The sequence below is a fragment of the Pseudomonas fluorescens genome, from assembly GCF_902497785.1.
Classification (GTDB): Bacteria; Pseudomonadota; Gammaproteobacteria; order Pseudomonadales; family Pseudomonadaceae; genus Aquipseudomonas; species Aquipseudomonas fluorescens_BO.
Map to the genome: position 1 here is coordinate 346,030 of NZ_CABVHK010000003.1, position 84,857 is coordinate 430,886.

Sequence of the window (84,857 nt, forward strand, 5' to 3'; positions counted from 1 at the left end):
TTATCCGTTGCGCGCCGTCGACAACAACATCGCGTTCTACGAACCGCTGGCCATCGCCACCGACAAGGGTGACCCGGAACTGAAAGCCAAACTCGGTGAAATCATCGCGGCGATGCACAAGGACGGCACGCTGACCAAGCTGTCGGACAAGTGGTACGGCGTCGATTACTCCACCATCAAATAACCTGTGGGAGCGGGCTTGCCCGCGATGGACGTTAACGATGGCGCGGGCAGTCTGAATGCACGCGGTGCCGATGCGTTTTTCGCGAGCAAGCTCGCTCCCACAGTGTTGAGTGTTAGGCATTTTTCCCAAGGATTGACCATGTCCTTCCCCAACACCTGGTACTCCCAAACCTCGCTGCCGCGCGCAGCCAGGTCCGCATTGACCAGCGATGAAAGCTGCGACGTCTGCATCATCGGCGCTGGCATCGCCGGGCTCACCGCCGCCCTCGAACTGACCCGACGCGGCAAACGCGTAATCGTGCTCGAAGCGAATCAAGTCGCCTGGGGCGCATCCGGTCGCAATGGCGGCGTGGTCTCGCCGGGCTGGGCCGAAGGGTCTGGCGCGATCCGCAAAAAACTCGGGCTGGAAACGGCGAAGGCGCTGTTCCAGATGTCGGTCGAAGGTGTCGAGATCGTCCGCGGCAACATCGCCGAACTGGCCCTGACCGGTTGCGCGCCGTCCGCCGGCACCATTCGGGTCAAGCGTTACGACGACGGCGCGGGCGTCAAGAACCACATCGAAACCATGCGCCGCGACTTCGGCTACGCGCTCAATTTTCTCGACACCGCCCAAGTCCGCGAACGGGCTCACACACTGCGCTATTTCCAGGGTGTCGAAGATCCCAACGCCCTGCACTTCCACCCGCTCAACTATTGCCTGGGCCTGGCACTGGCCATTGAAGCGGCGGGAGGCAGACTATTCGAACAGTCGAAAATGCTCGCCTGGCAGCGCGAAGGCGCCGACAAAGTCGTCAAGACCGATCACGGCAGCGTGCGCTGCCAGGACCTGGTGTTCTGTGCCGGCGGCTACGGCGGCCCAGAATTGCAGAAACTCAGCCGCGCCTACCTGCCCATCGCCACCTACGTGGTGCTCACCGAACACCTGGGCGACTCGATCAAAAACGTCCTCGACTCCGGTGCCGCATTCTCCGACGACCGTCGCGCATCGGATTATTACCGCATTGTCGAAGGCGACCGCCTGCTCTGGGGCGGACGCATCACCACCCGCAACGAACAGAATGAAAAAGCCCTGGCGGCGATGCTCAAGGCCGACATGGTTTCGGTCTATCCACAACTGGCGCCAGTAAAAATCGACCTGGCCTGGTCGGGTCTGATGGGTTACTCCACCAACAAAATGCCCAACCTGGGACTGCTGGAACCGGGCGTCTGGGCGTGCACTTCGTTTGGCGGGCACGGCTTGAATACCGGCTCGATCGGCGGCCGGGTGATTGCCGAAGCGGTGTGCGGGGAAAGCAAGCGGTATGAAGTGTTCAAACCGTATCTGCTGGACTGGAATGGTGGACCGTTCGGAAAAGTGGCGGCCAATGCGATCTATCAGTCGCTGAAGGTCATGGACTTCGTGCAGGAACGATTTCGCGGCTGACATACTTAACCCTGTGGGAGCGAGCTTGCTCGCGATAGCGGCATGTCAATCGGCATAGAGGGTGAATGATAAATTGCTATCGCGAGCAGGCTCGCTCCCACAGGTTTTGTGGTCGACTTCTAAATCGCGGGCAAAAAAAACCGGCCTAAGCCGGTTTTCTCATTTCAACGCAATCAGAACGAAGCGTTCTGCAGACCGTCGAGGTAACGCTCGGTGTCCAGTGCCGCCATGCAGCCGGCGCCGGCCGAGGTGATCGCCTGGCGGTAAACGTGGTCAGCCACGTCGCCAGCCGCAAAGATACCTTCGACATTGGTCGCGGTCGCGTTGCCTTCACGGCCGCCGTGCACCACCAGGTAGCCGTCTTTCAACGTCAGCTGACCTTCGAACAACGACGTGTTCGGGGTGTGGCCGATGGCGATGAACACGCCGTCGACTTTCAGCTCGTCGAAGCTGCCGTCGTTGTTCTTCAGGCGAGCACCGGTCACGCCCATGTTGTCGCCCAGGACTTCGTCCAGGTTCGAGTTGAGCTTGAGGATGATCTTGCCTTCGGCCACCCGGGCATTCAGCTTGTCGATCAGGATCTTCTCGGCGCGGAAGGTTTCGCGACGGTGGATCAGGGTCACGGTGCTGGCGATGTTGGCCAGGTACAGCGCTTCTTCGACGGCGGTGTTACCGCCACCGACCACGGCCACTGGCTTGTTGCGATAGAAGAAACCGTCGCAGGTCGCGCAGGCCGAAACGCCTTTGCCCATGAACGCTTCTTCCGACGGCAGGCCCAGGTAACGGGCGCTGGCGCCGGTGGCGATGATCAGGGCGTCGCAGGTGTAGGTCGCGCTGTCGCCGGTCAGGGTGTAAGGCTTGGCAGCGAAGTCCACGGCGTTGATGTGATCGAAAACGATCTCGGTTTCAAAGCGCTCGGCGTGCTCTTTCATCCGCTCCATCAGCGCCGGGCCGGTCAGGCCGTGGACGTCGCCCGGCCAGTTGTCGACTTCGGTGGTGGTGGTCAGTTGGCCGCCGGCCTGCATGCCGGTAATCAGCAGCGGCTTGAGGTTGGCACGGGCGGCATAGACCGCAGCGCTGTAACCGGCAGGGCCGGAACCGAGGATAATCACTCGCGAATGACGGACTTCAGACATGACCTGCTCCTGTTGACCGGCCCGAAACACCTGGCGCGGAACGCCGGGTTGCCGGCGGGAATAAAAAAGGACCGTTGAAAGCACTTGGGGAAGGCTTGAACTCGACAGTCCTGTAAAAGAATGGGTGCAGCGTATCGAGGGGGCGAAGATTAAGGAAATACGCAATAACAATCCAGCTCATAGGTGGTCTCTATCCGCCAGCCGTCTATATATCGCCACCTTTGTTACAGCTGATGTCGATGCGCTGCCCGCCCTTTCGCCCTTGGGGCAAAGCCGGTAAGGTCGGCGCGTTTCCCCTTTGCTCGGAGCACGCTATGCCCGCCCCTGTTCTGTCCGGCCCGCAATACCTGCGCGAAGGCCTCAAGCTGGTCCTCAGCCCCAGCCTGCGTTTGTTCGTGCTGTTGCCGCTGGCGATCAACCTGGTGCTGTTCGTCGGATTGATCTATCTGGCCGGCCATCAATTCAGTCTTTGGGTGGAAACGCTGATGCCGTCCCTGCCCGACTGGCTGAGTTTCCTCAATTACATCCTCTGGCCGATTTTCGTGGTGCTGGTGGTGTTGATGGTCTTTTTCACGTTCACCATGCTCGCCAACATTATCGCCGCGCCGTTCAACGGCTTCCTCGCGGAGAAAGTCGAAGTGGTGGTGCGCGGCACCGACGACTTCCCGGCCTTCAGCTGGGGCGAGCTGATCGCGATGATCCCGCGCACGCTGGCGCGGGAAATGCGCAAACTCGGCTACTTCCTGCCACGGGCGATCGGGCTGTTCATCCTCTCGTTCATCCCCGTGGTCAATATCATCGCCGCGCCGCTGTGGCTGCTGTTCGGGGTGTGGATGATGGCGATCCAGTACATCGACTACCCGGCGGACAACCACAAACTGGGCTGGAACGAGATGCTCGCCTGGTTGCGCGAGAAGCGCTGGCAGAGCATGAGTTTTGGCGGCAGCGTTTATCTGGTGCTGCTGATTCCGGTGGTCAACATCCTGATGATGCCAGCCGCCGTGGCCGGGGCGACATTGTTCTGGGTTCGTGAGCGCGGAGCGGAGAATCTGGTGACGCAACGCTGACCCTGTCACAAATCCATCATCCCAGCGTCACAACGACGACATGGCCTCAGCCGACACTGGGGTCATGACGACAGCTCTGCATATCACCCTGATCACCGAAACCTACCCTCCCGAAATCAACGGCGTGGCCAATACCCTTGGCCGCTTGTGCGACGGTTTGCGCGCGCGCGGGCACCAAGTGGAACTGGTACGCCCTCGGCAAGGTTGCGATCAGCACAGCGGTAGCGACGATGAATTGTTGCTGTGCCGGGGCTGGCCGTTGCCGGGGTATCCGGGTTTGCAATGGGGTCAGTCGTCGATGCACAAGCTGCTGCGGCGCTGGAAGCGCCAGCGTCCGGACGTGCTGTATATCGCCACGGAAGGGCCGCTGGGGTTATCGGCATTGCGCGCGGCACGGCGGCTGGGTATTTCGGTGGTCAGCGGCTTCCACACCAATTTCCAGCAGTATTCGCAGCAGTACGGCCTCGGTTTGCTCACCCGCTTGCTGACTCATTACCTGCGCTGGTTTCACAATCGCTCGACGCTGACCCTGGTGCCCAGTACCAGCCAGCAACTGGAGTTGGAGCGCCGGCAATTCGAACGACTGGCATTATTGTCCCGCGGGGTCGACAGCCAGTTGTTTCACCCGAGCAAACGCCTGCCATCGCTGCGCGAGCAATGGGGCCTGGCCGAGAAGGACATTGCGGTCATTCACGTCGGACGACTGGCGCCGGAGAAAAACCTTGGATTGCTCAAGCGGTGTTTCGACACCCTGACAGCGACTTATCCACAGCGAAACCTGAAACTGATTGTGGTGGGCGACGGTCCGCAACGAGCGGCGCTGGAGAAGGAATTGCCCGAGGCGATTTTCTGCGGCGCGCAACGCGGTGAAGCGTTGGCCAGTCATTATGCGTCGGGGGATGTGTTTCTGTTTCCGAGCCTGACCGAAACCTTCGGCAATGTGGTGCTGGAGGCGCTCGCCTCGGGGCTGGGTGTGGTGGCTTACGATCAGGCTGCGGCGGCGCAGCATATTCGCCACGGCTACAACGGCGTGCTGGCGATGCCGGGGGATGAAGCGGCGTTCAGCGATGCCGCGACGTGGTTGCTCGAGGAGCGCGAGACGCTACGCTGCATCAGGCTGAATGCGCGTCAGCATGCGAGTCGCCAGGGTTGGGCGGCGATTATCGAGCAGTTCGAGGGGCAGTTGCGGGGGGCTTGTGTGGGGGAGCAGGTGGTGCCGAATGCGCCGACATTACCTTGAGTCTTTGTTGACCTTGACGCCGCCATCGCGGGCAAGCCCGCTCCCACAGGGTTCTGAGATGTTCACCTGTTATGTGTCCACCACAAAAACCTGTGGGAGCGGGCTTGCCCGCGATGGGGCCAATTCAGACGCCGATTAAACCAAAGTCATCAACGCCTCGCGGCTGAACGGCAGAATCTCTTCCTCACGACCCTCGCGCACTTTCTGCGCCCAGTCCGGGTCCACCAGCAGCGCACGCCCCACCGCCACCAGGTCAAACTCGTCATTGTTCAAACGCTCCAGCAGTTTTTCCAGGCTGGCTGGCTGGGCGATCTTGTCGGTGTTGACCATGAACTGCAGGAACTCACCATCCAGACCGACGCTGCCCACGGTGATGGTCGGCTTGCCGGTGAGTTTGCGGGTCCAGCCTGCCAGGTTCAATTCGGAACCGTCGAATTCAGGCTCCCAGAAACGGCGCGTCGAGCAGTGGAAAATGTCCACCCCGGCGTCGGACAACGGCTGGAGAAACTCACCCAACGCTTGCGGGGTTTGCACCAGGCGCGCGGTGTAATCCTGCTGCTTCCACTGGGAGAAACGGAAGATGATCGGGAAGTCTTCACCGACCGCGGCCCGCACCGCCTGAATCAGCTCGATGGCGAAGCGCGAACGGTTGGCCAGGCTGCCGCCGTATTCGTCGGTACGCTGGTTGCTGCCTTCCCAGAAGAACTGGTCCACGAGATAGCCGTGGGCGCCGTGGATTTCCACGCCGTCCATGCCGATGCTCTGGGCGTCTTTAGCGGCCTGGGCGAAGGCGCCGATGACGTCCTGGATATCTTGCTTGCTCATGCCGTGAACCACGACCTGGCCATCCTTGAGTTTTTCCGACGGGCCGTAACCCGGCACGCTCGCGTCCGGTTCGGTGCCGATGCGGCGCACGCTGCCGACATGCCACAGTTGCGGAACGATCTTGCCGCCTGCGCCATGCACGGCGTCGACAACTTTCTTCCAGCCGGCCAACGCGGCTTCGCCGTAGAAATGCGGCACATTCGGGTAGCCGTTGGAGGCGATATGACCCACGGTGGTGCCTTCGGTGATGATCAGGCCCACGCCGGCTGCGGCGCGACGACGGTAGTACTCGATCACTTTGGAATTGGGCACGCCACCGGGCGAAAACGAGCGGGTCATTGGCGCCATGACGACGCGGGTCGGCAGTTCAAGAGTGCCGAGGTGGAACGGTTTGAACAGGGCTTTGACTGGCATGGAGCGCTCCACGAAAACGGTATCGACGGGATGGAAGTTTTATGACGACGATAATATGCGCAGCGCCAAGCGATGCACAGCACTATTGATATGGGTGATTAAGGGTCAAAAGGCGGAGATACCTGTAGGAGCGAGCTTGCTCGCGATGGTCTTCAACGATAACGCTGCAAGCCTGACACCCCGCGGCGTTCTCAGGTTCATCGCGAGCAAGCTCGCTCCTACAGGAAGGGGATTCAGCTCAGCGCTTTCTCAATCGCCTGGATCACGGAAGGATCATCCGGCGCCGTACGCGGTGAGAATCGGGCCAGGACGCGACCGTCCTTGCCGAGCAGGAATTTTTCGAAATTCCAGGTAATGTCGCCCGGGAATTCGGCGCCCTCGCCGGCCAACAGGCGATACAACTGGTGACGTTCATGACCGTTGACTTCCAGCTTGCTGGACAACGGAAAGGTCACGCCATAGTTGAGGCTGCAGAACTCCTGAATCTCTTGCTCGCTGCCCGGCTCCTGCCCGGCAAACTGATTGCACGGCAAGCCCAGCACGCTGAACCCTTTACCTTTGTATTGCTGGTAGAGGTTTTCCAGCGCCGCGTACTGTGGGGTCAAGCCGCATTTGGAGGCGACATTGACCACCAGCACGACCTGCCCTTTGAAGGGCGCCAGAGGTAGCTCCTGACCGTTCAGGTCTGTCAATTTAAGGTCGTGAAAAGCACTCATGACGGACTCCAGATTCCCGTGTTCTTCTCGAAACAGCCTCTTGGCGACATCACCAAGGACTGCCGCGGACTAAAAAGGCGCCCCTCGGGCGCCTCTCCAGTTATCGAAAGCTTAGCGCAGAAAATCAGTGGTGATGGCCACCTTCGCCATGGACGTGACCATGAGCGATTTCTTCCTCGCTGGCGTCACGAATGTCGATGATCTTGACCTGGAAATTCAGGCGCTGACCAGCCAACGGGTGGTTGCCGTCGACGGTAACGTCGTCGCCGTCCAGATCGCGAATGGTGACGATCTGCATCTGGCCGTCCGGCGCGGAGGCGTGGAACTGCATGCCCACTTCCAGTTCGTCGACGCCTTCGAACATGCTGCGGCTCAGGGTGCTGACCAATTCTGCAGCGTATTCGCCGTAGGCATCTTCCGGTTCAACGGCAACGGTCAACTCATCGCCGACTGCTTTGCCGTCCAGTGCCTTTTCCAGGCCCGGGATGATGTTGCCTGCACCTTGCAGGTAGACCAGCGGCGCGCCGCCGGCGGAACTGTCGATGACCTCACCAGCGTCGTTGGTCAGGGTATAGTCGATGGAGACAGCCTTATTGGCGGCGATCAGCATGGGGCGAGACCTTTTGCAGAAGAATATAGAAAGGCCAAGTTTAGCGAAGCAATCGTCCGAAAGCGAACACAACCCGGACAGACGGAACGCAGCGCAAGGCTCGACGGTCACAGGTTTTCATCAGGACGAGGACGGCCATTGGGTGGCCGAGCTGTCCTGCGGCCATACGCAGCACCTTCGGCACCAGCCGCCGTGGCAATCGCGCGCCTGGGTCCTGGACCCGGCGCAACGTACTGAAAAAATAGGCCAGCCCTTTGATTGCGGTTGGTGCGCACAGGGCTCGGTTAGCGATAACCTTGGCGACTGAAATTTCGGTAGACGGCCAGTCATAGGCCTTCACCATTGCCATGCACCTCCAGAGAATCCGCATGCAAACTTTTTTTATCGCGCCCACCGATTTTGGTGTGGGTCTGACCTCGATCAGCCTCGGGCTGGTGCGCACCCTCGAGCGTGCTGGCCTGAAAGTCGGTTTTTTCAAGCCCATCGCCCAGCCCCATCCGGGTGATACCGGGCCTGAACGCTCCACCGAACTGGTGGCGCGCACCCATGGCTTGAAACCGCCGCAACCGCTTGGCCTGGCGCACGTCGAGCGCATGCTGGGCGATGGCCAGCTGGATGAGTTGCTCGAAGAAATCATCACCCTTTACCAACAAGCGGCGATTGGTAAAGACGTGCTGATCGTCGAAGGCATGGTGCCGACCCGCAGCGCCAGTTACGCCGCGCGGGTCAATCTGCATTTGGCCAAAAGCCTCGACGCCGACGTGATCCTGGTGTCTGCACCGGAAAACGAAGTGCTCACCGAACTCTCCGGCCGCGTGGAATTGCAGGCGCAATTGTTCGGCGGTCCCAGAGACCCGAAAGTCCTCGGCGTGATCCTCAACAAGGTCAAGACCGACGAAAGCATGGATGTGTTCGCCTCGCGCCTGAAGGAGCATTCGCCGTTGCTGCGCAGCGGTGATTTCCGCTTGCTCGGTTGCATCCCGTTCCAGCCGGAACTGAATGCGCCCCGTACCCGCGACGTGGCCGATCTGATGGGGGCGCAAATCCTCAATGCCGGCGATTACGAAACCCGGCGCATGACCAAAATCATCATCTGCGCCCGCACCATGCGCAACACCGTGGAGCTGCTCAAGCCCGGTGTGCTGGTGGTGACGCCCGGCGATCGCGACGACATCATCCTCGCCGTCAGCCTCGCCGCCATGAATGGCGTGCCGCTTGCCGGCCTGTTGCTGACCAGCGACACCCTCCCCGACCCGCGCATCATGGACCTGTGCCGTGGCGCCTTGCAGGCGGGGTTGCCGGTGTTGTCGGTCAGCACCGGTTCGTACGACACCGCCAACCAGTTGAACGGTCTGAACAAGGAAATTCCGATCGACGACCGCGAGCGTGCGGAGATCATCACGGATTTCGTCGCCAGCCATCTCGATGCCAACTGGCTGCACCAGCGCTGCGGTACGCCACGAGAAATGCGCCTGTCGCCGGCGGTGTTCCGCTATCAATTGATCCAGCGCGCCCAGGCCGCCAACAAGCGCATCGTGCTACCGGAAGGCAGCGAGCCGCTGACCGTGCAAGCGGCGGCGATCTGTCAGGCGCGCGGCATTGCCCGTTGCGTGTTGCTGGCGAAACCGGAAGATGTCGAAGCCGTCGCTCGTGCGCACGATATCGAGCTGCCGCCTGGCCTGGAGATTCTCGATCCGGACCTGATCCGCGAACGCTATGTCGAGCCGATGGTTGCGTTGCGCAAAAGCAAAAGCCTCAACGCACCGATGGCCGAACAGCAGCTCGAAGATACGGTGGTGATCGGCACCATGATGCTGGCGCTGGATGAAGTCGATGGCCTCGTCTCCGGGGTCATCCACTCCACCGCCAACACCATCCGCCCCGCGTTGCAGCTGATTAAAACCGCGCCGGGCTGCACCCTGGTGTCATCGGTGTTCTTCATGTTGTTTCCCGAAGAGGTGCTGGTCTACGGCGACTGCGTGATGAATCCGCACCCGAGCGCCACTGAACTGGCTGAGATCGCCTTGCAAAGTGCGGACTCGGCAGCGGCCTTCGGCATTACCCCGCGCGTGGCGATGATCAGTTACTCCAGCGGTGAATCGGCCAGCGGTGAGGAAGTCGAAAAGGTCCGTGAAGCGACGTTGCTCGCCCATGAACAACAAAACTCGCTGTTGATCGACGGCCCGTTGCAGTACGACGCCGCCGCCAACGAAACCGTGGCCCGGCAACTGGCACCGAACAGCCAGGTGGCCGGTCGCGCCACGGTGTTCGTGTTCCCCGACCTCAACACTGGCAACACCACGCACAAAGCCGTGCAGCGCAGTGCCGATTGCGTCAGCCTTGGGCCGATGCTGCAAGGCCTGCGCAAACCGGTGAACGACCTGCCGCGCGGCGCGCAAGTCGATGACATCGTCTACACCATCGCGTTGACCGCGATTCAAGCTGCCAACCGACCTTTGGATGTTTAAATGCTGGATTTCCTGCCTGCCGCCCTCCGCGGCGTAATTGCATCGTTGTTGCTGGCACTGAACACGATTCTGCTCTGCTCGTTTCTGTTCTGCGTGGCGATTTTCAAGGTATTGCCGTTCGCCCTCGCCCAGCGCTTCACACGCTGGCTGATGAGCCACACCCATGAGGCCTGGATCAGCAACAACAAGGCCTGGATGGACCTGGTCCGGCGCACCCGCTGGCACCTCAGCGGCCTCGAAGGGCTGGACTATCAACACTCGTACCTGATTACCAGCAACCACCAGAGCTGGGTCGACATCATGGTGTTGCAGTACGTGCTCAATCGGCGCATCCAGCCGCTGAAATTCTTTCTCAAGCAAGAGCTGATCTGGGTCCCGGTGATTGGTCTGGCGTGGTGGACGCTGGGCTTTCCGTTCATGAAGCGCTATTCCAAGGCCTACCTGGAAAAGCACCCGGAGAAGAAAGGCAAAGACCTGGAAACCACCCGCAAGACGTGCGCGAAGTTTCGCAATACCTCGGTCGGGATTTTCAATTTCGTCGAAGGCACACGCTTTACCGAAGGCAAACATGCGCAGCAGAAATCACCGTTCAAATACCTGCTCAAACCCAAGGCCGGCGGGATCGCGTTTGTGCTGGATGCGATGGGCGAGCAGCTTGAATCGATCGTCAACGTGACGATTCACTATCCGGGCGGGCGCCCGGGGTATTGGGATCTGTTGTGCGGGAACGTTGCGGACGTGGTGGTGCATTTTCAGGAATTGAAGATTCCGCCGCAGTTTATCGGCAAGAATTACGACCAGGATGGCGAGTATCGCTTGCAGTTTCAGGGCTGGATCAATCAGTTGTGGGAAGACAAGGATGCGCTGCTGGAGCAGATGCATCGGGAGTATCCAGGGAACTAAAATCAAAAGATCGCAGCCTTCGGCAGCTCCTACAGGTGTACGCGTCCGTGTAGGAGCTGCCGAAGGCTGCGATCTTGACGATCCAGCGGCCACAAAAAAACCCGCCGATGATCACTCATCGGCGGGTTTTTTATTAACGGCTAGCGCTTAGATCGCGCCACGCTTGCGCAGCAGGTCCAGCACTTGCTTGACGCTTTCTTCCAGCGACAGCGACTGGGTGTCGACCACGAGGTCGGCGTCCAGCGGCACGTCGTACGGGAAGGAATCGCCCGGGATGTTGTCCCCGGCCGCCGCGTACAGACCTTGCGGATCACGTTCGGCGCAGACCGTCGGCGAGGCCTGGACGTAGACCGTCAGCAGACGCTCCTTGCCGATCAGCTCCCTGGCCTGCTCACGCCCTTCAGCACTCGGGGCAACAAACGCAGCCAAGGTCACCAGGCCGGCTTCGTTGAACTGACGCGCCACGTGCGCGGCACGACGCCAGTTCTCGGTACGCCCGGCGCGATCCTGCGGCAAACCTTTGTTCAGGTCGTGACGCAGGTTCTGGCCATCGAGCACAAACACTGCACGGCCCATGTCGAACAGCTTGCGCTCTACCGCGTAAGCCAGCGTGCTTTTACCCGCGCCCGACAAACCGCTGAACAACACGGTGGCCGGCTGCTGACCGAAACGCTGAGCGCGTTCTTCGGTAGCCACGTGGGCCAGTTTGCCGTGGTGTGTGCTGCTGCCATGCGCCAGCGGCTGAGCGATGATCATGCCGGCCGCGACGGTGCCATTGGTCAAACGATCGATGACGATGAACGAACCGGTGGTGCGGTTGCTCGCGTAACCGTCCAGTGCGATGGCGGCGTCGAGGCTGACCTTGACCCGGCCGATCTCGTTCAACTGCAAAGCACTGGCCGGACCTTCTTCCAGGGTGTTCACGTCAACGCGGTTGACGATGCTGGTAATCGAACCCGGCACATAAGACGTGGCGCGCTTGATGTCGTATTTCTTGCCCGGCAGCATCGGCTCTTCGGCCATCCACACCAGCATGGCGTCGAAGGCGTCGGTGACTTGCGGCAGGTTGTCGGCGTGCACCAGCAGGTCGCCACGAGAGATGTCGATCTCGTCTTCCATGGTCAGCGTCACCGCTTGACCCGGGCCGGCATGCTCCAGCTCACCTTCGAAGGTGACGATGGATTTCACGCGGCTGCTCTTGCCCGACGGCAGCACCACGACTTCGTCGCCCTTGTGCACGACGCCGCTGGCAAGGGTGCCGGCGAAACCACGGAAGTTCAGGTTCGGACGGTTGACGTACTGCACCGGGAAACGCAGATCGGTGTAGTTGCGATCACTGGCGATTTCGACGGTTTCGAGAATTTCCATCAGCGACTGGCCGGTGTACCACGGCGAGCGCTCCGACTTGTTCACCACGTTGTCGCCCTTGAGGGCAGACATCGGCACAAAGGCCATGGTGGTCGGCTTGAACGCGATGCCTTCGGCGAACTTCAGGTAATCGGCCTTGATCGACTCGAACACGCTTTCGTCGAAGCCGTTGAGGTCCATCTTGTTGATGGCGACCACGATGTGCTTGATACCGAGCAACGAGGCGATGAAGCTGTGGCGACGGGTCTGGGTCTGCACGCCGTAACGGGCGTCGACCAGGATGATCGCCAGGTCACAGGTGGACGCACCGGTGGCCATGTTGCGGGTGTACTGCTCATGGCCGGGGGTGTCGGCGATGATGAATTTGCGCTTGGCGGTGGAGAAATAGCGGTACGCGACATCAATGGTGATGCCCTGTTCGCGCTCGGCCTGCAGGCCGTCGACCAGCAAAGCCAGATCGATGTCTTCGCCGGTGGTGCCGACTTTTTTCGAGTCGCGGGTGATGGCTTCCAAGTGATCTTCGTAGATCATCTTGGAGTCGTGCAGCAGGCGCCCGATCAGGGTGCTCTTGCCGTCGTCGACGTTGCCACAGGTCAGGAAGCGCAGCATTTCCTTGCGTTCGTGCTGGCCCAGGTAGGCGAGGATGTCCTCGCTGATCAAATCAGATACGTGCGACATGACAACCCCTTAGAAATAACCCTGACGTTTCTTTTCTTCCATCGAGCCTGCGCCATCGTGGTCGATGACCCGGCCCTGGCGTTCGGAAGTTCGCGTCAGGAGCATTTCCTGAATGATGTCGGTCAGGCTGGTGGCCTCGGACTCGACCGCACCGGTCAACGGGTAGTCACCCAGTGTGCGGAAACGGACTTTTTTCTTGACGATGCGCGCCTTGTCTTCGTCGCTCAGGTGATTGAGCAGGCGCTCGTCGTCGATCATGATCCAGGTGCCATTCATCTCGATGACGTCGCGCTCGGCGGCGAAATACAGCGGCACAATCGGGATGCCTTCGAGGTAGATGTACTGCCAGATGTCCAGTTCGGTCCAGTTCGACAACGGGAAAACGCGGATCGATTCGCCCTTGTTGACGTTGCCGTTGTAGACGTTCCACAACTCCGGGCGCTGGTTTTTCGGGTCCCAGCGGTGCTTGGTGTCGCGGAAGGAATACACGCGCTCTTTGGCACGGGACTTCTCTTCGTCGCGACGGGCGCCACCGAAAGCGGCGTCGAAACCGTATTTGTCGAGGGCCTGCTTGAGGCCTTCGGTTTTCATGATGTCAGTGTGTTTCGCACTGCCGTGGGTCAGCGGGTTGATGCCCTGCGCGACGCCATCGGGGTTCACGTGCACGATCAGGTCGAGGCCGAGTTCTTCAACCATGCGGTCGCGGAACGCGTACATTTCCTTGAACTTCCACCGGGTGTCGACGTGCATCACCGGGAACGGCAACTTGCCCGGGAAGAATGCCTTGCGCGCAAGGTGCAGCATCACGGCGGAGTCTTTACCGACGGAGTACAGCATCACCGGGTTATCGAACTCGGCGGCGACCTCGCGGATGATGTGGATGCTTTCGGCCTCCAGCTGTTTCAGATGCGTCAGTTTGTCGACCATGGCTACTCACGAAAACGATCTTATGGACGGCCAGCGGGCCGTGTTCGAGCGAGGAATGCTAGCACAGCGACCTCTTCTAATCAGGACGCCGGCTAGATCGAAAGGGTATATGAATATACCTGCCTGTTCGGGCGCCGCAGCCCCTTGTGGGAGCGGGCTTGCCCGCGATGGACGTCAACGATGACGCGGGGAAACTGGCACCCCGTGGCGGTCTCGGGATTTTCGCGAGCGAGCTCGCTCCTACAGTGATCAGGGTGTTTTCAGATCGGATTCGGGCAATCGATGAAGATGTGCTCCAGCGCAAATCGCCGCGCCAGGTAATCGCCCAGCGCTTGCACGCCGTAACGCTCGGTGGCGTGGTGGCCGGCGGCGATGAAGCTGATGTCGTTTTCCCGGGCGCTGTGGAAGGTTTGCTCGGAGGCTTCACCGCTGAGGTACAAATCCACCCCGGCCAATACCGCCTGATCGATGTAACCCTGGCCGCCGCCGGTGCACCAGCCGACGCGGCGAATCATCTCGCTGCCTTCGATCAGCAGCGGTTCACGCCCCATGACCTCCTGCACACGGCGAGCGAAATCACGCGGCGTCACCGGTTCGTTCAACGAGCCGACCAGGCCGACCACTTTCAGGTTGTCCGGATCCAGCGGGCCTTCGACGGTGATGTCCAGCTGACGCGCCAGTTGCACGTTGTTGCCGACGTCCGGGTGCAGGTCCAGCGGCAAGTGATACGACAGCAAACTGATGTCGTGCTTGAGCAGGGTTTTCAGCCGACGCTGCTTCATGCCGGTAATGCACGGGTTCTCGCCCTTCCAGAAATACCCGTGATGCACCAGCACCAGATCGGCCTGAGCTTCGACGGCAGCGTCGAGCAATGCCTGGCTGGCGGTGACGCCACTGACGATGCGCATCACCTGCGGCCGGCCTTCGACCTGCAAGCCGTTAGGGCAATAATCGGCAATCTTGGCACTGTTCAGGTAACGGTCGGCTTCTTCGACCAGGGTGCTCAGGGCGACGGCCATAAAAGACTCCTAAATATCCCGTTCAGAGGCGCGCGCGGCCTCGTATAATGCGCGACATTATGGGCGGTCTCATACCGCCTGCAACCTCTCAGGACGTGCTTAATGCTCAAGGCGCTGCGTTTTTCCGGCTGGCCGTTGTTGGCCGGCGTGCTTATCGCTCTGTTGATCATCCAGCGTTACCCGCAGTGGGTCGGGCTTCCGAGCCTCGACGTCAACCTGCAGCAAGCCCCGCAAACCACCTCCATGCAACAGGGTCCGGTGTCCTATGCCGACGCGGTGACCACGGCCGCGCCGTCGGTGGTCAACCTTTACACCACCAAGGTCATCAACAAGCCGAACCACCCGCTGTTCGAAGACCCGCAGTTTCGCCGCTTCTTCGGCGACAACTCGCCCAAGCAGAAACGCATGGAATCGAGCCTTGGCTCCGGCGTGATCATGAGCCCCGAAGGTTACCTGCTGACCAACAACCACGTGACCAGCGGCGCAGACCAAATCGTTGTGGCGTTGAAAGACGGTCGTGAAACCCTGGCCCGGGTGATCGGCAGCGATCCAGAAACCGACCTTGCGGTCCTGAAGATCGACCTGAAAAACCTGCCGTCGATCACCGTCGGCCGCTCCGACAACATCCGCATCGGCGACGTCGCGCTGGCCATCGGCAACCCGTTCGGCGTCGGCCAGACGGTGACCATGGGCATCATCAGCGCCACCGGCCGTAACCAGCTGGGCCTGAACAACTACGAAGATTTCATCCAGACCGACGCCGCGATCAACCCCGGCAATTCCGGTGGTGCGCTGGTGGATGCCAATGGCAATCTGACCGGCATTAACACCGCGATCTTCTCCAAGTCCGGCGGCTCGCAAGGCATCGGTTTTGCGATCCCGGTGAAACTGGCGATGGAGGTGATGAAGTCGATCATCGAACACGGCCAGGTGATTCGCGGCTGGCTGGGGATCGAAGTACAGCCATTGAGTCAGGAACTGGCAGAGTCATTCGGGCTGTCGGGACGTCCGGGCATTGTGGTCGCGGGGATATTCCGTGACGGACCGGCGCAAAAGGCGGGCCTGCAATTGGGCGACGTAATTCTGGCCATCGACGGCGAACCCGCAGGTGATGGTCGTCGCTCGATGAACCAGGTTGCGCGGATCAAGCCTACCGATAAAGTCACGATTCAAGTGATGCGCAACGGCAAGGAACTCAAACTCACCGCGGAGATCGGCCTGCGCCCACCGCCCGCGCCGGTGAAGGAAAAAACCGATAACCCGTAGGAGTTGCCGAAGGCTGCGATCTTTTCGCACTGCGCTGCGCCATCGTTAACAGCAGACATTCTCATTAGACATGTTATATTGTTTCAATATTAATATTGGAACACCATAACATGTCGTCTCGAACATTGGTTTCTGCGGCCGGTCTGGCCCTCGGCATGCTGGTAGACCCGGCCCTCGCCGAGCCGTCCACGCCCCTCGAACTGGACGCCATCAGCGTCACCGGTGACTACGAATCACCCACTGGCCCGGTCATGGGCTACCGCGCCACCCGCTCTTCCAGCGCAACCAAAACCGACACCGCCCTTCGCGACATCCCGCAATCGATCAGCGTGATTCCTGCCAGCGTCCTCAAAGACCTGGGCAGCACCAGCGTGGAACGCGCACTGGATTTTGCCGGCGGCGTATCCAAGCAAAACAATTTCGGAGGCCTGACGCTCTATGAATACAGCGTGCGCGGCTTCACCACCTCCGAGTTTTATCAGGACGGTTTCAGCGCCAACCGCGGATACCCGAGCACACCGGACGTGGCCAACATCGAACGTATCGAAGTGCTCAAAGGTCCGGCCGCCAGTCTGTATGGCCGCGGCGATCCGGGCGGTACGGTAAACATCGTCACCAAGAAGCCCCAGCCCGAAGCTTTCGCCACCCTGCAGACCAGCGCTGGCAGTTGGGATCGTTATCACACCGCGCTGGACGTCAACACGCCGCTGGACGACGACGGCAACGTGCTCTCTCGAGTCAATCTGGCGGTCGAAGACAACCACAGCTTTCGCAATTACGTCGACAGCCAGCGCGTGTTCGTCGCCCCTTCCTTCAGCTGGCAGTTGAACCCGGACACCCGCCTGTTGGTAGAAAGTGAGTTCGTCCGCCACAGCTCGACGTTCGACCGCGGCATCGTCGCGCCGAACAATACATGGAGCGGCGTTTCGCGCTCGACCTTTCTCGGCGAACCCGACGATGGCGACATCGATAACCACAACAACAGGCTGCAAGCCGCCCTCGAACATCAGCTAAACGAGCGCTGGCAACTGCGCCTCGCCAGCCACTACAAGGAAGGCAAGCTCTGGGGCTTTGCCTCCGAATCCCGCCCGCTGAATGCCGACGGCCACACCGTCAATCGCCGTTACCGCGAGCGCGACAACGATTGGCACGACAGCATTACTCAACTCGAATTGCGCGGCCTGTTCGACCTCGGCAGTTGGCAGCATGAAGTGTTGATCGGCACTGAATACGAAAACTACCGCAAGAACGAACGGGTCACGACGATTGCCGGCAGCGCTTACGCCATCGACCTTTATCAGCCGGTCTACGGCCAGCCCAAACCTGACGGCGCGCGCTCTGGCACGGACTTTTTCGAACATGTGGAAAGCCATGCGTTAAATGTGCAGGACCAGATCATCTTCACCGACAAACTGCGCGGAATGCTCGGTGCACGCATCGAACATTTCGAGCAAAGCATCGACGATCACAGCCGTGCCGCCACCAGCCGCCAGCGCCACGACGCACTGACCCAACGCGCCGGTCTGCTCTACCAACTCACCCCAGCGGTCGGCTTGTTCGCCAATGCCTCTACCTCGTTCAAACCGAACAACGGACTGGACGCCAGCGGCAAATCGTTCGACCCGGAAGAAGGCATCGGTTACGAAGTCGGGATCAAAAGCGAGCTGTTCGACGATCGCCTGAGCAGTACACTCGCTGCGTTTCACATCGAAAAGGAAAACGTTCTGGCGCTGGACCCGGGCACTGACACCAGCCGGGCCATGGGCAAGGCTCGCAGCCAGGGTTTCGACCTGCAAGTGACCGGGCAAGTGACCGACGCGGTGCGGGTGATCGGTGCGCTGGCCTACATCGACGCCGAAGTCACCGAGGGCGACAAGGTAATTCCCGCCGGCAGCCGCATTCTCGGCGTGGCAAAACGCAGCGGCAGTCTGCTAGGGGTTTATGAGTTCCAGGACGGTCATTTGCGCGGTTCGGATGTGGGCGCGGCCTTCACTTATGTCGGTGATCGCTCAGGTGAAGCCGGCGGCGAATTCGAGTTGCCGGCTTACCACACTGTCGACCTGCTGGCGCATTACAAGGCCAGCGACAACGTCACTGTGGGTGTGAACCTGAACAATCTTTTCGACGAGAAATACTTCGAGCGCTCGTACAGCAACTACTGGGTCAACCCCGGCGAGCCGCGCAATTTCACCGTGAGCCTGACACTCAATCTGTAAAAGGAACAGCACACGACACCCTGTGGGAGCGTGGCTTGCCCGCGAAGAACGATAACGCGGTGCAGCAGGTCCACCGCGTAATCGTTCTTCGCCAGCAAGCTCGCTCCCACAAGATCGGGGGATGTTTTAGAGGTCGCCGAGGCCGTCGATCAGTGCCTGATTCTGCTCAGGCGTGCCAATGCTGATGCGCAGGAACTGGGCAATCCGCTCCTGCTTGAAGTGCCGGACAATCACGCCCTGCTCGCGCAACTTCGCCGCCAGGCCCGCCGCATCGTGCTGCGGATGCCGGGCGAAGATGAAGTTCGCCGCCGACGGCAGTACTTCAAAACCCTTGGCCTCCAACTGCGCTACCACCCATTGACGATGCTCGATCACCAGCCCGCAAGTCTTGTCAAAGTACTCGCGATCCTCGAACGCCGCCGCAGCACCAACATTCGCCATACGATCCAGCGGATAGGAGTTGAAGCTGTTTTTGATCCGCTCCAGCGCCTCGATCAGATCCGGGTGCCCCACCGCCAGCCCCACCCGCAGACCCGCGAGTGAGCGGGACTTGGACAGGGTCTGGGTCACCAGCAGGTTCGGATAACGGTCCACCAGGGTGATCGCCGTCTCGCCGCCAAAGTCGATGTAGGCCTCGTCCACCACGACCACCGAATCCGGGCTGGCCTTGAGGATTTGCTCAACGGCATCCAGCGCCAACAGGCAACCGGTTGGCGCGTTCGGGTTCGGAAAGATGATCCCGCCGTTCGGTTTGGCGTAGTCCGTCGGGTTGATCTGGAACTGCTCGTCCAGCGGCACTGCGTCGAACGTGATGCCATACAAGCCGCAGTAAACCGGGTAGAAGCTGTAGCTGATATCCGGAAACAGCAGCGGTTTATCGTGCTGCAACAAACCGTGGAAGATGTGCGCCAGGACTTCGTCCGAGCCGTTGCCGAGGAACACCTGGCTGCCCTGTACGCCGTAGTACTTGGCAACTGCTTGCTTGAGCAGATCGCTGTTCGGGTCCGGGTACAAACGCAGATTGTCATTGAGTTCGGTTTGCATCGCCGCCAGAGCCTTTGGCGAAGGACCGTAAGGGTTTTCGTTGGTGTTGAGCTTCACCAGTTTCGTCAGCTTCGGTTGCTCGCCCGGCACGTAAGGCACCAGATTCTTGACGAACGGACTCCAGAATTTACTCATGCTCAGTTCCCCTGCCCTTCATTAAAGAGCTCGTCAACGATGCGGTATTCGGCGCTGCGGGCGTGGGCAGTCAGCGACTCGCCACGGGCCAGCACGGAAGCGGTCTTGCCCAGTTCCGAAGCACCCTGCTCGGAGCAGAAGATGATCGACGAGCGTTTCTGGAAGTCGTACACCCCCAGCGGCGACGAAAAACGTGCGGTGCCGGAAGTCGGCAGGACATGGTTCGGGCCGGCGCAGTAATCGCCCAAGGCCTCGGAGGTGTGGCGGCCCATGAAAATCGCGCCGGCGTGGCGGATTTGTGGCAACCAGGCTTGCGGGTCGGCGACTGACAACTCCAGGTGCTCCGGCGCAATGCGGTTGGCCACTTCGATGGCTTGCTCCATGTCGCGAACCAGGATCAACGCGCCACGGCCATTGATCGAAGTTTCGATGATCTCGGCACGTTCCATGGTCGGCAGCAGTTTGGCGATACTGGCGGCGACCTTGTCGAGGAACTCGGCGTCCGGGCTGACCAGAATCGCCTGCGCGTCTTCATCGTGCTCGGCCTGGGAGAACAGGTCCATGGCTATCCAGTCCGGATCGGTCTTGCCGTCGCACACCACGAGGATTTCCGACGGACCGGCAATCATGTCGATCCCGACCTGGCCGAACACGTGACGCTTGGCGGTGGCGACATAGATGTTGCCCGGGCCGACGACCTTGTCGACCTTCGGCACGCTTTCGGTGCCATACGCCAGTGCGGCAACCGCTTGGGCGCCACCGATGGTGAACACCCGGTCGACACCGGCGATGCAGGCGGCAGCCAGCACCAGTTCATTGATTTCGCCACGCGGCGTCGGCACCACCATGACCACTTCGGTCACGCCGGCCACCTTGGCCGGAATCGCATTCATCAACACCGACGACGGGTACGACGCCTTGCCGCCCGGCACATACAGGCCGGCGCGATCCAGTGGCGTGACCTTCTGGCCGAGCACGGTGCCGTCGGCTTCGGTGTAGCTCCAGGAATCCTGTTTCTGTTTTTCGTGGTAGCTGCGCACGCGGGTCGCGGCTTTTTCCAGCGCTTCACGCTGAGGCACGGTGATCCGCGTCAGGGCCAGTTCCAGGCGTTCGCGCGGCAGAATCAGGTCGGCCATCGAGGCGACTTCCAGGCTGTCGAACTTCTGGGTGAACTCCACCAGCGCCGCATCACCACGCTCGCGCACGGCTTTGATGATGTCCAGCACCCGCTGATTGACCGAGTCGTCAGACACACTTTCCCAGCTCAGCAGATGATCCAGATGATGTGCGAAATCCGGGTCAGCAGCGTTGAGTCGGCGAATTGCAGTCGGTGCGGTCATAGCGAGAGCCTCATAGGATTGGCAAAAAACTCAGGCGCCCAAACTAGCAGTCATTTCCGCTTGGGCACCTGAGAATTCTGGCTATGAGGCGGATAGACGGCGCGACTCAAGGTCGCGCAGGTGAATCAGCCGCGGTGTCGAGACTCCACTGCCTTGCGCAGGGTGTCGATCAACGCCTGGATACGGGCGTGCTGCATTTTCATCGAAGCTTTATTGACGATCAGCCGCGAGCTGATGTCGGCAATGAAATCCTGGGGTTCCAGGCCATTGGCGCGCAGGGTGTTGCCGGTGTCGACCACGTCGATGATCTTGTCAGCCAGACCGATCAGGGGCGCCAGTTCCATCGAGCCGTAGAGCTTGATGATGTCGACTTGCCGGCCCTGTTCGGCGTAGTAACGCTTGGCAACGTTGACGAACTTGGTCGCCACCCGCAGACGGCCTTTGGGCTCGACATCGCCAACACGGCCAGCGGTCATCAGTTTGCACAGGGCAATGCGCAGGTCCAGCGGCTCGTACAAACCCTGGCCGCCATATTCCATCAACACATCTTTACCGGCGACGCCCAGGTCAGCGGCACCATGCTCGACATAAGTCGGCACATCGGTGGCGCGTACGATCAACAGACGCACATCGGCCTGAGTCGTGGGGATGATCAGCTTGCGGCTCTTGTCCGGATTCTCGGTCGGCACGATGCCCGCTTCAGCCAGAAGCGGCAGGGTGTCGTCAAGGATGCGGCCCTTGGACAGTGCGATGGTCAACATGGGAAACGTCAGTCCTTATCAGGCTACTGATGCCCGGTCGCAAATGGCGCCAGACACACATCGAGGCCATTACAGCCTCGATTTGAAACAAATCAGTTAACAGCAGACACCGTACTGTGGCGAGGGAGCTTGCTCCCGTTGGACTACGTAGTAGTCCCGTTTTCGCACCGCCTCGCGCTGGAGCGCAAGTCCGGCCTAACGGGAGCAAGCTCCCTCGCCACAATGACAGTGTTCCCAGCCCCGGGGAACTAGCCCGGTACGCGGCGGATCTTCGCGCCGAGCATCTGCAGTTTCTCTTCGATGCACTCGTAACCACGGTCGATGTGGTAGATGCGGTCGATCAGCGTGTCGCCTTCGGCGATCAACGCCGAGATAACCAGGCTGGCCGAGGCGCGCAGGTCGGTGGCCATGACTGGCGCGCCCTTGAGCTTCTCGATGCCGGTGACGATGGCGGTGTTGCCTTCGACCTGAATGTGCGCGCCCATGCGGTGCAGTTCGTAAACGTGCATGAAGCGGTTTTCGAAGATCGTCTCGATCACTGCACCAGTGCCTTCGGCAATGGCGTTGAGGGAGATGAACTGCGCTTGCATGTCGGTCGGGAACGCCGGGTAAGGAGCGGTCCGCACGTTGACGGCTTTCGGCCGCTTGCCGTGCATGTTCAGCTCGATCCAGTCTTCGCCGCAGGTGATCTCGGCACCCGATTCGCGGAGTTTTTCCAGAACGGCTTCAAGGATTGTCGGATCAGTGTCCTTGACCTTCACGCGACCGCCGGTCACGGCTGCGGCGACCAGGTAAGTCCCGGTTTCGATACGGTCCGGCATCACTTTGTAAGTGGTCGGGTGCAGACGCTCGACGCCATCAATGGTGATGGTGTCGGTGCCGGCGCCAGTGATCTTGGCGCCCATGGCGATCAGGAAGTTCGCCAGGTCGACGACTTCAGGCTCGCGTGCGGCGTTGGCCAGAACGCTGCGGCCCTTGGCCAGTGCGGCGGCCATCATGATGTTTTCGGTACCGGTCACACTGACGGTATCGAAGAAGAAGTGCGCGCCGCGCAAACCGCCTTCCGGCGCCTTGGCCTTGATGTAGCCGCCTTCGACGTCGATGACCGCGCCCATGGCTTCAAGACCACGGATGTGCAGGTCCACAGGACGCGAACCGATGGCGCAACCGCCAGGCAGTGCGACTTCGGCTTCCCCGAAACGGGCAACCATCGGGCCCAGCACCAGGATCGACGCACGCATGGTTTTCACCAGTTCGTACGGAGCGATCAGGGTCTTGATGGTGCGCGGGTCGATTTCGACGCTGAGTTTCTCGTCGATCACCGGCTCGATACCCATGCGACCGAACAGCTCGATCATGGTGGTGATGTCGTGCAGGTGCGGTAAGTTGGCAACTGTCACCGGGCCATCGCACAGTAAGGTCGCAGCCAGGATCGGCAGGGCAGAGTTCTTTGCCCCGGAAATGCGGATCTCGCCATCAAGACGAGCGCCACCGGTAATAATCAATTTATCCATAAGAATCTCGACGCCCTTGGGCTCAGGTGCGCTCGGCCCAGGCCGCGCTGCTGAAAAATTTCATAGTGACCGCATGGATGCTGCCATCGGTGATCCATGGGTTCAAATGGGCATAGACCTGCTGCTGACGCTTCACCGGGCTCAACGCCGCCAGTTCATCGCTAATCACGTTCAGCTGGAAATTGCAGCCTTCGCCTTCAACTTCCACCTGCGTGTTTGGCAGCTTTCCTTCAAGGAAGCTCTTCACTTCTACGGCCTGCATGCTCAACCTCAATCGGCGCCCTGTGCGCGCGGGTCGGACATCATACAAAAAAGCCCCGCGCCTGCGAACCCCGGGAAGCAGGACTCTGACGGGGGGCCCCCTTATAGATGCGGTTAGGGATGCGCCAACAGCTCGGTCAATTCACTGACCTGAGCGATTTCGCGCATGTCTTCGGGCATCGCACGGATGCTCACTGCCTTGCCGGCCTCCTGCGCATCACGCATGAAACACAGCAGCAGCGACAAACCCACGCTGCTGGACTTCAGCACCGCCGAACAATCCACCACCACGGCGGCGGCCTTGCTGGCCTTGATCAGCGCCTGACCCTGCTTGCGCAGATTCGGGCCGGTGCGATAGTCCAGCATACCGCTGAGCATCAGCTCGCCGGTTTCATTCATGCGAATGGCCGACACACTCATTGGGTTTGCTTCTCGGTGGCTTCCTTGGCCTTGGCCACTTCCCCGGCCCAACCATTGATGGTTTTGTCCAGGTCGTTGCCATTGCGCTGCATCGCATCAGCGAACTGATCGCGGAACAGCTTGCCGATGTTGATGCCGTTGATGATCACGTTGCGCAGCTTCCACTCGCCGTTGATCTTTTCGAGGGTGTACGACACAGGATAGATCGCGCCGTTGCTGCCCTTGACGGTCATGCCAACGCTGGTACGGTCGCCCGATTCATCCTTGGCAGGATCGACGACGATGCCCTGGTTGTTGTACTCGAGCAAGGCGTTGCCGTAGAACTGGAACAGGCCCCGCTTGAAGTTTTCTTCAAAGGTCTTCATCTGCGCGGGCGTGGCCTTGCGCGAATATTTGACCGTCATGATGCTCTTGGAAATGCCTTCTGCATCCACCACAGGTCCGACGATGGTGTTCAGCGCCGTGTAGAAGTCCTGCGGGTCCTGTTTGTACTTCTCTTTGTTGGCGGACAGATCCGCCAGCAAACGGCTGGTGGTGTCCTGTACCAGCTCGTGCGCGGAAGGCGCCGCCACGGCGTTAGCCATCAACGGCATCGCCGCGAGCAATATCAACAGGCCACGTCGCAAGGTAGAGATCATTCAAAAGCTCCTCATTTGGCGTCTTTGCTAACGGTATTGAGCAGGAATTTACCGATCAGGTCCTCGAGCACCAGCGACGACTGGGTGTCATGGATGGTTGAACCATCCTTGAGCAGGGCTTCTTCGCCCCCCACGCTGATGCCGATGTATTTCTCGCCCAACAGGCCAGCCGTCAGAATAGATGCAGTGGAGTCATTCGGCAGATTATCCACGCGCTTTTCCAGCTGCATCGTCACCCGACCGGTGAAACTGTCGCGGTCCAGATCGATCGCCGTGACCTTGCCGATGGTCACACCGGCCATGGTCACTTTAGCTCTGACCGTCAAACCGGCGATATTGTCGAAATAGGCATAAAGTTTATAAGTGTCGGTGGTTGCGCTCGGGGACAGGCCACTTACCCGCAACGCCAGCAACAGCAAAGCCAGGATGCCAGCCAGCAAGAAAAGGCCGACACCGATTTCCAGGGTGCGGTTTTGCATCAGAAATCTCCAAACATCAAGGCGGTCAGAATAAAGTCCAGGCCGAGTACAGCCAACGAGGCGTACACAACGGTCTTGGTAGTGGCACGACTGATCCCCTCGGATGTGGGCTCGCAGTCATAGCCTTGGAATACGGCAATCCAGGTCACGACAAAGGCGAAAACGATACTTTTGATGATGCCGTTAAGCACATCGTCGGTAAACGTCACGCTGTTTTGCATGTTGGACCAGTAGGAACCTTCATACACACCCAGCCAGTCGACGGCCACCCACGAACCGCCCCAGATACCCACCACGCTGAAAATCATCGCCAGCACCGGCAGGGAAATGAAACCGGCCCACAGGCGCGGGGCAATAATGTACTTGAGCGGGTCGACACCGATCATTTCCAGGCTGGAGAGCTGTTCGGTGGACTTCATGTTGCCGATTTCAGCCGTCAGGGCCGAACCGGCGCGCCCGGCGAACAACAATGCCGTGACCACGGGGCCCAGTTCACGCAGCAAGGTCAGGGCAACCATCTGCCCGACGGCCTGCTCCGAGCCATAGCTGGACAGGATGTTGAACCCTTGCAGCGCCAGCACCATGCCGATGAATACCCCGGAGACCACGATGATCACCAGGGACATCACGCCCACCGAATGCAGTTGTTTGATCAGCAGGCCGAAACCGCCACCAATGCCGCCGCGGCCGAGCAGAGCATGAAACAGGAAAATCGTCGAACGGCCGAACACGGCCAGCACATCGATGCCGGCGTGACCGAAACGGCGCACGCGCTCTAACAGTGAAATCTTGCGCATCAACGCTTCCCCAGAAGATCTGCGCGGAAATCCGTCGCTGGAAAGTGGTACGCGACCGGGCCATCGGGTTCGCCGGTCATGAATTGACGAATCCGTGGTTCCTGCGAGTTCATCAGTTCCTCAGGCGTGCCCTGCCCCAGCACCTGACCTTCGCCAACCACGTAGATGTAGTCAGCGATGCTCGCGGTTTCCGCCAGGTCGTGGGAAACCACGATGCTGGTGATGCCCAAGGCATCGTTGAGCAGCCGGATCAGGCGCACCAATACGCCCATGGCGATCGGGTCCTGACCGACGAAAGGCTCGTCGTACATGAGAATCTGTGGATCGAGGGCAATCGCCCGAGCCAGCGCGACGCGCCGTTTCATGCCGCCGGACAGTTCGTCGGGCATCAGGTCGATGGCGCCACGCAGGCCCACGGCCTGTAATTTGAGCAGCACGATGTCCCGGATCATTTCCTCCGGAAGCTCGGTATGAACGCGTAACGGAAAGGCGACGTTCTCGAACACATCGAGATCGGTAAACAGTGCGCCGCTCTGAAACAGCACGCCCATGTGCTTGCGTGCATCGAACAGATCACTGCGAGAAAGTTTCGGCAGGTTCTGACCGTTGACCCAGACTTCACCCTTGGTCGGGCGCAACTGTGCACCCATCAAACGCAACAGCGTGGTCTTGCCACACCCGGAAGGCCCCATGATGCCGGTGACCTTGCCGCGCGGAATACGGATATCGACGTTATTGAAAATGCTGCGCGCACCGCGCTTGAAGGACAGTCCCTTCAGCTCGACCGCGTAGGCGTTATCGGCACTCATCTAAACTCCTTGCGATGCAGCCTTTTCACTCGGACGCCTGTCTTGCTGACGAAAGCACATACCTCCCGGGCAGGCCGAACTGGCGGCGAACTATATCACTGCAAAGGCCTGGCGCCAAAGCGCCAACGCGGTCCATGTCGGGCAGAACACGTGGCAAAAAGCTTCATTTAGAGGGTTTCGCTGACAGGGAATGCCAAAGCACGACGAACTAGCGTGAGGGTTTCGATCATTACCGCTATAATCGCCGCCTTTTCATCAGGCTATACGATTTCTGACATGAGCCAATCCAGCGACCTGATTCAATCAGCACAACGCACCATCCGCCTCGAACTGGAAGCCGTACAAGGCTTGCTGCCCCAAATCGACGCGGATTTCGTACGCGCTTGCGAGATGATTCTGGCCAGCAAAGGCCGCGTGGTAGTGGTCGGCATGGGCAAATCAGGGCACATCGGCAACAAAATCGCCGCCACCCTGGCCAGCACCGGGACCACCGCGTTCTTCGTGCATCCGGCAGAAGCCAGTCATGGCGACATGGGCATGATCACCCGCGACGACATCATCCTCGCGCTGTCGAACTCCGGCTCAACCAATGAAATCGTCACCCTGCTGCCGTTGATCAAACGCCTGGGCATCCAGTTGATCAGCATGACCGGCAATCCCGGCTCACCGCTGGCCAAGGCCGCCGAGGTCAATCTGAATGTGCACGTCGAACATGAAGCCTGCCCGCTGAACCTGGCGCCGACGTCTTCGACCACGGCAGCGCTGGTCATGGGCGATGCCCTGGCCGTTGCGTTGCTGGAGGCCCGCGGTTTCACCGCTGAAGACTTCGCGTTTTCCCATCCCGGCGGCGCGCTGGGTCGACGCCTGCTGCTGAAAGTGGAAAACGTCATGCACGCCGGGCAAGAGCTGCCGCAAGTCCAGCGCGGCACACTGCTCAAGGACGCGCTGATGGAAATGACCCGCAAGGGCCTGGGCATGACCGTGATCCTCGAAGCCGACGGCAAACTTGCCGGAATTTTCACGGACGGCGATTTGCGCCGTACCCTCGATCGCAGCATCGACATCCACAGCGCTACCATCGACCAGGTCATGACCGTCCATGGCAAAACTGCCCGCGCCGAGATGCTCGCGGCTGAAGCCCTGAAAATCATGGAAGACCATAAAATCAACGCACTGGTTGTGGTCGACAGCGAAGACCGCCCGGTCGGCGCCTTGAACATGCACGACTTGCTGCGTGCGGGAGTAATGTAATGAGCACCGACCTGCTGCAACGCGGCAAACAGATCAAACTGGCAGTGTTCGACGTCGATGGCGTTCTGACCGACGGGCGCCTGTACTTTCTCGAAGACGGCAGCGAATTCAAGACCTTCAACACACTCGACGGCCAGGGCATCAAGATGTTGATGGCAGCCGGCGTCCAGACCGCTATCATCAGCGGGCGCAAGACTCCGGTGGTCGAACGGCGAGCGAAGAACCTCGGTATTCCCCACGTGTATCAGGGGCGCGAAGATAAACTGGTGGTGCTCGACGAGCTACTGGGTCAACTCAACCTGAGCTATGAACAAGTCGCCTACCTCGGTGACGACCTTCCGGACCTGCCGGTGATCCGCCGGGTCGGCCTGGGCATGGCGGTGGCCAATGCGGCCAGCTTCGTGCGCGAACACGCCCACGGCATTACCCAGGCCCGCGGTGGCGAAGGTGCCGCCCGCGAATTCTGCGAATTGATCCTGCGCGCCCAGGGCCGCCTCGATGCGGCCAACGCCGCGTACCTGTGAGCCGACTATGCTGAGCAAGAAATTTCGCAAAACCCTGGTGTTCGGTTGCATCGCAGCGATCTTTGCCGCGGTCGGTTACTGGAACATCAGCCCGGAACGCTTCCTCGACAAGCCGGTGGTGCAGGTCGATGAAAAAGCGATCGACTATTACGCACTCAACGCCCACAGCGTTCAGTTTCTGCCGGATGGCAAGCTGCAGTATGAAATGACGTCGGACAAGGTCGAACACCTGAAAGTGTCCGAAGTGACGCTGCTGACCAATCCGGACCTGAACCTGTACCGCGGCACCGAATTCCCCTGGCACGTCCAGAGCGAGCACGGTGAGGTAAACCCGGACGGCACTGAGGTCGAACTGATCGACTCGGTGCGCATCACGCGTTTCGACGAGAAAAACCGCAGGACCCTGATTACCACCACCCGCATGACCGTGTTCCCGCAAAGGCAATATGCGCAGACCGAGCAACCCGTTAGAATCGACGGCGCTGGCGGTGTATCGACTGGCAAGGGAATGAAAGCGTATTTGAAAGAAAGCAGGATACACCTGCTATCGAACGTAAGAGGACAGTATGAGGCTCGTTAAAACTCTCCCTATTTTGCTCGGCCTGAGCGCAGCACTGGGAAGCGTGAGCGCCTGGGCTCTGCCGGACGATCAACAGCAGCCTATCCGCATCCAGGCGGACGATGCCCAACTGGACGACAAGAACGGCATTGCCACTTATAAAGGTGACGTGATCATCACCCAGGGTTCGATGAAGGTCACCGGCAACACTGTGACCATGACCCGCACCCAGACTGGCGATATCGACGTAGTGACTTCGGTGGGCAACCTCGCCTACTTCGAACAACTGCAAACGGCAGGCGACACTAAGCCCGTTCAGGGCTGGGGCGTCACCATTCAGTATCACGCTTCGCAAGACCGCGTTGTGCTGATCGATCGCGCCAAGGTTGTCGATAAAGACGGTAACGTGACCCAGGGCGAGAAGATCGTCTATGACACCAACAAAAAGCTCGCCAGCGCCGGTCGCGCCACGGGCACCAAGGTCACCGAGTCGCGCCCGCGCATCGACATGGTGATCCAGCCGAAGAAGAAAACCGAAGAGCAAAAGGCCCCTTAATGGCAACTCTGAAAGCTCAGCATCTGGCCAAGAGCTACAAGAGCCGCCAGGTCGTGCGCGATGTCAGCCTGTCCATCGACAGCGGTCAGATCGTCGGCCTGCTTGGCCCCAACGGCGCCGGCAAAACCACTTGCTTCTACATGATCGTCGGCCTGGTTCAGGCCGATCAGGGCCGCGTGCTGATCGATGATCTGGACGTCAGCCACCAGCCGATGCACGGTCGTGCGAAGGCCGGTATCGGCTATCTTCCGCAAGAAGCGTCGATATTCCGCAAACTCTCGGTCGCCGATAACATCATGGCGATTCTCGAGACACGCAAGGAACTCGACAAGGCCGGTCGCCGCAAGGAACTGGAAAGCCTGCTGCAGGAATTCCACATCAGCCACATCCGCGACAACCTCGGCATGAGCCTGTCCGGTGGTGAACGCCGCCGCGTGGAAATTGCCCGCGCACTGGCGACCAACCCGAAATTCATCCTGCTCGACGAACCTTTCGCCGGCGTGGACCCGATCTCGGTGGGCGACATCAAACAGATCATTTACCACCTCAAGGCCAAGGGCATTGGCGTGCTCATCACCGACCACAACGTCCGTGAAACCCTGGATATCTGCGAGACGGCCTACATCGTCAACGATGGCCAACTGATCGCCGAAGGTGACTCCGCCACCATCCTGGCCAACGATCTGGTCAAGGAAGTGTATCTGGGCCATGAGTTCCGCCTGTAAGCGCCAAGGTGTCTGGTTCGTCGGCCGAGCGCTGCCTCGATAAAAAATCAATCCTTTTTTATTGTTAAAGCGCTCTAGGCAAACGTTGTGGTTTCAGGCATATAATTTGCTTATGTTTGGCGCTCCGGCGCCCTGTAGTGGATGGCGCATGTGCGCCGGCGAATAAGGTGTTAAGCCCCTGCCATGAAACCATCGCTAGTCTTGAGAATGGGCCAGCAGCTGACGATGACACCGCAGCTGCAACAGGCCATCCGCCTGCTCCAATTGTCGACCCTGGACCTGCAACAGGAAATCCAGGAGGCCCTGGAGTCCAATCCGATGCTCGAACGTCAGGAAGAAGGCGACGACTTCGATAACGCCGACCCCTTGGCCGACAAAGCCGAACAGCCACCCAACGCCGATGTTTCGGAACCCTCCTACCAGGAAACCGCCCCGACGGTGGACAACCTCGAGGAAGGCGACTGGAACGAGCGCATTCCCAACGAACTGCCGGTCGACACGGCTTGGGAAGACGTCTACCAGACCAGCGCCAGCAGCTTGCCGAGCAATGATGATGACGAGTGGGATTTCACTACCCGCACATCGGCCGGCGAAAGCCTGCAAAGCCATCTGCTGTGGCAACTGAACCTGGCTCCGATGTCGGACACCGATCGCCTGATCGCTGTGACCCTGATCGATTGCATCAACAATCAAGGCTACCTGGACGAAACCCTCGAGGAGATTCTCGAAGCCTTCGATCCGGAACTGGACATCGAACTGGACGAGATCGAAGCCGTCCTGCACCGCATCCAGCAATTCGAACCGGCCGGCATTGGCGCCCGCAACCTGGGTGAATGCCTGCTGCTGCAATTGCGCCAATTGCCTGCCAAGACGCCTTGGCTGGCAGAGGCCAAGCGCCTGGTCACCGATTACATCGACATGCTCGGCAGCCGCGACTACAGCCAGCTGATGCGTCGCATGAAACTCAAGGAAGACGAGCTGCGCCAAGTGATCGAACTGGTTCAGAGCCTCAACCCGCGCCCCGGTTCGCAGATCGAATCCAGCGAAGCCGAATACGTCGTGCCCGACGTGATCGTGCGCAAGGACAACGAACGCTGGCTGGTGGAGCTGAATCAGGAATCGGTGCCACGGCTGCGGGTGAACGCCCAGTACGCCGGTTTCGTGCGCCGCGCGGACACCAGCGCCGACAACACTTTCATGCGCAATCAGCTGCAAGAGGCCCGCTGGTTCATCAAGAGCCTGCAAAGCCGCAACGAAACCCTGATGAAAGTGGCCACCCAGATCGTCGAGCATCAGCGCGGCTTCCTGGAGTACGGCGACGAAGCCATGAAGCCGCTGGTGCTGCATGACATCGCTGAAGCAGTGGGTATGCACGAATCGACGATTTCCCGGGTGACAACGCAAAAATTCATGCATACCCCCCGGGGCATTTATGAGCTGAAATACTTTTTCTCCAGCCACGTCAGTACTTCCGAAGGCGGTGAATGCTCGTCCACGGCGATTCGCGCGATCATCAAAAAACTGGTTGCCGCGGAAAATCAGAAAAAGCCGTTGAGTGACAGCAAGATCGCTGGTTTACTGGAGGCACAAGGCATTCAGGTGGCTCGCCGCACCGTCGCCAAGTACCGCGAATCCCTCGGGATCGCGCCTTCGAGCGAACGCAAGCGGTTGATGTAGAGCCACGCCACAGCGTTCCAGTGGCAGATCATCGGGTCTGCCGCTTTATGCACTGGCAACGAAGGAGAAGCTGTATGCAAGTCAACATCAGTGGACACCAACTGGAAGTGACCGAACCCCTGCGCACCTACATCGGCGAAAAACTCGACCGATTGGAAAGGCACTTCGACAAGATCACCAACGTGCAAGTCACGATGAACGTCGAAAAGCTGCTGCAGAAAATCGAAGCCACGCTGCATATTCCCGGCGGAGAAGTAGTCGCCAATGCCGAGCATACGGACATGTATGCCGCCATCGACCTGCTGACCGACAAGCTGGATCGCCAACTCAAAAAGCATAAGGAAAAGACCCAGAGCCTCCTCCAGGGCGCAACCGGTCGTTAACACTCCCAACCCATGATCCGACTTGAAAGCATCCTGACCCCCGGCCGTTCCCTCGTGAACGTGCCGGGCGGCAGTAAAAAGAAAGCCCTCGAGCAAATTGCCAACCTTATCCATAAAGAAGTGCCGGATCTGGAGATGCAAGATGTCTTCGAGGCTCTGATTGCCCGTGAAAAACTCGGTTCTACCGGTTTTGGCAACGGCATCGCCATTCCTCATTGCCGCCTCAAAGGCTGCACATCGCCCATCAGTGCCTTGATGCACCTGGACGCCCCTATCGATTTCGACGCCATCGACGGCGCTCCGGTTGACCTACTGTTCGTTCTGCTGGTCCCGCAAGCTGCTACCGATGCTCATCTGGAACTGTTACGCCAGATCGCCAGCATGCTCGATCGCAAGGAAGTGCGCGAAAAACTGCGCAGCGCGCCGAGTAATGAAGCCTTGTATCAGGTTGTCCTGGACGAGCAAAACGGCCATTAATCATGCGCTTGATCATTGTCAGTGGCCGTTCCGGCTCAGGTAAAAGTACCGCGCTCAATGTTCTCGAGGACAGCGGTTACTACTGCATCGACAACCTGCCGGCCGGCCTCCTGCCGGAACTGGCAGAGCGCGCGCTGATCCACACCGAACTGGCACAACCGCTGGTTGCAGTGTCCATTGATGCGCGCAACTTGCCGAGCCACTTGTCGCGGTTTCCCGAGCTGCTGGAAGAAGTCCGCAGCCGGCACATCAAGTGTGATGTGCTTTATCTGGATGCCGACGAAGAAACCCTGCTCAAGCGTTTCTCGGAAACCCGCCGCCGTCACCCCCTGAGTAACGCCAATCGCTCGCTGGCCGAGGCGATTCAGGACGAGACCGGCCTGTTGGGGCCGATTGCCGACCTCGCCGATCTCAAGGTCAATACCACCAACCTGAACCTGTATCAGCTGCGCGACACCATCAAGCTGCGCCTGTTGAACCAGCCGGAACCCGGTACGGCGTTTCTGGTGGAGTCTTTCGGATTCAAGCGCGGCATGCCGGTGGACGCCGATCTGGTGTTCGATGTGCGCTGCCTGCCGAACCCTTACTGGAAGCCGGAATTGCGCGAACAGTCCGGACTGGATCAACCGGTGGCCGAGTACCTGGCGGCACAACCGGACGTCGAAGAGATGTTCCAGGACATTTCCACCTACCTGCTCAAGTGGCTGCCCCGTTTTGCCGCCAGCAACCGCGCCTATGTCACCATTGCCATAGGCTGTACCGGCGGGCATCACCGCTCCGTCTACCTGACCGAACGTCTGGGCCAGGTCCTGCAAAAATCCCTGAAGAACGTCCAGGTTCGCCACCGCGACCTCAGCTAAAGGATTCACACCGCGATGCCTGCTCTGGAAATCGAAATTATCAACAAGCTGGGTCTGCATGCCCGCGCTTCTGCGAAATTTGTCGGAGTCGCCGGTCAGTTCAAGGATTGCACGATCAGGGTAGGACGCACGCCGGAATCGACGGTCGATGGCAAAAGCATCATGGCGATGATGATGCTCGCCGCAGGCAAGGGCACCAAAATCCATCTGAGCACGGAAGGCGAGCAGGAACAGCAAGCGCTGGATGCGCTGGTGGCGTTGATCAACAACTATTTCGACGAAGGCGAATAACACCTTCGCGCCGAATAGTCTCTGTGGCGAGCATCACCCCGGCCCCCCGAAACCTGCAGCGTATCGCTGACCGTCTGAGGAATAGATGAGGTTCACTGTGGGAGCGAGCTTGCTCGCGATGGCGTCTCGGCAGTCAACATCAATGTGGAATGTTCAACCGTCATCGCGAGCAAGCTCGCTCCCACAGGGTTGTTTACCAAGCTCATAAAAAAGGCGCGTCACTTGATGGGTGGCGCGCCTTTTTTGTAGGGGTGAGGTTTAACTACCCGCCACCGTCATCCGCTCGATCAGCACCGAACCCGTGCGAATATTGCTGCGCAATTCCAGGTCATTTCCCACCGCTACGATCTGCTTGAACATGTCGCGCATGTTGCCGGCGATGGTCACTTCCTGCACGGCGAACTGAATCTCGCCGTTTTCGACCCAGTAACCCGCCGCACCGCGAGAGTAATCGCCCGTGACCATGTTCAGGCCCTGGCCCATGAGCTCGGTGACCAGCAAGCCGCGGCCCATGCGACGCAGCAAAGCCGCCTGATCTTCGTCGCCGTGGGTGACGAACAGGTTGTGCACGCCACCCGCGTTGGCCGTGCTCGGCATGCCGAGCTTCCGGCCGGAGTAAGTGCCAAGAATGTAGGACACCAACTCACCTTTTTCGACGAACGGTTTGGCGTAGGTCGCCAGACCGTCACCATCGAACGCCGAACTGCCCATGGCGCGCATCAAGTGCGGCCGCTCATCGAGGGTCAACCATTCCGGGAACAGTTTCTGCCCCAGCGTGCCCTCAAGGAACGACGATTTGCGATATAGGCTGCCGCCGGAAATCGCCGACAGGAAACTGCCGAACAGGCCCCCCGCCAGCTCGGCGGAAAACAGCACCGGCACTTCGCAGGTCGGCACCGGACGTGCGCCCAGGCGGCTTGCGGCACGTTGTGCAGCGCGCTGGCCAATGCTCGCCGGGTCGGCCAGCAGATTGCCCTGGCGGTTCACGTCGTACCAGTAATCGCGCTGCATCTGGCCATCGGCCTCGGCGATCATCACGCAGCTCAGGCTGTGACGGGTCGACGCGTAGCCGCCAATAAAACCGTGACTGTTGCCGTACACGCGGCAGCCCTGATGGGTGCTGAGGGTGGTGCCGTCAGCGTTCTTGATCCGGCTGTCAGTGGCGAACGCCGCCGCCTCACAACTCAGGGCCATCTCGATAGCCTGCTCCGGGGTGATGTCCCACTGATGGAACAGGTCGAAATCCTGCAGGTCCTTGGCCATCAGCGCAGCATCTGCCAGACCCGAGGCTTCGTCTTCGGAGGTGTGTTTGGCAATGGCCAACGCCGCCGCGACGGTTTCGCGGATGGCTTCAGGCCCACTGGCAGACGTGCTGGCCGAACCCTTGCGCTGACCGACGTACAAGGTGATGCCAAAACCCTGATCGCGGTTGAATTCGACGGTTTCGACTTCACGCTGGCGTACCGACGTCGACAGGCCCTGCTCCAGGGACACTGCCACTTCACAGGCACTGGCGCCCTGGCGTTTGGCTTCAGCGATGATCTGCTCGACTTGTTCTTGCAGTGCCGGCAACGCTTGTGGGCCGACGCTTTCAACTGCACTCATGCTGTTCTCCACTCAAATTCTGCTTTCGGTAAAGGCCTTCGAGCGACCGGGCCGGACAAGCGGCCCCCGACTGGTTATCATGGCGGCGTTTCTTTGCGGACGGCCACCATGGTTGATTCTTACGACGACTCCCTCGATACGGGAGAAAAAAGCAAATCCCAGGTTAAACGCGAGCTGCATGCTCTGGTTGACCTCGGCGAGCGCCTTACAACGCTCAAGCCTGACTTGCTGGCAAAACTGCCGCTGACCGACGCTATGCGCCGGGCACTGGCCGATGCGCCCAAGCACACCGCGAATATCGCGCGTAAACGGCACCTTATGTTCATCGGCAAACTGATGCGCGACCAGGACACTGACGCCATTCTCGTTCTGCTCGATCAACTCGATGCCTCCACCCGGCAGTACAACGAACGTTTCCATGGCCTGGAACGCTGGCGCGATCGCTTGATCGCGGGCGACGATGCAGTCCTGGAGAAGTTCGTGCTCGACTACCCGGAGGCTGATCGTCAGCAATTGCGCTCCCTGATCCGTCAGGCCCAGCACGAACTGGCGACCAACAAGCCACCGGCATCGAGCCGTAAAATCTTCAAGTACATCCGTGAGCTGGACGAGACTCAACGCGGTCTGCGCTGAGTAACGCCCGGTCCCCCCGGGGTAGGAGCTGCCGCAGGCTGCGATCTTTTGATCTTTTAAAAGCAAAAGATCGCAGCCTTCGGCAGCTCCTACGCACGGGGATGTATGTTCCTTACGACCCTGTGCCACCCACAGTGATCGCATCAATTTTCAGCGTTGGCTGGCCGACACCCACCGGCACCGACTGCCCATCCTTGCCACAGGTCCCGACTCCGCTGTCCAGCGACAGGTCGTTACCGACCATCGACACTTTGCTCATCGCTTCAGGGCCGTTGCCAATCAACGTCGCGCCTTTGACCGGGGCCGTGATCTTGCCGTCTTCGATCAGGTACGCCTCGCTGGTGGAGAACACGAACTTGCCGCTGGTGATGTCCACCTGACCGCCGCCCAGGTTGGCGCAGTAGATGCCGCGTTTCACCGAGGCGATGATTTCCGCAGGATCACTTTCACCCGCGAGCATGTAAGTGTTGGTCATGCGCGGCATCGGCAAGTGAGCGTAGGATTCACGGCGGCCGTTACCGGTGCGCGCCACGCCCATCAAGCGCGCGTTGAGCTTGTCCTGCATGTAGCCCTTGAGTACGCCGTTTTCTATCAGCGTGGTGCACTCGGTCGGCGTGCCTTCGTCGTCGACGCTCAGCGAACCACGGCGACCGGCCAATGTGCCGTCGTCAACGATGGTGCAGAGCTTCGAAGCGACCATTTCGCCCATGCGTCCGCTATAAGCCGAACTGCCCTTGCGGTTGAAATCGCCTTCCAGACCATGGCCGACCGCTTCGTGCAACAGCACGCCAGACCACCCCGAACCCAGCACCACCGGCAACGTTCCGGCCGGCGCCGGAATGGCTTCCAGGTTTACCAGCGCCTGACGCAACGCTTCACGGGCGTAGCTCATGGCGCGGTCTTCGCCCAGGAAATAGCGGTAATCGGTACGTCCGCCACCGCCATGACCACCACGCTCGCGCCGGCCATTCTGCTCAACAATTACGCTGACGTTGAAGCGCACCAGCGGCCGCACATCGGCTGCCAGACTGCCATCGGTGGAAGCAACCAGAATGCGTTCCCAGACCCCGGCCATGCTCACGGTGACCTGCTGGATACGGGGATCGAGGGCGCGTGTCGCGACGTCGATGCGCTTGAGCAGCTCGACTTTTTCGGCACGGCTCATCACTTCCAGTGGATTGTCCGGCCCGTACAACTGTGCGACGTCCTGCGTGGTGAACGCCTGCACCGTGCCGTTTTGGCCGGCGCGGGAGATCGAACGTGCAGCTCGTGCCGCTGCGCCCAGGGCTTCGAGGGTGATGGCATTGCTGTAGGCGAACCCGGTTTTCTCGCCGGATTGCGCGCGCACGCCAACACCTTGATCCAGGTTGAAGCTGCCTTCCTTGACGATGCCGTCTTCCAGCGCCCAGGACTCGGAGATCTGCCCCTGGAAATACAGGTCGGCGGCATCAATGCCCGGGCCGGCCAGATCGCCGAGTACGCCTTGCAGGCTCTCGATCGTTACGCCGCCGGGTGCCAGGAGGTGTTCACTGACTGAGGACAACAACTCGCTCATATGCTTTACGCCTTAAATTCATCGTTCTGAGGCAGGTCGCCGGGCGCCCTGCGAGAAAAAGCGCCGGTGACTGGACACCGGCATCCGCGCCCGGATGGACGCCTGTTCGCTGCTATCGCGTTCGGCCAGCAGCACGGCCTCGCCTTGATCCTGTTGCGCCAGCACACGACCCCACGGGTCGATTATTGCGGCACGGCCCCAGGTTTCTCGCGGTCCCGGATGGGTGCCACCCTGGGCCGCCGCGAGCACATAACATTGAGTTTCGATGGCCCTGGCGCGAATCAGCACATCCCAATGCGCCGCGCCGGTCACCGCCGTAAAGGCCGACGGCGCGGTAATCAACTCCGCACCGGCAGCACGTAATTCACTGTACAGCTCCGGGAAGCGCAGGTCATAACACACCGTCAGGCCGACTCGACCGACCGGCGTATCCGCCACCACAACGCCACTACCATAAGCATAGTCATCGGATTCGCGATAACGACCGCGGGTGTCCGCCACATCCACGTCGAACAAATGCAGCTTGTCGTAGCGCGCCACCGTCTCGCCCTGATCGTTGACCAGCAACGAGCAGGCATGCACTTTCGCCGTCGGCTGTTCCACCGGCGGCAGCGGTAATGTGCCGGCCACTATCCATAACTTGAGGTCGCGGGCGGTCTGTTTCAACCAGGGCAGGATCGGACCTTCGCCCGACGCCTCGGCACGGCCGATGTCGGCGACGTCGCGCCGGCCCATGGCCGCGAAGTTTTCCGGCAGCACGGCAAGCTTCGCGCCACCGGCGGCGGCCTGTTCAAGCAGGCGACGGGCCTGGGCCAGATTGGCCAGTACGTCGCTCTGGCTGACCATTTGAATCACCGCAAAAGACATGGCCTTTCCTTATCGAAATCAACACAGACACTGTAGGAGCGAGCTTGCTCGCGATGGACGTGAACGATAACGCGGGTTGCCTGGTTAAACGCGTTGTCCTTACATTTTTCGCGAGCAAGCTCGCTCCTACAGGGGAAGGTCGCTACGGCCATGCTACTCCATCGAGGCAACTCAAAAAGGCTTGTCGAAGGTGATTTTCGGTTCTTTCCACGGGCCTTTGACGGTGTACTTTACGCTGGCGAAACGGGCCACGCGGTCACCGATCAGCTTGTCGATGAGGAACAATGCGCCGCCAATGGCCGGTGCGCCGACGATCAGCGCAGCTATCGGCAGGTTGTTGGTCACCGGCAAGGTCACCAGCAATTTCGCATCGACCTGATCACCCACCAGATCCAGCGTGCCGTTGAGCTCGATGTTGCTCGATGGGCCCGTCAACCGGATTGGCTCACGAGTGATGTAAACGCCGTTGGTCGCCACCAGCAGGCCTTTGACGCGGTCGTAACTCAGGCCTTTGCCGAACAGATCGGAGAAGTCCAGACGCAGGCGACGGCCGATGGAGTTGAAGTTAAGCAGGCCAAACACCCGCAAGGCCTGTGCGCCGCCCTCGACTTCGACAAACTGGCCTTTGTTCAGCGATGCATCGAGCGTGCCGGAGAAACGCTTGGTCGCCAGCCACGCCGGTGAGCCGGGCCAGCGACCGTCGACATCCATGTGGAACTCCTCGCTGGTCACACTGGGCGCAAAGCCCCAGCCTTTGAGGACATCCGCGAGGTTCTTGCCGCTGATCCGGCCCTTGTACCAACTGGTGGACGAACCGGGGATACCTTCCCAGCCGCCGCTGCCCTGCAACAGAATGCCCTTGAGGCCCAGGTCCAGTGTATTGAGCGCAATGCCTTTAGCGGTCGGCCGCACTTTCAACGACCAACCGCCCACCAGATCCTGGCCCTGGAACAGCTGGTTGATGGTGATGTCCAGCGCCGGAATTTTCGTCGGGTCTACGCTGGCCAACGGGTCCGGCGAATTTTCATCGGCCAGCACCGTCGGGTCCGGGGCCGGCAAACGCACGTACTGCAGATTGATCGCGATTGGCGCGGCTTTCGCGTCTGGGATGCCGACGCTGCCCTTGGCCTGCTGACTGTCGAGCTGCAACGCCCAGGCGGCCGGTTTACGGTTGAGTTGCACCGACGCCTGATCGAGGGTGGTGCCGAACCCGCTGAGCTTGCCGACCTTGAAGTCCGCGCTGCTGAGCAACTGCTTGGCGCTGCCGCCCGGATCCTGACCGGCATACTTGTCCACCAGATCTTTCCACGGACCGACGTCCAGCTCCGACAGCACGCCGCGCACTCGCAGACCTTTGGCGCCGGGCAACACCGCCTCGCCGCCGCCGAGGAACAGCTCACCGCGACCGTCGGCGAAACCGTCGGCAGGCGCGGCAAACGTGAAACTCGCCAGTTCGCCGTATTTGAGCCAGTAGCGCCGCTCCGGCCCTTGCAGGGTCATGCGGAATGTCGTGTCACGGCCGACATCCGCCGCCATGCCGAACGGCGCCGGCAAATCCACCGCCACACCCTTGAGGCTGGAATTGACCATCAACTGGCTGTCGGCGCCATCCAGGTTCAGTTGCAATTGATAGGGAATCAGGCCGGACACCGGCAACGGCTGAGTCACGCTCAGCCAATCGGTGAGTTTCTTGACCTCGACCTGCCCCGAAGCCGTGACGCGGGTTTTCAGGTTGCCGGGGCTGCCATCGGCGAAAATCTGTGCGCTGACCGGTTTATCAAAGGCCCGTGCAGTGATGTTCTGGCCACTCAAACCTTTGCTGCTGTCGAAGCGGAAATCGCCCTTGAGTTGCGTCAGCTCCAGTGCCGGTTCGGCCAGTTTCAGGCGTGCCTTGGCGGTTTTGAAGTCGACCAGAATCTTTGGCTCTTCGCCTTTGGCCAGTGGAATATCCAGCTTCAGCTTGCCTTGCAGATCGCCCTCGCCTTCCCAACCGGCGAAGGTGTCAGCGGTGCCGATCGGCGCTTCCTGAAGGATCTTCAGAGCATCGCCCAACCCGCCGGCGAAAGCGCCGTCGAGCAACAGGTGGCTGTTCTGCCCGGCCGGAACGTGGGGGATATTGACGTAAATATTGCTGACCTGCGTATTCAGCAACTGGCCTTTGCTGGCCAGAATGCGCACGCCACTGTCTTCAACGAACACGTCGCCACTGACCTTGCTGACGTGCGGCCAACCCGGCTGGAACGCCAGTTCGGCATCGTGAACCTTGAAGAACAGGCTGATGCTGCGATCGGCGTCCGCCGCACCGTGGTTCAGCGAGCCTTGATACTGGAAGAAACCTTCGTCTACCGCGCCTTTGAGAATCGCGGTGCGCAGCCATTCGTCCAGCGCCGGGCTGAGAACGGCCGGCAGGTACTTAGCGGTGTATTTGCCATCTCCGTCCACCATACCGACCCGCAGGTCCATGTAATCTTCCTGGGTGTGGTCGAAATGCAGGCGGATCAGGAAATCGCCGGCAATCTTGCCCTCCTCGCCCAGCACTTTCAGATACGGCGCGATCAGGGTGAAGCCTTCTTTATCGAGTTTCCAGGTCAGCCGGGCGTTGGCCTGGATGTATTGCCACGGCTTGGCGAAAATCGGGTCCAGGTGCAGGACGAAATCCTTGCTGTCCATGCGTAGTTCGCCATGACCGAGGTCACCGCTGATGCTACCGCTGACATTGCGTGCTGCCGGAGCGCCGTGATAAGCGTCGAAGCCGACCTGATCAAGGTTGGCGGCGAAGCTGAATTTGCTGTCGTCTGTGGCGTTGGGCCGGAAGTCGAGCAACACGTTGCGCAAACCACCGGTCACCTTCAGCCGCTCGACGGCGGTGGCGACGCCTTCGGGCAAGGGCCCCAACGCATTCAGCAATGGCGTGAGTGGAGTGAGGTTGAGACGGTCGGCTTGCAGATGCCAACGTTCTTCGGCCTTATCGGTGGCCAGGTTTTGCTTGATTTGCAGGTGCGTTTCCCAGCGGGTCTCGCCGAGATTCATGGCCAGCGAATCCAGGGTCACCAGCATGCCTTCGGAACTGCGCTGAAAGTAGCCGTTCAGCGCCAGATTATTGATCTGGATCGGTTTGCGTTCGGCGTAGGCACCCTTGAGTTGTGGTGCATTCAGGCGGACTGCGGCGCTTTGCAACGCGCCTTGGTTCCACTTGAACCACAGCTCGCCACCGGCCTTGATCTCGGAAAAATTCCATTGCTGGGTGACCCGCTCTGGCAGCCATTTCGACCAGTCGCTTTGCGGCAGGCTCACGTAGGCATCCGCTTCGCCGTCCTTCCACTGACTGGCGCGAATTCGAGTGCGCAGGCTCATGGCAACGGGCTGACCGTCAGGCAAGGTCAACCGGGCGTCGAGACGCTGGCGGGAAGCGCCGGTTTTCAGGTTCAGACCCACGTAGGTCAGGGTCAGCGGCGGATGATCCAGCGGCTGCAACGTCACCTGGCTGTCGAGCACCGATAGCTGCTGGATGATTTGCATGCGATTGAGCAGTTGCTCCGGATCCAGCGGCTGATCCTGCTGCACCGGCAAACCCTCCAGCGCCCAATGACCGTCCGCGCCTTCCTTGAGGCTGATCTTCAGGCCGTTGAGTTCCAGATGGGCGATACGCACTTCGCGCGCCAGCAGACTGGCCCACAGATCCGGCACCGCCCGCACCTGGTCCAGTCGGAGGGCATTGGCGCCCTCGCCGACCATCACGTCGTGCGCCAACAGGATGGGGGCGAAGCCGCTCCAGTTACCTTCCAGCTCACCGATGTGCAACGGCATGCCCAAGGCAGCCCCGGCCTTGGCTTCGACTTCAGCCCGGTATTCGGCCACCAGCGGCGTCAGCTCGCGGCCCAGACTGACGTAAAGCGCCATCAGCACCAAAGCCAACGCGCACAGGCCCAGACCCCAGCGGGTCAGTGCGGCCAAAATGCGTGTCAGACGGTCCATGTCAGTTGGCTCCCATGGCGAAAATACTGCAGAAAGCTGAGGCCAGCTGTTCGAGTCCGGCGGACATCCTGCGATTCAGAGCAGCACCACGTCGTATTGTTCCTGGGAATACATGGTTTCCACCTGGAACCGAATGGTGCGCCCGATAAAACCTTCGAGCTCGGCAACGTTGCCGGACTCTTCATCCAGCAAACGGTCGACGACTTTCTGGTTCGCCAATACACGATAGCCTTCCGCCTGATAGGCGCGCGCCTCGCGGAGGATTTCCCGGAAAATTTCGTAGCAAACGGTTTCCGGGGTCTTGAGCTTGCCGCGGCCCTGGCAGCTGCTGCACGGTTCGCACAGCACTTGTTCAAGGCTTTCACGGGTGCGCTTGCGGGTCATCTGCACCAGGCCCAACTCGGTGATGCCGATGATGTTGGTCTTGGCGTGATCACGCTCCAGCTGTTTCTCGAGCGTGCGCAACACCTGACGCTGGTGCTCTTCGTCTTCCATGTCGATGAAGTCGATGATGATGATCCCGCCCAGATTGCGCAGGCGCAGTTGGCGCGCGATGGCGGTGGCGGCTTCGAGGTTGGTCTTGAAAATGGTTTCTTCGAGGTTGCGATGGCCGACGAACGCCCCGGTGTTAACGTCGATGGTGCTCATGGCTTCCGCCGGATCGACCACCAGATAGCCACCGGACTTCAGCGGCACTTTACGTTCCAGGGCTTTCTGGATTTCGTCTTCGACGCCGTACAGGTCGAAGATTGGCCGCTCGCCCGGGTAATGCTCAAGACGATCGGCGATTTCCGGCATCAGTTCGGCGACGAACTGTGTGGTTTTCTGGAAAGTCTCCCGGGAGTCGATGCGAATTTTCTCGATCTTCGGGCTCACCAGGTCGCGCAAGGTGCGCAATGCCAGGCCCAGGTCTTCATAGATCACACTGGGCGCGCCGATGGTCTTGATCTGTTCGTTGATCTGATCCCAGAGTCGGCGCAGGTAGCGGATGTCCATGAGGATTTCATCGGCTCCGGCCCCTTCGGCAGCGGTGCGCAGGATAAATCCACCGACTTCCTGGATGCCTTCTTTGGCCACGCAGTCGGTGACCACTTGCTTGAGGCGTTCGCGCTCGCCTTCGTCTTCGATCTTCAACGAAATCCCGACGTGCGCGGTGCGCGGCATGTACACCAGATACCGCGAGGGAATCGACAGCTGAGTGGTCAGGCGTGCGCCTTTGGAACCGATCGGGTCCTTGGTGACTTGCACCACCAGGCTCTGCCCCTCGTGCACCAATGCGCTGATGCTCTCGACCGAAGAGCCTTCCCGCAAGGAAATCTCCGAGGCATGAATGAACGCGGCGCGATCCAGGCCGATATCGACAAAAGCCGCCTGCATGCCTGGCAAGACCCGCACGACCTTGCCTTTATAGATGTTGCCGACGATTCCGCGTTTTTGCGTGCGCTCGACGTGGACCTCTTGCAGAACACCGTTTTCAACCACCGCCACGCGCGATTCCATCGGCGTGATGTTGATCAGGATCTCTTCACTCATGGCAGGGTCTCGTTCAGGCATGTTCACGATAATGGCCGCATCTTGTCAGTACGACGCTCAGCGCGCGTTAAGGGTTTGCCAACAGGGTATGCCGAAATGCCCGAGCAGCTCAGCGGTTTCGCACAGTGGCAGTCCGACCACCGCCGAATAGCTGCCAATGAGCCCGGCGACAAACACCGCGCCCAGGCCTTGAATGCCGTAGCCACCGGCCTTGTCCCGCGGTTCGCCGCTGGCCCAGTAGGCCGCCGCTTCGTCGGCACCAATAGGACGAAACCGCACCAGACTGCGCACCACACGCGACTCGCAACGCTCGCCGTCCAGTACCGCGATGGCGGTCAGCACTTCATGCTCTTGCCCTGCCAACATCATAAGCATGGCGCACGCGTCAGCTTCGTCCACCGGTTTGCCAAGAATTTTGCCGTCGAGCACTACGGCGGTGTCGGCACCGAGCACGCAAAACCCGGCGTCGGACACAACCGTGGCGCGCCCGGCTTCAGCCTTGCCGCGCGCGAGACGCTCGACATAGGCCGAGGGCGATTCATGATTCAAAGGGGTTTCATCGATGTCCGCGCTGATGGCGGAGAACGGCACGCCGATCTGCGTCAGCAGTTCACGCCGACGCGGCGAGCCAGAGGCCAGATAAAGCTGTTTCATCAAGACATCTCCCTTGTCGAGGTTATGGGCAAATGCCTGACCGGTTTAATTGATTTTGTAGCGCCGACGCAGACCACGCAAACCGAAGCTGATCCACGGCCAGAGCAGTGCACTGACCAGCGCCGGCAAGACCAGCGCCAGCGTTGGCTGACGATTGCCGGTCAGGGCGCTGAGCCAGAGTTGAACCAGCTGCGCGAGGCCGAAAATCACCAGAATCACCAGGCTCTGTTGCCACATCGGGAACATGCGCAGGCGCTGTTGCAGCGACAGCACCAGGAAGGTGATCAGCGTCAGGATCAACGCGTTCTGTCCCAACAGCGTGCCGTAGAGCACGTCTTCGGCCAGGCCAAGGCACCACGCGGTGACCATGCCGACTTTTTGCGGCAAGGCCAGTGCCCAGAATGCCAGCAGCAAGGCCAGCCACAGCGGGCGCAGGATTTCCATGAACTGCGGCAGCGGCGAAACGCTGAGCAGCATGCCGACGGCGAACGTCAACCAGACGACCCAGCCGTTTCGGGAGGCGGTAGCGCCGACCATTATTCTCTTCCCCCAGGGATGGCCGGCGCGGAAGCTGGCGGCTTGGCAGCAGGTTTCACGACGGCGGGTTGGGCAGCGGGCGGCTTGGCGGCGGCAGGTTTCGCGGCGGCGGGTGCAGGTGCGGGTGCAGGTGCCGGCACCGCAGTCACCGGCGCGGCGGGCGCCGCTACGGCAGCCGGGATGATCGCGGCGGGCTTGTACACCGCCGGTGGAATCATCGGGCCGCCGCCATGCTGGTCCAGCGCTTCCTGAGCCTGAGCGGCTTCGTTGGCACGCTCTTCGGCGGTGCGGCTGTCAGTAAATACCAGCAACAGGTAACGGCTGCGGTTCAACGCGGCCGTCGGTACGGCGCGGACAATCGCAAATGGCTGGCCGGAGTCGTGAATCACTTCCTTGACCGTCGCCACCGGATAACCCGCCGGGAACCGCTGGCCGAGACCGGAGCTCACCAGCAGATCGCCTTCCTTGATGTCCGCCGTGTCGGCAACGTGACGCAATTCCAGGCGTTCCGGGTTACCGGTGCCGCTGGCGATCGCCCGCAAACCGTTACGGTTCACCTGCACCGGAATGCTGTGAGTGGTATCGGTCAGCAGCAGCACGCGGGAGGTGTACGGCATCAACTCGACCACCTGCCCCATCAGGCCGCGGGCATCGAGCACCGGCTGACCGAGGACCACACCGTCGCGTTCACCCTTGTTGATGATGATGCGGTGGGTGAAGGGGTTGGGGTCCATGCCGATCAACTCGGCCACTTCGACCTTTTCGTTGACCAGCGCGGAAGAATTGAGCAACTCGCGCAGCCGAACGTTCTGCTCGGTGAGGGCGGCAAGCTTTTGCATGCGGCCTTGCAACAGCAGGTTTTCGGTCTTGAGTTTTTCGTTTTCGGCGACCAGTTCGGTACGGCTGCCAAACTGGCTGGCCACACCTTGCCATAGCCGCTGCGGCAGGTCCGTGATCCAGTAAGACTGCATCAGCACCAGCGACATCTGGCTACGCACTGGCTTGAGCAGTGTGAAGCGGGCATCGACCACCATCAGCGCGACCGATAGCACGACCAGCACCAACAAGCGCACGCCCAGTGAAGGCCCTTTGGTGAAAAGCGGTTTAATAAGCCGCTCCTCCCAGGCAAATGTTTTGTTTATTCATACGGCAGACCGGCCTGGATGCAGACTGACAGAAGATAAACGCCAACAGGCAGCACTGCAAAGTGCTGCCTGCGCGCCAACAGCATAGAGGCAACCCAACGACTTATTCGCTGGAAAGCAGGTCCATGGTGTGTTTATCCATCATTTCCAATGCACGACCACCGCCGCGAGCCACGCAGGTCAACGGATCTTCGGCAACGATCACCGGCAGACCGGTTTCCTGGGCCAGCAACTTGTCGAGGTCGCGCAGCAAGGCGCCACCACCGGTCAGTACCAGGCCACGCTCGGCGATATCGGAAGCCAGCTCCGGAGGCGATTGCTCCAGTGCACTTTTCACCGCTTGAACGATGGTTGCCAGGGACTCTTGCAGAGCTTCCAGCACTTCATTGGAGTTCAGGGTGAATGCGCGTGGAACGCCTTCGGCCAGGTTACGGCCACGAACGTCGACTTCGCGAACTTCGCCGCCGGGGTAGGCGGTACCGATTTCCTGCTTGATGCGCTCGGCGGTGGATTCGCCGATCAGGCTGCCGTAGTTGCGACGCACGTAGGTGATGATCGCTTCGTCGAAGCGGTCGCCGCCAACCCGTACGGATTCGGCGTAAACCACACCGTTCAGGGAGATCAGCGCGATTTCAGTGGTACCACCACCGATATCGACCACCATCGAACCGCGTGCTTCTTCAACCGGCAGGCCGGCACCGATCGCAGCCGCCATCGGCTCTTCGATCAGGAACACTTCACGGGCACCGGCACCCAGGGCCGATTCACGGATGGCTCGACGCTCAACCTGCGTGGATTTGCACGGAACGCAGATCAGCACACGAGGGCTAGGCTGCAGGAAACTGTTTTCGTGAACCTTGTTGATAAAATATTGCAGCATCTTTTCGCAGACGCTGAAGTCGGCAATTACACCGTCCTTCATCGGACGAATGGCAGCAATGTTGCCCGGCGTACGGCCGAGCATGCGCTTGGCCTCGGTGCCGACAGCGACGACACTTTTCTGGTTACCGTGTGTCCGAATAGCCACAACCGATGGCTCATTCAGGACGATACCGCGCTCGCGCACGTAAATAAGGGTGTTGGCAGTGCCCAGGTCAATGGAAAGATCGCTGGAAAACATGCCACGCAGTTTCTTGAACATGGGAAAGGGACCCTAGGCAACGCGTGGGTAAAAAAGTGCGGCAAACTCTAACAACGACAGGGATTTTGGGCAAGGCGCCAATATGTTAAATTGGCCGCTTTTCTGTGCACCAACCCCCACAATCGCGGCCTTATGACCGTAGAAATGCGGTAGTGTTCCGACAATCTAACACACGGATAGCATCCGTTCTGTTTTCCTTCCACTGGAGAATCCCATGACGCTTGAACGCTCCGACGTGGAAAAAATCGCACATCTGGCCTGTCTTGGCCTCAATGATGCCGATCTTCCACACATCACTTCGGCCCTGAACAGCATTCTGGGACTGGTCGACGAAATGCAGGCGGTCAATACCGACGGTATCGAGCCGCTCGCCCACCCACTGGAAGCCAGCCAGCGCCTGCGTGCAGACGTCGTGACCGAGACCAATCATCGCGAGGCTTATCAGTCCATCGCACCAGCGGTCGAAAACGGCCTGTACCTGGTTCCGAAAGTCATCGACTAAAGGGAAAGAGCCTGCAATGCATCAATTGACTCTGGCCGAGATCGCCCGCGGACTCGCCGACAAAAAGTTTTCTTCCGAAGAGCTGACCAAAACCCTGCTGGCGCGTATCGCGCAGCTTGATCCTCAGCTCAACAGTTTCATCAGCCTCACCGAAGACCTGGCGCTCCAGCAGGCGAAAGCCGCTGACGCACGCCGGGCCAATGGTGAGAGCGGCGCCCTGCTCGGCGCGCCGATTGCCCACAAAGACCTGTTTTGCACCCAAGGCATCCGCACCAGCTGCGGCTCGAAAATGCTCGACAACTTCAAGGCACCGTACGACGCCACCGTCGTCGCCAAACTGGCGAGCGCCGGCGCGGTCACGCTGGGCAAGACCAACATGGACGAATTCGCCATGGGTTCGGCCAACGAGTCGAGCTACTACGGCGCGGTCAAAAACCCGTGGAACCTCGAACACGTTCCGGGCGGCTCGTCCGGTGGCTCCGCTGCGGCCGTGGCCGCTCGCCTGCTGCCGGCCGCCACCGCGACCGACACCGGCGGCTCGATTCGCCAGCCCGCTGCGTTCACCAACCTCACCGGCCTGAAACCGACGTACGGTCGAGTTTCACGTTGGGGCATGATCGCTTACGCCTCCAGCCTCGATCAGGGCGGCCCGTTGGCGCGCACCGCCGAAGACTGCGCCATCCTGCTGCAAGGCATGGCCGGCTTCGACGCCAATGACTCCACCAGCATCGACGAGCCCGTGCCGGATTACAGCGCGAGCCTCAACGACTCGCTCAAAGGCCTGCGCATCGGCGTGCCGAAGGAATACTTCAGCGCCGGTCTCGACCCACGTATCGCCGAGCTGATCCACCACAGCATCAAGGAGCTGGAAAAGCTCGGTGCCGTGATCAAGGAAATCAGCCTGCCGAACATGCAGCACGCGATTCCTGCGTACTACGTGATCGCCCCGGCGGAAGCCTCGTCCAACCTGTCGCGGTTCGACGGCGTGCGTTTCGGTCATCGCTGCGCAGACCCGAAGAATCTTGAAGACCTGTACAAGCGTTCCCGTGGCGAAGGTTTCGGCGCGGAAGTGCAGCGCCGGATCATGGTCGGCGCCTACGCGCTGTCGGCCGGCTACTACGACGCCTACTACCTGAAGGCGCAGAAGATCCGCCGCCTGGTGAAGAACGACTTCATGGCCGCCTTCAACGAGGTCGACATCATCCTCGGCCCGACCACGCCCAACCCGGCCTGGAAACTCGGCGCGAAGAACAGCGACCCGGTGGCTGCCTACCTGGAAGACGTCTACACCATCACCGCCAACCTCGCCGGCCTACCGGGCTTGTCCATGCCTGCCGGTTTCGTCGATGGCCTGCCGGTCGGCGTGCAACTGCTTGCTCCGTATTTCCAGGAGGGCCGCTTGCTCAACGTTGCGCACCAGTATCAGCTCAACACTGACTGGCACACCCGCACCCCAACCGGCTTCTGAGGAGAAACACATGCAATGGGAAGTCGTGATCGGGCTGGAGATTCATACCCAGCTCACCACCCGGTCGAAAATCTTTTCCGGTAGTTCCACCACTTTCGGTTCCGAGCCGAACACCCAGGCCAGCCTGGTTGACCTCGGCATGCCCGGCGTTTTGCCGGTGCTGAACCAGGAGGCGGTGCGCATGGCGGTGATGTTCGGTCTGGCTATCGATGCCGAGATCGGCCAGCACAACGTGTTCGCCCGTAAAAACTATTTCTACCCGGACCTGCCCAAGGGCTACCAGATCAGCCAGATGGAATTGCCGATTGTCGGCAAGGGCCACCTGGACATCGCGCTCGACGACGGCACGATCAAACGTGTTGGCGTGACCCGCGCGCACCTTGAAGAAGATGCCGGTAAAAGCCTGCACGAAGAGTTCAACGGCGCCACCGGCATCGACCTCAACCGTGCCGGTACGCCGCTGCTGGAAATCGTTTCCGAGCCCGACATGCGCAGCGCCAAGGAAGCCGTGGCCTACGTCAAGACGATCCACGCACTGGTGCGTTACCTGGGCATCTGCGACGGCAACATGGCCGAAGGTTCGCTGCGTTGCGATTGCAACGTGTCGATTCGTCCGAAGGGCCAGGTCGAATATGGCACTCGCTGCGAGATCAAGAACGTCAACTCGTTCCGCTTCATCGAGAAGGCGATCAACAGTGAAGTGCGCCGTCAGATCGAACTGATCGAAGACGGCGGCAAGGTGATCCAGCAGACCCGCCTGTACGATCCGAACAAGGACGAAACCCGTCCGATGCGCAGTAAAGAGGAAGCCAACGATTACCGTTACTTCCCGGACCCGGACTTGCTGCCGGTGGTCATCGAAAACTCGTTCCTCGACGAAGTGCGCGCCACCCTGCCGGAACTGCCGCCGCAGAAACGCGAACGCTTCCAGGCGCAGTTCGGCCTGTCGGTGTACGACGCCAGCGTCCTGGCCACCAGCCGCGAGCAAGCCGATTACTTCGAGAAAGTCGTGAGCATCAGCGGCGACGCGAAGCTGGCGGCGAACTGGGTGATGGTGGAACTGGGCAGCCTGTTGAACAAACAGGGCCTGGACATCGACCAGTCGCCGGTAACCGCCGAGCAATTGGGCGGGATGCTGCTGCGCATCAAGGACAACACCATCTCCGGCAAAATCGCCAAGGTGGTGTTTGAAGCGATGGCCAACGGCGAAGGCAGCGCGGACGAGATCATCGACAAGCGCGGGCTCAAGCAAGTGACCGACAGCGGCGCGATCTCGGCGGTGCTGGACGAAATGCTCGCGGCCAACGCCGAGCAGGTCGAACAATACCGCGCGGCAGACGAAGCCAAACGCGGCAAGATGTTCGGCTTCTTCGTCGGCCAGGCCATGAAAGCCTCCAAAGGCAAGGCCAACCCGCAACAGGTCAACGAACTGCTGAAAAGCAAGCTCGAAGGCTGATGAAAATGGAGCCAGATTTATTGCCTGGCTCTACCCCCTGTGGGAGCGAGCCTGCTCGCGATGGAGTGTCAGTCGGCATCAATGTAGCTGACACACCATCGCGAGCAGGCTCGCTCCCACATTTGTATGTGGAAACCTCTGAATGAAGCGTCTACTGGGCGCCTGCGCCTTGCTCTCGCTGCTGGCCGGTTGCGCCAGCAACGACATCGTCGATCCACACGGCTACGACCAGACGGGCGTGGCGTCCTACTACGGTGCCAAACACCAGGGCAAACGCACCGCCAGTGGCGAGCGTTTCAACAAGAACGCGCTGACCGCCGCCCACCGCCAACTGCCCTTCGGCACGCGGGTCAAGGTCACTAATTTGAAAAACAACGAGTCCTGCGTCGTCCGCATCAACGATCGCGGGCCGCATACCCGTGGGCGTTTGATTGACTTGTCGCACGAAGCCGCCGAGCAACTGGGCATGCTCCGTAGCGGCACCGCGCGAGTTCGCGTACAAGCACTGGACTGACCCACGGAGCCCCGACCATTTTCGGACTTGCCAATTTACCCCTGCTCAGCGTGATTGAACTGCTCAGCGGCCTGGTTCTACTGATCGCCGGCGCCGAGCTGATGGTGCGCGCCGCCGTGCGTGTGGCCGCGCGCCTGCACGTTCGGCCGCTGATCATCGGCCTGACGATTGTGGCCCTCGGCAGCAGCGCGCCGCAGATGGCGGTCAGCCTGCAAGCCACCCTCACGCAAAACGCCGACATCGCTGTCGGCAGCGTGATCGGCAGCAGCATCTTCAATATCCTCGTCACCCTCGGGCTTTCGGCGCTGATTATCCCGCTGCGGGTTTCGCGGCAACTGGTGCGCCTGGATATTCCGCTGATGATCGGCGCCAGCCTGCTGGTGTTCGTGCTGGCGTGGAATGAAGAATTGACCCGCACCGACGGCGTGATCCTGCTGACGGCACTGGTGCTGTATCTCGGCTTGTTGCTGCGCCAGTCCCGGCATTCGGCTCGCCCGCAAACCCAACCGCAGGTCGGCCCCGAAGTCCCCTGGATCAGCAGTTTGCTGATGATCGTCGCCGGGCTCGCGATGCTGATCTACGCCGGGCATTTGCTGTTGGGTGCGGCCGTATCGGTGGCCACGGATCTGGGGTTGTCGGAGCGAATCATCGGCCTGACCATCGTTGCCGCCAGCACCTCGCTGCCGGTGCTGGCGACGTCGTTGATTGCGGCGTTGCGCGGTCAGCGCGAGATCGCCGTGGGCAACGTGATCGGCAGCAACCTGTTCAACCTGCTGGGCGTGCTCGGTGTGACCGCACTGATCGCGCCGGCGCCGCTGTCGGTTTCACCCAATGCCCTGGATTTCGACTTGCCAGTGATGCTCGGTGTCGCGGCGCTGTGCCTGCCGGTGTTTTATTCCGGCTATCGGTTGACCCGCGCCGAAGGTCTGCTGTTTTTGGGTTTGTACCTGGCTTACGGTCTGCACGTGGTGTCGTTTACCACCGGCATGCCGCTGGCCGGCAAGCTTGAACACCTGATGCTGCTTTTCGTCCTGCCCGCGCTCGTGGCGTTTCTGCTGTTCACGTCACTGCGCGCCTGGCGTCGCCAACACCACAAGAAGGAATTGCCATGACCGACAATAAAAAAACCGGCGTTGAAGTGCGCCGCCAAGTGATGGGCGACGCCTTCGTCGATCGTGCATTGGGCAATGCCACCGAATTCACCCAGCCGCTGCAGGACTTCGTCAATGAGCATGCGTGGGGCAGCGTGTGGAGTCGCGAAGGGTTACCACTGAAAACCCGCAGTTTGATCACCCTCGCTGCGCTGACCGCGCTGAAGTGCCCGCAGGAGTTGAAAGGTCACGTGCGCGGTGCGCTGAACAACGGCTGCACCGTGGAAGAGATCCGCGAGGCGTTGCTGCATTGCGCGGTGTATGCCGGCGTGCCGGCGGCGATCGATGCATTTCGGGCGGCGCAGGAAGTGATTGATAGCTATCAGAAGCCTGAGTAATTTCGTCAAATCGAAAAGATCGCAGCTTTTGTAGGAGCTGCCGAAGGCTCGGGCCGCGTTCGGACGATCTTTTGATTTTCGGCGCGCTCGAAGGTGGCAAAAGATCAAAAGATCGCAGCCTTCGGCAGCTCCTACATGGGAACGCGTTTTCCTGTAGGAGCTGCCGAAGGCTGCGATCTTTTGATCTTTAGATCCACCCACCCCACTGCAACAAAAAGATCCCGACGTTGGTGGTGATCGCCGCCATCAACGTGGTGATCACAATGATCGCCGCCGCCAGTTCATGGTTACCATTGGCCTGACGCGCCATGACAAAACTGGCCGCCGCCGTCGGGCTGCCGAAGTACAGAAACAGAATCCCCAACTCCGCCCCGCGAAAACCCCAGAGCCACGCCCCCAGCGTCGCCAGCACCGGCAGGCCGATCATCTTCACCAGGCTGGAACTCAGCGCCATCGAGCCGCTTTTGCGCATCGCCGCCAGCGACAGCGTGCCGCCAATGCAGATCAGCGCCAGGGGCAACGTGGTTTGCGCCAGGTACTGCCCCGACGTCTCCAGCCACCCCGGCAAGCCGATCTTGAAATACGCAAACGGCGCCGCCGCAAACACGCTGATGATCAGCGGGTTGATCATCACGCTTTTAAAGATGCTCCACGGGTCGGACTTGATCACCGGGCTGTAAACCGCCAGCACGATGGTCGACAGGGTGTTGTAGAACAGGATCACCAGCGCCGCGAGAATCGCGCCAAGGGAAATACCGTAATCGCCATACATGCTCGCCGCCAGGGCGAGGCCAATCACGCCGTTGTTGCCGCGAAACGCGCCTTGGGTATAGATCCCCCGGTCTTCCCTTGGACACTTCCAGATCGCCCACCCCCAGGCGATGGCGAAACACACCAGCGTGGCAATCGAGAAATAGATCAGCAGCGCCGGTTGCAACGCAGCGTGCAGGTCGGCATGCAGGATGCCCAGAAACAGCAACGCCGGCATGGTGACGTTGAACACCAGTGCCGACGCAGTGTGGATGAAGTTGTCGTTGATCCAGTCGATGCGCTTGAGCAGCACCCCCAGAAACAGCATGGCAAACACCGGCGCGGTGATGTTCAGGGTTTCGAGGAAGATAGCCAGCATGCCGGGAGTTACCTTGGTGGGCGTCGTTAGGGGGCTAATGATAAGCCACCCAAGCCGCTTTAAGATCAAAAGATCGCAGCCTTCGGCAGCTCCTACAGGGGAACGCGTACTCTGTAGGAGCTGCCGAAGGCTGCGATCTTTTACTGGCAGCCCGGTATCAGGTAATCGGCGCCGGGTTGAACAGGGTGATGTCGTTATGCAGTTTGTGCTGCTCGGCCCACGTCTGTTTCTTGCCGCTGGCCACGTCCAGGTAGTAATGAAACAGTTCCCAACCCAGGTCTTCAATCGAAGCCCGCCCGGTCGCGATCCGTCCGGCGTCGATGTCGATCAGGTCCGGCCAGCGCTGCGCCAGTTCGGTCCGGGTCGACACTTTCACCACTGGCGCCATCGCCAAACCATACGGCGTACCCCGCCCGGTGGTGAACACATGCAGGTTCATCCCGGCCGCCAACTGCAGCGTACCGCAGACAAAATCACTGGCCGGGGTCGCGCAGAAAATCAGGCCTTTGCGCTTGAACCGCTCGCCAGGGCCGAGCACGCCGTTGATCGCACTGCTGCCGGATTTGACGATCGACCCAAGGGATTTCTCGACAATGTTCGACAACCCGCCCTTCTTGTTGCCCGGCGTGGTGTTGGCGCTGCGATCTGCTTCGCCCTTGGCCAGGTAACGGTCGTACCAGTCCATCTCCCGCACCAGCTCCTGAGCGACTTCCTCGGTTTCGGCACGAGAAGTCAGCAGGTAAATCGCGTCGCGCACTTCAGTGACTTCGGAAAACATCACCGTCGCGCCGGCACGCAGCAACAGGTCGGAGGCGTAACCGAGCGCCGGGTTGGCGGTGATGCCGGAGAACGCGTCACTGCCGCCGCACTGCATGCCCAGAATCAGCTCGGACGCCGGCACGGTTTCCCGACGGCGTTGATCGAGCTTCTTCAAACGGCTTTCCGCCAGCGCCATGATCTGCTCGATCATCTCGGTGAAGCCGTGACTGGAGTCCTGCAAGCGGTACAACCACGGATCGCTCAAATCCACCGAGCTGTCGCCCTCGTGCATCACCTGCCCGGCCTGCAATTTCTCGCAGCCCAGGCTGATCACCAGCGCTTCGCCACCCAGGTTCGGGTTGCGCGCGAGGTTGCGTACGGTACGGATCGGGATGTACGCGTCAGTCGCGGTGATTGCCACGCCGCAGCCGTAGCTGTGGGTCAGCGCGACCACGTCATCAACGTGCGGGTACTTGGGCAGCAACTCGTCCTTGATGCGCTTGACCGCATGATCCAGCACGCCGGTGACGCACTGCACCGTGGTGGTAATCCCGAGAATGTTGCGCGTGCCGACGGTGCCGTCGGCATTGCGATAACCCTCGAACGTGAAGCCTTCCAGCGGTGCCTGCGCGGCCGGCACTTCGGTGGACAGCGGCAAGCTGTCCAGTGGCGGCGCGGTGGGCATGCGCAGTTGATCTTCGTTGACCCAACTGCCGCGCGGGATCGGCTGCAACGCGTAGCCAATGGTCTGGCCGTAACGAATCACCTGGCCGCCCTCGGGAATGTCTTCCAGGGTGACCTTGTGGCTCTGCGGCACGAAGTCCAGGGTCACCAGACCGTCCGCAAATTCGGTGCCGGCGGGCACGCCCTGGTCGTTGACCACAACCACTACGTTGTCCCGCTCGTGCAGGCGGATGTAGCGCGGCGAGTCGGAATGTTCAATCAACTGCATGACACCACTCCTCAGGAATGCGCTTGCGACAATTTATTGTGTGTTTCAGGACCGCTGACCGGTGGCTCTTTGAGCACCACACGCTTGATCGGACCGACGATCACCAGGTAGCTGAACACTGCCACCAGTGCGTTGCAACCGACAAACACCAGCGCCCATTTGAACGAACCGGTGGAGCTGATGATGTAGCCAATCACGATCGGGGTGGTGATCGAAGCGATGTTGCCGAAGGTATTGAACAGGCCACCGCTGAGACCGGCGATCTGCTTCGGCGAGGTGTCGGACACCACGGCCCAACCCAGCGCACCCACGCCTTTGCCGAAGAATGCGAGGGCCATGAAGCCGACCACCATCCATTCAACGTCCACATAGTTGCAGGCGACGATGCTGCTGGAAACCAACAGACCGGCAATGATCGGCGCCTTGCGGGCGAAGGTCAGCGAGTGGCCCTTGCGCAACAGGTAGTCGGAAATCACCCCGCCAAGCACACCACCGATGAAACCGCAGATGGCCGGCAACGAGGCGATGAAACCGGCCTTGAGGATGGTCATGCCGCGTTCCTGCACCAGGTACACCGGAAACCAGGTCAGGAAGAAGTAGGTGATGCCGTTGATGCAATATTGGCCCAGGTAAACGCCGAGCATCATGCGATTGGTCAGCAACTGGCGGATGTAGTCCCACTTCGGACCATCGACCTTCTTGCCTTTGCCTTTGTCCTGGTCCATATCGACCATGCCGCCGTTGTCGGCGATGTGCTTGAACTCGGCGTCGTTGATCATCGGGTGCTGGCGTGGGCTGTAGATCACCTTGAGCCAGATGCCCGAGAAGATGATGCCGATCACGCCCATGACGATAAACACGTGCTGCCAGCCGTAGCTGTAGACGATCCAGCCCATCAGCGGTGCGAACAACACAGTGGCAAAGTATTGCGCCGAGTTGAAGATCGCCGACGCGGTGCCGCGTTCCGCCGTCGGAAACCAGGCCGCCACAATGCGTGCGTTGCCGGGGAAGGATGGCGCTTCGGCCAGGCCCACGAGGAAGCGCAACATGAACAGCGCAACCACCGCCGTGGACATGCCGAACTCGCCGACATAGCCCTGCAGTACGGTGAACAGCGACCAGGTAAAAATGCTTAGTGCGTAGATTTTTTTCGAACCGAAACGGTCCAGCAGCCAGCCGCCGGGAATTTGCCCGGCGACGTAGGCCCAACCGAATGCAGAGAAGATATAGCCGAGGGTGACCGCGTCGATGCCGAGGTCTTTTTGCAGGCTGGAGCCAGCGATTGCGATGGTCGCCCGGTCGGCGTAGTTGATCGTGGTCACCAGAAAAAGCATGAGCAGGATCAAATAGCGGACGTGAGTCGGCTTTTGAGTCGATTGCATGTAGATGTACTCCCACTGATTATTTTTATGCGGGGTGAATCTTTGGTTACCACCGGTAGGAGCTGCCGAGTGAAACGAGGCTGCGATCCTTTGATCTTTAACCGCAAAGATCGCAGCCTCGTTTCACTCGACAGCTCCTACCGGGAGTTGCGGTGCAGGCGATACCGAAGCGACGCCCGACACCGCGGTGCAGCGGGTTACGATCCGATGTAGGAGGTTTTTACGACCGTGTAGAACTCTTGCGCGTAGCGACCTTGCTCGCGCGATCCATAGGAGGAACCTTTACGCCCACCGAATGGCACGTGGTAATCCACGCCCGCCGTTGGCAGGTTGACCATCACCATCCCGGCCTGGGAATGGCGCTTGAAGTGGTTGGCGTACTTCAGCGACGTAGTTGCGATGCCAGCCGACAGACCGAACTCGGTGTCGTTGGCCATGGCCAGCGCGGCGTCGTAATCGGCCACGCGAACCACGTTGGCCACCGGGCCAAAGATCTCTTCGCGGCTGATGCGCATCTCGGCTTCACTGTCGGCAAACAGGGTTGGCGCGAGGTAGTAGCCTTCGGTATCACAGGTCACCAGACCGCCGCCACTGACCAGACGTGCACCTTCGGACTGGCCGATGTCGATGTACTTCATGTCCTGATCCAGCTGCGCCTGCGAAACCACCGGACCGATGTCGGTGCCGGTTTTCAGCGCATGGCCGACTCTGATCGACTTCATGCGCTCGGCCATGGCTTCGACGAACTTATCGTGGATGCCGGCGGTGACGATGAAGCGGCTCGAAGCGGTGCAACGCTGACCGGTGGAGTAGAACGCGCTCTGTACCGACAGCTCGACCGCTTGTTTCAGGTCGGCGTCGTCGAGAATGATCTGCGGGTTCTTGCCGCCCATTTCCAGCTGAACCTTGGCCTGACGCGACACGCAGCTGACGGCGATCTGACGACCGACACCGACGGAACCAGTGAAGCTGATGCCATCGACTTTCGGGCTCTGCACCAACGCATCACCTACCACTCGACCGCTGCCCATGACCAGGTTGAACACGCCCGCCGGGAAGCCCGCACGGGAGATGATTTCAGCCAGCGCCCAGGCGCATCCCGGAACCAGGTCCGCCGGTTTCAGCACGACGCAGTTGCCGTAGGCCAGGGCCGGGGCGATTTTCCATGCCGGGATCGCAATCGGGAAGTTCCACGGGGTAATCAGACCGACCACGCCCAGCGCTTCGCGAGTGACCTCGACGTTGACGCCCGGACGCACCGACGGCAGGTAGTCACCGGACAGGCGCAGGGTTTCACCGGCGAAGAACTTGAAGATGTTGCCGGCGCGGGTCACTTCGCCGATGGCTTCAGGCAGGGTCTTGCCTTCTTCGCGGGCGAGCAAGGTGCCGAGCTCTTCACGACGGGCGAGGATTTCAGTACCGACTTTATCCAGCGAATCGTGACGGGCCTGAATGCCCGACGTGGACCAGGCCGGGAACGCGGCGCGAGCGGCGTCGATGGCGGCGTGGACCTGAGCCAGATCAGCCTTGGCGTAGTTGCCGATGGTATCGGTCAATTCGGACGGGTTGATGTTGGCGCAGTAATCGCTGCCCGCTACCCATTCACCGTTGATGTAGTTATCGAAACGCTTTGCATCTGCCACTTGAATGTCTCCTACGCAAAAGGCCGCTGATTGCTCAGCGGCCTTGTTTAATCGGGTTGTTACTGCGCACCTTGCTTGTCGATCAGCGCGGCCAGAGCTTCGTACTCTTCTGGCAGCAGATCGGTCAACGGCGCACGCACTGGACCTGCGTCATAGCCGGCAATTTTTGCCCCGGCCTTGACGATGCTCACCGCGTAACCGGATTTGCGGTTACGGATGTCGAGGTACGGCAGGAAGAAGTCGTCGATGATCTTGCCGACGGTGTCGTGATCTTCGCGAGCGATGGCGTGGTAGAAATCCATCGCGGTTTTCGGGATGAAGTTGAACACCGCCGAGGAGTAAACCGGTACGCCCAGTGCCTTATAAGCAGCGGCGTAGACTTCGGCGGTCGGCAAACCACCCAGGTAGCTGAAGCGATCGCCGAGGCGACGACGAATCGACACCATCAACTCGATATCGCCCAAGCCATCCTTGTAGCCGATCAGGTTCGGGCAGCGCTCGGCCAGGCGTTCCAGCAACGGAGCGGTCAGGCGGCAGACGTTGCGGTTGTAAACCACCACGCCGATTTTCACCGATTTGCACACGGCTTCAACGTGGGCGGCAACGCCGTCCTGGCTGGCTTCGGTCAGGTAGTGCGGCAGCAGCAACAGGCCCTTGGCGCCCAGACGCTCGGCTTCCTGAGCGTATTCGATGGCTTGACGCGTGGAACCGCCGACACCGGCCAGGATCGGCACGCTGGTTTCGCAAGTGTCGACGGCGGTCTTGATGATTTCCGAATATTCGCTGGCCGCCAGAGAGAAAAACTCACCGGTGCCGCCTGCGGCAAACAGAGCCGAGGCGCCGTATGGGGCCAGCCATTCGAGACGCTTGATGTAGCCCGCGCGATGGAAGTCGCCCTGGGCATCGAAATCGGTAACCGGGAAAGACAGCAGACCGGAAGAGAGGATGGACTTCAGTTCTTGTGGATTCATTATTGAAACACCCTGGGTAGCTACGTTTTTGTGTGTGTATGAGGGAAAACCATTCAGCCGCGCTGAAGTTGTAGGTCATCGTACAACTTAAAATACAACCGTCAACTGCATTTCATCGTCATGCCCGATTTTTGTATCAAAGGACGTCGCGCGCAGGTCGCGTTAAATGACCGGAGAGTGCGCTTCCACACGCATCGCTGCCCATTTCAACGGGTCAGCACCCGGATTGGAAATGTCTGGAAAAAATCGCGACCGGCACACCATCAATCCGTCGCCTACAGTTTTTTTCGTGCCACGAATGGATCGTGGCGGACTTTGCACGGAGCGCTCCCAGATGAATTTCTCTTCACCGATACTTCCTCAGTTCCCACCCCTCAACACCGACCAGCCTGCGGTCATAGAGCTGTCAAAGCTAAGGGATTGTCTGATCGTGCGAGTGCCGGAACCCAACGACATTCCGCCGAACTGGGACGCGTACCCGATTTTTGGTGCGGACCCGGACGAGCCCGACTGGCGCGGAGTCGAGGAGCCCACCGGGTACTGGGACGATGCCATTGAAGACATGGTGAAACGGACAGGGATCGAACTGAAAATCCCGAAAGCGGATCTGGAGCGGTACCAGGGTAGAAAGGTCGAATTGCGCTATAAGTTTGCAGATGAGTCGAGCCTGGAGCCGTGCTCGGAGCCGTTGCTGATCCTGATCGAACCTTGAAGCCAGCCTTGATCGCTGGATCATTCCCCGCCACCGCGTGGGAATGATCCAGGTCAGGCGGTCAGCCCCGTTGCGCTTCCGCCTCTTCATGGGCATGGCGCAAGCGTTCACGGCTGTTCGTCAGGTGCAAGCGCATGGCCGCCCGTGCGGCATCGGAATCCTGGCGCGCAATGGCGTCGTAAATCTCTTCGTGCTCGCGGCTCAGGCGACCCATGTAATGCTGCTGGTCGTCATGGGCCAGGCGCGCCGAGTTCAGACGCGTGCGCGGAATGATGCTGGTGCCCAGGTGGGTCATGATGTCGGTGAAGTAGCGGTTGCCGGTCGACAGGGCGATCTGCAGGTGAAACTGAAAATCCGAGGCCACGGCATCACTGGCGTGGGCCGCGCTTTCATTGAGGGCGTCCAGTGCAGCGCGCATCAACGCCAGCTGCTCGGCGCTGCGACGTTGCGCGGCAAGGCCGGCGGACTCGACTTCCAGGCTGATGCGCAGCTCCAGAATCGCCAGCACATCACGCAGCGTGACCACGGTGGCCGGGTCGATGCGAAAACCGCTCGGGCTCGGTGTGTCGAGCACGAAGGTGCCGATGCCGTGACGGGTTTCCACCTGCCCGGCCGCCTGCAAACGGGAAATCGCTTCGCGCACCACCGTGCGGCTGACGCCATGGGCATCCATGATCGCCGACTCGGTAGGCAATTTGTCGCCTCGTTTCAGATGACCGTCGCGGATCTGCTCGGACAGCACCGTCACCAATTCCTGAGCGAGGCTGCGGCGCTTGCGAGGGAGGCGTGGTGCGTCGATGAGGTTTTCCATGGTGAACGTCTGTCTCGAAAATTCGGCTGAAACCGCATCATAGCTCAACGCGGTTGTACGATCACCCGCTGAACCGTCGGATGAAATGTCCTGAAACCCCGTAGGAGCTGCCGAAGGCTGCGATCTTTTGATCTTTTGATCTTTAGCGCCATCAAACGCGCTAAAAAAATCAAGATCAAAAGATCGCAGCCTGCGGCAGCTCCTACCTGGGGAGTTGTGTCAGGCCGTGACGGTCTGATCCACCAAATGACCATTGTCGATACGCACAGTCCTGCTCGCTGAAACACCGTAGGAGCTGCCGAAGGCTGCGATCTTTTGATCTTTAGCGCCATCAAACGCGCTAAAAAAATCAAGATAAAAAGATCGCAGCCTGCGGCAGCTCCTACCCGGGGAGTTGTGTCAGGCCGTGACGGTCTGGTCCACCAAATGACCATTGTCGATACGCACAGTCCTGCTCGCTGAAACACCGTAGGAGCTGCCGAAGGCTGCGATCTTTTGATCTTTACCGCCATCAAACGCGTAAAAAAAACAAGATCAAAAGATCGCAGCCTGCGGCAGCTCCTACCTGGGGAGTTGTGTCAGGCCGTGACGGTCTGGTCCACCAAATGACCATTGTCGATACGCACGTGCCTTGGGTGGAAGCGCTTCAAGCTGCTGCGATGCCCGACGCTGACGATGCTCAGGCCCGGGATTTCATCGATCAACGCCTGATACAGCGACGCTTCATCCTCTTCATCCATCGCCGAGGTCGCCTCGTCCATGTACAGCCATTGCGGCGCATACAGCAGCGCACGGGCAAAGGCCAGACGCTGCTGCTCACCGGGCGAGAGCATGCGCTGCCAGTGATTCGCTTCCTCCAGACGCGCCACCAGGTGCGGCAGGCGACAGGTTTCCAGCACATGAACGTAACGTTCGTGGGGATAGGTGTCGCCAGACTGTGGATAACTCAACGCCTCGCGCAAGGTGCCGATGGGCAGGTACGGCTTTTGCGGCAGGAACAGGTAACGCGCCGCCGGCAAACGAATGCTGCCATGGCCCGCCGGCCACAAATGCCCCATCGCCCGGAACAACGTGGACTTGCCACTGCCGGAACGGCCGCTGAGCATCACGCGCTCGCCCTCCTCCACGGTCATGTCGGCATTGGTCAGCAAATGCCGACCGTCTGCCAGATCGAGGCCAAGGTTGTGCACCTTCAACGCATCACCTTGATTCTGCACATCGATCGCCGGCGCCCGCTCTTCGTTGTCGGTCATGGCCTGACGGAAACTCAGCAGGCGATCACAGGTCGCGCGCCACGACGCGAGGTTCTGGTAAGCACTGATAAACCAGCTGAAACTCTCCTGCACGTTGCCGAACGCCGAACTGATCTGCATCAGTTCACCGAGTTCGATCTTGCCTGCGAAGTAACGCGGCGCGGCGACCATGAACGGGAAGATGATGGCGGCCTGGGTGTATCCGGAGGTGAAAAACGTCAGACGCTTGGACACCTTCATGATGTCCCAGAAGTTGTGCCAGACCAGGCCGAACCGATCGCTCAAGCGCCGATTTTCATTGGGTTCGCCGTTGTACAGCGCAATGCTCTCGGCATTCTCGCGAATCCGCACCATGGAAAAACGCAGGTCTGCTTCGAAACGCTGTTGATTGTTGTTGAGACCGATCAAGCGACGCCCGATCAAGTGCGTCAGCCAGCTGCCGATCACGGCGTAGACCAGCACACACCAGAACATGTAGCCGGGAATGGTGAAACCGTAGACCTCGATACTGCCCGACACCCCCCACAGAATGATCGAGAACGACACCAGACTGACCACGTTACGCAGCAAACCAATGCCCAGCTCCAGGGTATTGGAGGTGAAATTGTTGAGGTCTTCGGAAATCCGCTGGTCCGGGTTATCGGTGTAACCGCCCTGCTCCAACTGGTAGTAATTCTTGTGGCCGAGCCAGCGCTTGAAATGTTTTTCGGTGAGCCAGGCCCGCCAGCGAATGGTCAGCATCTGCGTCAGGTACAGCCGGTACACCGCGCCGATAATCGCCACGGCCGCAATCCCGCAAAAATACAGAATCAACCGCCAGAACGCCGCTTCATCCTTTTGTTGCAGGGCGTTGTAAAAATCCTTGTACCAAGTGTTGAACCACACCGAAATCCCCACGCTGAACAATGACAGGGCAATGACCGCGATCAGCAGCGTCCAGGCCTTGACCTTCTCTTCGCTGCGCCAGTAAGGCGTGATCATCGCCCAGACTTTGCGAAAAAACTGCCCGCGCACGGTATCGTTGACCGCGGAATACTCAGCGTTCTGGTTCATGGAAAAGGCTCGATAAAGAAAAGAACAGACACGAACCGATCATAGATGATCGGCTCGGTTTGTCGCGAGGCGTGGCCGGCATTCGTTCAGCGCAGGTTCAGCGACGCACGGGACGCTTCTGCAATTTGCGTTGCAGCGTGCGCCGGTGCATGCCCAGAGCGCGGGCAGTGGCGGAGATGTTGCCTTCGTGTTCGGTCAGCACGCGCTGGATGTGTTCCCACTGCAGGCGGTCCACCGACATCGGGTTTTCCGGCACCAGCGTATCGAGGTCGGCGTGCTCGGAGAGCAGCGCAGCCAGCACGTCATCGGCATCCGCCGGTTTGCACAGGTAGTTGCAGGCGCCGCGCTTGATCGCTTCGACGGCGGTGGCGATGCTCGAATAACCGGTGAGGATCACGACGCGCATTTCCGGGTCGAGCTCGAGCAGTTTCGGCAACAACACCAGGCCCGAATCGCCGTCCATTTTCAGGTCCAGCGCGGCGTAATCCGGTAGGTCGGCCTGGGCGATGGTCAGGCCCTCTTCGGCAGAGCCGGCGGTGCTGACGCGGAAACCACGGCGAGCCATGGCCCGCGCCATCACGCGGGTGAACGTGGCGTCGTCATCTACCAGCAATAAATGCGGCAGTTCTTCGCCTTCGACTTGGATCTCTTCACTCATGTTCGTCTCCTCGGGCGACACGGGGCAGGCGCAGCTCGGTGAGCGTGCCGCCTTCCTCATGACTGTAGAGTTTCACTGAGCCGCCGGCGCGTGTCACGCTGGCCTTGCTCAAAAACAGGCCCAGGCCGAAACCTTTGCCCTTGGTGGTAAAAAACGGTTTACCGATCTGTTCGGCAATCGCCAACGGCACACCGGCGCCGTGGTCGCGAATGCTGATGGTCAAATCCTCGGCATTCCAGTCCAGCGTCACCTGCAGGCCTTCCGGGCAAGCATCGGCAGCGTTGTTGAGCAAATTCAGCAGCGCCTGGGTCAGGTCCGGCGGCGGCGCCATGCGCGGCACGGTGCCCTGGCCCAGGCGCTGGAAGCGATAACTGGCTTCCGGGCGCATCAAGTGCCAGCGGTTCAGCGCTTCATCGAGCCAGTCGGTAACGTCCTGCATCTCCACGGCCAAACGGCGATTGGCTTCCGCTGCCCGAACCAGTTGCTGCAAGGTCTCTTTGCACAGTTTGACCTGATCCTGCAGCACGCTCAGATCGTCCTGCAGCATCGGGTCGTGATGGTCCTGGCGCATTTCCTTGAGCAGCACGCTCATAGTCGCCAGCGGCGTGCCCAGTTCATGGGCGGCGCCGGCGGCCTCGGTCGCGACGGCCAGCAACTGCTGATCACGCAGGCCTTCTTCGCGACGGATAGCGCGTAGCTCCTCCTGCCGGCGCAGCTCTTCGGCCATGCGCGCGGCGAAGAAGGTGATCACCGCCGCCGCGAGGGCGAAGCTCAGCCACATCCCGTAGACCTGCAGGTTTTCCCGGGCAATCGGGAAGGTTTGCAGCGGATAGAAACCCGCCAGCAGCAAGGTGTACAGGGTTAGTGCGATGCCCGACAGAATCACTGAATAACGCCAAGGCAGCGTCACGGCGGCGATGGTCAGCGGCACCAGGTAATAAGAGACGAAGGGGTTGGTCGAGCCACCGGAGAAATACAGCAAGGCGCTGTGGATAAAAAGGTCGCAGGCCAGTTGTACGGCGTATTCAAGCTCGGTGACCGGCCATGAGGTGCGCAGGCGAATCGCCGTGAACGCGCACAACAGCATCGAGCAAGCGAGCGTCGCGGCCAGTTGGAACCAGGGCAACGGCAGCAATTCGAGCCAGTAGGCCAGGCCTACGGAACCGGCCTGCGCGGCCAGCACCAACGTGCGGATGAACGTGAGCCGCCAGAGGTTCTGACGCGTCGCGGAAGTGATTTGAACGGGGGCGAGCATGAGCTCTCCTGATGAGCGCTCCAGGCGGATCGCACGGAGTATAACGAAGCGCGGGGGCTGACAGGCAAAAGTGCGGCAAACCGCCACAGCCATGAGTTCCCTGAAGGTCCCTGTGGTGAGGGGATTTATCCCCGTTTGGCTGCGCAGCAGCCACATTCGATTCGTCTGGATAAATGCGGGGGCGGCTTCGCCACCCAACGGGGATAAATCCCCTCACCACAGATAAATCCATTCACCACAGATAAATCCCCTCACCACAGATAAATCCATTCACCACAGATAAATCACCTCAGTACAGGGCTAGCGCAAGGCATCTGTATAGAAGTTGTAACTGTGCGAACCGGATCATTAAAGCTAGAGTCTGATGGTTTCACGCAGGCTCGGACCCAACCCCTGCGCATCGTCCAAGGAGTTTTCATGCACACATTCCGCCGCAGCGCCGCCCTTCTCGCCCTCAGCGTTGGCACCGTCGCCAGCCTCCCGGCGCTGGCCGCCGATGAGCTTCACTACAACCAGATCTCCCTGCGCGCCGAAGTCAGTCAGGAAGTGGCCCGCGATCTGATGATCGTGACCCTCTACACCGAAGAACAAAACACCGACCCGGCCAAACTCGCCGCGGACGTCAGCACCACCATGAACAAAGCCCTGGCCCAGGCCAAGCAAGTCAAAGACATCACCCTGCGCCAGGGCAGCCGCAACAGCTACCCGATCTACGACACCAAGGGCCAGAAAATCACCGGCTGGCGTGAACGCGCCGAACTGCGCCTGGAAAGCGCCGACTTCGCCGCGCTGTCGAAACTCACCGGCGAACTGCTCACCGACCTGAAAATGGGCGGCATGGACTTCGCCATCGCCACCCCGACCCGCAAGGCTAGCGAAGATGCCTTGCTCAAAGAAGCCGTCAGCGCCTTCAAGGCCCGTGCTCAGCTCGCCACCGATGCGCTGGGCGGCAAGGGGTACAAAATCGTCAACCTGAACCTCAACAGCAACGGTTATCCGCAGCCGTACATGCGCGGGCCGATGATGATGAAAGCCGCCAGCATGGACGCCGCGCCGGTGACGCCGGAAGTCGAAGCCGGCACTGCGCAGGTCAGCATGACGGCGGATGGGGCGATTGAAGTGTTGATGCCTTGACCAACTGACCGCTACACACCCCCCGTAGGAGCTGCCGCAGGCTCGGGCCGCGTTCGGACGATCTTTTGATCTTGAAAAAACAGAAGCAAAAGATCGCAGCCTCCGGCAGCTCCTACGTGGGTATAGATAAGAATCAAAAGATCGCAGCCTGCGGCAGCTCCTACGAGGGTTTAGATAAGTAACACCACGCCTTAACCGGGTGCGCAATGCACCCTGGTTGCCCTCCGTCGGTGCGCGGGTTGCACCGAAAAAAACCCGCGCAAACGGTCAAATGCGCAAGAATTTATACATATGCGACATTAAGGTACGTACGTGCCACTGTTTAAGGCTTGTTGCCATGCAACGTCTTGCATTGGGTATGGCCCCTGCATAAGTATCCGCAGGCACGACTCACGAGGTCGTCCTCAATATTAAAAAATGACAACAATCATGAGGCCACCATGCTTAAACACGCGGTCATTCCGTTTTTAGTCGGCGCCAGCTTGTTAGCTGCCGCACCTTTCGCCCAAGCGGCGACTAACCTGGTGTTCTGCTCCGAAGGGAGCCCGGCCGGTTTTGATCCTGGTCAGTACACCACCGGAACCGACTTCGACGCCTCTGCAGAAACCATGTTCAACCGTCTGACTCAGTTCGAGCGCGGCGGCACCGCCGTGATTCCTGGTCTGGCGACCAAGTGGGACATCTCCGACGATGGCCTGACTTACACCTTCCACCTGCGTGAAGGCGTCAAGTTCCACACCACCCCGTACTTCAAGCCGACTCGCGAGTTCAACGCCGACGACGTGCTGTTCACCTTTAATCGCATGATTAACAAGGATGACCCGTTCCGTAAGGCGTACCCGACTGAATTCCCGTACTTCACCGACATGGCGATGGACACCAACATCGCCAAGATCGACAAAGTCGACGACAAGACCGTCAAGTTCACTCTTAAAGAAGTTGATGCCGCGTTCATCCAGAACATGGCCATGAGCTTCGCTTCGGTGCAGTCCGCCGAATACGCAGCCCAACTGCTGAAAGAAGGCAAAGCCGCCGACATCAACCAGAAGCCGGTCGGCACGGGTCCGTTCGTGTTCAAGAGCTACCAGAAAGATTCCAACATCCGCTTCACCGGCAACAAGGACTACTGGAAGCCTGATGACGTCAAGATCGACAACCTGATCTTCGCCATCACCACCGACCCGTCGGTACGTATCCAGAAGCTGAAGAAGGGTGAGTGCCAGATCACGCTGTTCCCTCGTCCGGCCGACCTGAAAGCGCTGAAAGAAGACAAGACCCTGAAGGTGCCTGACCAGGCTGGTTTCAACCTGGGTTACATCGCCTACAACGTGATGGACAAGATCAAGGGCAGCGATCAGCCGAACCCGATGGCTCAATTGAAAGTGCGTCAGGCACTGGACATGGCCGTCAACAAACAGCAGATCATTGATTCCGTTTACCAGGGCGCAGGCCAACTGGCCGTCAACGCTATGCCGCCAACCCAGTGGTCTTACGACACCACCATCAAGGATGCGCCGTACAACCCTGAGAAAGCCAAAGAGCTGCTCAAGGAAGCCGGCGTCAAGGAAGGCACCGAGATCAACCTGTGGGCGATGCCGGTGCAGCGTCCGTATAACCCGAACGCCAAGCTGATGGCTGAAATGCTGCAGTCCGACTGGGCCAAGATTGGCATCAAGGCCAAGATCGTGACCTACGAGTGGGGCGAGTACATCAAGCGTTCCAAAGGTGGCGAAAACGGCGCGATGCTGATTGGCTGGAGCGGCGACAACGGTGACCCGGACAACTGGCTCAACGTGCTGTTCGGCTGCGACTCGCTGGAAGGCAACAACTTCTCCAAGTGGTGCGACAAGAAGTTCGACGGCATCGTCAAAGAAGCCAAGCGCACGACCGATCAGGGCAAGCGCACCGAACTGTACAAGCAGGCGCAACACGTCCTCAAAGACGCTGTTCCAATGACACCTATCGCTCACTCGACGGTGTTCCAACCCATGCGCAACAACGTGCAGGATTTCAAGATCAGCCCGTTCGGCTTGAACTCCTTCTACGGCGTCAGCGTCAGCAAATAAGATGGACCAACGGCGACGTTTTTAACGTCGCCGTTGCTTTATCTACCGAGAAAGTAGGAAACAGCCTACATCCATTTCCACTGTGTACTACAGCAGCGGAGTCGGACGCGTTGACCTTTCCTACGAGTCTTTAGGACTTTACGCATTTACTGCCAGACCCGTCGCTCATAACGTCGGGACCTGACCAGTGCAGGCGTGGGCTCTCGGTTCTGCTGCATGTCTTGGGCTTGAAATCAATGGTGCCGCCGTGTCCCCGAACGGGGCGGCGGCACATTGACAACACTTAGCGAAAGAGAAAAGGGAGCGTCATGCGCCATACCTTGGTTTTATCCGCATTGCTGGGCACCGGCCTGCTGGCCGCCACTTCCATCAGCCAGGCCGCCAATAACAGCCTGGTGTTCTGCTCCGAAGGCAGCCCGGCAGGTTTCGACACCGCGCAGTACACGACCGCGACCGACAACGACGCCGCCGAGCCGCTGTACAACCGCCTGGCAGAGTTCGAAAAAGGCGCCACCAACGTCGTACCCGGCCTGGCAACAAGCTGGGATATTTCCGAAGACGGCCTGACCTACACGTTTCACCTGCGCGAAGGCGTGAAATTTCACACCACCAAATACTTCACGCCGACCCGTGATTTCAACGCCGACGACGTGCTCTTCACGTTCAATCGCATGCTCGATCCGCAGCACCCTTTCCGTAAGGCTTACCCCACCGAGTTCCCGTATTTCAACGGGATGAGCCTGAACAAGAACATCGCCAAGGTCGAAAAGACCGGGCCGCTGACCGTGGTCATGACGCTCAACAGCGTCGACGCCGCGTTCATCCAGAACATCGCCATGAGCTTCGCCGCGATCCTCTCCGCCGAATATGCTGACCAGTTGGTCGCGGGCGGCAAGCCCAGCGACATCAACCAGAAGCCGATCGGCACCGGGCCTTTCGTGTTCAAGAGTTACCAGAAAGATTCCAACATCCGCTACAGCGGCAACAAGCAGTACTGGGACCCGAGCCGGGTCAAGCTCGACAACCTGATTTTCGCCATCAACACCGACGCGTCGGTGCGGGTGCAGAAGCTCAAGGCCAACGAGTGCCAGATCACGTTGCACCCTCGCCCTGCCGATGTCGAAGCGCTGAAGGCCGACACCAAGCTCAAACTCATCGAGAAGCCCGGTTTCAACCTCGGCTACATCGCCTATAACGTGCGCCACAAGCCTTTCGACCAGCTTGAAGTGCGTCAGGCGCTGGACATGGCGGTGAACAAGCAAGGCATTCTCAATGCCGTTTACCAGGGCGCCGGGCAGTTGGCGCAAAACGCCATGCCGCCGACCCAATGGTCCTACGACGAAACGATCAAGGACGCCGCCTACAACCCGGAAAAAGCCAAGGAATTGCTCAAGGCTGCCGGCGTGAAAGAAGGCACCGAAATCACCCTGTGGGCGATGCCGGTGCAGCGTCCCTACAACCCCAACGCCAAACTGATGGCCGAGATGCTTCAGGCCGATTGGGCGAAGATCGGCCTCAAGGTCAAGATTGTCAGCTACGAATGGGGCGAGTACATCAAGCGCACCAAGAATGGCGAGCACGACGTCAGCCTGATCGGCTGGACCGGTGACAACGGTGACCCGGACAACTGGCTCGGCACGCTGTACAGCTGCGACGCCATTGGCGGCAACAACTACTCCATGTGGTGTGATCCGGCTTACGACAAGCTGGTCAAGCAGGCCAAGATCGTCACCGATCGTGACCAGCGCACCGTGCTCTACAAACAGGCGCAGCAGTTGCTCAAGCAGCAAGTGCCGATCACGCCTGTCGCCCACTCGACGGTCAACCAGCCGTTGAGCGCCAAAGTTGAAGGATTCAAGGTGAGTCCGTTCGGCCGTAACGTGTTCTCGGGCGTCAGTATCGACCAATAACCGATTAGCCAAAACGCTGGGGGCGGATTCCGCCCTCACGCAAGCGTATTGCCGAAATTCGCCTTTCGAGCCCTTGGCAAACGTTTGCGATGCTTGCAACGAGTTGAAAAACCAATAGCCGGATCACCAAAAAAGACCGGCATCAATAAAAAGAAACCCCAAGGAGCTTCACCCATGAAACTGAGCAGCACCGCCTTATTGGCCCTGGCCATCAGCAGCGTCACCGCTACGGCGTACGCAGAAACCCAAAGCCAGGCTATTACCCCGGTGACCGTCAAGGAAAAGAGCGCTCAAAGCGAAGCCACCGGTTTCGTCGAAGGCCAATCGATTACCGGCACGACACGTAACTGGTATGCGAATGAAGACAAACAGCGCGGCGGCACCTACACGTACGAGCGCCACGGGGAAGAACTGACCGGCACGCGCCGCATCAACTGGGTTCAGGGCACCATCCTGAAATACAATTCCGGGTTCACCCAAGGTACCGTGGGACTCAGCACTGAAGTCGCCGCGTACAACGCGATCGCGCTGGACCGTAGCCGTGAAGATATCAAGCGCGGTTCCAATCGCACCTTGGCCCACTCCAACGGTGATGCGGTAGATCAGTGGAGCAAACTCGGTCTGGCGAACGTCAAGGCTCGCGTCTCCAACAGCACCCTGACGGCCGGCCGCCAGAGCTATAGCAGCCCGCAAGTCGATACGATCGGCAACCGTGCGCTGCCTTCGAGCTTCCAGGGCCTGAGCCTGAACATCGGTGAATTGGAAAACCTGACGTTCGATTTCGCGACCTTTGACCGCGTGTCCCCACGTATGGAACAAAGTCAGCAGAAATTCCGCTCCGAATACGGCGACCGCAGCGTAGAGTCCGATCACATCTACACCGGCGGCATCACCTACACCCCATTCTCCAGCCTGACCACCAACCTCTGGGCGACCCAGGCCGAAGATTTCTGGAACCAGTACTACTTCGGCGCCAGTCACGTATTGGGCGACAGCCAGGTACTGAGCCTGACCACCGGCCTGAACTACTACAAAACCCAGGAAGAAGGCAAAGCGCTGATCGGCGACATCGACAACGATACCTACTCGCTGTCGTTCGGCCTGACCCACCAGGCCCACAGCCTGACGTTCTCGTACCAGGAAGTGAACGGTAACGAGTACTTCGACTACCTGCACGAAACCAACGGCATCTACCTGGCCAACTCCCTGCTGTCGGACTTCAACGGCCCGAACGAAAAATCCTTCCAGATCGCCTACGGTCTGAACATGGCCGAATACGGCGTGCCTGGCCTGAAGTTCAACATCTATCAGGCTCGCGGCTGGGGTATCGATGGTACTCACTACACCGGCAATGGCGGCGTAGAGGGTAAAGGCTACGACGGCGTCCAGGAACAGGACGGCGAACACCACTATGAATACGGCATCGGTGCCAGTTACGCGGTACAAAGCGGCCCACTGAAAGCTACCGCTATCCGCGCAACCTACACCACTCACCGTGCCAGCGAAAACCAGTCTGATGGCAGCATCAACGAGTTCCGTCTGGTCACCACCATCCCGTTCAACATTCTGTGATGCACCTGCCAAACGGCTGATTCAGCGATGAATCGGCCGTTCGGCTTTTGTCTTTTAACCGATTGCAGAGGGTTCTTGATGAAAATGCTTCCCCTACGTGCGGCCATCGCGGCCGCGTTGCTGAGTGTCGCGGTTGGCGTCTCGGCCAAACCCCTGGTGGTTTGCACCGAAGCCAGCCCCGAAGGCTTCGACATGGTCCAGTACACCACTGCAGTCACAGCCGATGCGGTGGCCGAAACCATCTTCAACCGTCTGGCGGATTTCAAGCCCGGCACCACGGACGTGATTCCGGCGCTGGCCGACTCCTGGGACATCAGTGAGGACGGGCTGACTTACACGTTCCACCTGCGTAAAGGCGTCAAGTTTCACACCACCGACTATTTCAAGCCGACCCGCGACATGAACGCCGACGATGTGGTCTGGAGCTTCCAGCGCCAGCTGGACCCGAATCACCCGTGGCACAAACTGTCGAGCGTGGGCTTCCCGTACTTTGAAAGCATGGGCTTCAAGGAACTGCTGAAAAGCGTAGAGAAAGTCGACGACAACACGGTCAAGTTCACCCTGACCCGTCGCGAAGCGCCGTTCCTGGCCGACATCGCCATGGCGTTCTCCTCGATCTACTCCGCCGAATACGCCGACCAGTTGCTCAAGGCGAACAAGACCGGCGACCTGAACAACAAACCCGTCGGCACCGGCCCGTTCGTTTTCCAGCGTTACAACAAGGACGCCCAGGTTCGCTTCAAGGCCAACCCGGACTATTTCCGTGGCAAGCCACCGGCTGAGGCGCTGATCCTGGCCATCGCCACCGACAACAACGTGCGCCTGCAAAAGCTCAAGGCCAACGAGTGCCAGGTCGCGCTGTACCCGAAACCGGATGACATCCCGAGCATCAAGAAAGACGCCAACCTGAAAGTCGATGAAATGAACGCGATGACCGTCGCCTACATCGCCCTCAACACCACGCACAAATATTTGAGTGACGTGCGCGTGCGCAAGGCCATCGACATCGCTTTCGACAAGGAAGCGGCGGTCAACGCGTTGTTTGGCAAAGGCAATGCGACGGTAGCGGTCAACCCCTACCCGGACACTTTGCTGGGCTACAACCACAGCCTGAAGAACCCGCCTCGCGACCTCGACAAGGCCCGCGCCCTGTTGAAAGAAGCCGGCGTACCGGAAGGCACCGTGTTTACCCTGTTCACCCGCAACGGCGGCGGCGCAACCAACCCGAACCCGATGCTGGGCGCGCAAATGATGCAGGCCGATCTGGCCAAGGTCGGGATCAAAATCGACATTCGCGTCATGGAATGGGGCGAGATGCTTAAACGCGCGAAGAACGGCGAACACGATATGGTGTCTGCCGGATGGGCGGGCGATAACGGTGACCCGGATAACTTCCTGACGCCTATGCTCAGTTGCGAAGCCGCCAAGAACGGCGAAAACTATGCGCGCTGGTGCAACGACAAGTTCCAGACCCTGCTCGATCAGGCTCGCGCCAAAGTCGATCCGGCTGAACGTGCAGCCTTGTACGAACAGGCCCAGGTTATTTTTAACCAGGATCAACCGTGGATCAGCATCGCACACACTAGAATGTTCACCGCAATGCGCAACAACGTAGAGGGCTATCACATTAGCCCCCTCACCACTAATAACTTCGCCACCACTCAGGTGAAGTAGATAAGAAAACTCCCGGTGTCCCTGACCCCAGGGACACCAGGCACGCCTAACCGGCTGATGAGGTACACCACACGATGTTTAGTTTTATTGCCCGCCGATTGGGGTTGTTGATCCCCACGTTCTTCGGCATCACCTTGCTGACTTTCGCGTTGATTCGCATGATCCCAGGCGATCCCGTTGAAGTAATGATGGGCGAACGTCGAGTCGACCCCGAAATGCATGCTCAGGCAATGGAACGCCTAGGTCTGAACAAACCGCTGTATGCCCAATACCTGGATTACATTGGCAAACTGGCCCACGGCGATCTTGGCGAATCCCTGCGCACCCGGGAAAGCGTCTGGAGCGAATTCTCTTCGCTGTTTCCGGCCACCTTGGAACTGTCCATGGCCGCGCTGTTGTTCGCCGGCATCCTTGGCCTGCTGGCCGGGGTGATCGCGGCACTCAAGCGAGGATCCCTGTTCGACCATGGGGTGATGGGCATCTCCCTCGCGGGTTATTCGATGCCGATTTTCTGGTGGGGCCTGATCCTGATCATGTTCTTCTCGGTGTCCCTGGGCTGGACCCCGGTGTCCGGGCGGATCGACCTGCTCTATGACATCGAGCCGCGCACCGGTTTCATGCTCATCGATACGCTGCTGGCCGACGAGCCTGGCGCGTTCCTCGATGCCCTGCATCACCTGATCCTGCCGGCCATCGTGCTCGGCACCATCCCGCTGGCGGTGATTGCGCGGATGACCCGATCCTCGATGCTCGAAGTGCTGCGTGAAGATTACATCCGCACTGCCCGCGCCAAAGGCCTGTCGCCGTCGCGCGTGGTGTTCGTGCACGGCCTGCGCAACGCGCTGATTCCGGTGCTGACCGTGGTCGGCCTGCAAGTCGGCACATTGCTCGCCGGTGCGGTCCTGACCGAAACCATCTTCTCCTGGCCCGGCATCGGCAAATGGCTGATCGAAGCCATTGGCGCACGGGATTATCCCGTGGTGCAAAACGGCATCCTGTTAATCGCCTGCCTGGTGATTCTGGTGAACTTCGTGGTGGACATCCTCTACGGCTTCGCTAACCCACGCATCCGTCACCAGCGCTGAGATCATGACCATGACCACCCCAATTCCAGCGGTAGCAGTCGATCAAAGCCTGCTGTACCCGTCCCCGTACAAAGAATTCTGGCACGCGTTTTCCCGTAACAAAGGCGCGGTCGCCGGCCTGATGTTCATGATCCTGATCGTGTTCTGCGCGATCTTCGCCCCATGGGTCGCGCCTCATAACCCGAGCGAGCAATACCGTGACTTCCTGCTGACCCCGCCCGCCTGGCTGGAAGGCGGGCAAATCCAGTTCCTGCTCGGCACCGATGAACTGGGCCGCGACCTGCTGTCGCGCCTGATCCAGGGTTCGCGCCTGTCGCTGCTGATCGGCTTGTCGTCGGTGGTGATGTCGCTGATTCCGGGCATCCTGCTGGGTCTGTTCGCCGGGTTCTTCCCGCGCCTGCTCGGCCCGACCATCATGCGTCTGATGGACATCATGCTGGCCCTGCCCTCGCTGCTGCTGGCCGTGGCGATTGTCGCCATCCTCGGCCCTGGCCTGATCAACACCGTGATCGCTATCGCCGTGGTGTCCCTGCCGTCCTATGTTCGTCTGACCCGCGCTGCGGTGATGGGCGAGCTGAACCGCGACTACGTGACCGCTGCGCGCCTGGCCGGTGCGACCCTGCCGCGCCTGATGTTCATCACCGTGCTGCCCAACTGCATGGCGCCGCTGATCGTGCAGGCGACCTTGAGTTTCTCCTCGGCGATTCTCGATGCCGCGGCACTGGGCTTCCTCGGTCTTGGCGTTCAACCGCCAACCCCTGAGTGGGGCACCATGCTGGCTTCGGCTCGCGACTACATCGAACGCGCCTGGTGGGTAGTCAGTCTGCCTGGTTTGACCATTTTGCTCAGCGTGCTGGCAATCAACTTGATGGGCGACGGCCTGCGCGATGCGCTGGACCCGAAACTCAAGAACGCCGCCTGAGGAGATTCAAATGTCACTGTTAGAAATCAAGAATCTCAACGTTCGCTTCGGCGACAAGAACGCCGTTCCGGTGGTCGACGGCCTCGACATTTCCGTGGACAAGGGCGAAGTACTGGCCATCGTTGGCGAGTCGGGTTCGGGTAAATCCGTGACCATGATGGCGCTGATGGGCCTGATCGAGCACCCGGGGATCGTCACCGCTGACGCGCTGAATTTCGACGGCAAGAACATGCTCAAGCTCAGCAGTCGTCAGCGTCGGCAGATCGTCGGTAAAGACCTGGCCATGGTCTTCCAGGACCCGATGACCGCGCTGAACCCAAGCTACACCGTCGGTTTCCAGATCGAAGAAGTGCTGCGCCTGCACCTGAAAATGTCGGGCAAGCAAGCGCGCAAACGGGCCATCGAGCTGCTGGAAAAAGTTGAGATCCCGGGCGCCGCCAGCCGAATGGACGCCTACCCGCATCAACTCTCCGGCGGTATGAGCCAGCGTGTTGCGATTGCCATGGCGATTGCCGGCGAGCCGAAACTGCTGATCGCCGACGAACCGACCACCGCACTCGACGTGACGATTCAGGCGCAGATCATGGACCTGCTGCTGGCGTTGCAGAAAGAGCAGAACATGGGCCTGGTGCTGATCACTCACGACCTCGCGGTCGTGGCCGAAACCGCTCAGCGCGTGTGCGTGATGTACGCAGGCCAGGCGGTCGAGGTCGGTCAGGTGCCGCAGTTGTTCGACATCCCGGCGCACCCTTACAGCGAAGCGCTGCTCAAGGCGATTCCGGAACACAGCCTCGGCGCCACGCGTCTGGCCACGCTGCCGGGTATCGTTCCCGGTCGTTATGACCGGCCGCAAGGTTGCCTGCTGTCGCCACGCTGCCCGTATGTGCAAGAGAATTGCCGCACCCAGCGTCCGGCCCTTGACCCGAAAAGCAACAGCCTCGCCCGCTGCTTCTACCCGCTGAATCAGGAGGTGGCGTAATGGCCGTCGTACTTACCGCCCGCGACCTCACCCGTCACTACGAAGTGTCCCGCGGCCTGTTCAAGGGCCACGCGACTGTGCGCGCCCTCAACGGTGTGTCGTTCGAACTGGAAGCCGGCAAGACCCTCGCCGTCGTCGGCGAATCGGGTTGCGGCAAATCCACCCTGGCCCGCGCCCTGACGCTGATTGAAGAGCCGTCTTCCGGCTCGTTGAAAATCGCCGGACAGGAAGTCGCCGGCGCCGACAAGTCGCAACGCAAGCAATTGCGCAAAGACGTGCAGATGGTGTTCCAAAGCCCGTATGCCTCGTTGAATCCACGGCAGAAAGTCGGTGATCAGTTGGCCGAACCGCTGCTGATCAACACCAGCCTCAGCGCTGCGGAACGCCGCGAGAAAGTTCAGGCGATGATGAAGCAGGTGGGTTTGCGCCCTGAGCATTATCAGCGCTATCCGCACATGTTCTCCGGCGGTCAGCGCCAGCGCATCGCCCTCGCCCGCGCCATGATGCTGCAACCGAAAGTGCTGGTGGCGGATGAGCCGACGTCGGCGCTGGACGTATCGATTCAGGCGCAGGTGCTGAACCTGTTCATGGATTTGCAGCAGGAATTCAACACCGCTTACGTGTTCATCTCGCACAACCTGGCGGTGGTGCAACACGTCGCCGATGACGTGATGGTGATGTACCTCGGCCGCCCGGTGGAAATGGGCCCGAAAAACGCCATCTACGAACGCCCGCTGCACCCCTACACCCAGGCGCTGCTGTCGGCCACCCCGACCATTCACCCGGACCCGAACAAGCCGAAAATCAAGATTGTCGGCGAGTTGCCAAATCCGCTGAACCCGCCGTCCGGCTGCGCTTTCCACAAGCGCTGCCCGTACGCGACCGAGCGCTGCAGCACTGAAGAACCGGCCCTGCGCCTGCTCGACAGCCGCCAGGTGGCTTGTCACTACGCCGAGCAATTCCTCGACGGCGCAGCGTAACGGGTAAACAAAAAACCCTGTGGGAGCGGGCTTGCCCGCGATAGCGTCAAATCAATCGACATTACCGTCACTGACACGCCGCCATCGCGGGCAAGCCCGCTCCCACAGGATATGTGGACTGTTTCCCAACCTCATCTGTCTCAAGTACGCATCATCCGAGGAAGAAGAGGTTTTTTTACCTGCTACTCAAGCCCCTTCATTTTCATCAACATCGGCATCGGGATCCTCGGTGGTCGAGTCGTCATCGCCCGCGCTACCGCCCTGTCCTTGATCACCAGGCTCCGACTCCGACGCGGCAATCATCAGCCCCGAGTGCGTCACCTGCCCGCTCGACGCCTGTTCATCATGATCCGGGCACTCCGCCCACGCGGCAGTCATGCCGAAAGACAGCAGAACCAAAACCTTAAACAACAACAAAACACGCTGAAAAATGCTCATCGCCGCATCCATCCTTTCACAGGTGATACTTCAAAGCCTGACGGTACCGATTGAATCCAGTCCGATAGGCCGGATACTCCAAATAGGATCCTAACGATGCGCGTGAAATGCCATCGGCGGGAAGAACGGTTGGACATAAGGATTATGGCAAATGGTTATTTCACGGCTGAAAAAGATCCCACCCTGTGGGAGCGAGCCTGCTCGCGATGGAGTGTCAATCACCGCAATGTTGGCTGACACACCGCCTTAGCGAGCAGGCTCGCACACAGGGTTATGCGTAACATTACAAAACAGGGGTACCGACATGGATCTGTCTCAAACACTGCTAGAACTCGAACAGTGCCTCCTGTCGCGGTCAACGCGACTCGACGCCGGGGAAATCTCACGCCTGATCGCCGACGACTTCCTCGAGTTCGGCGCCAGCGGCGGCATATGGACCAAAACTGACCTGATCGAGCGATTGCCGGACGAGCTTTTCATCCATCGCACTATCAGCGATTTCACAGTTAAGCCACTCTCAGCACACAGCGCGTTAGTGACCTATCAATGTCACACCGACGCCAGCCACAGCATGCGCAGTTCCATCTGGCGCAGGCAGGAAGAGCAATGGCAGATGGTTTTCCACCAAGGAACATTTGTGCCTCACTGACTGCTGTGGCGAGGGAGCTTGCTCCCGCTGGACTGCGCAGCAGGCCCGTACCGTAAAGGTAAAGCGGGCTCGCTTCGCGAGCCAGCGGGAGCAAGCTCCCTCGCCACAGGATCAGCCGGTTCAGGAGGGACATCGAAGTGCCTGAGTCGGCGTGTAACCAACAAAAAACCCCGGTGCTTTCGCGACCGGGGTTTTGGTTTTGCAGCTCAGCGCTTAGTGATGCTCACGCGTCGCACGGAATTTCACGTCTGGCCAGCGCTCTTCCATCAGCGCCAGGTTAACCCGGGTCGGGGCCAGGTAGGTCAGGTGACCGCCGCCGTCGATGGCGAGGTTTTCCACGGCTTTGACGCGGAACTCTTCGAGCTTCTTCTTATCGCTGCAATCGATCCAGCGCGCGGAGTACACGGTGATCGGCTCATAGGAGCATTCAACCTTGTATTCCTCTTTCAAGCGGCTGGCGACCACATCGAACTGCAGCACACCGACGGCGCCAAGGATGATGTCGTTGCTGCGCTCGGGGAAGAACACCTGGGTCGCGCCCTCTTCCGCCAATTGCTGCAAGCCTTGGCGCAGTTGCTTGGATTTCAGCGGGTCACGCAGGCGCACGCGGCGGAACAGTTCCGGGGCGAAGTGCGGGATGCCGGTGAAGCCGAGGACTTCGCCTTCGGTGAAGGTGTCGCCGATCTGGATGGTGCCGTGGTTGTGCAGGCCGATGATGTCGCCGGCAAACGCTTCTTCCAGTTGCTCACGCTCGGAGGAGAAGAACGTCAGCGCGTCGCCGATCCGCACGTCTTTGCCGGTGCGCACGTGGCGCATCTTCATGCCCTTCTCGTATTTGCCGGAGCAGATACGCATGAAGGCGATACGGTCGCGGTGTTTCGGGTCCATGTTCGCCTGGATCTTGAACACGAAACCGGCGAATTTCTCTTCAACCGGCTCCACGGTGCGCTCGTTGGCCACGCGGGCCAGCGGTTTCGGCGCCCAGTTGACCACGGCGTCGAGCACGTGATCGACACCGAAGTTGCCCAATGCAGTCCCGAAGAACACCGGGGTCAGTTGACCGTCGAGGAATTCCTGTTGATTGAATTCGTGGCAAGCGCCCTGCACCAGCTCCAGTTGATCCACAAAGCGGTCGTACTCGTCACCCAAATGCGCCCGGGCTTCGTCGGAATCGAGCTTCTCGATGATTTTCACATCAGTGCGCTCGTGGCCGTGACCGGCGGTGTAGACAATGATGTAGTCGTCGGCGAGGTGATAAACGCCCTTGAAGTCGCGGTAGCAACCGATCGGCCAGGTGATCGGCGCAGCCTTGATCTTCAACACCGCTTCGATCTCGTCGAGCAGTTCGATCGGGTCGCGGATGTCGCGGTCGAGTTTGTTGATAAAGCTGACAATCGGCGTGTCACGCAGACGGCAAACGTCCATCAGCGCGATGGTGCGTGGCTCGACACCTTTACCGCCGTCGAGGACCATCAAGGCCGAGTCCACCGCCGTCAGGGTGCGGTAGGTATCCTCGGAGAAGTCTTCGTGGCCCGGGGTGTCGAGCAGGTTGATCATGTGTTCGCGATACGGAAACTGCATGACCGACGTGGTAATCGAGATACCCCGCTGCTTTTCCATTTCCATCCAGTCGGACGTGGCATGGCGGTCGGACTTGCGCGACTTGACCGTGCCGGCAACCGCAATCGCCTTGCCCATCAGCAGGAGCTTCTCGGTGATGGTGGTTTTACCGGCATCGGGGTGGGAAATAATGGCGAAAGTGCGGCGTTTCGCGACTTCGGCGGCCTGTTTGGTCATGGGAAATCGCCTGGCGGTGATTCAAAAAAGGGCGGCGAGTATAGCGCAAACCGATCCCTCCGAGCCACCGCTCGGCCCTTCGTAGGAGCCGGCTTGCTGGCGATGGCATCACTTCGGTGTATCTGGCAGACCGAGGCGCGCCCATCGCCAGCAAGCCGGCTCCTACAGGGACGTGGTCGGACATCAAGGGTGGCTATATGCCGAGAAATATGGAACCTTTTAAAAGGTGGAGGCGTCCACTCCCCTGTTACAGCTCTCGTAGCAGGGTTTGAAAAATCTGCAAGTTAGCCTGACGAGGCTGCGCTTATGGCTCGCAAGCCGTACGCCTCCCCCCCTGTAGGAGCGAGCTTGCTCGCGATGGACGTCAACGATAACGCTGGGTACCTGAATGTACGCGTTGTCTGAACCTTCTTCGCGAGCAAGCTCGCTCCTACAGGGAAAGGCGCTCGGCATGAGCTGCTTCTCGCGAACGTTGATGTCCGGCAGCCAGGAATGGCATGCCACACGGGACTGCGTTCGCCGACAAAGAAAAAGGAGTCTGCCTGTGGCTATTCGCTATGGCAAAGGGCTGATAGGAGGTGCGGTTGTCGTCGCCCTTCTGGCCTTGCTGGTCCACTGGATCGGCATCAACACGATCGAACATTACCGCGACGATTTGTTGTTTTACCTGCAAGCTCATTTGATTCTCGTCCTCGCGTCCATGCTGGCCGCCCTCGTTGTGGGCATCCCCGCCGGCATCCTTCTCAGCCGCCCGACCATGGTTGGCCGCGCTGAACGCTTCATGCAAATCTTCAACATCGGCAACACCGTGCCGCCTCTGGCCGTGCTCGCGATCGCCTTGGGCATCCTCGGCATCGGCAGCGGCCCGGCGATTTTCGCCCTGTTCCTCGCCTCGCTGTTGCCGATCGTGCGCAACACCTATGAAGGCCTGAAAAACGTTCAGGGGTCACTCAAGGAAGCCGCCGTCGGCATCGGCATGACACCGGCTCAAGTGTTGTGGCGAGTCGAACTGCCGAACGCCGTGCCGATCATCATCGGTGGTGTGCGCGTGGCATTGGCGATCAACGTCGGGACCGCACCGCTAGCGTTCCTGATTGGTGCCAACAGTTTGGGCAGCCTGATTTTCCCCGGCATCGCCCTGAACAATCAGCCGCAACTGCTACTCGGTGCGGCCTGCACCGCCCTGCTGGCCTTGCTGCTCGACGGCCTGGTGACACTCACCAGCCGCCTCTGGCTCGAACGCGGCTTGCGCCCGTCTTAAGCCTCGGCAAAGGAATTTTTATGAAAAACGTTAGCTTGTTACTCGGCTGCGTCCTGCTGTTCGCAGGATTTGCCCAAGCCGCTGAAAAACCGGTGATCCGCATCGGCGCCCGGGTGTTCACTGAACAAACCCTGCTCGCTGAAATCACTGCCCAATACCTGCGCACCAAGGGTTACGACACGCAAGTGACCGGCGGTCTGGGCAGCAACCTTGCTCGCAGCGCCCAGGAAAGCGGGCAGCTGGACTTGATGTGGGAATACACCGGCGTGTCGCTGGTGGCTTACAACCATGTCACCGAAAAGCTCGACAGCGCTCAGTCCTACGCCAAGGTGAAAGAACTCGACGCGAAAAAAGGCCTGATCTGGCTGACCCCGTCGAAGTTCAGCAACACCTACGCACTGGCCCTGCCGGAAAAAACCGCGAAGGCCTACCCGCAGATCAACACCATCAGCGAGCTGAACACGGTGCTGAAGGCTGAGAAAAAGACCAATCACCTGGTCGCGCTGGACACCGAGTTCGCCAACCGTTCCGACGGCCTGGACGGCATGGTCGACCTTTACGGGATGAACCTGACCCGCAAAAACATCCGTCAGATGGACGCCGGGCTGGTCTACACCGCCCTGCGCAACGGTCAGGTGTTTGCCGGTCTGGTCTACACCACCGACGGTCGCCTCAACGCCTTCAAGCTCAAGTTGCTCGAAGACGACAAGCACTACTTCCCGGACTACACCGCCGCGCCAGTGGTGCGTCAGGTTTACCTCGATGCCCATCCGCAACTGGCAGAAGAGATCAAGCCACTGGCCGAATTGTTCGATGACGAAACCATGCGTGCGCTGAATGCGCGGGTGGATGTCGATCACGAAAGCCCTTCATCGGTTGCCGCCGATTTCCTGCGCCAACACCCAATCAACTAAGGAGGAAAAGTCATGGAATTTCTCAACGCCTTTTCCCATCTCGACTGGCCGCTGGTGCTGCACCTGACGTGGCAGCACATCACGCTGGTCGGCATCGCCGTGACGCTGGCGATTCTGGTCGGCGTGCCGCTCGGCATTTTGATGACGCGCTTTCCGACCCTCGCCGGCCCGTTGCAGGCCAGCGCCACGGTGCTGCTGACCGTGCCGTCGATTGCCCTGTTCGGCCTGCTGCTGCCGTTCTACTCGAAATTCGGCCAGGGCCTCGGCCCGATGCCGGCCATCACTGCAGTGTTTCTCTATTCGCTGCTGCCGATCATGCGTAATACCTACCTCGCGCTGACCGGCGTCGAACCGGGCATTCGCGAAGCCGCACGCGGCATCGGCATGACCTTCGGCCAGCGCCTGCGCATGGTCGAACTGCCAATCGCCGTGCCGGTGATCCTCGCCGGCGTGCGCACCGCCGTGGTCATGAACATTGGTGTCATGACCATCGCCGCGACCATCGGCGCCGGTGGCCTCGGTGTACTCATTCTCGCTTCCATCAGCCGCAGCGACATGTCGATGCTGATCGTCGGCGCCGTGCTGGTCAGTCTCCTGGCCATCTTCGCCGACCTGCTTCTGCAATGGCTGCAACGCACGCTGACTCCAAAAGGACTCCTGAAATGATCGAACTTCAAAACCTCAGCAAGACCTTCCAAAGCAACGGCAAAGACGTGAAAGCCGTGGACTCGGTCAGCCTGACCGTCAACGAAGGCGAAATCTGTGTGTTCCTCGGGCCATCGGGTTGCGGCAAAAGCACCACGCTGAAAATGATCAACCGCCTGATCAAACCGACCTCGGGCAAAATTCTGATCAACGGCGAAGACACCACCGACCTCGACGAAGTGACCCTGCGGCGCAACATCGGTTATGTGATCCAGCAGATCGGTCTGTTCCCGAACATGACCATCGAGGAAAACATCACCATCGTTCCGCGCCTGCTGGGCTGGGATAAACAGAAATGCCACGACCGCGCCCGCGAGTTGATGAGCATGATCAAGCTTGAGCCCAAGCAGTACCTGACGCGCTACCCGCGTGAACTGTCCGGCGGCCAGCAACAGCGGATCGGCGTGATTCGTGCCCTGGCGGCAGATGCGCCGTTGCTGTTGATGGATGAGCCGTTCGGCGCGGTCGACCCGATCAACCGCGAGATGATCCAGAACGAATTCTTCGAGATGCAGCGCGCGCTGAACAAGACCGTGATCATGGTCAGCCACGACATCGACGAAGCCATCAAGCTGGGCGACAAGATCGCGATCTTCCGTGCCGGCAAGCTGTTGCAGATCGATCACCCGGACACCCTGCTGGCGCACCCGGCGGACGACTTTGTCAGCAACTTCGTTGGCCAGGACAGCACGCTCAAGCGTCTGTTGCTGGTGAAGGCCGAAGACGCGGCGGACAACGCGCCGTCCGTCAGCCCGGAAACCCCGGTGGCCGAGGCCATGGAGTTGATGGATGAGCATGACCGCCGTTACGTGGTGGTTACCGATGCCGAGAACAAGGCCCTCGGTTATGTACGACGTCGCGACTTGCTCCGTCAGACCGGCACCTGCGTGCAATACCTGCGCGAGTTCAACGCCACGGCGGCGTACGACGAGCATTTGCGCATTCTGTTGTCGCGGATGTACGAGTTCAATCGCTCGTGGTTGCCGGTGATGGATGCCGAGCGGGTATTCCTCGGGGAGGTGACGCAGGAATCGATTGCCGAGTATTTGAGCTCCGGCAAGTCCCGAGGCGGCAAGACCAGCATTGTTTCGCCTGCCGAAACAGCATTGGCCTGAGTTCAGAGGCTTGGAAAAACCTGTGGTGAGGGGATTTATCCCCG

The 84,857-nt window shown here is 60.0% G+C and carries 78 protein-coding genes (1 of these 78 running past the window's edge); 41 read left to right on the forward strand and 37 right to left on the reverse strand.

The annotated features are described in order from the left end of the window. Together F8N62_RS06615 and F8N62_RS06620 are read left to right on the forward strand one after the other, a co-directional pair. Positions 1–184, forward strand: the end of a protein-coding gene (locus F8N62_RS06615; RefSeq protein WP_150710193.1) for a transporter substrate-binding domain-containing protein. Its footprint begins 650 nt before the window's first position; 184 of the gene's 834 nt are visible here — the last part of the coding sequence; its start codon lies beyond the left edge, outside the window; the stop codon is at positions 182–184. Between the two features lie 138 nt (positions 185–322). Continuing rightward, positions 323–1,606 (forward strand): NAD(P)/FAD-dependent oxidoreductase, encoded by a 1,284-nt coding sequence (locus tag F8N62_RS06620; RefSeq protein ID WP_150710194.1) that lies wholly within the window; start codon positions 323–325, stop codon positions 1,604–1,606. Positions 1,607–1,779: 173 nt separating this feature from the next. On the opposite strand, the gene trxB is transcribed toward F8N62_RS06620, so the two are convergent. After that, entirely contained in the window at positions 1,780–2,742 is a 963-nt protein-coding gene (trxB, locus tag F8N62_RS06625; RefSeq protein ID WP_084318134.1) for a thioredoxin-disulfide reductase, read from the reverse strand. A 314-nt stretch (positions 2,743–3,056) separates the two neighbouring features. Here trxB and cysZ point away from each other — a divergent pair, with 314 nt between their 5' ends. After that, positions 3,057–3,809: a sulfate transporter CysZ gene (gene cysZ, locus F8N62_RS06635; protein ID WP_150710195.1), complete on the forward strand. Its 753-nt coding sequence runs from the start codon at positions 3,057–3,059 to the stop codon at positions 3,807–3,809. A gap of 40 nt (positions 3,810–3,849) precedes the next feature. Beyond that, the gene (locus F8N62_RS06640; protein WP_150710196.1) at positions 3,850–5,049 is read left to right on the forward strand and encodes a glycosyltransferase family 4 protein; all 1,200 of its coding nucleotides are present in this window, start codon (positions 3,850–3,852) and stop codon (positions 5,047–5,049) included. A gap of 135 nt (positions 5,050–5,184) precedes the next feature. On the opposite strand, the gene F8N62_RS06645 is transcribed toward F8N62_RS06640, so the two are convergent. From F8N62_RS06645 to F8N62_RS06660, 3 genes are all read right to left on the reverse strand, one after another. Continuing rightward, entirely contained in the window at positions 5,185–6,288 is a 1,104-nt protein-coding gene (locus tag F8N62_RS06645) for an NADH:flavin oxidoreductase (RefSeq protein WP_150710197.1), read from the reverse strand. A gap of 233 nt (positions 6,289–6,521) precedes the next feature. Further along, positions 6,522–7,004, reverse strand: a complete 483-nt coding sequence (locus tag F8N62_RS06655; protein WP_150710198.1) for a glutathione peroxidase — start codon at positions 7,002–7,004, stop codon at positions 6,522–6,524. Positions 7,005–7,128: 124 nt separating this feature from the next. Next, on the reverse strand, positions 7,129–7,614 hold the full coding sequence (locus F8N62_RS06660) for an FKBP-type peptidyl-prolyl cis-trans isomerase (RefSeq protein WP_150710199.1): 486 nt from the start codon (positions 7,612–7,614) through the stop codon (positions 7,129–7,131). Between F8N62_RS06660 and F8N62_RS06665 the strand changes: the two genes are divergently transcribed. From F8N62_RS06665 to F8N62_RS06675, 3 genes are all read left to right on the forward strand, one after another. Then, on the forward strand, positions 7,583–7,921 hold the full coding sequence (locus F8N62_RS06665) for a DUF3565 domain-containing protein (RefSeq protein WP_150710200.1): 339 nt from the start codon (positions 7,583–7,585) through the stop codon (positions 7,919–7,921). The genes F8N62_RS06660 and F8N62_RS06665 overlap by 32 nt on opposite strands. A gap of 61 nt (positions 7,922–7,982) precedes the next feature. Beyond that, complete coding sequence (gene pta / locus F8N62_RS06670; RefSeq protein WP_150710201.1) at positions 7,983–10,082, forward strand: phosphate acetyltransferase; 2,100 nt, start codon at positions 7,983–7,985, stop codon at positions 10,080–10,082. Beyond that, positions 10,083–10,985, forward strand: a complete 903-nt coding sequence (locus F8N62_RS06675) for an acyltransferase (protein WP_150710202.1) — start codon at positions 10,083–10,085, stop codon at positions 10,983–10,985. Between the two features lie 147 nt (positions 10,986–11,132). Here F8N62_RS06675 and cysN read toward each other — a convergent pair whose 3' ends face one another. The 3 genes from cysN to F8N62_RS06695 all read right to left on the reverse strand — a co-directional run bounded on the left by cysN (position 11,133) and on the right by F8N62_RS06695 (position 14,977). Beyond that, a complete protein-coding gene (gene cysN / locus F8N62_RS06680; protein WP_150710203.1) occupies positions 11,133–13,031 on the reverse strand; it encodes a sulfate adenylyltransferase subunit CysN in 1,899 nt (632 codons plus the stop codon). Positions 13,032–13,040: 9 nt separating this feature from the next. Next, positions 13,041–13,958: a sulfate adenylyltransferase subunit CysD gene (gene cysD, locus F8N62_RS06685; protein WP_090175435.1), complete on the reverse strand. Its 918-nt coding sequence runs from the start codon at positions 13,956–13,958 to the stop codon at positions 13,041–13,043. Between the two features lie 260 nt (positions 13,959–14,218). Next, positions 14,219–14,977, reverse strand: coding sequence for a Nif3-like dinuclear metal center hexameric protein (locus F8N62_RS06695; RefSeq protein WP_150710204.1), 759 nt, complete (start codon positions 14,975–14,977; stop codon positions 14,219–14,221). A 102-nt stretch (positions 14,978–15,079) separates the two neighbouring features. On the opposite strand from F8N62_RS06695, the gene algW reads away from it, so the two are divergent. Together algW and F8N62_RS06705 are read left to right on the forward strand one after the other, a co-directional pair. Continuing rightward, positions 15,080–16,243 (forward strand): Do family serine endopeptidase AlgW, encoded by a 1,164-nt coding sequence (gene algW, locus F8N62_RS06700; RefSeq protein ID WP_150710205.1) that lies wholly within the window; start codon positions 15,080–15,082, stop codon positions 16,241–16,243. A gap of 110 nt (positions 16,244–16,353) precedes the next feature. Beyond that, complete coding sequence (locus F8N62_RS06705; RefSeq protein ID WP_150710206.1) at positions 16,354–18,459, forward strand: TonB-dependent siderophore receptor; 2,106 nt, start codon at positions 16,354–16,356, stop codon at positions 18,457–18,459. Positions 18,460–18,585: 126 nt separating this feature from the next. Here F8N62_RS06705 and hisC read toward each other — a convergent pair whose 3' ends face one another. The 10 genes from hisC to F8N62_RS06755 all read right to left on the reverse strand — a co-directional run bounded on the left by hisC (position 18,586) and on the right by F8N62_RS06755 (position 26,657). Continuing rightward, positions 18,586–19,638 carry a histidinol-phosphate transaminase gene (gene hisC / locus F8N62_RS06710; protein WP_150710207.1) on the reverse strand — a complete coding sequence of 351 codons (1,053 nt, stop codon included), beginning with the start codon at positions 19,636–19,638 and terminating at the stop codon, positions 18,586–18,588. 2 nt (positions 19,639–19,640) lie between these two features. After that, the gene (gene hisD / locus F8N62_RS06715; RefSeq protein WP_150710208.1) at positions 19,641–20,978 is read right to left on the reverse strand and encodes a histidinol dehydrogenase; all 1,338 of its coding nucleotides are present in this window, start codon (positions 20,976–20,978) and stop codon (positions 19,641–19,643) included. Positions 20,979–21,103: 125 nt separating this feature from the next. Beyond that, a complete protein-coding gene (gene hisG, locus F8N62_RS06720; protein ID WP_007901570.1) occupies positions 21,104–21,739 on the reverse strand; it encodes an ATP phosphoribosyltransferase in 636 nt (211 codons plus the stop codon). 248 nt (positions 21,740–21,987) lie between these two features. Further along, positions 21,988–23,253, reverse strand: coding sequence for a UDP-N-acetylglucosamine 1-carboxyvinyltransferase (gene murA, locus F8N62_RS06725; RefSeq protein ID WP_150710209.1), 1,266 nt, complete (start codon positions 23,251–23,253; stop codon positions 21,988–21,990). A gap of 22 nt (positions 23,254–23,275) precedes the next feature. After that, on the reverse strand, positions 23,276–23,515 hold the full coding sequence (locus tag F8N62_RS06730) for a BolA family protein (RefSeq protein WP_150710210.1): 240 nt from the start codon (positions 23,513–23,515) through the stop codon (positions 23,276–23,278). Positions 23,516–23,628: 113 nt separating this feature from the next. Then, the gene (locus F8N62_RS06735) at positions 23,629–23,934 is read right to left on the reverse strand and encodes a lipid asymmetry maintenance protein MlaB (RefSeq protein ID WP_150710211.1); all 306 of its coding nucleotides are present in this window, start codon (positions 23,932–23,934) and stop codon (positions 23,629–23,631) included. Beyond that, entirely contained in the window at positions 23,931–24,572 is a 642-nt protein-coding gene (locus tag F8N62_RS06740) for a phospholipid-binding protein MlaC (protein ID WP_150710212.1), read from the reverse strand. The genes F8N62_RS06735 and F8N62_RS06740 overlap by 4 nt, the downstream gene beginning before the upstream one ends. 11 nt (positions 24,573–24,583) lie before the next feature. Continuing rightward, entirely contained in the window at positions 24,584–25,051 is a 468-nt protein-coding gene (gene mlaD / locus F8N62_RS06745; protein WP_150710213.1) for an outer membrane lipid asymmetry maintenance protein MlaD, read from the reverse strand. Then, positions 25,051–25,848, reverse strand: a complete 798-nt coding sequence (gene mlaE, locus F8N62_RS06750; protein ID WP_150710214.1) for a lipid asymmetry maintenance ABC transporter permease subunit MlaE — start codon at positions 25,846–25,848, stop codon at positions 25,051–25,053. The genes mlaD and mlaE overlap by 1 nt, the downstream gene beginning before the upstream one ends. Continuing rightward, a complete protein-coding gene (locus F8N62_RS06755; RefSeq protein ID WP_150710215.1) occupies positions 25,848–26,657 on the reverse strand; it encodes an ATP-binding cassette domain-containing protein in 810 nt (269 codons plus the stop codon). The genes mlaE and F8N62_RS06755 overlap by 1 nt, the downstream gene beginning before the upstream one ends. Before the next feature lie 276 nt (positions 26,658–26,933). Between F8N62_RS06755 and F8N62_RS06760 the strand changes: the two genes are divergently transcribed. The 10 genes from F8N62_RS06760 (at position 26,934) to F8N62_RS06805 (ending at position 33,960) form a co-directional block, all read left to right on the forward strand. Further along, entirely contained in the window at positions 26,934–27,908 is a 975-nt protein-coding gene (locus F8N62_RS06760; RefSeq protein ID WP_150710216.1) for a KpsF/GutQ family sugar-phosphate isomerase, read from the forward strand. Then, entirely contained in the window at positions 27,908–28,432 is a 525-nt protein-coding gene (locus F8N62_RS06765; protein WP_150710217.1) for a KdsC family phosphatase, read from the forward strand. Before F8N62_RS06760 ends, F8N62_RS06765 begins: the two co-directional genes overlap by 1 nt. 7 nt (positions 28,433–28,439) lie before the next feature. Further along, entirely contained in the window at positions 28,440–29,012 is a 573-nt protein-coding gene (gene lptC / locus F8N62_RS06770; protein WP_150710218.1) for an LPS export ABC transporter periplasmic protein LptC, read from the forward strand. After that, entirely contained in the window at positions 28,999–29,547 is a 549-nt protein-coding gene (gene lptA / locus F8N62_RS06775) for a lipopolysaccharide transport periplasmic protein LptA (protein ID WP_150710219.1), read from the forward strand. Before lptC ends, lptA begins: the two co-directional genes overlap by 14 nt. Next, positions 29,547–30,272 carry an LPS export ABC transporter ATP-binding protein gene (gene lptB, locus F8N62_RS06780; RefSeq protein ID WP_027924532.1) on the forward strand — a complete coding sequence of 242 codons (726 nt, stop codon included), beginning with the start codon at positions 29,547–29,549 and terminating at the stop codon, positions 30,270–30,272. Before lptA ends, lptB begins: the two co-directional genes overlap by 1 nt. A 183-nt stretch (positions 30,273–30,455) precedes the next feature. After that, positions 30,456–31,949 (forward strand): RNA polymerase factor sigma-54, encoded by a 1,494-nt coding sequence (locus F8N62_RS06785; RefSeq protein ID WP_150710220.1) that lies wholly within the window; start codon positions 30,456–30,458, stop codon positions 31,947–31,949. 74 nt (positions 31,950–32,023) lie between these two features. Further along, positions 32,024–32,332 carry a ribosome hibernation-promoting factor, HPF/YfiA family gene (hpf, locus tag F8N62_RS06790; protein WP_003178005.1) on the forward strand — a complete coding sequence of 103 codons (309 nt, stop codon included), beginning with the start codon at positions 32,024–32,026 and terminating at the stop codon, positions 32,330–32,332. Between the two features lie 12 nt (positions 32,333–32,344). After that, positions 32,345–32,809 (forward strand): PTS IIA-like nitrogen regulatory protein PtsN, encoded by a 465-nt coding sequence (gene ptsN, locus F8N62_RS06795; RefSeq protein WP_008150761.1) that lies wholly within the window; start codon positions 32,345–32,347, stop codon positions 32,807–32,809. Positions 32,810–32,811: 2 nt separating this feature from the next. Further along, positions 32,812–33,669 (forward strand): RNase adapter RapZ, encoded by an 858-nt coding sequence (gene rapZ, locus F8N62_RS06800; protein ID WP_150710221.1) that lies wholly within the window; start codon positions 32,812–32,814, stop codon positions 33,667–33,669. A gap of 15 nt (positions 33,670–33,684) precedes the next feature. Continuing rightward, positions 33,685–33,960 carry an HPr family phosphocarrier protein gene (locus F8N62_RS06805; RefSeq protein ID WP_150710222.1) on the forward strand — a complete coding sequence of 92 codons (276 nt, stop codon included), beginning with the start codon at positions 33,685–33,687 and terminating at the stop codon, positions 33,958–33,960. A 258-nt stretch (positions 33,961–34,218) separates the two neighbouring features. Here F8N62_RS06805 and pmbA read toward each other — a convergent pair whose 3' ends face one another. Continuing rightward, a complete protein-coding gene (gene pmbA / locus F8N62_RS06810) occupies positions 34,219–35,565 on the reverse strand; it encodes a metalloprotease PmbA (protein WP_150710223.1) in 1,347 nt (448 codons plus the stop codon). Between the two features lie 108 nt (positions 35,566–35,673). Between pmbA and yjgA the strand changes: the two genes are divergently transcribed. Further along, a complete protein-coding gene (yjgA, locus tag F8N62_RS06815; RefSeq protein WP_045061465.1) occupies positions 35,674–36,198 on the forward strand; it encodes a ribosome biogenesis factor YjgA in 525 nt (174 codons plus the stop codon). Positions 36,199–36,310: 112 nt separating this feature from the next. Here the strand turns inward: yjgA and tldD are convergent, their stop codons facing one another. From tldD to mreB, 8 genes are all read right to left on the reverse strand, one after another. After that, on the reverse strand, positions 36,311–37,753 hold the full coding sequence (gene tldD / locus F8N62_RS06820) for a metalloprotease TldD (protein WP_150710224.1): 1,443 nt from the start codon (positions 37,751–37,753) through the stop codon (positions 36,311–36,313). An 18-nt stretch (positions 37,754–37,771) separates the two neighbouring features. Further along, the gene (locus F8N62_RS06825) at positions 37,772–38,620 is read right to left on the reverse strand and encodes a carbon-nitrogen hydrolase family protein (protein WP_150710225.1); all 849 of its coding nucleotides are present in this window, start codon (positions 38,618–38,620) and stop codon (positions 37,772–37,774) included. Positions 38,621–38,791: 171 nt separating this feature from the next. Beyond that, positions 38,792–42,595 (reverse strand): YhdP family protein, encoded by a 3,804-nt coding sequence (locus tag F8N62_RS06830; RefSeq protein ID WP_150710226.1) that lies wholly within the window; start codon positions 42,593–42,595, stop codon positions 38,792–38,794. Between the two features lie 75 nt (positions 42,596–42,670). Next, on the reverse strand, positions 42,671–44,128 hold the full coding sequence (gene rng, locus F8N62_RS06835) for a ribonuclease G (protein WP_150710227.1): 1,458 nt from the start codon (positions 44,126–44,128) through the stop codon (positions 42,671–42,673). 57 nt (positions 44,129–44,185) lie between these two features. Next, a complete protein-coding gene (locus F8N62_RS06840; RefSeq protein WP_150710228.1) occupies positions 44,186–44,782 on the reverse strand; it encodes a Maf family protein in 597 nt (198 codons plus the stop codon). A gap of 45 nt (positions 44,783–44,827) precedes the next feature. Beyond that, positions 44,828–45,319 (reverse strand): rod shape-determining protein MreD, encoded by a 492-nt coding sequence (mreD, locus tag F8N62_RS06845; protein WP_150710229.1) that lies wholly within the window; start codon positions 45,317–45,319, stop codon positions 44,828–44,830. Further along, complete coding sequence (gene mreC, locus F8N62_RS06850) at positions 45,319–46,428, reverse strand: rod shape-determining protein MreC (protein WP_150710230.1); 1,110 nt, start codon at positions 46,426–46,428, stop codon at positions 45,319–45,321. The genes mreD and mreC overlap by 1 nt, the downstream gene beginning before the upstream one ends. A 139-nt stretch (positions 46,429–46,567) precedes the next feature. After that, positions 46,568–47,605: a rod shape-determining protein MreB gene (gene mreB, locus F8N62_RS06855; protein ID WP_002555108.1), complete on the reverse strand. Its 1,038-nt coding sequence runs from the start codon at positions 47,603–47,605 to the stop codon at positions 46,568–46,570. Between the two features lie 214 nt (positions 47,606–47,819). On the opposite strand from mreB, the gene gatC reads away from it, so the two are divergent. From gatC to F8N62_RS06885, 6 genes are all read left to right on the forward strand, one after another. Then, positions 47,820–48,107 (forward strand): Asp-tRNA(Asn)/Glu-tRNA(Gln) amidotransferase subunit GatC, encoded by a 288-nt coding sequence (gatC, locus tag F8N62_RS06860; RefSeq protein WP_008026876.1) that lies wholly within the window; start codon positions 47,820–47,822, stop codon positions 48,105–48,107. 16 nt (positions 48,108–48,123) lie between these two features. Further along, complete coding sequence (gene gatA / locus F8N62_RS06865; protein ID WP_150710231.1) at positions 48,124–49,575, forward strand: Asp-tRNA(Asn)/Glu-tRNA(Gln) amidotransferase subunit GatA; 1,452 nt, start codon at positions 48,124–48,126, stop codon at positions 49,573–49,575. 10 nt (positions 49,576–49,585) lie between these two features. After that, positions 49,586–51,031: an Asp-tRNA(Asn)/Glu-tRNA(Gln) amidotransferase subunit GatB gene (gene gatB, locus F8N62_RS06870; protein WP_150710232.1), complete on the forward strand. Its 1,446-nt coding sequence runs from the start codon at positions 49,586–49,588 to the stop codon at positions 51,029–51,031. Between the two features lie 142 nt (positions 51,032–51,173). Beyond that, a complete protein-coding gene (locus tag F8N62_RS06875; RefSeq protein WP_150710233.1) occupies positions 51,174–51,545 on the forward strand; it encodes a septal ring lytic transglycosylase RlpA family protein in 372 nt (123 codons plus the stop codon). Positions 51,546–51,595: 50 nt separating this feature from the next. Further along, positions 51,596–52,657, forward strand: coding sequence for a calcium/sodium antiporter (locus tag F8N62_RS06880; protein ID WP_150710234.1), 1,062 nt, complete (start codon positions 51,596–51,598; stop codon positions 52,655–52,657). After that, positions 52,654–53,034: a carboxymuconolactone decarboxylase family protein gene (locus F8N62_RS06885; RefSeq protein WP_008026864.1), complete on the forward strand. Its 381-nt coding sequence runs from the start codon at positions 52,654–52,656 to the stop codon at positions 53,032–53,034. Before F8N62_RS06880 ends, F8N62_RS06885 begins: the two co-directional genes overlap by 4 nt. A 187-nt stretch (positions 53,035–53,221) precedes the next feature. On the opposite strand, the gene F8N62_RS06890 is transcribed toward F8N62_RS06885, so the two are convergent. From F8N62_RS06890 to kdgD, 5 genes are all read right to left on the reverse strand, one after another. Further along, on the reverse strand, positions 53,222–54,163 hold the full coding sequence (locus tag F8N62_RS06890) for an AEC family transporter (RefSeq protein ID WP_150710235.1): 942 nt from the start codon (positions 54,161–54,163) through the stop codon (positions 53,222–53,224). 157 nt (positions 54,164–54,320) lie between these two features. Next, complete coding sequence (gene garD, locus F8N62_RS06895; protein WP_150710236.1) at positions 54,321–55,874, reverse strand: galactarate dehydratase; 1,554 nt, start codon at positions 55,872–55,874, stop codon at positions 54,321–54,323. A gap of 11 nt (positions 55,875–55,885) precedes the next feature. Then, positions 55,886–57,256: an MFS transporter gene (locus tag F8N62_RS06900; RefSeq protein WP_150710237.1), complete on the reverse strand. Its 1,371-nt coding sequence runs from the start codon at positions 57,254–57,256 to the stop codon at positions 55,886–55,888. 197 nt (positions 57,257–57,453) lie between these two features. Beyond that, positions 57,454–58,899: an aldehyde dehydrogenase family protein gene (locus tag F8N62_RS06905; protein WP_150710238.1), complete on the reverse strand. Its 1,446-nt coding sequence runs from the start codon at positions 58,897–58,899 to the stop codon at positions 57,454–57,456. 59 nt (positions 58,900–58,958) lie between these two features. Next, positions 58,959–59,870, reverse strand: a complete 912-nt coding sequence (gene kdgD / locus F8N62_RS06910; protein WP_150710239.1) for a 5-dehydro-4-deoxyglucarate dehydratase — start codon at positions 59,868–59,870, stop codon at positions 58,959–58,961. 334 nt (positions 59,871–60,204) lie between these two features. On the opposite strand from kdgD, the gene F8N62_RS06915 reads away from it, so the two are divergent. After that, the gene (locus F8N62_RS06915; protein ID WP_150710240.1) at positions 60,205–60,582 is read left to right on the forward strand and encodes a hypothetical protein; all 378 of its coding nucleotides are present in this window, start codon (positions 60,205–60,207) and stop codon (positions 60,580–60,582) included. A gap of 61 nt (positions 60,583–60,643) precedes the next feature. Here F8N62_RS06915 and F8N62_RS06920 read toward each other — a convergent pair whose 3' ends face one another. From F8N62_RS06920 to F8N62_RS06935, 4 genes are all read right to left on the reverse strand, one after another. Then, on the reverse strand, positions 60,644–61,393 hold the full coding sequence (locus F8N62_RS06920; protein WP_150710241.1) for a FadR/GntR family transcriptional regulator: 750 nt from the start codon (positions 61,391–61,393) through the stop codon (positions 60,644–60,646). Between the two features lie 578 nt (positions 61,394–61,971). Next, positions 61,972–63,699, reverse strand: a complete 1,728-nt coding sequence (locus F8N62_RS06925) for an ABC transporter ATP-binding protein/permease (protein WP_150710242.1) — start codon at positions 63,697–63,699, stop codon at positions 61,972–61,974. Positions 63,700–63,796: 97 nt separating this feature from the next. Further along, entirely contained in the window at positions 63,797–64,357 is a 561-nt protein-coding gene (locus F8N62_RS06930; protein ID WP_092273358.1) for a response regulator transcription factor, read from the reverse strand. After that, positions 64,350–65,612, reverse strand: coding sequence for an ATP-binding protein (locus tag F8N62_RS06935; protein WP_150710243.1), 1,263 nt, complete (start codon positions 65,610–65,612; stop codon positions 64,350–64,352). Before F8N62_RS06935 ends, F8N62_RS06930 begins: the two co-directional genes overlap by 8 nt. A 417-nt stretch (positions 65,613–66,029) precedes the next feature. Between F8N62_RS06935 and F8N62_RS06940 the strand changes: the two genes are divergently transcribed. The 9 genes from F8N62_RS06940 (at position 66,030) to F8N62_RS06980 (ending at position 77,934) form a co-directional block, all read left to right on the forward strand. Further along, a complete protein-coding gene (locus F8N62_RS06940; protein ID WP_150710244.1) occupies positions 66,030–66,746 on the forward strand; it encodes an SIMPL domain-containing protein in 717 nt (238 codons plus the stop codon). 440 nt (positions 66,747–67,186) lie between these two features. Then, positions 67,187–68,812 carry an ABC transporter substrate-binding protein gene (locus tag F8N62_RS06945; RefSeq protein ID WP_150710245.1) on the forward strand — a complete coding sequence of 542 codons (1,626 nt, stop codon included), beginning with the start codon at positions 67,187–67,189 and terminating at the stop codon, positions 68,810–68,812. A gap of 308 nt (positions 68,813–69,120) precedes the next feature. Beyond that, positions 69,121–70,722 carry an ABC transporter substrate-binding protein gene (locus F8N62_RS06950; protein ID WP_150710246.1) on the forward strand — a complete coding sequence of 534 codons (1,602 nt, stop codon included), beginning with the start codon at positions 69,121–69,123 and terminating at the stop codon, positions 70,720–70,722. A 174-nt stretch (positions 70,723–70,896) separates the two neighbouring features. Then, on the forward strand, positions 70,897–72,294 hold the full coding sequence (locus F8N62_RS06955) for an OprD family porin (RefSeq protein ID WP_150710247.1): 1,398 nt from the start codon (positions 70,897–70,899) through the stop codon (positions 72,292–72,294). Positions 72,295–72,372: 78 nt separating this feature from the next. After that, positions 72,373–73,968 (forward strand): ABC transporter substrate-binding protein, encoded by a 1,596-nt coding sequence (locus tag F8N62_RS06960; protein ID WP_150710248.1) that lies wholly within the window; start codon positions 72,373–72,375, stop codon positions 73,966–73,968. Between the two features lie 74 nt (positions 73,969–74,042). After that, positions 74,043–75,053 carry an ABC transporter permease subunit gene (locus F8N62_RS06965; RefSeq protein WP_150710249.1) on the forward strand — a complete coding sequence of 337 codons (1,011 nt, stop codon included), beginning with the start codon at positions 74,043–74,045 and terminating at the stop codon, positions 75,051–75,053. Between the two features lie 10 nt (positions 75,054–75,063). After that, a complete protein-coding gene (locus F8N62_RS06970; RefSeq protein ID WP_150710250.1) occupies positions 75,064–75,975 on the forward strand; it encodes an ABC transporter permease subunit in 912 nt (303 codons plus the stop codon). A 10-nt stretch (positions 75,976–75,985) separates the two neighbouring features. Continuing rightward, on the forward strand, positions 75,986–76,954 hold the full coding sequence (locus F8N62_RS06975; protein WP_150710251.1) for an ABC transporter ATP-binding protein: 969 nt from the start codon (positions 75,986–75,988) through the stop codon (positions 76,952–76,954). Further along, complete coding sequence (locus tag F8N62_RS06980; protein ID WP_150710252.1) at positions 76,954–77,934, forward strand: peptide ABC transporter ATP-binding protein; 981 nt, start codon at positions 76,954–76,956, stop codon at positions 77,932–77,934. Before F8N62_RS06975 ends, F8N62_RS06980 begins: the two co-directional genes overlap by 1 nt. Before the next feature lie 186 nt (positions 77,935–78,120). On the opposite strand, the gene F8N62_RS06985 is transcribed toward F8N62_RS06980, so the two are convergent. Beyond that, positions 78,121–78,372 (reverse strand): hypothetical protein, encoded by a 252-nt coding sequence (locus F8N62_RS06985; RefSeq protein WP_150710253.1) that lies wholly within the window; start codon positions 78,370–78,372, stop codon positions 78,121–78,123. Between the two features lie 304 nt (positions 78,373–78,676). Between F8N62_RS06985 and F8N62_RS06990 the strand changes: the two genes are divergently transcribed. Beyond that, a complete protein-coding gene (locus F8N62_RS06990; protein WP_150710254.1) occupies positions 78,677–79,021 on the forward strand; it encodes a DUF4440 domain-containing protein in 345 nt (114 codons plus the stop codon). A gap of 213 nt (positions 79,022–79,234) precedes the next feature. On the opposite strand, the gene F8N62_RS06995 is transcribed toward F8N62_RS06990, so the two are convergent. Further along, a complete protein-coding gene (locus F8N62_RS06995) occupies positions 79,235–80,818 on the reverse strand; it encodes a peptide chain release factor 3 (protein WP_150710255.1) in 1,584 nt (527 codons plus the stop codon). Between the two features lie 544 nt (positions 80,819–81,362). On the opposite strand from F8N62_RS06995, the gene F8N62_RS07005 reads away from it, so the two are divergent. From F8N62_RS07005 to F8N62_RS07020, 4 genes are read left to right on the forward strand one after another with little or no spacing between them, the layout of a single operon-like run. Continuing rightward, positions 81,363–82,079, forward strand: a complete 717-nt coding sequence (locus F8N62_RS07005) for an ABC transporter permease (protein WP_150710257.1) — start codon at positions 81,363–81,365, stop codon at positions 82,077–82,079. Positions 82,080–82,099: 20 nt separating this feature from the next. Next, positions 82,100–82,993: a glycine betaine ABC transporter substrate-binding protein gene (locus F8N62_RS07010; protein ID WP_150710258.1), complete on the forward strand. Its 894-nt coding sequence runs from the start codon at positions 82,100–82,102 to the stop codon at positions 82,991–82,993. Positions 82,994–83,005: 12 nt separating this feature from the next. Then, complete coding sequence (locus tag F8N62_RS07015) at positions 83,006–83,659, forward strand: ABC transporter permease (RefSeq protein ID WP_007942812.1); 654 nt, start codon at positions 83,006–83,008, stop codon at positions 83,657–83,659. Beyond that, complete coding sequence (locus tag F8N62_RS07020; RefSeq protein WP_150710259.1) at positions 83,656–84,813, forward strand: betaine/proline/choline family ABC transporter ATP-binding protein; 1,158 nt, start codon at positions 83,656–83,658, stop codon at positions 84,811–84,813. The genes F8N62_RS07015 and F8N62_RS07020 overlap by 4 nt, the downstream gene beginning before the upstream one ends. Positions 84,814–84,857 lie beyond the last annotated feature (44 nt).

Coding starts and splice junctions, on each gene's coding strand:
- F8N62_RS06620 (WP_150710194.1), top strand. CDS start 323: ATGTCCTTCCCCAACACCTGGTACTCCCAAACCTCGCTGCCGCGCGCA.
- trxB (WP_084318134.1), bottom strand. CDS start 2,742: ATGTCTGAAGTCCGTCATTCGCGAGTGATTATCCTCGGTTCCGGCCCT.
- cysZ (WP_150710195.1), top strand. CDS start 3,057: ATGCCCGCCCCTGTTCTGTCCGGCCCGCAATACCTGCGCGAAGGCCTC.
- F8N62_RS06640 (WP_150710196.1), top strand. CDS start 3,850: ATGGCCTCAGCCGACACTGGGGTCATGACGACAGCTCTGCATATCACC.
- F8N62_RS06645 (WP_150710197.1), bottom strand. CDS start 6,288: ATGCCAGTCAAAGCCCTGTTCAAACCGTTCCACCTCGGCACTCTTGAA.
- F8N62_RS06655 (WP_150710198.1), bottom strand. CDS start 7,004: ATGAGTGCTTTTCACGACCTTAAATTGACAGACCTGAACGGTCAGGAG.
- F8N62_RS06665 (WP_150710200.1), top strand. CDS start 7,583: ATGGAGACAGCCTTATTGGCGGCGATCAGCATGGGGCGAGACCTTTTG.
- F8N62_RS06660 (WP_150710199.1), bottom strand. CDS start 7,614: ATGCTGATCGCCGCCAATAAGGCTGTCTCCATCGACTATACCCTGACC.
- pta (WP_150710201.1), top strand. CDS start 7,983: ATGCAAACTTTTTTTATCGCGCCCACCGATTTTGGTGTGGGTCTGACC.
- F8N62_RS06675 (WP_150710202.1), top strand. CDS start 10,083: ATGCTGGATTTCCTGCCTGCCGCCCTCCGCGGCGTAATTGCATCGTTG.
- cysN (WP_150710203.1), bottom strand. CDS start 13,031: ATGTCGCACGTATCTGATTTGATCAGCGAGGACATCCTCGCCTACCTG.
- cysD (WP_090175435.1), bottom strand. CDS start 13,958: ATGGTCGACAAACTGACGCATCTGAAACAGCTGGAGGCCGAAAGCATC.
- F8N62_RS06695 (WP_150710204.1), bottom strand. CDS start 14,977: ATGGCCGTCGCCCTGAGCACCCTGGTCGAAGAAGCCGACCGTTACCTG.
- algW (WP_150710205.1), top strand. CDS start 15,080: ATGCTCAAGGCGCTGCGTTTTTCCGGCTGGCCGTTGTTGGCCGGCGTG.
- F8N62_RS06705 (WP_150710206.1), top strand. CDS start 16,354: ATGTCGTCTCGAACATTGGTTTCTGCGGCCGGTCTGGCCCTCGGCATG.
- hisC (WP_150710207.1), bottom strand. CDS start 19,638: ATGAGTAAATTCTGGAGTCCGTTCGTCAAGAATCTGGTGCCTTACGTG.
- hisD (WP_150710208.1), bottom strand. CDS start 20,978: ATGACCGCACCGACTGCAATTCGCCGACTCAACGCTGCTGACCCGGAT.
- hisG (WP_007901570.1), bottom strand. CDS start 21,739: ATGTTGACCATCGCACTGTCCAAGGGCCGCATCCTTGACGACACCCTG.
- murA (WP_150710209.1), bottom strand. CDS start 23,253: ATGGATAAATTGATTATTACCGGTGGCGCTCGTCTTGATGGCGAGATC.
- F8N62_RS06730 (WP_150710210.1), bottom strand. CDS start 23,515: ATGCAGGCCGTAGAAGTGAAGAGCTTCCTTGAAGGAAAGCTGCCAAAC.
- F8N62_RS06735 (WP_150710211.1), bottom strand. CDS start 23,934: ATGAGTGTGTCGGCCATTCGCATGAATGAAACCGGCGAGCTGATGCTC.
- F8N62_RS06740 (WP_150710212.1), bottom strand. CDS start 24,572: ATGATCTCTACCTTGCGACGTGGCCTGTTGATATTGCTCGCGGCGATG.
- mlaD (WP_150710213.1), bottom strand. CDS start 25,051: ATGCAAAACCGCACCCTGGAAATCGGTGTCGGCCTTTTCTTGCTGGCT.
- mlaE (WP_150710214.1), bottom strand. CDS start 25,848: ATGCGCAAGATTTCACTGTTAGAGCGCGTGCGCCGTTTCGGTCACGCC.
- F8N62_RS06755 (WP_150710215.1), bottom strand. CDS start 26,657: ATGAGTGCCGATAACGCCTACGCGGTCGAGCTGAAGGGACTGTCCTTC.
- F8N62_RS06760 (WP_150710216.1), top strand. CDS start 26,934: ATGAGCCAATCCAGCGACCTGATTCAATCAGCACAACGCACCATCCGC.
- F8N62_RS06765 (WP_150710217.1), top strand. CDS start 27,908: ATGAGCACCGACCTGCTGCAACGCGGCAAACAGATCAAACTGGCAGTG.
- lptC (WP_150710218.1), top strand. CDS start 28,440: ATGCTGAGCAAGAAATTTCGCAAAACCCTGGTGTTCGGTTGCATCGCA.
- lptA (WP_150710219.1), top strand. CDS start 28,999: ATGAGGCTCGTTAAAACTCTCCCTATTTTGCTCGGCCTGAGCGCAGCA.
- lptB (WP_027924532.1), top strand. CDS start 29,547: ATGGCAACTCTGAAAGCTCAGCATCTGGCCAAGAGCTACAAGAGCCGC.
- F8N62_RS06785 (WP_150710220.1), top strand. CDS start 30,456: ATGAAACCATCGCTAGTCTTGAGAATGGGCCAGCAGCTGACGATGACA.
- hpf (WP_003178005.1), top strand. CDS start 32,024: ATGCAAGTCAACATCAGTGGACACCAACTGGAAGTGACCGAACCCCTG.
- ptsN (WP_008150761.1), top strand. CDS start 32,345: ATGATCCGACTTGAAAGCATCCTGACCCCCGGCCGTTCCCTCGTGAAC.
- rapZ (WP_150710221.1), top strand. CDS start 32,812: ATGCGCTTGATCATTGTCAGTGGCCGTTCCGGCTCAGGTAAAAGTACC.
- F8N62_RS06805 (WP_150710222.1), top strand. CDS start 33,685: ATGCCTGCTCTGGAAATCGAAATTATCAACAAGCTGGGTCTGCATGCC.
- pmbA (WP_150710223.1), bottom strand. CDS start 35,565: ATGAGTGCAGTTGAAAGCGTCGGCCCACAAGCGTTGCCGGCACTGCAA.
- yjgA (WP_045061465.1), top strand. CDS start 35,674: ATGGTTGATTCTTACGACGACTCCCTCGATACGGGAGAAAAAAGCAAA.
- tldD (WP_150710224.1), bottom strand. CDS start 37,753: ATGAGCGAGTTGTTGTCCTCAGTCAGTGAACACCTCCTGGCACCCGGC.
- F8N62_RS06825 (WP_150710225.1), bottom strand. CDS start 38,620: ATGTCTTTTGCGGTGATTCAAATGGTCAGCCAGAGCGACGTACTGGCC.
- F8N62_RS06830 (WP_150710226.1), bottom strand. CDS start 42,595: ATGGACCGTCTGACACGCATTTTGGCCGCACTGACCCGCTGGGGTCTG.
- rng (WP_150710227.1), bottom strand. CDS start 44,128: ATGAGTGAAGAGATCCTGATCAACATCACGCCGATGGAATCGCGCGTG.
- F8N62_RS06840 (WP_150710228.1), bottom strand. CDS start 44,782: ATGAAACAGCTTTATCTGGCCTCTGGCTCGCCGCGTCGGCGTGAACTG.
- mreD (WP_150710229.1), bottom strand. CDS start 45,319: ATGGTCGGCGCTACCGCCTCCCGAAACGGCTGGGTCGTCTGGTTGACG.
- mreB (WP_002555108.1), bottom strand. CDS start 47,605: ATGTTCAAGAAACTGCGTGGCATGTTTTCCAGCGATCTTTCCATTGAC.
- gatC (WP_008026876.1), top strand. CDS start 47,820: ATGACGCTTGAACGCTCCGACGTGGAAAAAATCGCACATCTGGCCTGT.
- gatA (WP_150710231.1), top strand. CDS start 48,124: ATGCATCAATTGACTCTGGCCGAGATCGCCCGCGGACTCGCCGACAAA.
- gatB (WP_150710232.1), top strand. CDS start 49,586: ATGCAATGGGAAGTCGTGATCGGGCTGGAGATTCATACCCAGCTCACC.
- F8N62_RS06875 (WP_150710233.1), top strand. CDS start 51,174: ATGAAGCGTCTACTGGGCGCCTGCGCCTTGCTCTCGCTGCTGGCCGGT.
- F8N62_RS06885 (WP_008026864.1), top strand. CDS start 52,654: ATGACCGACAATAAAAAAACCGGCGTTGAAGTGCGCCGCCAAGTGATG.
- F8N62_RS06890 (WP_150710235.1), bottom strand. CDS start 54,163: ATGCTGGCTATCTTCCTCGAAACCCTGAACATCACCGCGCCGGTGTTT.
- garD (WP_150710236.1), bottom strand. CDS start 55,874: ATGCAGTTGATTGAACATTCCGACTCGCCGCGCTACATCCGCCTGCAC.
- F8N62_RS06900 (WP_150710237.1), bottom strand. CDS start 57,256: ATGCAATCGACTCAAAAGCCGACTCACGTCCGCTATTTGATCCTGCTC.
- kdgD (WP_150710239.1), bottom strand. CDS start 59,870: ATGAATCCACAAGAACTGAAGTCCATCCTCTCTTCCGGTCTGCTGTCT.
- F8N62_RS06915 (WP_150710240.1), top strand. CDS start 60,205: ATGAATTTCTCTTCACCGATACTTCCTCAGTTCCCACCCCTCAACACC.
- F8N62_RS06920 (WP_150710241.1), bottom strand. CDS start 61,393: ATGGAAAACCTCATCGACGCACCACGCCTCCCTCGCAAGCGCCGCAGC.
- F8N62_RS06925 (WP_150710242.1), bottom strand. CDS start 63,699: ATGAACCAGAACGCTGAGTATTCCGCGGTCAACGATACCGTGCGCGGG.
- F8N62_RS06930 (WP_092273358.1), bottom strand. CDS start 64,357: ATGAGTGAAGAGATCCAAGTCGAAGGCGAAGAACTGCCGCATTTATTG.
- F8N62_RS06935 (WP_150710243.1), bottom strand. CDS start 65,612: ATGCTCGCCCCCGTTCAAATCACTTCCGCGACGCGTCAGAACCTCTGG.
- F8N62_RS06940 (WP_150710244.1), top strand. CDS start 66,030: ATGCACACATTCCGCCGCAGCGCCGCCCTTCTCGCCCTCAGCGTTGGC.
- F8N62_RS06945 (WP_150710245.1), top strand. CDS start 67,187: ATGCTTAAACACGCGGTCATTCCGTTTTTAGTCGGCGCCAGCTTGTTA.
- F8N62_RS06950 (WP_150710246.1), top strand. CDS start 69,121: ATGCGCCATACCTTGGTTTTATCCGCATTGCTGGGCACCGGCCTGCTG.
- F8N62_RS06955 (WP_150710247.1), top strand. CDS start 70,897: ATGAAACTGAGCAGCACCGCCTTATTGGCCCTGGCCATCAGCAGCGTC.
- F8N62_RS06960 (WP_150710248.1), top strand. CDS start 72,373: ATGAAAATGCTTCCCCTACGTGCGGCCATCGCGGCCGCGTTGCTGAGT.
- F8N62_RS06965 (WP_150710249.1), top strand. CDS start 74,043: ATGTTTAGTTTTATTGCCCGCCGATTGGGGTTGTTGATCCCCACGTTC.
- F8N62_RS06970 (WP_150710250.1), top strand. CDS start 75,064: ATGACCACCCCAATTCCAGCGGTAGCAGTCGATCAAAGCCTGCTGTAC.
- F8N62_RS06975 (WP_150710251.1), top strand. CDS start 75,986: ATGTCACTGTTAGAAATCAAGAATCTCAACGTTCGCTTCGGCGACAAG.
- F8N62_RS06980 (WP_150710252.1), top strand. CDS start 76,954: ATGGCCGTCGTACTTACCGCCCGCGACCTCACCCGTCACTACGAAGTG.
- F8N62_RS06985 (WP_150710253.1), bottom strand. CDS start 78,372: ATGAGCATTTTTCAGCGTGTTTTGTTGTTGTTTAAGGTTTTGGTTCTG.
- F8N62_RS06990 (WP_150710254.1), top strand. CDS start 78,677: ATGGATCTGTCTCAAACACTGCTAGAACTCGAACAGTGCCTCCTGTCG.
- F8N62_RS06995 (WP_150710255.1), bottom strand. CDS start 80,818: ATGACCAAACAGGCCGCCGAAGTCGCGAAACGCCGCACTTTCGCCATT.
- F8N62_RS07010 (WP_150710258.1), top strand. CDS start 82,100: ATGAAAAACGTTAGCTTGTTACTCGGCTGCGTCCTGCTGTTCGCAGGA.
- F8N62_RS07015 (WP_007942812.1), top strand. CDS start 83,006: ATGGAATTTCTCAACGCCTTTTCCCATCTCGACTGGCCGCTGGTGCTG.
- F8N62_RS07020 (WP_150710259.1), top strand. CDS start 83,656: ATGATCGAACTTCAAAACCTCAGCAAGACCTTCCAAAGCAACGGCAAA.